This window comes from Ralstonia sp. 25C, assembly GCF_051904805.1.
Classification (GTDB): Bacteria; Pseudomonadota; Gammaproteobacteria; order Burkholderiales; family Burkholderiaceae; genus Ralstonia.
Genome location: NZ_CP196737.1, coordinates 2,440,005 through 2,549,574, shown reverse-complemented (window position 1 = coordinate 2,549,574; position 109,570 = coordinate 2,440,005). Strand labels below are relative to the sequence as shown.

Below are 109,570 nucleotides of genomic sequence, written 5' to 3'. Positions count from 1 at the left end.
GGATTACCGCACGCTGCTGCCCTACATGACCGAAGTGCTGGCCGGCTACCCGGTGCAGTTCGAGATCACCTCCCTGCGCACCGGCACGCCACGCTATCTCAGCGGCCACTACTTCCCCGATTACGACGACCGCGGCACGCTGCGCGGCTACTTCTCGGTGCTGCAAGACCTCACCGCACGCACCAGCGCCGAACTGGCCCTGGCGCGCAGCGAACGTGCGCTCAAGCTGGTGCTCGACAATGCGCCGTTGCTGGTCTCGCATATCAGTCCGGACGGCATCTTCACCTTCTGCAACGCCACCCACGCGCGCTGGCTGCAGCGCACGCCCGACGAAGTGTGCGGCCAGCATGCAACGCAGGTCTTCACCCCCGGCACCTACGCCCAACTGGCGCCGTATCTGGCGCGTGCTGTGCAGGGCGAAACGGTGGAATTTGAAATCAACGCGCCCTGGTACGAAAAGCCGCACATGCACGGCCCCCGGCACCGCACGCGGTATCTGCGCGGTCACCTCGTTCCCGATGCCGCAGAGTCGGATTCCGACGCGGGGCGCTGCGGCGTCTACACCTTCGTGCAAGACGTGACCGAAGCCAAGCGCAGCGAGATGGAACTCTCGCGCATGGCCCGCTTTGATGCGCTGACCGGCCTGCCGAACCGCTACGAGCTCTACGAGCGCCTGCGCGGCGCGCTCGAGCGCCGCCAACGCCAGCCCGCGCCGATGGCGGTGCTGTACCTCGACGTGGATCACTTCAAGCACATCAACGACACCTACGGCCACGCCACCGGCGACTCCGTGCTGGTGGAAGTCGCCCGCCGCCTGCAGCGCGCCGTACGCCGCACCGACACCGTCGCCCGGCTCGCAGGTGACGAATTCGTCATCCTGCTCGACCCGATCGACGCCCCCGATGATGCGCTGCACACCGCACAGAAGGTCGTCAGCGCCATCCGGCCCCCAATGGCGCTGTCTGGCGACGTGGTCTTGCATGTGACGGCCAGCATTGGCGTGGCATGCCCAGGCCCCGAAGTTCATGACGCCGACATCGCATTACGCGAGGCGGATCGCGCACTCTATTGGGCCAAGTCACGCGGCCGCAATACCGCCGCCTGAGCGCGAACCGAGGGCGCTGGCGGCAGTCTATGACTGGGTGCGCGGCTTGTTTTGTTGCGTCGCAAACATCACACTATTGAGGCGAATCCCCTGATTTACGGGAACTATCAACCGGACAAAAATGTCCTATTAGCACTCATCCGGTTGGAGTGCTAAGATGCCTTTCCAAACCTCCACTGGATTTCGACAGGAGTCCTGAGTGAACGCAGTCATCCCCGTGAATACCGTTTCCGCAATCGCCACCCAGCCGTCCGGCAACGCCGGCAATGGATGGGCGCTGGCGTTCCCTGGCAACCTGGGCAACATCGACGCCTATATCCAGAGCGTCAACCGGGTGCCGATGCTGTCGGCCGAGGAAGAGCAACACCTCGCCCGTGACTACCGTAATACCGGCAACATTGATTCGGCCCGCCGCCTGGTGCTTTCGCACCTGCGCCTGGTCGTATCGATCGCCCGCGGCTACCTCGGCTACGGCCTGCCGCATGCTGATCTGATCCAAGAAGGCAACATCGGCCTGATGAAGGCCGTCAAGCGCTTCGACCCGGATCAGGGCGTGCGTCTGGTCTCGTACGCGATGCACTGGATCAAGGCCGAGATGCACGAGTACATCCTGAAGAACTGGCGCATGGTCAAGGTGGCCACCACCAAGGCCCAGCGCAAGCTGTTCTTCAACCTGCGCAGCCACAAGCAAGATGCGCAGGCGACCTTCTCGCCGGACGAGATCAGCGCCGTAGCGGCCGAACTCAACGTCAAGGGCGCAGAAGTGCGCGAGATGGAAACGCGCCTCTCAGGTGGCGACATCGCGCTGGAAGGCCAGATGGATGACGGCGAAGAGTCGTACGCCCCGATCGCCTACCTGGCCGACACGCACAACGAGCCGACCCGCGTGATTGAGTCGCGCAGCCAGGATCGCCTGCAAAGCGAAGGTATCGAAACGGCGCTGGCCAAGCTGGACGACCGCAGCCGCCGTATCATCGAAGCCCGCTGGCTGAACGTGAACGATGACGGATCGGGCGGCGCCACGCTGCACGAACTGGCTGACGAGTTTGGCGTGTCAGCCGAGCGCATCCGCCAGATCGAATCGGCCGCGATGAAGAAGATGAAAGGAGCGCTGCAGGCGTTTGCCTGAGCGGTTTCCCCGCAGTAAAAAAGCCCGCCAAGTTGGCGGGCTTTTTCTTTGGGCGCTGGCGGCAGATCAGTCGATCAGTCGGCCAGCAGCTGCTTGATGTCGTGCGCGATCGGCTCCGGCCCCTGGCCGTGTTTGATGAACAGGCGCAGGTTGCCCTTCGGGTCAAACATGTAGCTGCCCGCGGTGTGATCCATCGTGTAGTTGTCGGGCGAGCTGCCCGGCACCTTGCTATAGAACACCTTGAAGTCGGAGGCGACCTTCTTCAACTCCGCCTCGTTGGCCGGGCGCAGGCCAATGAAGCGCGGGTCGAACGCCGGCACGTATTTGGCCAGCAGGTCTTGCGTATCGCGCTCCGGGTCCACCGTGACGAACAACACCTGCACGCGGTCGGCTTCCTTGCCGAGGGTGTCCATCACGGCGCGCAGTTCGGCCAGCGTGGTCGGGCAGACGTCCGGGCAATGCGTGTAGCCGAAGAACATCACGACAACCTTGCCACGGAAGTCTTCCAGCGTGCGGCGCTTGCCTGTGTGGTCAACAAGCGAGAAATCGGTGCCGAAGCTCTTGGAGCCGGTGATGTCGAGGTTCTTGAACGCGGGCTTGTCGCTGCATGCCGCGAGCGCCAGCACGGTGGCGGCCAGCGCGGCGAACAGCACGGCGCGGAAGTGTCGGAAGGAGAGCATGGTCATCGTGTTGAGAGCAGACCGCTTAGGGTAACGCCAACGGCGCACGCCCCGCACGGCGTTACAGCGCCGCGCCTTGGGTCAGCGACGGGCCGAACTTGAAGTAGTGGTCCACCAGCAGCGCCGCAAACAGAATCGACAGATACACGATCGAGTAGCGGAAAGTCTTCTGCGCCAGCGCGTCGGAGTAGTTGCGATACATGCGCCACGCATAGGCAAGAAAGCCGAAGCCGAGCACCAGCGCCGTCGCCAGATAGATGACGCCGCTCATGCCGTACACGAACGGCAGGATGGTCGCGGCAATCATGATCAGCGTGTACAGCAGGATGTGCAGCAGCGTGTATTTCTCACCGTGCGTGATCGGCAGCATTGGCAGGCCGGACTTGGCGTAATCGGCACGGCGGTACAGCGCGAGCGCCCAGAAGTGCGGCGGCGTCCAGGTGAAGATGATGAGGACCAGGATCCACGCCTCGGCCGGGACGCTGTTGGCGACGGCGGCCCAACCCAGCGCCGGTGGCATCGCGCCCGACAGTCCGCCGATCACGATATTTTGCGGCGTGGCCGGCTTGAGCAGCAGCGTGTAGATGATGGCGTAACCGATGAAGGTGGCGAAGGTCAGCCACATCGTCAGGTCGTTGGCGAACACGTGCAGCGTCCACATGCCGGCGCCGCCCAGCACCAGCGAGAACAGCAGGATCTGGCGCGTGCCCAACTCGCCGCTGGCCGACGGGCGCCAGGCCGTGCGGCGCATCATCGCGTCGATCTTGCGTTCGACAAGGCAGTTGATGGCAAAGGCCGCACCGGCAAACAGCCAGATGCCGACCGCGCCGCCGATCAGCACCGGCCACGGCACCATGCCCGGCGTGGCCAGGAACATGCCGATCACGGCGCAGAACACGGCAAGCTGCGTCACGCGCGGCTTGGTGAGCGCCGCATACTGCGATGCGGTGTGTCGCCAGCCGGGGAGTTGAGTGGAAGTTGTTGGGGTTGCCACGGTATTCATAGAAATCAGTCAGACAGCGGCCACAGCCGCAGAGATCGGCGCACGCGCCTGCGCGAGCCCGATCAGGTAATGCAAACGCACCATCAGCAACAGCAGCACCGCTGCCCCGCCGTTGTGCGCCACGGCGGCCAGCAACGGCCAGCCGAGCACGATATTCGAGAAGCCGGTCGCCAGCTGCACGGCCAGCACAATCAGCAGCGCGGTCGCCACGCGGCCAATGCCGTCAATGCGACGTGCGCGCACGCCCAACCAAGCCAGATAGCTCAGCACGACCACGGCGAACACGCGGTGCGTCCAGTGGATCGCGACCAGCGCGTCATGCGAAATGAAATCGCCACCCGCCGTACGGCCGAGCTCACGCCAGAACGTAAAGCCATGTGCAAAGTCCATCGCCGGGACCCACTGGCCGTTGCAGAGCGGGAAGTCGGTGCAGGCGAGCACGGCGTAGTTGGTGCTGACCCAGCCGCCCAGTGCGATCTGTGCAACCAGTAACACTAGCCCGATCGCGGCCGGCACGCGCAGCGATGCGCCACGACTATCGACAAAGCGCGGCGCATCGTTCTTGCCGCCGAGCCAGATCAATGCCGCCAGCAGCGACATGCCGAGCAGCAAGTGCGTCACCACAATCGATGGCTGCAGCTTGAGCGTGACAGTCCATTTACCGAACGCGCCCTGCACGCACACCAGCGCCAGCACGGCCGTCGCATACCACGGAGATTGCTTGAGTTCACGGCGCTTGACCCACGCCACCACCACCAGCGTGATGATCAGCACGCCCACCGCCATCGCGAAATAGCGGTGCGTCATCTCGATCCACGCCTTCATCCACGTGACGGGGCCGCTGGGCATCGCGGCCTGCGCGGCGTGGATGTCGTCGCTTGCATGGAACGGATTGGACGTGCCGTAGCAGCCGGGCCAGTCCGGGCACCCGAGGCCGGAATCCGTCAGGCGCGTAAAACTGCCGAACATGATGAGATCCAACGTCAGGAACGCCGTGATCCACACCAGCTTGCGGTACTTGTTGCGATCCCCCTTGACCAGCACGTAGCCCAGCGGGATCAGCGCAATGAGGATGCCGATGGAAGCAAGTTGCAGCAGCATGGCTTATCCGATGCGCGAGTACTTCAGCAGTCGCGTCATGTCCCCGCGCACCTTCTTCGGGTCGGGGTCTTTCGGGAACTGCATCATCAGGTTGCCAAGTGGATCCACTAGGAAAAGATGGTCGGCCGGCAGCGTCTTGCCGTCGGCCAGCCAATCCTTCGGCAGTTCCGGTGCGTGCAGGAAGCGCACGGCGGCGTAATCATCGTTATAGGCCTTGATCAAGCGGGAGTCGATCTGGCCGCGGTCGGTGACCAGCCACACGGGGACGATGCGGTCGCGGTCCGGACCCTGACCAATACGCAACTGGCGCATGGTGAAAAGCTTCCGCGCGCAGTTGTCGTCGCAAGCGCTGCCATCCACCGAGACCAGCAGCCACTTGCCCTTGAGACTGGCGAGCGGGACTTCAGCGCCGTGCTCGTCTTGCACCATCAGGCCGGTGGGAATCGGCCGCTGCGGATCGACTAGCGCGCCATACGCTGCCTTGCCACCGGCCGGCGTGAAGACGTAATAGGCAAGGTAGGACGCGATCACCGGAGAGGCGCACACCAGCAGCAGGAACAGCATCATCAAGCGGCCGCGGCGCGTCCGCGCGTCGATGCGCGGGTCTTCAGACACCGCAATCGCGCCAGGCGCGCCGGGTGTGGACTCCTGATTCACCATGTGATCCTTAATGCATGTCGCTGCGGCACTAAGCCGCAACGTGAGTTCGTTTTCAGACGGGCCCCGAGGCAGCCGCCAAGCGACGATAACGTCGCACACTGTAGAAGACCATCAGCGCCAGCACCGCTGCCGCCATCGCAAACCACTGGAATGCGTAACCGTAATTCCGGTCGGCGCCCAAGTCTGCGCGCGGCCAATCGCGCGCCAGGCCGTCTTGCACGTCGGATTCCTGCTCGACCACAAACGGTTGGAGCGGAACGCCGATTTCGTGCGAGAACGCGTCGAGGTCGATATTCTGCCTAAGTCGCTGGCCGACTTCACCTGCGCCGTTCTTCGAGCCCAAGCTGAAGACGCGGCTCGCATGGGGCACGGCCATGCCTTCGACCTGCACAACGCCCGCCGGCGTGGTGTACGGCGCGATGCGTGTGCGGTCCATCGGATCGCGCGGCAGCCAGCCCCGGTTGACCAAAACCGCATGTGGCCCCACCGGTCCACCTGCCCCTTCCAGCACCAATGGGATCAGCACTTCGAAGCCCGGCTGTGAAACGCCATGCGTCACGTGCGGGCGATTCTCGAGCAACACCGTATGCGCCACGTCAAACGTGCCGCGCAACAACACAGGCCGATACAGCACCGCATCGGCCGCCACGGGCTGCGCGGTGATGTGTTGCGCGGGCGCATTCTGCAGCGCTTCAATGCGCGCCTGCCTGTCCATACGCTCCTGCGCGCGCGACAGTTGCCAGCGGCCCAGCGAACACGTCAGCGCAATCAGCGCCACACCCGCCAGCATCGGCACGGGGGCAAACCACTGCCGCATCGGTACACGCACGGTCATTGCACCCATCCACCCAGCAACCCGGTAAGATAATCCTCGACACCCATTTCCAACCCTTCCAACTCCATGCGCATCGTCGTTGCCATTGCGTTTCTGCTGATCCTCGGCAGCCTTGCTTCCGCCTTGTTCTTCCTGATGCGCGACAAGGGCCACAGCAACCGCACCGTCCGCTCGCTGATGTTCCGCGTGGGCTTTTCGATTGCGCTGTTCATCTTCATTCTGGTGGCGAACCGGCTGGGGTGGATTCATAGCACCGGCATCCCCATGGGCCAATAAGCGCCACTAAATGCGCCACGAAAGGCGCCGCTAAAACGAAAACGCCGCAGCGGTGTCCCGTCTGCGGCATTGGTGAATCGCAGGCGACGCGCACGTCGCCCCGCCGAACCCTTTAAAGCCAGTACACCACCACGTACAGGCCCAACCAAACGACGTCCACGAAGTGCCAGTACCACGCGGCGCCTTCAAACGCGAAGTGGTGTTCCGGCGTGAAGTGTCCCTTGATCACGCGGCCCAGCACCACCGACAGCATGATCGCACCCATGGTCACGTGGAAGCCGTGGAAGCCCGTCAGCAGGAAGAACGTCGAACCGTAGATGCCGGACGTCAGCTTCAGGTTCAGTTCGTGATACGCGTGAATGTATTCGAACGCCTGGAAGCCCATGAACGTGAAGCCCAGGATGATCGTCAGCAGCAGGCCCTGGATGACCTGCGCGCGCTTGCCTTCACGCAGCGCATGGTGCGCCCACGTGAGCGTCACACCGGAAGTCAGCAGCAGCGCCGTGTTGATGGTCGGAATCGGCCACGGCCCCATCGTCGTGAACGGCGACACCGTGCCGGCCGGGCCGGCGTTCGGCCACAGCGCGTTGAAGTCGGGCCACAGCAGCTTGTTGTTCAGATCACCCAGCCACGGCATGGCGATGGTGCGGGCATAGAACAGCGCGCCGAAGAACGCCGCGAAGAACATCACTTCCGAGAAGATGAACCAGCTCATCGACCAGCGGAACGAGGCGTCGACACGGTCGCCGTACTTGCCACCCTCGGATTCGGAGATGGCATCAGCGAACCACGCGCGCAACACAAAGAGGAACCACACTAGGCCGACCAGGAACGTCCACGGCGCCCACGGCTGCGCGTTCACCCACGCCGCTGAGCTCAGCAGCACGATCAGCAGACCGATGGAAGCCGAAATCGGATGCCGCGACGGCCCAGGCACGAAGTAGTACGGAGCATTCGCTCGATTCGCACTCATCTGTTTTTCTCCAGCTCTGTTTTTTTTAAGAATCCACTCTGGTGTTGCCCGGCCTATCCCTGCCGACTGCGTAGGCCGTCTCCTCAACCTTCTAACCCACCACTGTGCGCACGATCAGCAATAGCGTGATGACAAACAGCACCGCCGCCAACACGCCCGCGATAATTACGTGCACCGGGTTCAACTGCGCCATGTCCTGATCATGATCACGGCCTTTGCGCACCCCGAAGAACGACCAGAACACAGCCTTCATCGTCTGCGCGAATGATGCGCGTCGCTTGGTCGCTTCCTTCAGGTCGTCCATGTCCTCACGTTCCCTTACGTTCCTTTCGTTGGCATCGTTGGCGTAATGGCCGCCGGTGCGTGGATTTCAAAGAAAGTGTAGGACAAGGTGATCGTCTTCACGTCCTTGGGAAGATCCGGATCAATCACAAACACCACCGGCATCTCACGGGATTCATTGGCCGTCAGCGTCTGCTGCTTGAAACAGAAGCACTCGATCTTCTTGAAGAACTCGGTTGCCTGCTTGGGCGCGTAACTCGGGATGGCCTGCGCCTCCACCGTGCGCCCCTCTTTGTTCACCACCTCGTAGACGATCTGGCTGATCTCACCGGGGTGGACTTCCATGCTGTTCTTGACCGGGCGGAAGCGGAACGGCCCCTGGCTGTTCGAATCGAATTCCACCGTAATCGTGCGCGTCTTGTCGACCTGCGAGTTGCGCAGCGCGCCACCGTCCTCATCGCGCGTGTTCAGCACGTTGATGTTGGTGACTTCGCAGATCTTTTTGTACAGCGGCACCAGCGCGTAGCCAAACCCGAACATCATCACGACCACGACGGCCAGCTTGCCGAGCATGGAGCGGTTCAGCCCGCGTTCGATGATCTTTTCGTTGGGGTTTGGTGCCTGGCTCATATGCAGTCTTGGTTCAGCGGCCACGTGCCGGCTAACCGCCAAACACCACGCGCTTGAAGATCACACCCAGAAAGAAAACCAACGCGATGGTGCCAAGGATGAATGCCAGGCGACGGTTTGCAGCGCGTTGCTCGGGCGTTGGGCTTTTTTCTGGATTCGACATCGTTGTCCGGAAGATGGCGAGGCCGGCACTGACCAGCCTCCCGACACCTGCATTACTTCACGTGCGGCGGTTCTTCAAAGGTGTGGAACGGCGCCGGCGACGGCACGGTCCACTCCAGGCCTTCCGCACCCTCCCACGGCTTATCGGCGGCCTTTTCACCACCGCGGTACGACGGCAGTACCACGAAGAAGAAGAAATACACCTGCATCAGGCCAAAGCCCAGTGCACCGATCGACGCGATCGCATTGAAATCGGCAAACTGCTGCGGGTAGTCCGCATAGCGGCGCGGCATGCCGGCCAGGCCCAGGAAGTGCATCGGGAAGAACGTGAGGTTGAAGGTGATCATCGAACCCCAGAAGTGGATCTTGCCGCGCGTCTCGCTGTACATGTAGCCCGACCACTTCGGGCCCCAGTAGTAGAAGCCCGCGAACAGTGCGAACAGCGAACCGGCCACCAGCACGTAGTGGAAGTGCGCCACCACGTAGTAGGTGTCCTGCAACTGGATGTCGATCGGGGCCACGGCCAGGATCAGCCCCGTGAAGCCACCCACTGTGAACACGAAGATGAAGCCGATCGCAAACAGCATGGGCGTCTCGAACGTCATCGAGCCGCGCCACATCGTGGCCACCCAGTTGAAGATCTTCACGCCGGTCGGCACCGCGATCAGCATCGTCGCGTACATGAAGAACAGCTGGCCGGTGACGGGCATACCGGTCGTGAACATGTGGTGCGCCCACACGATGAACGACAGGATGGCGATCGACGCCGTGGCGTACACCATCGAGCTGTAGCCAAACAGCGGCTTGCGCGCGAAGGCCGGCACGATCTGGCTGACGATACCGAACGCCGGCAAGATCATGATGTACACCTCGGGGTGCCCGAAGAACCAGAAGATGTGCTGGTACATCACCGGGTCACCACCGCCGGCGGCCGAGAAGAAGCTCGTACCGAAATGGCGGTCGGTCAGCACCATGGTGATCGCGCCTGCCAGCACCGGCATCACAGCGATCAGCAGGTACGCGGTAATCAGCCACGTCCAGCAGAACATCGGCATCTTCATCAGCGTCATGCCGGGCGCGCGCATGTTCAGGATGGTCACGATGATGTTGATCGCGCCCATGATCGACGAGGCACCCATGATGTGCACCGCGAAGATCGCCATGTCCATGCCCGGGCCCATCTGCACCGACAGCGGCGCGTAGAGCGTCCAGCCTGCAGCCGTAGCGCCGCCCGGCGCGAAGAACGAACCCACCAGCAGAATGGCAGCCGGCGGCAGCAGCCAGAAGCTGAAGTTGTTCATCCGCGCGAAGGCCATGTCGGAGGCACCGACCTGCAGCGGGATCATCCAGTTCGCGAAGCCCACGAAGGCCGGCATGATCGCGCCGAACACCATGATCAGGCCGTGCAGCGTGGTGAACTGGTTGAAGAGTTCGGGATGGAAGAACTGCAGGCCCGGCTGGAAGAGTTCCAGACGAATCAGCAGTGCCAGCGTGCCGCCCGAGAGCAGCATCATGAACGAGAACAGCAGGTACAGCGTACCAATGTCCTTATGGTTGGTCGCAAACAGCCAACGGCGCCAGCCGTGCGGATGGTCGTGCGCGTGGTCGTCTCCATGACCGTGCGCGTGATCTTGCGGGTGCGTAACAGCGGTGCTCATCAACGAACTCCTTGGTTTTTTTCGTCACGCAGACGATCAATCAGCTAGCGTTGCCAGGGGCTTGCGTGGCGGCAGTCTTGGCGCCACCTTCAGGCATCTTGCCGCCACGCGCGTCCTTCACTTGCGACGGCTGCAGCAGGTCACCGGTATGGTTGCCCCAGTTGTTCCGCTCATACGTGACGACGGCAGCGATTTCCACATCGTTGAGCGCCGAGGCCCAGGGCGGCATTGCAGCCTTGCCGTGCAGCACGATGCCAACGTGGTCGGCCAGCGGGCCGTTGGCGATCTTCGAACCGTCGAGCGCCGGGAACGGACCGCCGCCCTTGCCGTTCGGTTGGTGGCAAACCGCGCAGTTGGCGGCGTAGACCTTCTCGCCGCGCGACTTCAGTTCATCCAGCGTGTAGGTCTTGGTCGGATCATCGGCCTTGGCGGCCATTTCCTTCTTCTTGCCGTCGACCCACTTGGTGTAGTCGTCCTGCGAAACCACGCGCACGACGATCGGCATAAACGCATGTTCCTTACCGCAGAGTTCAGCGCACTGGCCGCGGTACACGCCGACCTTCTCAGCCTTGAACCACGTGTCGCGCACGAAGCCCGGAATCGCATCCTGCTTCACGCCAAACGCGGGGATCATCCACGAGTGGATTACGTCGTTGGCCGTGGTGACGATGCGGACCTTGCGGTTGACCGGCACGACGAGTTCGTTGTCGACCTCGATCAGGTAGGTCTCGCTCTTGGGCGCCTGGTTGTTGATCTGGTCACGCGGGGTGGTGAGCGTGGAGAAGAACGAGATGCCCTCGCCCTCGCCCTTCAGGTAGTCGTAACCCCACTTCCACTGGTAGCCGGTGGCTTTGACGGTGAGGTCGGAATTGGTGGTGTCCTTCATGGCGACCACGGCCTTGGTGGCCGGCAGCGCCATCCCGATCACGATCAGGAACGGCACGATGGTCCAGATGATTTCAACCGTGGTGCTTTCGTGGAACGTCGCCGGCTTGTGGCCGACCGACTTACGGTGCTTGAAAATGGAGTAGAACATCACCCCGAACACACCGATGAAGATCACGATACAGATGACCAGCATCATCCAGTGCAGCCAGTGGATCTCAGCGGCGATCTTGGTGACCGGAGGCGCGAGATTCAGTTGGCGTACTGCGGGGCCGCCCGGCATGTCTTCCACTGCCTGGGCCGTCTGACTGAGGGCGAGGAGAGAACCTGCCGCCAGCAAACCTGCCAATGTCTTATTCAACATTTTCATTTTTGGTTGTCCCACAATTTACAGATTCCACTCTGCCCCGGTGCGAGGCTCACGGAGCCTGGGGTGGCGACCCAAGCTCCAAACACCGGGAAAGCTCATCTGCGAAACGCCGCCGGCCAGCCGGGTCAAGAAATCTGCCCACTCGCACGACACGTCCGCTCGAACACAGCGCGACCTGCTCTCGCTGCGGCCCCTCCAGCGCCACACGCACCCAGCGTGGGTTGAACACGTGGCGTACCTGCCGGCTGGCACAGACCTGCTCAACCACCAGCGCATCCGAGTCCAGCCAGATGTTCTCGTAATCAGCGGCGTGCCGGGCATGGTACAGCAACGCCCACGCCAGGGCCGCGACCTCCAGACCGGAGAACGGCAGCACGAACCACGCCCCCTGCCATGCAAAGAACGAAGCGATCGCGAACGGGAGAATGACAATCGAGAGGGTGAACCAGCCAAGCTGGCGAGGTGAAAGCGAGCAGTTTCGCTTCATCAGCCAGTTCTTCCGCGGCGATTCCGGGATGGTGGAGGCGCCGCACGCTGGCTGGAGCGCAGACTCAACGCATACATTCGCTTGTGTCATGCACTGAACCACTCCTGCCTCGGATGCATACCCGATCGGTTCGCCCGCGACAAAAACGGGATAGGCCTTTGGGGACTGCTGCGACAAACCGGCACAGTATATGGCTGCATTTGACCCCAAACAAGGCAAAGCGCCTTTATGCAAGTCCCGGCTTGACAAGGTTCAGTCAATACCGTTGATGCACCGGAATGGGTCTCAGGCGCGCGGTTTGCGGCCGATCTGGTCCACGGGGATCATGGCTCGCCCTTGCTCGTCGAGCGCCTGTCGCGGGTTGGGCGCGAGCTTCCACGCGTGACCGTAGACGACCTCGAACGTGAGCGGAATCAGGCCGTCGGCATTGCGCTGCGCGTCGAGTGCATCGATCAGGTGCTGGCGCCAGCGCGGCGTGTGCAGGCCGGCGCCAGCCAAGCTGCGGCCTTCGCCGTCGGTCAGGCCGGCCATACCGCCCAGCAAATGCACATCGGCCAGCAGCGCCTGCGGGGTCTCGTAGGTGATGGTGAGCTGCTCCATATCCATCACGGGCGTGGACCAGCGGCTGTGCACCAGCATGTCGCCAATGTCGTGCATGTCGACAAAGCGCAGGGTATGGACGCCCGAGTCGATGCCGGCCAGGGCGCTGCGCAGTTCGCGCAGGGTGTCCGGGCCGAACAGGCTGAACATCAACAGGCCGCCCTCGGTGGTAATGCGATGCCATTCCGGGAAGATGGCGTGCGGAGCGGGGTCCCAATGCAGCGCCAGGTTGGACCACAGCAGGTCAAACGTGCCATTGGCAAACGGCAGCGCGCGGAAATCCGCCTGCGCAAAATCGAAGACGGGGCGTTTCCTGAGCAACCGTCCAAGCCAACCGGCGTCGGTACGCTGCGGGTCGAGTTGCTGCGCCCGCGCCAGCATGGCGGCCGACCAGTCCACGCCGCAGATCTGCGCGTCGGGATACTGCGCGCGCAGCACCGCCAAGCCTTGTCCGAGGCCACACCCGAGGTCCGCCGCGCGCGTGGGCGCCAGCTTGATGTAGGAGAGCCGGTCTTGCATCCGTGCCCCGACTTCGCGCAGCAGAAAATCTGCATCGGCAAAGCGCGCGGCGCGGCGGTCGAAAGCGCGCCGCAAAGCGGCAGGACGGGCAAGGATGGGATCGGACATCAGCAAGACAGGGCTGGAACAGCGGCCAACAAGTATACCGGCCGGCTGTTCAGGGCGTTGTCCGATGGTGTTCAGGCCGGAAATCGGCTTGGATAGCGGCTTTTTCCATGCACCGACCTCTCTTGCGTACGTGGTTCCGCGCCGGCTTGCGGCAACTGTTGCCGTGTGCCTGCGCGATCTGCGGCGCGGTGCAGCGGGATCTGGTGTGCGCCGGCTGCATGGGCGATCTCAGCCCGTTACTGCATCAGCGGCGATGCGTCCAGTGCGCCATCCTGCTGAAGGCGCACCATCGCGCGCGGCATTGCCCCGCTTGCCTGGCCGGGCCGCCCGACTACGACGCCACCGTGGTCATTGCCGACTACGTCTGGCCGCTCGACCACATCGTCACAGGATTGAAGTTTCGGGGCCAATTGCCGCTGGCGGCCTGGTTGGCCGAGCGCTTGGGCGATGCGCTACGCACCGCGCCCAGCGGATTGCCCGACCTGCTGCTGCCCGTGCCGCTTTCCGCCACGCGCCTGCGCTCGCGCGGCTACAACCAGGCCTGGGAGATTGCCCGCCGGTTGGGCAGACAGCTTGGCATTCCCGCGCAAGCCGACGGACTGCGCCGCGTGCGCGACAACCCCGCCCAGGCAACGCTGGACCGCGCCGAACGCCTCGCCAACCTGCATGGCGCCTTTGCGGTGGCGGACGCTCCTAGCATCGCCGGGCGCCACGTCGGTCTCGTTGACGATGTGATGACCACCGGCACCACGCTCGGCGAAGTCGCCACGCAACTCAAGCGCGCGGGCGCGGCGCGCATCACCAACGTGGTCGCCTTGCGCACGCCCTGATCACGTGCTTATGCGACATTCCGCCGCATCACCGATCAACTGCTGTGGCGGGATGACAACCCCGTGCAATGTAGATAAGCTCGCCGCCGACATTCTCTCGCCACCGCCATGTTCAACGTCGTCCTCGTCGAGCCCGAAATCCCGCCCAACACCGGCAATGTGATCCGCCTGTGCGCCAACACGGGCGCGCAATTGCACCTGATCGAACCATTGGGTTTTCCGCTCGAAGACGCCCGCATGCGCCGCGCGGGGCTCGACTATCACGAATACGCGACGATGCGCGTGCATGCGGATTGGGATGCCTTCCTGCGTGATGCGCAGCCCGACCCCACGCGCATGTTCGCGCTCACCACACGCGGCTCCACGCCGTTTGCCAGCATGGCGTTCCAGCCGGGCGACTGGTTTGTGTTTGGTTCGGAAACGCGGGGATTATCGGAAGAACGCCGCGAATGGTTCCCGACCTCGCAGCGGATTCGCCTGCCCATGCGGCCCAACAATCGCAGCCTGAATCTGTCGAACACCGTGGCGGTGGTCGTATTTGAAGCGTGGCGGCAGAACGGGTTCGCGGGCGGCGCCTGAGCGCACCGCCCTCCCCCCATCCCAACCGATTTAGCGTGCGGACTCCGACTTGGCGTCGCGCTGCAACAGGCGCTCCACCGCGCGCGCCGGTGCAAGTCCGTCAAACAGGACTTCGCACACCGTAAAGGTGATGGGCATATCCACGCCCTTGGCGCGTGCCAACGCGGCAACGGCCCGCGCGCAACGCACGCCTTCTGCGACATGGCCAAGGCTATGGAGGATGTCGTCGAGCGTGCGGCCCTGCGCGAGCTGCATGCCCACGGTGCGGTTGCGTGACAGATCGCCGGTGGCGGTCAGCAGCAGATCGCCCATGCCCGTCAGGCCCATGAACGTCTCCGGGCGGCCGCCGAGCGCCAAGCCCAGGCGGGTCATCTCGGCCAGCCCGCGCGTGACCAGCGCAGCGCGGGCGTTCAGGCCAAGACCCAGGCCATCCGCCGCGCCCGTCGCAATGGCCAGCACGTTCTTGACCGCGCCCCCCACTTCCACGCCGACCAGGTCATCGCTGCCATACACGCGCATCGCATGGTGATGAAAGCCCTGCTGCGTGAGCTTGCACAACGCGTCGCTGGTCGATGCAACCGTCATGGCGCACGGCAAACCCTGCGCGACTTCCTTGGCGAAACTGGGGCCGGAGAGCACCCCCACCGCCAGATCCGTGCGGCCCGTCTGTTGAAGCACATCGGCGACGATGGCGTGCGGCAGCGCGCTGGTCTGCGGGTCAAAACCCTTGCACAGCCAGATCACGTTGCGCACAGTGCCGTGCGCTGCAATCACACGGGTCAGGTCCGCCAGCCCCGCAACCGGCGAGGCAATGACGGCCAGTGCATCGTCGCCCGCCGCATGGTCGAGCGCGGCTTGCAAGTCACCGTTGAATTGCAGCGATGGCTGCAAAGCAGTGCCCGGCAGATAGGTGGCATTGATGTGCGTGGCCGCCATCTGCGCAACAAGGCTGGCGTCACGCCCCCACAGCACGACATCGTGCGATTGCGCGGCATGGCTGGCCAGGGCAGTGCCCCAGGCGCCAGCGCCGAGAACGGAAATTCGCATGCGCTTGAGTCTCAATCGGTCAGACAAAAAAAGCCCGCGCGAGCATGTGGCCAGCGCGGGCTTCTGGCGCGGTGCGCCTCGTGTTTAGTGCGTGGCCTTCGAGCCGTCCGGCATCACCAGACCAGCGTTACCACCAGCGGCTTGCGCCTCTTCCATGGCGGCAGCCAGACGCTGCTCGTACAGCGCCTGGAAGTTGATCTCGGCCAGGTGGATCGGTTGGAAGCCAGCGCGGCCGATGGTGTCGGCAATGTTCGAGCGCAGGTACGGGTACACGATCGTCGGGCAGGCGATGCCCAACAGCGGGTCCATCTGCTCGGCCGGCACATTGCGGATATCGAAGATACCGGCTTGCTTGGCTTCCACTAGGAAGGCCACCTTGTCCTTGACCTTGGTCGTGACCGTGCCGATGACGACCACTTCAAACACGCCCTCGGCCAGTTGCGAAGCCGACACGTCCACCTGCACTTCCACCGTCGGTTGTTCTTGCTCGAGGAAGATGTGCGGCGAATTCGGCTGTTCCAGCGACAGGTCCTTCAGGTACACGCGCTGAATGTTGAAGAACGGCTGGCCGTCCTGGCCTGGTTGCTGTTGTTGCTGGTCGCTCATGACTCGCCTTCAGATAGAGATGTGGTCAGTGCGCGGCGGTCTGTCCCGCGCGCAAGACGCGTATGGTACATGACGCAAAGGGCCCAACAATGAGAGCGGGCCCAAAAGTGCAACGCCCGGTCAAAGCCGGGCGTTTTCGTGTGGCGCGCAGGTCGCCAGATCAGGCAGCGAGCAACGGCACGAGACCACCTTCGCGATCCAGTGCAGACAGATCATCAAAGCCGCCGATATGGCGATCGTCGATGTAGATCTGCGGCACGGTGCGGCGGTTCGTGCGCGTCATCATCTCTTCGCGCCTGCCGGGTTCGCGGTCGATCAGGATCTTCTCGATCTGCTCGACACCGCGCTGCTTCAGGAGTCGTTCCGCTGCCACGCAATACGGGCAGACGGTGGTGCTGTACATGACCACGTGCGCCATAACTTCAAACCTCGTTTCTTTATTTGACGACCGGAAGGCCTGCCTGCTGCCAGGCGGCCAATCCGCCCTCGAGCGAATAGACCTCACTGTAACCGGCCTGCTTCAACACTGCTTGCGCCCGCCCGGCGCGCTGGCCGGTCTGGCATACGAGGATGATGGGGGTCTCTTTGTTCTTTGCAAGGCCGGCCGCCTTGCCTTCCAGTTCGCCGAGCGGCGCATGCTTGGCTTGCGGCAGATGGCCGGTCGCGTATTCACCGCTTTCACGCACATCCACCACCACGGCATTGCGACGGTTGATGAGTTGGGTTGCGACGGAGGCACTCACCTTGGCGCCACCCCCGCCGGCAATACGGCGCTGGATGGACGACCAGACCAGCAAACCGCCCGAAACGATGGCGACAGCAAGCAGTGCGAGGTTGTTGTAATCGGCGAAGAACTTCACGGTATCGGTTTCCTGGATGAGTCTGGCGGGCATCATTCGAACGGTTCGGGGGCCCGGCGCCCGCGGCATTATAAAATAGCCGGTTTCAGCGGCCGAACGATGAATGGCCGCGTGCAGGTTTTCTCACTTCTCATCATGGCAGTCATGCACAAGCTCGTCCTCATCCGCCACGGCGAATCGACGTGGAATCTGGAGAACCGCTTCACCGGCTGGGTCGATGTCAACCTGACCGACACCGGCGTCGCCCAGGCCCGCCAAGGCGGCAAACTGCTGCGCGAAGCCGGCTTCACCTTTGATCTGGCCTACACCTCGGTGCTCAAGCGCGCGATCCGCACGCTGTGGCACGTGCAGGACGAAATGGACCTGATGTGGATCCCGACCCGCAACGAATGGCGCCTGAACGAGCGCCACTACGGCGCGCTGTCGGGTCTGAACAAGGCCGAGACCGCCGCACAGTATGGCGACGAGCAAGTCCTGGTCTGGCGCCGCAGCTACGACACGCCGCCGCCTGCCCTCGAACCCGGCGCCGACAACGACGCCTTCGGCAACCCGCGCTACGCCGGCCTCACCCGCGAGCAAGTGCCCCTGACCGAATGCCTGAAGGACACCGTCGCCCGCGTGATGCCGCTGTGGGAAGAGTCGATTGCGCCCGCCATCCAGAGCGGCAAGCGCGTCGTCATCGCCGCGCACGGCAACAGCATCCGCGCCCTGGTGAAGTACCTAGACGGTATCTCCGACGCCGACATCGTCGGTCTGAACATCCCCAATGGCACGCCGCTTGTGTATGAGCTGGACGCCAACCTCAAGCCGATCCGCCACTACTACCTGGGCGACCAGGAAGCGATTGCCGCGTCGCTCGCGGCGGTGGCCAGCCAAGGCAAGTCTAAATAAGGCGTAACAAGACGCGAGGCACCTCAACGCCTTTATACTGTCGAAGCCTGTAACCCGGGATGCGCATTCGCCACCCCGGGCCATGTTTATCTACTGTTCCCACGTCCACGCTCGACACATGCGAACTTCGCTCAAGAACATCAGCTTGATCGCCATCGGCCTCGTCACCGGGGTGCTGGCGACGCTCCAGCTCTCCGCCACCGCGCAAAACGCGACGGTCGGGCCGCTTCCGCTGGAAAAGCTCCGCCTGATGTCTGACATCTTTGGCCAGATCAAGCGCGAATACGTCGAGCCCGTGGATGACGACAAGCTGCTGACCGAAGCCATCAAGGGCATGGTCGCCAGCCTCGACCCGCATTCGGCCTACCTGGACAAGAAGGACTTCCAGGAGCTGCAAGAAGGCACCCAAGGCCGCTTCGCCGGCTTGGGTATCGAGATTTCCCAGGAAGAAGGCCTGGTCAAGGTCATCAACCCGATCGAAGACACCCCAGCGTTCCGCGCCGGTGTGCAACCGGGCGACCTGATTACCCGTATCGACGACAAGCCCGTGCGCGGCATGCCGCTGGAGCAGGCCGTCAAGCGCATGCGCGGCGCGCCGGGCACCAAGGTCACGCTCACCATCTACCGCAAGAAGGAAGAGCGCACCTTCCCGCTGACGATCACCCGCGCTGAGATTCAAGTGCAGTCGGTCAAGGCCAAGATGCTGGACAACGGCATCGCCTGGGTGCGCATCACCAGCTTCCAGGAACGCACCGTGCCGGACCTGGCCAAGAAGCTGAACGATTTGGCTAAGCAGGATGGCCACCTCAAGGGCCTGATCCTGGATCTGCGCAACAACGGCGGTGGCGTGCTGCAAGCTGCTGTGGGCGTGTCGGCTGCGTTCCTGCCGCCAGACGTGACGGTGGTGTCCACCAACGGCCAGGTGCCGGATGCCAAGCGCACGTACAAGACGAGCTTCGCCAACTACCGCTTGAGCAATCTCGATTCCGATCCGCTGGTCGGTCTGGACCCCGAGTTCAAGACGGTGCCGATCATCGTGCTGACCAACGCCTACACGGCTTCCGCCTCGGAAATCGTGGCCGGTGCCCTGCAGGATCACCACCGCGCCAAGACGATGGGCAAGACGACCTTCGGCAAGGGCTCGGTGCAGACGGTGCGTCCACTGTCGAACGACACCGGCATCAAGCTGACGATTGCGTACTACTACACGCCGTCCGGCAAGTCGATCCAGGCTAAGGGCATCCGCCCGGACATCCCGGTTGATCAGAACCCGGATGGCGACCCGGACGACGCGCTGATCACCCGCGAGATCGACACCGAGCGCCACCTGCACAACAAGCAGGAATCGGAAGAAAGCGAGATGACCGAGCGCGAAAAGCGCCGCGTTGAAGAGCTGCGCCGCCTGGAAGAAGAGAACGCCAAGAAGACGCCGGAGCAGCGCGAGAAGGAACGCAACAAGAAGCCGATCGAGTTCGGTTCGGCCGATGACTTCATGCTGCAACAAGCGATTGCCGACCTGAAGGGTCAGCCGGTCAAGCGTTCGAAGTCAGTGCTGGAAACCGCTGCGGCCGCGGTGCCGGACAAGGCGGTGAAGTCGCCGGCAGCCAAGGAGTCGAGCAATCCCGCCAAGCTGCCCAAGGGCAAGGCTGCACCGGCTTCGGAGCCGAAGCCGAACGTTCCGGCCAGCGGCGTGATTCCGGCGCCGGAGCCGAGCGGCGCCCGCTGATACGCATTCCGGCCAAGACTGGCAAACTTACAAGGCCGTGCACTGCACGGCCTTTTTCATTGCACCGCCATGAACGACGAACAACTGCTGCGTTACTCACGCCACATCCTGCTCGACGAGATCGGTATCGAAGGCCAGACGCGCCTGCTTGAAGCCCATGCGCTGGTGATCGGTGCAGGTGGGCTCGGTGCAGCAGCCCTGCCCTACTTGGCGGCTGCGGGCGTAGGCACACTCACCATCGTCGACGACGATACGGTGGACTTGACCAACCTGCAGCGCCAGATCCTCCACACCACCGAATCGGTCGGGCAGCCGAAGGTGGAATCGGCGCGAGCGGCCATCGCGCGGCTGAACCCGGACGTGCGCGTGCATGCTGTGCAGCGCCGACTCGATACCGATGCCATCGGTGCGCTGCTCGATGGCGTCAGCGTCGTCCTTGATTGCTCCGATAACTTCGCCACGCGCCAGGCCGCCAACTTGGCGTGCGTGCGCGCCGGCGTGCCGCTTGTGTCGGGCGCCGCAATCCGCTTCGATGGGCAGATCAGCGTGTTCGACAGCCGTGCCGGCGGCCCCTGCTACGCTTGCCTGTTCCCGCCCGAAGAGCCTGCGCCGGAAGTCGCCTGCGCGACGATGGGCGTGTTCTCGCCGCTGGTCGGCATGGTGGGCACGGTGCAGGCGGCTGAGGCGCTCAAGCTGGTCGCCGGGATTGGCCGTTCGTTGGCGGGGCGTCTGTTGATGCTCGACGGCCTATCGATGGAATGGACGACGATGCGCGTTTCGCGCCAGCCGTCTTGCCCAGTCTGCGGCGGCACTCACTGAGTCGCCCAAGTCCTGGCAACAAAAAAGGAGGCCAAGGCCTCCTTCTTTTTTTCCGACTGCATTGACGAGGCTTACTCGCCCTCCGGCTCCATCTGCGATTGCAGGTAGTTCTGGATGCCAACCTTGTCGATCAGCTCCAACTGCGTTTCCAACCAGTCGATGTGCTCCTCGGTGTCGTCCAGGATGTCGACGAGGATTTCGCGGCTGACGTAGTCCTTGACCGATTCACAGTACGCGATGCCCTCGACCACCGTGCCGTGCGCGGCGCGCTCGAGCTTCAGGTCGCACTCGATGATTTCCTTCGTGTCCTGGCCGATGAAGATTTTGCCGAGGTCCTGCAGGTTGGGCAGACCGTCGAGCATCAGGATGCGCTCGATCAGGCGATCGGCGTGCTTCATCTCGCCGATCGACTCCTTGTATTCGTGGTCCCCAATGCGCTTGAGCCCCCAGTGGCCGTACATGCGCGCGTGGAGGAAGTACTGATTGATGGCCGTCAGCTCGTTCTTGAGCTGCGCGTTCAGATATTGGATGACCTTCTTATCGCCTTTCATGCTTGGGGCTCCAGCAAATTGCAACTGCAGTGATGGACGCACGCATGCGTCCGCTCAAGGAGAGCCCTGAGCCTGACCCAAGAAGCAACACATGCCGCCGAGGCTAAACGCCCGGGCGGCAGATCGCGGCGAAAACAGATCGGGGGAAAAACGGGGAGTCAGGCAGCCAACGCGCTGGCCGGGACGGCTTGGTCGTTGGCGACGGGCTCGTCGCGACGCTCGATTATGGCATGCGTACTTGCGCGGCCCAACACTTGGTCGACGGGGATGCAGCTCACGGCTTCGGCGAGCACCTGCTTGGCGCAGTCCCGGCATTGTCCACAGCACGTCCCCACGCCGAGCGTTTCGGCGAGTTCATCCATCGTCGACACGCCCAGACGGGCGGCGCCATGGATTTCGCGGTCGGTCACTTGGTTGCAGATGCAGACGTACACGGGGGTTCCTCCGCAGCACTCAAAACGCGCTGTGAAACCCAGAATAACAGAGAATAGTAATGAGAACAATTCTTGTTCGACCTCATTTTGCGGACAGGGACATGCGGGTGCACACCAGTCGTCTTTTCACGGAAAGACGTGCAATTTCAATCACTTAGATGGGTATTTTTGCCTGGAAAGGCGACGCGCCGGCGCAACGGCCGGCGCCTAAAAGACGGGCAGATCAGGCGCGAGCCAGCGCGCCGAGGGCATCCTGAATTTCGGTCGGTTCGCAGCTTTGCAGCAGGCGATCGACCTCGCGCATCAAGCGCGGGCGATCCGAGCGCAGGATCTCCTGCTTGACCCGCAGCAGTTGCGACGGATGCATCGAAAACTCGGTCAGCCCCATACCGAGCAGCAGGCGCGTCATGGTGGCATCGCCGGCCATTTCGCCGCACACCGACACCGGCTTGCCAGCCTGGTGCCCCTCGCGAATGGTGCGCGCGATCAACTGCAGCACCGCCGGGTGCAACGGGTCGTACAGATGCGCGACCGCGTTGTCAGCGCGGTCAATGGCCAACGTGTACTGGATCAGGTCGTTGGTGCCGATCGAGAGGAAATCCATCCGGCGCAGGAACACCGGCAGGATGAGCACCGCCGCCGGGATCTCGATCATGGCGCCAACCTTGATGGTCGGGTCATAGGCCACGCCCTCTTCATCGAGCGACGCCTTGGCGCGTTCAAGCAACTCCAGCGTCTGGTCGATCTCGCGGGCATGCGCGAGCATCGGCACGAGAATCTTCACTGGCCCGAACGCAGACGCCCGCAGCAGCGCGCGCAATTGCGTCAGGAACATCGCCGGTTCTGACAACGACCAGCGAATCGCGCGCAGGCCAAGGGCTGGATTCGGCGCCGTCTCGAACACATCGTCGCGGATGTCGAGCGGCTTGTCGGCGCCGATGTCGATCGTGCGGATGGTGACCGGCAGGCCCTTCATCGACTCGATCGCCGTGCGATACGCGAGGAACTGCTCTTCCTCATCCGGCAACGCGCCGCGCCGGCCCATGAACAGGAACTCGGAACGGAACAGGCCCACGCCAACGGCGCCCGCCTTGACGGCCGTGGCCGAGTCTTCCGGCATCTCGATGTTGGCCAGCAGATCGATCTGCGTGCCGTCGAGCGTGACGGTGGGCGTGTGTCGCAGGCGTTCGAGGCGCTTTTTCTGCAGTTCGCTTTCGCTGCGCCGGTGGCGGTATTCCTCGAGGATGGCGGTATTCGGATCAACGATCACGATGCCGTTGTCGCCATCAATGATGACGACGTCATCCTGGCGAATCAGCGTGCTCGCGTTGTGCACGCCCACGGCTGCCGGAATATCCAGACTGCGCGCCACGATGGCGGTATGCGACGTGCGCCCACCCAGATCGGTGACGAAGCCGGCGAAGGTCTGGCCGCGGAACTGCAGCATGTCGGCCGGCGCAATATCGTGTGCCACGACGATCATGCCGGCATCCGGGTCGCAGCCGACGGCTACCGGCGCGGGTGCCAGGGCCGGCGCGCCGGCCAGCACCTTGAGGATCCGTTCGACTACCTGCTCGATATCCGCCTTGCGTTCGCGCAGGTACTCGTCTTCGATTTCGCCAAACTGGCGGATCAATTCTTCAAGCTGCGTGGTGAGCGCCCACTCAGCGTTGTAGCGGCGCGTATGAATCAGCGTCTCGGGCACCTGTGAGAGCAGCGCGTCATCGAGGATCATCGCGTGCACATCGAGGAAGGCGCCCATCTCTTCCGGCGCATCGGCAGGCAGGTCCCCCTTGAGCGCGATCAGCTCCGCGCGCACGGTAGCGCGGGCACTGCGCAGGCGCTCGACTTCCGCATCAAGCTTGTCTTCGTCAACGAGGTAGTGCGACACATCGAGTGCCGCACGCGCCAGCATGTGGGCGCGGCCGATAGCAATGCCGCGCGAAACCGGGATGCCGTGCAGGGTGAAGGGCATAGAAAGCGCTGGCTGAGAACGGCGGTTGGACTGGGCTTATTCGCTGGGCTTACTCACCCTCGCCGAAGCGATCGTTGATGAGCGCGACCAGGCCGTCCATGGCGTCCTGCTCGTCGGGGCCCTCGATCTCCAGCGACACCGTCGTGCCGATACCGGCGGCCAGCATCATCACGCCCATGATGCTCTTGGCATCGACCTGGCGGCCGTTGCGCGACATCTTGATCTGACTGTCGAATTTGCTGGCGAGCTGCGTGAGTTTGGCGGAGGCGCGGGCATGCAGCCCGAGCTTATTGATGATGGTGATATCCCTCTGCAGCATATTTGTCCGGATGGTTGGCAACCTGATTCTGAACGGCTGTCGAGCCGACCTGCAGCACCCCTTGCGAGCCGCCGGCCAGGGCCTTGGCAGCAAGCTGATCCAGCTTTTCGGTGCGATAACAAATCGCGCGTACCAGCATCGGCAGGTTCACGCCGGCCAGCACACGCACGCGGCCCGGGTCGGCCAGGCGCGAAGCGATGTTGGCGGGCGTAGCGCCGAAGATGTCGGTGAGCACCAGCGCGCCGTTGCCCTCGATGAGCTCAGCAAGCTTGGCGCGCGCCTGGGCCAGCACGGCGGCCGGCTCGGCATCGGGCAGGACGTCGATCGCATCCAGCCGTTCAGGCTGGCCGCAATATACGTGTGCAGCGCAATCGCGCAGTGCGCTGGCCAGCGGCGCATGAGCGATGATCAGAATCCCTGCCATGATCGAAAAGCGAATCGGTGTGAATCCGATTGTATCAGGGCCATTTGCCGCAAACGTGCGCCGATGTGGCCGAACTCCCCCGAGCGGAGGACACCCGCTGGGAGGGGCCAGGCCAGGGTTCTAGGCCGGCTTGCGACCTAAAACGCTCGATTTACCGACCGCACGCTCCAGCGCATCAATGAACATCCCTGCGACATTAAAGCCAGTCTGCTGCGTGATTTCCTGGAAGCAGGTCGGGCTGGTGACGTTCACCTCGGTGAGGTAATCACCGATGACGTCCAGGCCGACGAGCAACAGACCGCGCTGCCACAGCACCGGTGCAAGTGCATGTGCAATCACCTGATCACGCTCCGACAGCGGCTGCGCGCGGCCCGTGCCGCCAGCCGCCAGATTTCCGCGCACCTCCCCAGCCATCGGCACGCGCGCCAGGGAATGCGGCACCGGCGAACCGCCGATCAGCAGGATGCGCTTATCGCCCTCGCGGATGGCCGGGATGTACTGCTGGGCCATGATCGTGCGCGCGCCGTTGTCGGTCAGTGTCTCGATCACGGCACCCAGGTTCATGCCGTCCGGGCCGACGCGGAAGATGCCCGTGCCCCCCATGCCGTCCAGCGGCTTGAAGATGACGTCGCCCTGCTCGGCATGAAAATCACGCAGGCGCTTGGCATCGCGCGACACGATCGTCGGCACGGTGAACTCGCGGAACTGGGCGATCGCCAGCTTCTCGGAGTGATCCCGAATCGCCTGGGGCTTGTTGAAGATGCGTGCGCCCTGCCGCTCGGCAATCTCTAGCAGCCACGTGCTGGTGACGTATTCCATGTCGAAGGGCGGATCCTTGCGCATCAGCACGGCGTCAAAGCCGGTGAGCGGCAGCAGGCGGGCGTCGCCGGCGCGGTACCACTCGTGTTCTTCGCCAGTCAGGGCGATGGGCGTGGCAACGGTTTCCACCACGTTGCCCGCCAACGTGAGTTGCGACTGCAGGCACGTGAAGATGGCGTAACCGCGTGCCGCCGCCTCGCGCATCATCGCGAAGGTCGAGTCCTTGTAGATCTTGAACGTCGACAGCGGATCGACGATGAACAGGATGCGCATGGCGGTTCCTTCTACCTTCTGCAGCGGGGTACGGCTGATCAGATCAGCGGGTTCGGGTCGGTCTTCTCGAGCTCAAGCGACGCGGCCAGCAGGGCCAGGCGCGCCACCACGCCGTACATGTAGAAGCGATTCGGCTCGCCGGCGCCCGGCTTGGCGTGGCTGTCCGGCAGCGAGTTCGACGCAAACGGCAGCGGCACGAAATGCATGCCCGGCGCATTCAGATTCTCGTCCACGCCGCGGCCCGTGTGAACCCGGTAAAAACCGCCAACCACGTAGCGGTCGATCATATAGACGACGGGTTCGGCTACGGCCTCGTTAATCTTCTCGAAGGTGTGCACGCCTTCCTGCACGATCACCTCGGAGACCTCCAGGCCTTCCTTCACCACGCTCATCTTGTTGCGCTCTTTCCGGTTGAGGCCCTTGACCTCGGAAGGATCGCGCACGGTCATCACGCCCATGCCATAGGTGCCAGCGTCGGCCTTGACCACCACGTACGGGGTCTCGGTCACGCCGTATTCCTTGTACTTCTTGGCGGTCTTCTTGAGCACCGTTTCGACCGCGTGGGCGAGTTCTTCCTCGCCAGCGCGCTCGTGGAAGTCCAGCCCGCTGCACTTGGTGAAGTACGGGTTGACCATCCACGGGTCAATGTCGATCAGCTTGGCGAACTTCTTGGCCACCTCGTCGTAGGCGGCAAAGTGGTTCGTCTTGCGACGCTGCGACCAGCCCGCGTGCAGCGGCGGCAGCAGGTATTGCTCGTTGATGTTCTCGAGGATGGGCGGCACGCCGGCCGACAAATCGTTGTTCAGCAGGATCGAGCACGGGTCGAAATCTTCCATGCCGAGGCGGCGACCCTTGGTGCCGATGCGCTTGAGCGGCTCGACCACGAGGCGCTGGCCATCGGGCAGGTCAATCGGCGTCGGCTCGGTGATGTCGTCCGACAGCGAACCCAGACGCACATTCAGGCCAGCTTGGCGCATGATCTGCGACAGGCGCGCCACGTTCTGCAAGTAGAACATGTTGCGCGTGTGGCGCTCGGGGATCAGCAGGAGGTTCTTGGCATCCGGGCAGATCTTTTCGATGGCGGCCATGGCGGCCTGCACGGCCAGCGGCAGCATCTCGGGCGCCAGATTGTTGAAGCCGCCGGGGAAGAGGTTCGTGTCGACCGGCGCCAGCTTGAAGCCGGCGTTGCGCAAATCGACGGAACAATAGAACGGCGGCGTATGTTCCTGCCACTCGAGGCGGAACCAGCGTTCGATGGCGGGCGTGGCGTCAAGAATCTTCTGCTCGAGCTCGAGCAGCGGCCCGTTCAGCGCGGTGATCAAGTGCGGAACCATACCCTTCCTATTGATGTTATTTATCGCCTACTCAGATTGTAGAGGAATAGGCAATAGCTTGCAGACAGCGTGCCAACGATGGCGGGCTATCGATATGCGGTCGTTAGACGGTTTCGCAAGGGCGGAAGGGGGAATGCGTGCGGCATTGCACAAAACCACACACAAAAAACGCGGACAAAAAAAAGCGCGGGGCTGCCGCGCTTGGGGAATAGCCTGACAGATACGGGGAGCGTTCTGCAGGTGGAGGAAACCACGTCTGCAATGTAAGCGTCCGCATAACGAGAGGCAATTGAAGGTTTTTTACATCGGACTTAAGGACATCGGGTTGGGGCGAGCCGCAACAAAAAACCCGGCACGCGGCCGGGTCTTTTGCAGAGTGACGCTGACGGTCAGTCTTCGTAAGCAGTTTCGCCGTGGGACGTGATGTCCAGACCTTCGCGTTCCTCTTCTTCCGGCACGCGCAGGCCAACGACCGCATCGACGATCTTGTACGAGATGAACGCCACCACGCCCGACCAGATGATCGTGGTCAGCACGCCCTGGAGCTGGATCCACAGCTGGCCGCCGATCGAGTAGCCATCGGCCACCTTGTTGGCGACATAGTCGTAGATGCCGGTGCCGCCCAGGCTCGGCGAGGCGAACACGCCGGTCAGCAGCGCGCCGAGGATACCGCCCACGCCGTGCACGCCGAACACGTCGAGCGTGTCGTCCATGCCCAGCATGCGCTTGAGGCCATTCACGCCCCACAGGCACAGCAGGCCGGCGAGGATGCCCAGCGCGATCGAACCCATCGGGCCGACGAAACCGGCTGCCGGGGTGATGGCCACCAGGCCAGCCACGGCACCCGATGCTGCACCCAGCATCGACGGCTTGCTCTTGCCGACCCACTCGCCGAAGCTCCACGACAGCACGGCAGCGGCGGTGGCCAGCAGCGTGTTGACGAAGGCCAGTGCGGCGGAGCCGTTGGCTTCCAGGGCCGAACCGGCGTTGAAGCCGAACCAGCCGAACCACAGCAGCGAGGCACCGACCATCGTCAGCGTCAGGCTGTGCGGCTTGAGGGCTTCACGGCCAAAGCCGATGCGCTTGCCGAACAGGAAGGCGCCCACCAGACCAGCAACGGCAGCGTTGATGTGCACCACGGTACCGCCGGCAAAGTCCAGCGCGCCCTTCTGGAACAGCCAACCCGACTTGGACGTCATCACCTCAGCCGCCTTGGCGTCAGTAAAGCCGTCCGGACCCGGCCAGAACCAGACCATGTGGGCGATCGGCAGGTAGCTGAAGGTGAACCACAGCACCACGAACAGCAGCACGGCCGAGAACTTTGCACGCTCGGCGAAGGCGCCGATGATCAGCGCGCAGGTGATCGCGGCAAACGCGCCCTGGAAGGCGAAGTACGCAAACTCCGGCACCACCACGCCCTTGCTGAAGGTGGCGGCCACCGAATCCGGCGTCAGGCCCTTCAGGAATAGGCGATCGAGCCCGCCGAAGAACGCATTGCCCTCGGTGAACGCGAAGCTGTAGCCGTAGATGGCCCACAGGATGATGATGAGCGAGAAGATGCCCGTGCACTGCATCAGCACCGACAGCATGTTCTTCTTGCGCACCAGGCCGCCGTAGAACAGCGCGAGGCCCGGCAGCGTCATCAGAATGACGAAGGCGGTGGAGACCAGCAGCCATGCCGTATCGCCCTTATTGGGGACGGGGGCTGCAGCGGCCGGGGCCGAGGCGGCAGCCGGCGCAGCAGCAGCGGCTGCTGCCGGGGCGGCGGCAGCGTCGGATGCCGGAGCTGCCGCAGCGGGGGCAGCAGCGGGCGCCGAAGCTTCCGCGGCCGGCTTGTCCTGTGCGACGGCGGGTGCCGACATCAAGGCGCCAGTTCCGGCCAGCACCGCAACAACGGCCCCTGCGGTCAGGAATCGTGTGAACCAGGTTTTCATGTTTTGACCTCTTCCTTGGCAGATTGGGGCTTATAGAGCGTCGCCGCCGGTCTCGCCGGTGCGGATGCGGATGACTTGTTCAATGTCGGCCACGAAGATCTTGCCGTCGCCGATCTTGCCGGTACGCGCAGACTTTTCGATGGCTTCGACGGCGCGCTCGAGCACGTCGTCGGGCACGGCCACTTCGATCTTCACTTTAGGCAGGAAGTCGACGATGTACTCGGCGCCGCGATACAGCTCGGTATGACCCTTCTGGCGCCCAAAACCCTTGACTTCCGTAACAGTGATGCCCGACACGCCGACCTCGGACAACGCCTCGCGGACCTCGTCGAGCTTGAACGGTTTGATGACAGCCATGATGAGTTTCATGCTGGATTCCTCCTCGATTGACGGCGCCCGACAATGCAATGGGCGCCGCTTCGCCTCGTTAGCTGGTTAGAAAGTCTTGGTGACCGACAGCAGCGCCGTCGCCTTGCCCATGTAGTTGTTGCGCGTGTTGGTGTAGAAGGCGCGCGAAGCATTGGTGTCGATGTACGCCAGCGATGCCGTCCAGCCGCTGCCGAAGTCCTTCGTCACGCCGACCTTCCAGTCGGCATACGAGGCACGCACGGTCTGGTGCGGCACTTGCTGATAGCCGACGTGCAGGTTCAGCGTCAGGCCCCAGAAGCCGGTGTCGAAGTTGCCCGACAGGTCGAAGTACTGGCTGTGGTGCGAATCGGGCGTGCCGAACAGGTTCGAGAACGCGTGCGAGTACTTGAACGTGACCGGGCCGTAGCCGATCTGGGCGTAGCCCTCGGTGGTGTGCGGGCGCGTGAAGTCGCTTGGGTAGCTGCCCGGGTAGTAGTACTGCAGCACGCCCACGTCGATGGGCACGTCCTTGATGATTTCCGTCTTGTAGCCGCCGTAAAAGTCCATCTCGATCGGCGCGGAGACGTTCGAGTTCGAATCGCTCAGCCAGCTGATCGACGAGTTCCAGTTGCCGACGTAGAAGCCTTCCGGCAACACGCCGCCCGGAATGGCGTAGTCAACGCCGCCCTGGATGGCCGGCTTGTTGTTCGTCTGCATGATGCCGCGATAGCGGTACTGGCTGGCCAGCGTGACGTTGGCGGTGAGCGCAGGCGCCGGAGCCGGCGCAGCGGCCGGTGCATCGGCAGCAGGCGCGGTCTGGGCGACAGCGGATTGACTCACACCGGCAACGGTACCGGTCAACAGCAGCATCGTGGCTGCGTACGCAAACTTCTTCATAACGGCTCCCCCCTTTAGAAGACCTGCAGAACGTGAAAGAAAAGTCGCATCGGTTCTGCAACTGTCATGCCATGTTGCGGCGACAGAATTGGAGGGCTTCCTCGGCTTGGGGGCCACGATTCCGTGGTGGCGCATCACTCCGGAAATTGGGGACGGATCGACTGACACGGCCTTTGCGTCCCGCAATGGGTTGCAACAGGCGGGGCTGCCGATGGTCCAGGCGTGCCGCCCTCGCGCGATAAAAACCATGTGATAGAGTGAATTCAGCACCGTGCCACAGGGTGTAGACAGCCGGTTCGCCGCATCAGGGCTTGATCTGTCCCCGTTTGATTGACGACGGCGATGCCGCATCGCAGCGAGAATTGCCGCATTTTGTGCCGTTGCAAGCGCTCAGCCGGTACCATCCCGCCCTGCGGCACCGAAACCACGCGCCCGGCGTTATGCCGCGCACCATGGCACAGCAGATTTCGCGCACAGACTCGGTGCATGCACCGGCTTGGCGCACCCCGTAAGACCCACGGAGCATTCCCATGAAACCCACCGATCTCTTTTCCGACTTTCAGAACCGCGTGTCCGAAGCGCTGCGCAACTCCCCAGCTGCCGACATCGAAAAGAACGTCCGCGCGATGATGACGCAGGGCTTTTCCAAGCTCGACCTGGTCACGCGTGAGGAATTCGATGTGCAGTCGCAAGTGCTGGCCCGCACGCGCGCACGGCTGGAAGACCTGGAAACGCGCGTGGCCGCGCTGGAAGCCCAACTCAAGTCTGCCGCCCCGGCCGACCAGTAACGGTAACCTTGCCGCCCGGTGTTGCGCCGGGTGCGCATCCGCGCTGCGCTCTGTGCTGGCCGCCGCACCCCTGCTGCGGCGCACAGCGAAAAGATCAATTCGCCGCCTTGTTGCGGTTGGCGAACTGATCTAGAACTCCCTTATAGCCTGTCGACCCTGTTGAACGATAAGGCGCACGCTTGAGGAGAGAGATCATGCAGCATCGCCTCTACTTTCTATTGCCGGACGTAGCCAGCGCCCGGCGCGTGATGAATGACCTGCTGCTGGCGCGCATCACCGAGCGCCACATCCACTTCGTCGCCCGCGAAGGCGCCGACCTTACCGGCCTGCACGAGGCCAACCTGCTGCAAACCTCCGACATCGTCCACGCCACCCAGAACGGGCTGGTGATTGGCGGCGGCGCGGGTGTGCTGGCGGGTGTGGTGGCGGCGCTGTTCCCGATCATTGGCGAAGGACCGCAGTGGGGCATGGTCGGCATCACGACCGTTGTCGGCGCGCTATTTGGCGCGTGGGCCTCGAGCATGATCGGCAGCTCCGTGCCGAACAGCCGTCTCAAACCGTTCAAGCAGGCGGTGGAGGATGGGCAGATCTTGTTGATGGTGGACGTGCCGCGCTCGCGCATGGCTGAAGTGCGTGCGCTGCTGCAGAAGACGCATCCCGAAGGCCGCTTCAGCGGCGAAGATACGGCGATGCCCGCATTCCCCTAATCGATCTGCCGACACCGAAACCGGAGCCGCGCGCTCCGGTTTTTTTTAAGACTCAGACAGCGCGTCAAATTTGAATGCGAGCGGAGTAGGCAGCGCGGCGTGGCTGGCACAGTGGCGGGTTCCTCATCCGTTGCCCACTGACCGGCCATGCTCCCATGCACCGTCCGCCTCCCTGCCCGTCACGTCAATCGGAGGGCGGCGCGATGAGCCTGGCCGTTCTGCGTTCACGGGCGCTGTCGGGCATCGATGCGCCGGCCGTATCGGTGGAGGTGCATCTGGCGAATGGCCTGCCGTCGTTCACCATCGTCGGCCTGCCCGACACGGAGGTGAAGGAAAGCAAGGACCGCGTGCGTGCGGCCATCCAGAACAGCCACTTTGAGTTTCCCGCGCGGCGCATCACCGTCAACCTGGCGCCGGCCGATCTGCCCAAGGAATCGGGCCGTTTCGACTTGCCGATCGCGCTGGGCATTCTTGCTGCCAGCCGGCAGATCCCGCACACGCAACTGGATGCGCACGAGTTTGCGGGCGAACTGTCGCTGTCCGGTGACTTGCGGCCGATTCGCGGCGCGCTGGCGATGGCGTATGCGCTGTCGCGCAACCCGGCGCCTACGGATGGCGAAGCGCCGCTCGCCCGCGCCTTCGTCCTGCCCGCCGAGAATGCGGCTGAAGCCGCGCTGGTCAGCGGCACCAAGGTCCTGCCTGCGCGCACGCTCATCGAGGTGTGCGATCACCTGAGTGCGCCGGACCGCAAACTCTCGCCCGTGCGGCCGGCTCCGGTCGATACCGAGATCCGCTATCCAGACCTGGCCGACGTACGCGGCCAGCCGCAGGCACGGCGCGCGCTGGAGGTGGCGGCCGCCGGCGGCCATTCCATGCTGATGATCGGTCCGCCCGGCACCGGCAAATCGATGCTCGCCCAGCGCTTTCCCGGTCTGCTCCCGGAGATGAGCGACGACGAAGCGCTCTCTGCCGCGGCTGTCATGAGCCTGACCACGCGCGGCTTCGATGCGAAACGCTGGAAGGTGCGGCCGTTCCGCGCGCCGCATCACACCGCCTCTGCGGTGGCGATGGTCGGTGGCGGCAACACGCCGCGGCCGGGTGAGATTTCGCTCGCGCACCAAGGGGTCCTGTTCCTGGATGAGCTCCCCGAGTTCGAACGCCGCGTGCTCGAAGTCCTGCGCGAGCCACTAGAGACCGGCCATATCACCATCTCGCGCGCCGCCCATCAGACGGACTTCCCCGCCAGCTTCCAACTCATCGCGGCAATGAACCCGTGCCCATGCGGCTATCGCGGCCACCCGTTGCGCGCGTGCCGCTGCACGCCGGATCAGGTGGAGCGCTACCAATCGCGCATTTCCGGCCCGCTGCTCGATCGCATCGATGTGCAGATCGAGGTGCCCACGCCATCGCAGGAAGAGTTGCTCGATGGGCCGCCCGGCGAACCGACACTCAACGTGGCCGAGCGCGTATCCGCCGCGCATGCACGGCAACTCGCGCGCCAAGGCAAACGCAACGCGCTGCTGGCCGGCCACGAGATCGACCTGTACTGCGCACGCACCGATGCGGCCGACGGTCTGCTGCGCCATGCGATGACGCGCTTTTCATGGTCTGCCCGTGCCTACGCCCGGGTGCTCAAGCTCGCCCGCACGATCGCAGACCTGGCCGGTGATGCGCAGATCGACGCGGTGCATGTGGGCGAGGCGATTCAGTATCGGCGTGGGGTGAAGGCGGATTGAAAAAGATCATGCTGACACTCTGCGTCTTTGCCATGGCGTCCATGGCTCAGGGCAAAGACCGTTGTACTAAAGGCTCAGAGTTCGAGCCTCCGCTCTGTCCGCTCGACCTACCGAAGATTCAGCAACTATCAATCACGGAGAACGGCGCGACCTCACCCGCAGAACCCGAGAGCACTGCAACGTGTTCGCGCTTCAGGCTGACGGAAGCACAGGTGCGACGCTACTTTCGCCGGGGCGCGAAGCGCAAATCGGTCTGACGTGCACTACACGCTGGACTGGTCGCCGTGCTCAGCCAGCGGAACGCTTGTTTTCCAGAATGGAAAGGCCGCGCACTGGTCAATCACACAATCACGAACTGGCTCTTTGACGATGGATTACGGTCAGGAAATCACGCTGTATTGCCCCACCTGCCACTTCAAGCCGTTCCAGTAACCCTCGATGGGTGAAGCGGCAGGCCTCTCATGCTTGCCGCTTCACAAAGAACAACGCCGCACCGATGCTCATCAGCATGCCGCCGAAGAACCGGCTCTGCCAGCGCAGTGCGCGCGGATTGCGGAACAGGCGTTGTGCGCGCGAGGCGAGCAGCGCGTAACCGTGCATCACGATCAGGTCCACACACACCATCGTCACCGCCAAGACGGCCAACTGCGAAAGCAGCGGCTTGGCCGGATCGATGAATTGCGGCAGCACCGCCACCATGAAGAGGATGCCCTTCGGGTTCGTCAGGTTGGTCAGCAGCCCGACCAGGAAGCGACGGCGCGCCCCGCTGCCCGACACCTTGACCGCCTCACCCTCCGCCGGCTTACTGATCTGAATCGGCGTGCGCCACTGCACGATGCCCAGGTAAATCAGATACAGCGCGCCGACGATCTTGATGGCAGTAAAGGCATGCTCGGACGCAATCAGCAGCGCGCCCAGCCCGGCACCGGCAATGAACAGGACCACCACAATGCCCAGCTCCAGCCCGGCAATCGTGACGGAGGTGCGGCGCACGCCGTGCGTGAGGCCGTGGCTCATGCAGAGGATGGCGCCCGACCCCGGCGAGATGGCGATAACCCAGGCGGCCAGAAAGAAGGCCAGCCAGACTTGCAACGTCATGATGGTGTCTCCGTGGTGAGATGAGTTGAGGCAAAGCGGAAGACGACGATTGTGCACTGGCTGCCGTCAAGGCGCTTGGGCAACCCGTTGAGCGTCGGCCAACCCGCCGAAGTCTGGGCCCGCAACGCTGACATAGACCGGCGCGCTAAGGGACCGGCGTGATGTATCGCGTCGGCAGCCACGGAGTCAACGGCGTCAAAGTTCAGCACCGTGCCTGACAGAATCCTCAACGGCCCGCGGATTCATCATCGCTGGGATATGGGCGACGAGTGCGTCGATGGCAACCCGGGTCTTGCAACGCAAATGGCGCACCTGCGGCCACACTGCATGGATTTCCTGAGAGCAGACACGGTAGCTCTCCAAGACGGGAACCAATTCTCCGCTTTGTACATATCTGGCCAGCAGCCAACTCGGTAGCCAAGCCAGACCGTAGCCGTCGACGGCGGCGGCTGCGATGGCCTGAACGTCATCCATACTGATCTGTGCCCGTATGCCCAGTCGCTGGATTTGGTCGCCGGCAGCCTGCGCACACCACGGCGCGAGGACACCTGTGCGAGACGGTGCTATCCCAGCGTGCCCATCCAGTTCTTCCAGACTGCTTGGTGTGCCGTTTTGCGATAGATAGGCGGGAGACGCGCCGATGCTGACGTGCTGCGTGCTCAAGTATCGGGCCGCCAGCGTGCCGCTGTCGCGCAGCGTACCGATCCGGACGGCAAGGTCAAAGCCTTCTTCGATCAAGTCCACATACCGATCACTGAACGACAGATCCACGTGCAGTTGCGGATAGCGACGCGTCAGTCCAAGCAGGATCGGCGCGACGCATCGATGCCCGAAGGCCTCGGGCACGCTCACCCGCAGTCGGCCACTGGGCTCCACGCGGCCGTTGTCCAGGTCGGCTTCCGCTGCGTCCAATTCCGTCAGCGCGCGCACGCAGCGCTCGTAGTATCCCTGCCCCTCTGCGGTCAGGACCTGCTTGCGTGTGTTGCGCTGGAGTAGTCGGACACCGAGCCGCGCCTCCAAACGGGCAATGGTCTTGCCGACTGCCGAGCGCGTTAGACCAAGCCGCTGCGCAGCGAGCGCAAATCCGCCGGCTTCGACGACCTGCACGAACGTTGCCACCCCATCCAGTTTGTCTTGCATGACCACCTCAATTGGTTCTGCTAGCGACCACTATATGGGAGTTTTTTACGCCAATACGGGAATTTCATTCCTCCTAGACTGTGCTGCGGTGTAGCAGGCCAGACACCGTCCCTAAACCCCGGAGTCAAACAACCATGCAGGTGCATGACATCGAGCAGCCGCCCCGGCCGCAGACAGACCCTCTCTTTGCCGAACGAAACACGGTGGCGCTACTGGCTGTGTGCCTAGCCGCGCTGATGTTCGGATTGGAAATTTCCAGCGTGCCGGTGATCCTGCCCACGTTGGAGGTGGCGCTGCACGGCGATTTCAGCGGCATCCAGTGGATCATGAATGCCTACACCATCGCCTGCACCGCGGTCTTGATGGCCACAGGAACGCTGGCGGACCGCTACGGCCGCAAGCGCGTCTTCCTCTACACAATCGCAACGTTTGGCGTGGCCTCGCTGCTGTGCGGCCTGGCGTGGAATACGCCCGTCCTGATCGCCAGCCGTTTCTTGCAGGGCGCGAGCGGCGGCGCGATGCTCATTTGTCTCGTGGCGATACTCTCGCACCAGTTTCCCGAGGGCGCCGAGCGCGGCAGGGCGTTCGGCATCTGGGGCATCGTCTTCGGTATCGGGCTCGGGTTCGGACCGCTGATCGGGGGCCTGATCGTCGCCATGTCGAGTTGGAAGTGGGTCTTCTGGGTGCATGTCTTCATCGCAGCCTTGACGCTCGGCCTGGCTATCGTGGGTGTGCGCGAATCGCGTGACCCGCATGCAAGGCGCTTGGATTTGGCCGGCATCGCCACCCTCTCCCTTGCGGTGCTCGGCCTGGCTTACTTTGTGACGCAAGGCGCCGACATGGGATTCGGCAGCGCTTCCGCCCTGAGCGTCATCGCTGCGAGTGCCGCCAGCTTCGTGCTGTTCCTCGTCGTGGAAACGCGTGCTGCGCATCCGATGTTCGACTTCTCGGTATTCCGGGTGCGTAATTTCTCGGGGGCGTTGCTGGGCTCGGTGGGCATGAACTTCAGCTTCTGGCCGTTCATCATTTACCTGCCGATTTACTTCCAGAGCGCACTGGGGCAAGGTGCGGCGGCCGCAGGCGTGTCGCTGCTGGCCTATACCTTGCCCACGCTGGTGTTCCCACCCATCGGCGAGCGGCTGGCGCTACGCTACCGGCCCGGCATCGTCATTCCGGCCGGCTTGTTCACCATCGGGCTCGGGTTCTTTTTGATGCTCATCGGCAGCAGCATCGATCCGGCGAGTTGGTTGACCGTACTGCCAGGCTGCCTGCTGGCTGGCGCGGGCTTGGGCATCACCAATACGCCTGTGACCAACAGCACCACGGGCTCGGTATCGCGCGAACGCGCCGGTATGGCGTCCGGCATCGACATGAGTGCCCGCATGATCTCCCTGGCCATCAACATTGCCTTAATGGGATTTCTGCTGGTGCAAGGGGTGTTACACCATCTACAAATCGCGCTGGCCAAATCGGCCGACGAAGCATCCTGGCGCGCGCTGGCCAATCGTATTGCGTCCGGAAATTTGCATGCCGCTAACGCCGATGCGTGGATCCCTGTGTCACCGGAGACGCTGGAGACGATCGGCCGCGCGGCGCTGGTGCATGGCTTCGGCTGGATCATGCTCTATAGCGGCATCGCTGCCTGGGTGCTCGCCGCTGCCAGCTTCCTGATCTTCTCCGGCAGAAAAACGCAGCGATGACCGGCCGCCACGCGGCGTCCCGCCAGGGCCACCGTGGTTGCCAGCGGCGGCACCTTCGGGCTAGCCGCCTCTGACTGCGATGTGCCGGCGGTGCCCGCAATCACTTCTACGGCGCAATGTCAGAGCCCGTGCTCGTCGCTGATATTCCTTAGGCCCTGCCTGGTGGCGTTCACGAACAGCGTCCCCGCTACGCGCTTTCGCCATCGACACAGCCGCCCTCGACCTTGGCCAGCGCATTCAGCAGCCCCGCACGCAACGCCGTCAGCGCCTGGCTCTTTTCTTCCACTTCGGCGAGCTTCGCTGCGAGACACGCCACTTTTTGCGCAACAGGAAACGTCGGACTGTCCCAGACATGGATGACGTCGTTGATTTCCGCGAGCGTGAACCCCAGCGCCTTCGCGTGAACGATCAGCCGAATCCGCTCCAACGAGACCTCGGAATAGCGCTTGTACGTATTGGTCGCGTGCGGCTGCGCTGCCTTGTCGAGCAGCCCCATGCGCTCGTAGTAACGCACGGTATCTCGCGAAACGCCCGCCCGCTTGCTCAGTTCGCCGATGCGCATGCTGCCTCTACCGAATGTTGTGGACCGTCATTAGGGCTTGACCGTGGTCTTTAGTCAACGGTTTACAGTCCGCCCCACTTTCCACTTCATTAGCAGGCCATGAAGCATTCCTTCGATTTTCGCGGAAAAACAGCACTCATCACGGGGGCATCGTCGGGTATCGGGCTGGAGTTCGCCCATGCGCTCGCCAAGCGTGGCGCAAAACTTCTGCTTGTCGCACGCTCGCGCGACAAGCTGCGCGACCTGACCGCCAAATTGCGACACGACTACGCCTGCGACGCAGACTTCCTGACGGTTGACCTGAGCGCACCGGACGCCGTCCCGACGTTGGCAGACCACCTGAAGGCGACCGGCACGGTGGTCGATGTCCTGATCAACAACGCGGGCTTTGCGGCTTATGGGCGCTTCGAAACGATTCCGTGGACGCGCCAACGCGATGAAGTGCTGGTGAACTGCATGGCTGCGGTCGAGCTGACACAGCTTCTGCTGCCGGGAATGCAGGCACGATCCGGTGGCGCCATCATCAATGTCGCGTCAACAGCCGCATTCCAGCCCCTTCCTTATATGGCGATCTACGGCGCAACCAAGGCCTTTCTGCTGTCATTTTCAGAAGCCGTTTGGGCTGAGAACCGGCATCGCGGCATTCGGGTCCTCGCACTGTGTCCCGGCGCAACGCAAACCGGCTTTTTTGATGTCGTTGGCGCCGAGGAAGCGGCGGTCGGCAAACCGATGCCTGTCGCCCGCGTGGTGCAGGACGCGTTGTGGGCGCTCGATCGCAACCGGAGCTATCGGATTGTCGGCACGCAAAATCGGCTGCTTGCCAATTTGCAACGGCTATTGACCCGCGAGATGTCGGCACGCTTGGTGGAGAAAATCCTTCGGCCGAGAAACGCTGGGATGCCGGTTGCAGGAGACGCCAACGCGTAGGGGTGGCCGGCATCAACCAAGGTGGTCGTCGATCAAGGTTGAGCGCCGCGGATCGGCTTCAGTGGATAACTCGCCAGCACCACCGAGGTCGTGACCGATCCGAATCTGGCCAGCGCATCGATTGCCACTTCGAGTTGTGTCATCTCTTCCACCACCATGCGGACGATGAAGCAGTCTTCGCCGGTGATCCGATGCGCCTCGACGATTTCAGGCATCGCCTCGAAGGCACTGAGGCACGCCTTGATCTGAGCATGGGTGGTGCGGATCCGCACGATCGCTGCGATACCGCGCCCCACGAGACTCGGATTGATCCGCGCCCCATAGCCCTCGATGATGCCTTGCTCTTCCAGTCTTTTGATCCGTGCGGCGACCGCTGGTTGTGACAACCCAATCTGCTTTCCCAACTCGGTATTCGTGATGCGCGCATGCGTTTGCAGCACCTCAAGAATGCGCCAGTCGAGTCGGTCCAGCTCGACGCCCTTTTGTTTCATTCGTTGATGCCCCTCAATTCCGTGCATTCGAAGCCGGTCGGCGTTCAATTCAATGGTTCAGCCATTCTGACAGAGCGCCTCGGCCTTTAAGCTGGAGGCTCATTCAAGGAGGTGAAATCCAACATGAGTCAACGCGTTCTGATCGTGCCCGGTTACGGCAATTCAGGGGCAACACACTGGCAAAGCATCTGGGAGGCCGCGAAGCCTGGACACTGGCGCCGCATGAAGATCGAGTACTGGGATCACGTCGTCTGCGATGAATGGGTCGCGGCAATTGATCGCGAAGTGACGGCGCTCGGCCCTGACACGATCATCGTTGCGCACAGTCTTGGGTGCCTCGCGGTTGCGCATTGGGCCACGCGTCGCGCGGTCACCGTTCGCGGGGCGCTCCTCGTCGCCGTTCCGGATCCATCGGCAGCCGCCTTTCCCAGCGCCTTTTGCGTCGGGTTCTCACCCGTGCCTTCAGCAAGATTGCCATTTCGCAGTACCGTGGTTGCCAGCAGCGACGATCCTTACGCGGCGATCAGTTATGCGAAGTCCTGTGCCAATGCTTGGGGCAGCGAATTCCTCGATGTCGGAGCACGCGGACATCTGAATGCCGCGAGCCAACTGGGTGACTGGGCCGAGGGATACCAGCTCCTGCAGCGTTTTGATGCGAGCACACTCGCCTGACAGGCCGCTGTGAATAGGCCCTAGTAGGGGTGGAAACTGGTGAGGAACTGGTCGACCTGCTCTTGCTGGCGCCCATCGCGCGCGGCCTCCCCCGATTCGAGCACGACGGCCTGATAGGCGTGTTTGCCTGTGGCAACGACGCGGGCGGTCAGGCGGCGCGGCGTGGGGTCGTTGCCGCCGGCACCCTGCGCGATCAACTCCACGGCCGGTACCGATCGCGGCGGCTGCGCGGCAGTTTTCACGGCGATGTCCTTGGCGAGCACCTGCCCTTTCAGATTGGCGGACAAGCCCGTACGCAACGCCGCTACGGCTTGCTCGCGCCAGACTGGGTCGTCGGCGGGCAATTCCACCACGCCGATGGCGAACAGCGTGCCGTCGATGCTGGCGGCCTGCATGGTCATTGGCAGGCGCTGCCCGTTGACGGTGATGGGGCGAGCATCGGCGGTGGGCTTGGCGGGGTAGTCCACGGCGTACGCACCTTCGTTGGACTGGACGGTGCGCCAGTCGTACTTGGGCGAACAGGCCATCAACAGCGCACATACCGCCGCGCCCACGCCCCACTGCCAGCCGCCTGCTTTTGCCATGCGTGCCACCTCGTCTCCTGGATTGTTCTGCCGGTTTCGCGCCGCCTATTATCGAGCAGAGCCCCCGCGAGACCGCGAGATCCACAAGGACTGCGCCATGCCGAGCCCGAGCCTCCTCCTGCGTGCCCTGCGCGCCGACATCACCACCTTGGACTGCGATGCCATCGTCAATGCCGCCAACAACTCGCTGCTGGGCGGCGGCGGCGTGGACGGCGCCATCCATCGCGCCGCAGGGCCCGCTCTGCTGGAAGCATGCCGCGCGCTCAACGGCTGCCGCACCGGCGAGGCCAAGCTCACACCGGGCTTTCGATTGCCGGCGCGCTACGTTATCCATACCGTCGGGCCCATCTGGCGCGGGGGCCGACAGGACGAAGCGACCCTCCTGGCCGCCTGCTACCGCAATAGCCTGGAACTTGCCCGGCAGCACGACCTGCGCACCCTCGCCTTTCCGTGCATCAGCACCGGCGTCTACGGTTTTCCGGCGCATCTGGCCACGCCGATCGCGCTGCGCACGGTCCGTGAATACGGCGCGGGCTTTGACGAGATCACCTTCTGCTGCTTTTCCTCCGCCGACCTGACGCTCTACGAAGCCGCGCTCGCCGGCCAAAAGTGATGCATGCATCGCAATAGACAGAATGTCGCAGTCGACCGGCGACCTCGTGCGGGCGGGCCTACAATAGACGTTTATTGACCCCTCCAGACCGCGTTGCCGCCATGGCCTCGACCCTGACCCCTTCCGCTGCCGCCACGCCCGCCCAATCCAGCGGCCGCCGCTGGCTGTTGCCCGTGATCGTGCTGGTGCTGGCCGTGGCAGGCTGGTTCGGCTGGCGCGCGTTCTCGCCATCGCAGCAGGTGCCCGCGGCCACCTTCACGCTGCTCGATGGGCAGAAGCTGTCCACGCAAGACCTGAAGGGCAAGGTCTACCTCGTTAATTTCTGGGCGACGAGTTGCACTACCTGCATCAAGGAAATGCCCAACATGGTCCAGACGTACAACAAGTACAAGGGCGAGGGCCTGGAGTACGTGGCCGTGGCGATGAGCTACGACGCGCCGATGTACGTGATGAACTTCAGCCAGACGCGCCAGTTGCCCTTCAAGGTGGCGATGGACGCCGACGGCTCCGCCGCCAAGGCCTTCGGCGACGTGCAACTCACGCCCACCACCTTCCTGGTCGACCGCGACGGACGCATCCTCAAGCGCTACGTCGGCGAGCCGGAATGGTCGTCGTTCGATGCGCTGCTCAAGCAGACGCTGGGCAAGCAGGCCTGAGCTGCCCGCTCCCACCCACGCGAAACGCCCGGTCGATGCCGGGCGTTTTTGTGTCCGGACGATGCGCGTTCCACACTAGATTCACGCGGGCCTGCTGCAATGGTGGCCCGTCAATCCGTGAACCGATGGAGCACGCGCATGGCCAATACCTACTGCATGTTCAAGGGCAAGCTGAAGTTCGGCGTGCCGTACCTTGAGGGCTACAACGGCAACCCGCATTACGCGATCGTGGCAGAGGCGCCAGATGGCTTGGAGTTCGTGGTGCTGGCCAACGTGAAGTCCGACTCGACGATGCCCGGCGCGGGCGAGGCCGGCTACCACGTGCTGTATCAATGGACGACCGATTTCAACCTCCCGATGACGACGGACCTGGCGGCGCTGGCACCGGGCCTGTATCAGGATGGCTTTCCGCGTCTGGACTATGTGCGCGACGCCGGGCTGGTCGATTTCCCGAACATGCAACCGATCGCGCTTGACACCGAGACCGAGCACAACGACATCAATGCGCTCGTCGACGACATGCTGACGCTGGATCGCTCCGCCGCGCCGATCGACTACGTCTATCACGGCAGCTCCGGCGACGACGACCGCAAAGGCTGGCCGCCGCGCACCGACGTGACCGTCTACGGCTTCGGCTTTTTGTTCGAGCCGCAACAGAACGGCCTGCATGAGACGCACATGAACCAGGGCAACCCGGTCGTGCATGCCCATGGGGTGAAGGACCATTCGCGCGAGAACGGCACGCAGCAGGACGGCGCCGTCATCGTAGAAATCGACGGGAAGTTTCAGGCGCTGTTGATCGCGTTTCAGACGCAGCGGATTCCGACGGATGACCGTGGGTATCCGGTGGCGAACGCACACCCGATCCTGGGTTGAGCATCAACGACAAACGCCCGGTCGATGCCGGGCGTTTTTGTTGGTGAGCCGCGCGCGCTACGTCAGAGGCCGTAGCGCTTGATCTTGTCGTACAGCGTTGCACGGCCGACTTGCAGGATATCCGCCGCCTGGTGCACCGAGCCGCCCGTGCGCGCGAGCGTTTCGGCAATCACCGTGCGCTCGTAGCGTTCGACACGCTCCTTGAGCGGCATGCCGTCTTCGCCTGCGTCCGGCACGACCGGCGTGCGGCCAACGCCCAGTACCAGGCGGTCCGCCGCGTTGCGCAGCTCGCGCACATTGCCGGGCCAGTTCGATTGCATCAGCTCGTGGCGCTGACGCTCGGCCAGCATCGGCAGCGGGCGCTGGTAGCGCACGGCAGCTTCGAGCAGGAAGTGCTCGAACAGCGGGATGATGTCTTCACGGCGCTCGCGCAGCGGCGGCAGGTCGATGGCGACCACGTTCAGGCGGTAGTACAAATCGCGCCGGAAACCGCCCGCGTCGATCAGCGCTTCCATGTCGCCCTTGGCGGCGGCAACGATGCGCACGTCGATGCGTACCGATGCGTTGGAGCCCAGGCGCTCCAGCGCGCCCTCCTGCAGCACGCGCAGCAGCTTCACCTGCAGTGCGATCGGCATGCTCTCGATCTCGTCGAGGAAGAGCGTGCCGCCCGAAGCGTGCTCCAGCTTGCCGATGCGCCGCTTGCCCGCGCCCGTGAAGGCGCCGGCCTCGTGGCCGAACATCTCGCTCTCGAAAATCGCCTCGGGCACCGCGCCGCAATTCAGCGCAATGAATGGCTTGTCATGACGCGGCGACAGCATGTGCAGACTGCGTGCGACCAGCTCCTTGCCCGTGCCGGTCTCGCCGTTGATGAGCACAGGCGCATCGGTGGTCGCCACGTTTTCGATCAACGCACGCACTGCGCCCATCGCCGGAGAACGCCCGATGATGCGTGTGCCTGCAGCCGGCCCGGCCAGCTCGCGGCGCAGCGCGCGGTTTTCCAACTCCAGCGCGCGACGTTCCACGGCGCGGCGTACCGTTTCGGTCAAACGCTCGGCGGGGAACGGCTTTTCGATGAAGTCGAACGCGCCTTCGCGCATCGCCTGCACGGCCATGGTGATGTCGCCGTGGCCGGTCACGAGCACCACGGGAATCCCTGTGCCGAACGACTGGCAATGCGTGAGCACATCCAGGCCGCTCGCGCCCGGCAGCCGCAAGTCGCTCACCACCACGCCAGGGAAGTTAGCGTCGATCTTGCCGACGGCCTCTTCGGCGCTGCCGAACGCCAGCACGTTGAAGCCCGCCAGCTCCAGGCTCTGCGCGGTGGCCTGGCGCACAGGCGGGTCGTCTTCGATAAAGAGAACGGTCAAGCCTTCGGACATGGGTGGTCTACGTAGAAAGGAATCAGATGGATGCCGTGGAGGTGACTTCGGCGCGTACCAGTGTCAGCGTAAATTGCGCCCCGCCGCCCGGCACGTTCGCGGCCGACAGCGCCCCGCCAAAGTCGCGCGCGATGCTGGTGGAGATCGCCAGCCCGAGGCCCAGCCCCTGGCCGATCTCCTTGGTGGTGAAGAACGGCTCGAACAGGTGCGGCATGGCGTCGGGCGGAATGCCGGGGCCGTTGTCGCGCACCGTAATGTTCAACTGGGATGCAGCGCCTTCTGCGGGGCCGATGTCGATGTCGATGCGCCCCTCGCGGGCCGGTTCATTGGCGTTAAGGGCATCGAGCGCATTGCCAACCAGGTTGATCAGTACCTGCTCCAGCTTCAGCTCATCCGCGCGCACGACGGCTTCGGCTTCGGGGATGCGCCAGTGCAACTCGAGTTGCATGTCGCCGAGGCGCGGGCGCAGCAACGCCAGCGTGTGATCCAGCGCCACGCGCACCTGCACGTCGCTGTGCTTGCGACGCGAGCGACCCGCAAACAGCTTGAGCTGCGCGGTGATCTTGCCCATGCGCTCGGTCAGGTCGGCAATGGCTTGCAGGTTGTCGGTGGCGGCGCCGTGCTGGCCGCGCTCCAGCAGGATGCGCGTGTTATCGGAGAACGTGCGCAGCGCAGCCAGCGGCTGGTTCAGCTCGTGCGTGATGCCGGCGGCCATCTGCCCCAGCGCGGCGAGCTTGCTGGCCTGCACGAGTTCGTCCTGCGTGGCGCGCAGTTCGGCTTCAGCGCGCGTGCGATCGACGATCTCATGCTGGAGCTGCTCGTTCGTTGCCATCAGATCGGCCGTGCGGTCTTCAACGCGACGTTCGAGCTGGTCATAGGCGGCTTCGAGCAAGCGTCGGCTGCGCAGCATTTCCATCAAGCGCAGGCGGCGCTGGCGCCAATAGAAGAGCAGCAAGCACGCAAACGCAAAGGCAAACGCGGCCGCCACGGTGGCGCTGCGCGCGGCGCTCATCACCGGGTCCACGGGCGTGAGGTACATCAGCGTCCAATCGGGTTCTACCAGATCGCGCGACACCTGCAGATAGCGGGTGGCATTCGCCCGTTCGCCAATGCGGATGAGTTCGGCGCCCTCCGGCAAGCGCCCCGTCAGGCGCAGAAAGCCCGGTGCCTCGGGCTGCAACGGTAGCGGCTTGATCTCTTTGCGGTAGTACTGGCGCGTTGCTTCGAATTGCGCTTGCAGCTTCGGCGTGAGCGGCTCAACGGTGTGGTACTGCCACGCCGGCACAGACGACAGGAAGATCACGCCATTCTCATCGGCCACCATCACGGGCTCGGAGGCATCGTGACTGGCGCGGCCAAACCATTCGAGGTTCAACTTGACCACCGTCACGCCGATCACGCGGCCGTCCTGGATGACGGGCTGCGAGATGTAATAGCCCGGCTCTTCACGCGTGATGCCGATACCGTAGAAGCGCCCGACATGGCCGGCCGCCGCCTGCTGAAAGTACGGCCGGAACCGATATTCCGCGCCGACAAAGCTATCAGGCTGGTTGTAGTTGGACGCTGCCTGCGCCAAGCCGCTCGGGGCGATCACATAGGTGGCGGTCGCGTGCGCGCGGTCGTTGACCTCACGCAGGTAGCGGTTGGCGCGCTCGACATTGGCGGGCGTCGGATTGGCCAGCAGATCGTGGATAAACGGATGCAGCGCCACCAGCGCCGGCAGGTATTCGTACCGGTCGAGCGTGCTTTTGAGGTTGGCGGCGTAGCGGTCGACCCGGCCGCCGGCGGCCTGCTGCGCTTGCGCGAGGCCGCGGTTCCATGTCACTACGAAGGTGGCGGTGCACACCAGCGTCATCAGCGCCACGAGCCCCGCCGCAACCAGCCACCAGAACCCGCGCCGCGAGCCGGAAGCACTGGTAAAGGAGAAATCGGGATCGGACATCGGCGGGGCTTGGGCGGCGGAGTGTGTCGCCGTCCCTTCCACTGCCGCGTTGGCCGTCGTGCGCGTCACGAGGCGCTCCAAATAAGAAGCGGGGCCGTCTGGAAGGACAGGCCCCGCAATCATACGCTGTCAACCGGTGGCCGCCCGCAGGCGCCTACCCAGTCTTGTCTACGCTCGCCGATCAGGCTGCCGGGGTGGCCGGCACGCCTTCGTCGCTGCGGTTGCCCGACAGCACGCGGGCCAACTTGGCACGATCCAGCTCGCGCTCCCACGCCGAGATCACCACGCAGGCCACACCGTTGCCGGTGATGTTGGTCAGCGCGCGGCACTCGCTCATGAAGCGGTCGATACCGAGGATCAGCACCATGCCCGCCACCGGAATCGTCGGCACCACGGCCAGCGTGGCGGCCAGCGTGATGAAGCCCGCACCGGTGATGCCCGATGCACCCTTCGAGGTCAGCATGGCCACGGCCAGGATGGTCAGTTGCTGCGTCCAGGTCAGTTCAATGTTCAACGCCTGCGAGATGAAGATCACCGCCATCGTCATGTAGATGTTGGTGCCATCCAGGTTGAACGAATAACCGGTCGGGACGACGAGGCCCACCACCGACTTCGAGCAGCCCAGCTTCTCCATCTTTTCCATCAGGTGCGGCAGTGCTGATTCCGACGAGCTCGTGCCCAGCACGATCAGCAGCTCTTCCTTGATGTACGCGACAAAGCGGAAGATGTTGAAGCCGACCAGCCGCGCAATGATGCCCAGCACCACCACGACGAAGATGATGGCGGTCAGATAGAACGTGCCGACCAGCTTGAGCAGCGGCACCAGCGAGATCACGCCGTATTTGCCGATGGTGAACGCCATGGCGCCAAACGCGCCGATCGGGGCCACGCGCGTGATGACATGCACGATGCGGAAGAACACATGCGAGATCTGGTCGATAAAGTCCGTGACCATCTGCGCACGGTCACCCATGGCCGAGAGCGCACCGCCAAACAGCAATGCAATCAGCAGGATCTGCAGGATGTCGCCCTTGGCGAAGGCATCCACCACCGTGCTCGGGATGATGTTCAGCAGGAAGTCGACCGTGCTCGCCGATTGCGCCTTGGCGGCGTACTGCGCCACGGCCTTGGCGTCGATGGTGTGCACATCGACGTTGAAACCCGCACCCGGATTGAAGATATGGCCGGCTGCCAGACCAATCACCAGCGCGAAGGTCGAGACCACCTCAAAGTAGAGCAGCGCCTTGCCGCCCACGCGGCCCACCTTCTTCATGTCGCGCATGCCGGCAATGCCGGACACGACCGTACAGAAGATGATCGGCCCGATCACCATCTTGATCAGTTGAATAAAGCCATCACCCAGCGGCTTCATCTTCACAGCGAGTTCGGGCGAGTAATGGCCCAGCAGAACGCCGATGACGATCGCCGCCAGCACCTGTACGTACAGGATTTTGTAGAACGGTTTTTTCATGTCTTCCTCGAGTGTCACAGACCGGCCGTGCGCTCAACTGCTCGCCCGGTCCGACCCGCCCTGGTGTGGTCTCTCTCCTGCCTCGATACGCCGGCTTATACCGACTCTTCCAGCGTTTCCCGCAGCAGGTCGCCCTTTATTGCAAGGGCTGTGCCAATGTGAAATCTCCGTGTCAGCGCCCCGCCAGCCCTTGTGCCAGCTTGGTGTGACTACGATGGCACTCGCCCCACCCGTCGTCAATCCCGGAATCCGCGCACAAGCACTGTCCGGACATCCGGAAAACGTGTTGCAGCGCAGCAGCGCGCAGCTTGGTCGCGGAGGACGCCTACGGGATGCCTACGTTTGGGGCCGTATAATGCCGGCTCGTTACGCAAATCCACATGTGCGTGCGACGCCAGGAAGCCCTTCACGTCCTGCGCCGCCCGCCGCCCTCGCCCTCCCAGTTTTCTCTCGGTCCGCCCATGAGCAGCCACTACCAGCACCACGTCTTCTTCTGCCTGAACGAACGCGAGGACGGCTCGCGCTGCTGTGCCGACTTTGGCGCCAAGGCCATGCAGGAATACGCCAAGAAGCGCTGCAAGGAACTCGGCATCAACGGCGAAGGCCGCGTGCGCATCAACAAGGCCGGGTGCCTGGACCGCTGCGAACTCGGTCCGGTCATGGTGGTCTACCCCGAGGCCGTCTGGTACACCTTCGTTGACCAGGAAGACATCGACGAAATCATCCAGAGCCATCTGATCGAGGGCAAACCGGTCGAACGGCTGATGGTCGATCGCCCCGCCTGAGCCCGCTTGAGTTTTTCCCGACTCGCTTTTCCATGAACGTGCATACGCAAGAACGCCTGATCGCAGGCCCGGTCGGGCAGATCGATCTGTCCATCGACCAACCGGATGGCGCACCGCGCGGTTTGGCGCTCATCGGCCATCCGCATCCGCTGTTTGGCGGCACCAAGGACAACAAGGTCGCGCAGACCTTGGCACGCACCTTCGTCGGCCTCGGCTACGTGACGGTGCGCCTGAACTTCCGCGGCGTGGGCAAGACCGAGGGCACGCACGACAACGGCATCGGCGAGCAGGACGACATGCTGGCCGTGCTTGACTGGATGCGCACGCAAACCGAATGGTCGTCCGATGTGGCCACACTACCCCTGGCGCTGGGCGGTTTCTCGTTCGGCAGCTTTGTCGTCTCGCAGGTGGCGCGCCGCCTGGCTGAAGCCGGCACACCGGCAGAGCGTCTGGCGCTGGTCGGCACCGCCACTTCGCGCTGGGATGTCGCCCCGGTGCCGGCCGACACCATCATCATCCACGGCGAGCAGGATGACACCGTGCCGCTCATCGACGTGCTCAATTGGGCGCGACCGCAGGAATTGCCGGTGATCGTCATTCCGGGCGCCGATCATTTCTTCCATCGCAAGCTGCATTTGATCCGGCAGCTCGTTACCGGCGCCTGGGCGCCACGGCCGTAACTTTCACCCGTTGATTTCCCGTACGCCGCGCCTCCCCCCGTGCGTGGCGTCATTGAACTCCAAGCAGACCGCAGGACCCGACATGCAGAACCGCTTTGCCCATTTCACGCCTTCCGCCCTCCATTCCGCCGCCGCTGCCGCTGTGGCGGCTGCCGTGCTGGTCACCGCGCTGCCTGCCGCTGCGCAGCCCGTGCCCGCCCCGCAAGTGGCAGCCCGCTCCTGGATGCTGACCGACGTCACCAGCGGCCAGGTGCTCGGCGGCACCAACATGGACGAGCGCATCGAACCCGCCTCGCTCACCAAGCTGATGACGGCCTATCTGGTCTTCGAGGCCGTGCGCGACGGCAAGCTCAAGTACGACCAGATGGTCACGCCCACCGAGACCGTGCGCACCGTCAAGACCGACGAATCGCGCATGTTCCTGCAGCCGGGCAAACCCGCCTCGGTGCGTGAGTTGACGCAGGGTCTAATCATCCAGTCGGGCAACGATGCAGCGCTCGTGCTGGCCGAGGCCGTGGGCGGCACCGAGACCAACTTCGTGATGCTGATGAACCGCGAAGCCGAGCGCCTGGGCATGAAGAACACGCACTTCGCCAATGCTGCCGGCCTGCCCGACCCGAACCACTATTCCACCGCACGTGATCTGTCGATCCTGACGTCTGCGTTGATCAAGAACTTCCCGCAGGACTACAAGTTCTATTCGCAGAAAGAATTCACCTATAACAACATCAAGCAGCCCAACCGCAACCGCCTGCTGTGGCTCGACCCGACCGTGGATGGCGGCAAGACGGGCCACACCAAGTCGGCCGGTTACTGCCTCGTCACGTCGGCCAACCGTCCGCTGCCCGATGTGCCGGGCGCTAGCCGCCGTCTGCTGTCGGTCATCATCGGCACCAAGAGCGACCAGGTCCGCACACAGGAAAGCCTGAAGGTCCTGAACTACGGCTACCAGTTCTTCGACACGGTGCGCCTGTACCAGGCCAATGCAGCGCTGCAGACGCTCGACGTGTACAAGGGCCAGGCCAAGACCGTGAAGCTGGGCGTGGCCGAAGACAAGTGGATCACCGTGCCGAAGGGCGCAGGCGCACGCCTCAAGCCGGTGCTGGAGCACAAGGAACCGCTGCTCGCCCCGATCGCGCAAGGCCAGCAGCTGGGCACGGTCAAGGTGATGGACGGCTCGACCGTGGTGTCGGAATTCCCAGTGGTGGCGCTCGAAGGTGTGCCCGAAGCTGGCTTCGTCGGCCGTACGATCGACGCAGTCAAGCTGTGGTTTAAAAAGAAGTAATCGACCCCATTTACTTCGACATGACTGCCTCTCACACTCCCCCGCCGGGCCACATCCCGCCCGAACAGTCGCTCATCGAATATCCGAGCGATTTCCCCATCAAGGTGATGGGGCCGATGCATGACGACTTTGCCAAGACCATCGTCGAGGTGGTCCGCCAGCACGACCCTGAATTCCACGAGGGACGCCTGGAAAAGCGCCCGTCTTCCAGTGGCAACTATCTGGGCCTGACGGTGATCGTGCGCGCGACCAGCCGCGAGCAACTCGATGCGCTGTACCAAGCGCTGACGAGCCATCCGATGGTCAAGATCGTGCTGTAACGCATCGCGCACGCAACGTAAAACGCCCCGGTACACCCGGGGCGTTTTCTTTGGCGCGCAAAGGCGGCATCAACCCTTGGCGACATGCCCCAGGCAGACCGTGTTGTCGCGCATCAAGCGCTCCAGTTTCAGCTTGAACGCCGCGATCTCCGGCAGCAGCCACGCGCGAAACGCCTGCATCTTGGGCGTCTGCAGCGCGCTGTGAGGGCAGACGAAGTAGTAATTCCACGGGCATGGCGTCGTCGTCTCGAACAGGCGCACCACGCGGCCGGTCATCAGATCGTTGAAGGCCAGGGTCGGGCGGATCAGCGCAATGCCCTGCCCAGCCGCCGCCGCCTGCAACAGCAGCGATGAATCCTGGAACATCAACCCGCCGCGCGGCTCCACAAAGCCCGGGACGCCGGCCGCCTCAAACCACGGCGTCCAGTCCTCGCCCTCGCTGCGCAGGAGGGTCATGGTCGCCATCTCGGCCACCGTGCGCGGCAGGCGCCCTCCGTTGAATGACGGGCTGCAGATCGGGAAGAACACGTCGTCGAGCAGCTTTTCCACATACAGGCCCGGATAGTTGCCCGAGCCCATGCGCAACGCCACGTCCACCTCCTCACGCGCGAAGTCCACCAGCGCGGGGCTGGAGAACAGCTCGACCTCCAGCTCCGGATGCTTTTCGATGAACGTGCCAATGTGCGGCGTCAGCCAGCGCGCAGCAAACGACGGCATCGTGCTGATGGTCAAGCGGTTGTCGCGATTACCGGCGCGCAGTTGATGCGTGGCCTGGGCGATCAGGTCGAGCGCCTCGCGCACCCGTTCGGCATAGGTGCGGCCCGCATGTGTGAGTACGACGCGCTTGCCGCGCCGCTCGAACAGCGGCACGCCCAGCTCCTCTTCCAGCGTGCGCATCTGATGGCTGACGGCGCCGTGCGTGACGAACAACTCCGTCGCGGCGCGCGAAAAACTCTCATAGCGAGCCGCCGCCTCGAAGACTCGCAGCGCGCCAAGTGAAGGCAGGCGCATCGGTTCGCGGATTTCCGTCATCGTTCCCTCCGTGTTTTCGTAGTGCTTTATGTGAGCAGCACTATCAAGAACCTCAATATATATCGTTTGGTACTAGGCAACCAAGCGCCTAGACTTCCTTCAACGGCAAGGCCCTATCCACTGCCGTGAAGGAGCCGATCATGAAAGCTGTACTAACAAAAATTGTATTCACCCTGCAGCCCGGCGAAGTGGTGGCATTGCGCATGCCGGCCAACCAGAATCTGCGCGTCGAAGAAGCCCACGGGCGCGACGTCTGGGTCACCCACGAGAACACAGCCGGCGATGAATGGCTGCACGCCGGCGGCAGTGTTGCCGTGAAGCGCGGCGAAGAAATCGTCGTCTCGGTCGACCCGAAGGCGATCGGCCCCGTCTCGCTGGCCGTGGAAGCCACCGACGGCCACATGCCGCGCAAGCCGTGGCACGTGACGGACGGCTGGCGCCATACGCTGGCGGCACTGGGCTGGAACGAACACGCTGATACACCCGTCGTGGCCGCCTGATTACGCCTCCTTTTGCGGCAACTGCCGTAAAAGCCCGATGCCGGCGCGATGCCTCCCATCGCGCCGGCATCATTTTTTGGTCCGACCCTGCAGGGGAAGCGGGCAAAGGCGCGGCGGCAGGCGACAGTGACGGCCCTGCGCTACACTCGCGGGCATGATTCCGATTGACATCGTCGAACGCGGTTTGCAGGACTACGCCGCCTGCTTCGACGAAATGCAGACCTTTACCGCCCAGCGCGGTCCCGACACCCCCGACACGATCTGGCTGGTCGAACACCCGCCGGTGTTCACGCTCGGTCTGGCTGGCGATCCGGCGCATCTGTTGGCCCCCGGCAACATCCCTTTGGTGAAGGTGGACCGTGGCGGACAGATCACCTACCACGGCCCCGGCCAAGTCGTTGCCTACCTTTTGCTGGATCTGCGCCGCCGCGGGCTGTTCGTGAAAGCGCTGGTCAACGCCATCGAAGCGGCCGTCATCGAGACGCTCGCCACGTATAATGTCGCCTCCGAACGCAAGGCTGGCGCCCCCGGCATCTACCTGTCGAGCGGGCCGCAGAGTGGGCCACATGCGGGCGCCAAGATCGCCGCGCTGGGGCTGAAGATCCGCAACGGCTGCAGCTACCACGGCGTGAGCCTGAACCTGGCGATGGACCTCTCGCCCTTCACGCAGATCAACCCGTGCGGCTACGCCGGCCTGGAGACCGTCGATATGGTGACCGCCGGCGCGCACGATGCGTCTGGGCGCGCGGTCAATGCGTCCGACTGGCAATCCGTTTCCCGCGACCTGGCCAATGCGCTGGTCGCCCAATTGCAGCAACGCGCACAAGCGCAATCTGCCGAAGCCGCTACCGCCTAGCGACCGGCATGCAGTAGACCCAAGCGTGTGTCACAAGCGCACGCGGAGAACACGATGACCGATTCCGCCACCGGCGCCACTGTGACCGCCACCCCGTCGAACGAGCCGTACGACGCCACCCGCAAGCAGAAGTCGCTCGACAAGACCGCGCGTATCCCCATCAAGATCGTGCCAGCCGAGAAGCTCAAGAAGCCGGACTGGATTCGCGTGCGCGCCGCCACCGGCAACTCGCGCTTCTACGAGATCAAGGACATCCTGCGCGCCAACAACCTCGTGACGGTGTGCGAAGAGGCAAGCTGCCCGAACATCGGCGAGTGCTTCGGCAAGGGCACGGCCACGTTCATGATCATGGGTGACAAGTGCACGCGCCGCTGCCCGTTCTGCGACGTCGGCCACGGCCGCCCGGACCCGCTCGACGTGAACGAGCCGGAAAACCTGGCCAAGACCATCGCCGAACTCAAGCTCAACTATGTCGTCATCACCAGCGTCGACCGTGACGACCTGCGTGACGGCGGCGCCCAGCATTACGTCGATTGCATCTCGCGCACGCGCGCGCTGTCGCCGGCCACGCGCATCGAAGTGCTGGTGCCCGACTTCCGTGGCCGCTTGGAAAAGGCGCTGGACATCCTCCAGGAATGCCCGCCGGACGTGATGAATCACAACCTCGAAACCGTGCCGCGCCTGTACAAGCAGGCTCGCCCGGGTGCGGACTACGCGCACTCGCTCAAGCTGCTGAAGGACTTCAAGGCCCGCAACCCGAACGTGCCGACCAAGTCCGGCCTGATGGTCGGCCTGGGCGAGACGGATGAGGAAATCCTCGAAGTCATGCGCGACATGCGCGAGCACGACATCGACATGCTGACCATCGGCCAGTATCTGGCGCCGTCGGGCCACCACCTGCCGGTGCTGCGCTACGTGCACCCGGACACCTTCAAGATGTTCGAAGAGAAGGCCTACGAGATGGGCTTCACGCACGCCGCCGTGGGCGCCATGGTGCGCAGTTCGTACCACGCCGATCAGCAAGCGCACGAAGCGGGCGTGGTCTGATCAAGCGGTAACGCTGCACAAACAAAAAGGGCCTTGGGATTGAACCCAAGGCCCTTTTGCTTTGGTGCGGCCGACTCAGGCGCACAGATCAGGCACGCGAAGCAGCGTCCTTCGGATACGAAGCATCGCCGTTCCACGACAGGTAGCCGTTGGTATCGGCTTGGCGGTCGGCGCCTTGCGTATAGACGTCGTACTTGGCGGCAGCGCCGTCGGTGTACGGATCAGCCTTGGCAATGGCGCCTTCGGTATAGGGATCGAACTTGCCGGCGGCGGCACCTTGGGTGTACGGGTCGAAGCGGTCGCCCTTCCACGACAGGTAGCCGGAGGTATCGGCCTGGCGATCGGCACCTTGCGTATAGACGTCGTACTTGGCGGCAGCGCCTTGGGTGTACGGATCGGACTTGGTCACGGCTTGACCATTGGTGTACGGCTCCTTGGCTTGTGCGGCGGCGGCCGGTTGGGCCGACAGCAGTGCTGCAGAGGCGGACACGGTGGCCACGAGGGCCAGCAGGGTGTTACGGGAGAAGGCGGTAGCGAGACGGGTGTTCATGATGGGCTCCTGATCTGTCTGGATGTTGAGTTGCGCTCAGTTCGTTGCGCTTGAGATCAGAATAGATCGTTGCCCCTGATGGATAAATGTCAGTTCGCCGAAAATACTGTTCTCAAAAAATCAACAATAGATCGCCATGCTCGGTATTGATGTCGTCGTTCTCACGTCACTCGATCACGCCGAGCCTTTCCCACAGCGGGCTGGGTTTCTGCACCATGCAAAAGAAAACCGCGCTCGTCGGCGCGGTTTCGATGGCGGGGGCCGTGAACTCACGGCTGTGCCGGCTGCCCCGGGCGCGGCGCACTGGGCGGCTGCGCCACCGGACGCCCCGCCTGCGTGCTGCGCCACCACCCCATCAGCGTCAGCACCAGCCAGAAGAACTGCGAGAGAAACGACGCCAGGTTGAACGAGCCCGTCAGCGAAATCAGAAGGCAGATAGGGCCGATCAGATTCAGGCGAACGGTAAATGCACCCGTTGGCGATTTGTGCAGAACCTGCACGCCAAAATGCGCGACAACATAGGCGGCGACGCCGACCAGACCGACAACATCGGTAAAACCTAGAGAGGCCATGGCGTGTTCACAGTTGCGCCGGTTGCCCCGGGCGCGGCGCGCTGGCTGGCTCCGCCACCGGACGCCCGGCCTGCTTGTTCCGCCACCAGCCCATCAAGGTCAGCGCCAGCCAGAAGAATTGCGTCAGGAACGACGCAAGGTTGAACGAGCCCATCAAAGAGATCAGGATGCAGGCAGGTCCAAGCAGGTTGAGGCGAACGGCAAACGCGCCGGTCGGTGACTTATGCAGAACCTGTACGCCAAAGTGCGCGGAAACATAAGCGGCGACGCCGACCAGACCGACAACGTCGGTAAAACCCAGGGAAGCCATGGTGTGGTGCTAGAAAGCAGAGGTTGTGGAAAAAGGGTTACAGGTAGAGCGCCGTCGCCCGCCGCTCAGTACGTCGCCGTCAGCTTGAGCGCGACGGTGCGCCGGCCCAGCGTCATGCGATCCGCGCCATTGCGCACCGACGGCAGGTTCGCGTAAGCGGGTGCGTCCGCGCCCGTGAAAGCCGCGGACAGCGTCAAAAACTTGTTGATGGGCCGCGACAGCTCGATGCGGTAGTCGGTAAAACCAAACGCGCTGTGATGCCGCACGTGCTCATGCCCCACATGCAGGCCGAGCGTGAAATCGTTCGGCAGCGGCACGTCCCAGTTGGCTTCGGCGTAGGTCGAGCCACGGCTGCCTTTGTCGATGCCATCGGCCAGCGAGTTGCCATCGAAACCGAAGTAGTTCGACAGCGACGTCCACAGCTTGACCGATACGCCGCGCCAACCGGCGCCGACCATCCATTCGGTGTAGCCGTAGCCGGTGGCCGGGCCGCCAGCGATGGCCTTGTCGTAGCGCGCACCGGGGTACCAGTAGCGGTAGAGCCCGGTGGTCAGTTCGATGTCGTGCGCGGTCTTGGTGGCGTAGCCAAGGTAGGTGTCGATCTCCGCATGGCCGCCAGCGATGACGTGGTCACTCACCTGCGAGCCCCACACGCCGGCATAGAAGCCACTGGGTGCGGTGTAATCGAGGCCCGCTTGCAGCGCGGGCTTCCCCCACGTCTGGCGCAGGCCGCGTGAAACGTACTGCGAGACAACGGAGGCGTGGGCCGACCAGCGCTTCTCGTCGCCGGCCGACGCCTCTTCAGCGAACGCGGGCAATGCAGCAGCAGCGCATGCCACGGCCCCGCCGACTGCCGACACCACCTTGCGCCAGCGCATTACGGAGCCACCAGCTCGTCGGCGACCAGTGCAGCGCTTGCCACCTTCTGCAGTGCCTGCAGCGGCGACTTGCCATGCACGTAGAACGCAGCATCCGAACGCTCGAGCGGGACCACACCGCGAATCCGGTCGGCGATCTTCTCGGCCATCATGATGGTCGGCGCGTTCAGGTTGCCGGTGATGATGCGCGGCATGATCGACGCGTCCACCACGCGCAGGCCTTCCAGCCCGTGCACGCGGCCTTCGTTGTCGACCACGGCCATCGGATCGTCCGCCGAGCCCATCTTGCAGGTGCAGGACGGGTGCAGCGCGGTCTCGGCGTGGCTGCGCACAAAGGCGTCGATCTCGGCATCGGTCTGCACGCTCGGGCCGGGGCTGATCTCGCGGCCGCGATACTGGTCGAACGCACGCTGGGCGATGATGTCGCGCGTGATGCGCACACCGGCGCGGAACTCGCGCCAGTCCACGTCGTGTGCCATGTAGTTGAACAGGATGCGCGGCTTGTCACGCGGGTCGCGCGAAGCGAGCTTCACGTAACCCGTGGACGGCGAACGCATCGACCCGACGTGACACTGGAAGCCGTGCATCTTCACCGGGTTGCTGCCGTCGTAGTTCACGGCCAGCGGCAGGAAGTGGTACTGGATGTTCGGCCACTCGAAGCTGTCGTCGCTGCGGATGAAGCCGCCCGCCTCGAAGTGGTTGCTGGCGCCTGGGCCGGTGCCGTTCATGTACCACTCCAGGCCGACCTTAGGCTTGTTGTACCAGAGCGTGTTTTCGTAGATCGACACCGGACGCAGGCACTCGTACTGGATGTACATCTCCAGGTGGTCCTGCAGGTTCTCACCCACACCCGGCAGATGCGCGACCGAATGGATGCCCATCGCGCGCAGCTCATCTGCATTACCGATGCCCGAACGCTGCAACAGTTGCGGCGAGGCAATGGCGCCACTGGTGACGATCACCTCACGGCGCGCGCGCCAGGTTTCACGGTTGCCGTCCATCAGCGCTTCCACGCCCACGGCACGCTTGCCTTCGAAGATCACGCGATCGGCCAGCACACGCGGCAGCACCGTCAGCGTGGAACGCTTGCGCGCGTTGTCGAGATAGCAGAGCGACGTGCTGGCGCGGCGGCCCTTGGCGTTGACCGTGCGGTCCATCGGGCCCAGGCCTTCCTGGCGATAGCCGTTCAGGTCATCCGTTGCCGGAATGCCGGCCTGCTCGCCGGCCTCGACGAAGGCATGGAATAGCAGGCTGTTGTCGCGCTTGGGTGTGGTGACCTGCAGCGGGCCGGAATCGCCATGCCAATCGTTCGCGCCCTTGTCATACGTTTCCGATTTGCGGAAGTACGGGAGGCAGTCGGCGTACGTCCAATCGGGCAGATTGAAATCGCTGGCCCAGCGCTCGTAGTCCATCGCATTGCCGCGAATGAAACACATGCCGTTGATGAGTGACGAGCCGCCCAGCCCCTTGCCGCGCCCTTGCGACATGCGGCGGTTGTTCATGTGCGGCTCGGGCTCAGTCTCGTAGGCCCAGTTGTACGTCGTGCCCTGCAGCGGATACGCCAGCGCGGCCGGCATCTGCGTGCGGAAGTCCCAGCGGTGGTCGGGGCCGCCCGCTTCGAGCAGCAGCACGGTCACGTCCGGGTCTTCGGTCAGGCGCGCGGCCAGCACGCAGCCAGCCGAGCCCGCGCCCACGATGATGTAGTCGTATTCCTGTACGGTGTTCGTCGTCAAAACGTGCCCTCCCTTTTTACTCAGCGTCCGCGCCGAACCAGCCCATCGGCTGCGGCGCCAGGTTGATGTAGCTGTGCTTGAGTTCGGTGTACTCGTCCAGACCACCGCGGCCGAGCTCGCGGCCGATACCGCTGGCCTTGTAGCCGCCCCACGGCGCTTCCGGGAAGTACGGGTGATAGTCGTTGGCCCACACGGTGCCAAAGCGCAGCGCGCGGGTGACGCGGTTGGCGCGGTCGAGATCGCGCGTCCACACGGCGCCCGCCAGGCCGTACGGCGTGTTGTTGGCGCGGCGCACGGCTTCCTCTTCGGTGGAGAAGCGCTCGATGGTGAGTGCCGGGCCGAAGATCTCTTCGGTGGCGATCTTCATGTCGTCGCGCACGTTGGCCAGCACCGTCGGTTCCAGCCAGAAACCGCGCTCGAATTGCTTGCCTTCGGGCGCCTTGCCGCCACAGCGCAGCACCGCGCCTTCCTGCACGCCGGCCTGGATCATGTTGATGATCTTCTGGCGTTGGAACGCGGATTGCACCGGGCCCATCTGCGTGCCCTCGGCAAAGCCGTTGCCCACGCGGATGCGCTTCACACGTTCGACCAGCGCGTCGACAAAGCGGTCGTGAATACCGTCTTGCAGCATCAGGCGCGAACCGGCCGAGCACACTTGCCCCGCGTGGAAGAACGCCGCGTTGACGGCGTAATCGACAGCGGTGTCGAAGTCCGCGTCGTCGAAGATGATGTTCGGGTTCTTGCCGCCCAGTTCCAGGCCGATTTTCTTGAAGTTGCCGATGGCCGCGTTCATGACGGCCGCGCCGGCAACGGCACCGCCGGTGAACGAGACGAGATCCACGTCCAAGTTGCGCGACAGCTCGGCACCCGCTTCGCCCGCACCGGTAATCAGGTTGAACACACCCGCCGGCACACCCACTTCAATCAGCAGCTCGGTAAAGCGGTGCGTGGTCAGCGGCGTCAGGTTGCTCGGCTTGATGATGATCGTGTTGCCCGCGCCCAGTGCCGGCGCGATCTTCCATGCGGCCTGCAGCAGCGGGTAGTTCCACGGCGTGATCAGGCCACACACGCCCACCGGCTCGCGCAGCGTGCGGCTGATGACGTGCGACGGCGCCTCGTTGACGAGACCCGACTCGGTCGCGACCAGCCCTGCGAAATAGCGGAACGTGGCGGCAATGCCGTCCATGTCCCAACGGCTTTCGATAATGGTCTTGCCGGTGTTCAGCGATTCGAGCGTAGCCAGGTTCTCGGCATCGGCGTCGATGGCGTCGGCAATGCGGTTGAGCAGGCGGGCGCGCTCACGGGTGCCGGTGTTGCGCCACGGGCCTTCGTCAAACGCGCGGCGAGCAGCGGCGATGGCGCGCTGCGCATCGGCCACGGAGGCATCGGCGGCCTGCGTCAGCACGTTTTCGGTGGCGGGATCGACGATGTCGCGGTACACGCCGCCTTCGGGCTGCACCCACTGGCCGTCGATGTACAGATCAAGACGGGGAGCGAGCGTAGTGGAACGGAGATCGGTGGAAAGAGAAGCTTGCGTCATATCCTGGACCGGTTAAGCGGGTTGAAACACCCGGGCTGGCGCACGAAGAAGCCGGCGCCCGAAATACCGACACCGTAGCGTCGCGATCGACGCATTTCGGCACGGCGGCTCAAAAATTCACTGTCAGTGTTTTTATTTACCTTTGGAGAATCATGGACTAGTCTAGGAAGAAATGGTTGCCTACGACCAATCGTTAAGACCTAATTTCCATAAAAATCGATAGATTTCAGCTATTTAGCAGGCGCTATACTGTTGCAAACAACCTTCAGTGAATTCCGATTCATGACCGCCGCCTCACTCCCCGCCGCCGATGGCGCGCTTGACGACGACAGCTTTGCCGGGCGCCTCAAAGGCGTGCTGACGCGCGAGCGCATCCAGCTCAAGCAGGTGGCGGCCGCGCTGGGGGTGTCGCCGTCGGCAGTCCACAAATGGACGCGCGGCGGCGAGATCGAATACGCCAACCTGCTCGCGTTGGCCCGCTTCCTGAACGTGAATTGGCTGTGGCTGCGCTACGGCGACCGCGCCCTGGCTGACCTGGAAGCCAACCTGAACACCGACACCCGCGCCCGCGAAGGCCGCCAGAAACACCTGGCCGCCATCGTGGAAAGCGAGGCGCGCATGACCTTCGCGCAAGAAATTTCCGGCGTGGTCACGTGGGAGTGGAACCTGCTGACCGATGCGGTGGCGTATTCGCCGAATGCCGCGCGCCTGTTTGGCCGGCCGATCCGCACACTGGACGATTTCTGGCAGTGCGTGATTCCGGAAGACGTGCCAGGCGTGGAGGCTGCTGTGGCGCGGAACCTGTCCGAAGGCGGCGTCTACGAACATGAATTTCGCATTGCGCCCGCACCCGGCAAGGTGTGCTGGATCGTCTCGCGCGCGACGCTGGTGCGGGATACGCAGGATCGGCCGGTCAAGATGATCGGCCTGAGCCTGGACATCACCGAGCGCCGCACGGCGGAAGCCGCATTGCGCGATTCCGAGGCGCTGCTGGCCGAGGCCCAGAAAATCGCCCGCCTCGGCGGCTGGATCTGGGAGCCCGGCACCGACGCGTGCCGCTGGACGGACGAGGCCTACCGCCTGTTTGGCTGGACGCCGCCGGGCTCGCCGGTATCCATGGAGCGATACCTAGCAGCCATTGTTCCGGCGGACCGCGCGCGCGTACAGGCGGTGCTGGACGAGGCGGTCGCCAGCCGGCAGCCGTATCGCGTGGAATACACCATCACCCTGCCCGACGGCACCCACCGCCACATCCGCGAGGAAGGCGAAGTACAGGACCCGACGGCCACCACGCCCACCATGGTGGGCGCAGCGCAGGATGTGACGGCCGAAGTGGAGGCCCAGGCGGCCTTCCGCAACAGCGAAGCCAAGCTGCGTAGCCTATTCGAACAGGCGCCGGTCGGTATCGCGCAGGTCAGCCTGGAAGGCCGCTGTCTGCACGCCAACCCGTGGCTATGCAAGCTGCTGGGCCAGTCCGAAGCGGCACTGCAACAGCGCACGCTGCTCGACCTGACACACCGCGATGACCTCGCCCGCCACCTGCGCCAGTACGGCGAACTGCTGGCCGGCACGATGCCGACGTATGCGCTCTCGCTGCAACTGGTACGCGGCGATGGCTGGGCGGTGCCGGTGCGTTTGACCACGTCATTGGCGCGCGATCCGGCCACCGAGGCGCCGTTGCATCTGATCACCATCGTCGACACCGTGCCCGAGGCGGGCGCCTCATAAACACCCCTTCACCTGACGTAACACACGTCAACTCGTAGCAAGCCCGTCAATCGTTGCGAAGTTTTCCGGCACACCCGGAGTACCGGCATAGACTCACCAAAAAGCACCATTAGTTAATTTTTAAACCCGTAGTAATTTTCGCGTCACTTGCCTCGCCCCCGGTTGTATTGGCCGGTGATGCACAGAACAAGGAGACCGGCTTTGGCTTCTTCCTCCGCCGCCCGCGCGGCCTATCACAAGCGAACGCTGCAGTGGGGCTACCGCTGGGCGCTATGGGCCGCCATTCTCTGGGGTGCCTGGTACATCCCGGGCACCGCCGTCTGGCATGAATCTCCGTTCGCCACGCTCGACCTCGCTGACCCGCGCGTCTTCCTGACCTGCGCGGCCGTCATCACGGCGTTCCACTGCTGCATGGTGATGGTGTTCCAGTGGGTGTGGCTCGGCACGCTCGGCAAGCTGGGGGATTACTTCCGCACCCTCTTGCAGTTCCGCAAAATCTCGTCGTGGTACTTCCTGGCGGCCATTGCGGGCGGGCTGATGGCCAACTTCGGCTCGTATCTGGCGATGGGCTATGTGGGCGCGGTATTCGCGGCGGTGGCTGGCCTGATGTACCCGGTGGTGGGCGCCACGGTGGCGCGGTTCTGGTACCGCGAGCGCATCAGCACACGGGCGGCGCTGGGCATCGCCATCATCATCGGCGGGGGCGTAGCGATCTACGCGCCCGCGCTCATCGCCGAAAACCACAGCGGCAGCAACGTGTGGATCGGCTATCTGGGCGGCGCCATGGCGGCCATTGGCTGGGGGCTGGAAGGCGCCATCGGCGCGCGCGCCATGGATGTGAGCGACCCGGACTGCGGCGTCTCCATCCGCTACACGGCCGAGGCCATCTACTGGATCGCTTTCGTGCTGCCGGCCGTCGCGCTGTTCGCACACGTGCCGGTCCCGGTGACGGACATCGTCTCGGGCATCGTGCACAGCAAGGCGCTGCTGTGGCTGGCGGCAGGCGGGCTCACCTTCGCGTTCTGTGCGGTGGCTTGGTACAAGTCGATTCCGCTGATTGGCGTGGGCCGCGGGCAGGCGATGGCCGCGCTCTACGCGATGTTCGCCACCATCTTCACGGCCATCTTCACGCTGCAGTTTCCGCAGTGGTACTTCCTGATCGGGCTGGCGCTGGTGATTCTCGGCAGCTTTGTGATGGTGTCGGAAAGCTCGGAAAACCTCGAAGTCATTCGCGGTACCGCCCCCACCACCCCAGCGGAGACCCACGCATGAAGCTGCATATGAAAGGCTACATCCTGCAACTGCTCGCCAACGGCGAAGCCCTGTGGGACGGCGAGATCGTTCATCGCGCCTGCCAGGAATACGGCAAACCCGAAGACGAATACTGGACCGGCAGCATCCGCGCCATCATGGCCGACCTGTACTCCGGCGGCCTCGTGCAGACGCCCGAAGACGCCTTCGATGAAGCCGCCGACAAGATGCACTTCCGCTACGCCATCACCGACTTCGGCCGCCAACGCATGGCCGACACCGGGCTGATCGACCTCGAACCGAAGGAGACCACGCAATGACGAGCTATTGGGGCTATCCGTACGCCGATGTACTGGCGATCGTGATGATCGTCGGGTTGAGCGCGCTCGCGCTATATCAGGCGCGCACGTATTCGCGGCAACTCTGATTGAATTGCTCTGTCAACTTTTCGGACGTACCAACAACGGGGCTGAGCTCTTCATATCCTTGTTGTCCGATCAACGACACCAGGTGATTTCATAACATGGCAACTTGCGGAAACTTTGCCACGGCGTTCGAAGCCAACATGAACGCTCTGGGCCTACCCGCGCCAATGAGCCTTTTCTCTGCCCAAAACACGGCTGTGTCAACGCTCAGCACAATTCTCGGCGCGATCGAAAAGGTCGGCCCTCGTGCCACCGTGGGTGAGCGATTGGCGCGACTACCGGGCTGGAAGCATTGATGGTTGTCGCCTCACTGGGCGGAGCATTCTATGCAGGTGCCCTTGTGGGAAGCCTGATCGTGTCAGCCGACTCAGCCCTGCTTTGTACCGCTGGCGCTCACAATGCCAACGCTACTGCGCACAGATTTGCTCTGCGTCGCGGGTTGTGAATCCCTCCTGTCGTGGCTGACGTCATGCGGCGACACCCCGAAGTGCTCATGGCCTCCAACCTTCGGGCCAGCTACGGATTTCGAGCACGAGCCCTGTCCCAAGGGAGTATGGCGAGCACAGCATGAACCCGATTAAGGACAAAGCCGCACTGATCGCCAGCGCCCTCGTCGTGGCGGGAATTTCGTGGACATACTTTCATTACGCCGGTGAATGGGGAACACAATGGCTGTTCGTCATTGCATTCTTCATACTACTTATCGACAACCGCCGTCTCCGCAATCAGCTTAAAAAGAACGACGAAAGCGCAGTCCCGACAAGCAAGCGCTCTGAACACTGACGGATTGGACTGAGTATCCCGGTTCGAGCTCATCCAGACGATCAAACCATTTATCCTTGCAAAAAAGGCCGCCCCATTGATACCGAGGCGGCCTTTGTTTCAGATGCAGCGAGCTAACGGGCCGGCGACAACGGCCGCGTGGCTTAGGCGCCGAGCGCCGGATCGGACGCGCTGGCGCGGCCGGTCTCGACGTGGCCTGCCAGGCGGCGTTCGAAGCCAGCGTCCGTGCTTGCCGTGACGGTCAGGTCGTACCACGCGTGCTGTGCGCGCAGGTCCAGGTACACCGAAGCATCGTCACCGCCGCGCACTTCGCGCTGCACGCTCTCGCCGGTATAGGCGCTCTTGATGGTGAACACGGTGGGCGTGCGGCCGTGGTTGATCAGGCGCAGCTGCAGGTTGCCGTTGGCAACGTCGTAGCCTTCTTTTACCTCCAGCGCGCGGCCGTGCGGGCGCAGCAAACCGGAAAGCGACAGCTTGCCGACAAAGCGTCGCAGGAAGCCGTTCGGGCCATGCACAGTGAAGTCGTATGCGCCCCCCACGTTCACGGCCAGCTTGTCCGACAGACGTTTGCCCGCTTCCACCGTGTAGGTGCGCGGTGCATCGGCGCTGCCCGCGGTGTAGACGAGGAAAGCGGCGCCCACATCGCCGGTGTTCACGAACTCAAGCTGAAACTTGCCGGCGGCTTCGTCCTGGCGGCCACGCACGAACAGCTCGTACGGCAGTGCGCGGGCGGGACGCACGCCGCTCTCCTGCTTCGGCACGGCCTGCACCAGCGGCGGCAATGGAACGTAGTCGGCGTGGCGCAGCTTGTCCTTCGGCACGTAGGCGGCGGTGCTCGGCAGCGTGGGCACCACCTCGTTGGGCGTAGCGAAGTTGAACGCGGAGGTCAGATCACCGCACACCGCGCGGCGCCATTTCGAGATGTTCGGCGACTTGACGTGGTGCGTACGCTTAAAGCGCTGCTCGATGAAGCGGATGATCGACGTGTGGTCGAACGTCTCGGAACACACAAAGCCGCCCTTCGACCACGGGGACACCACCAGCATCGGCACGCGCTGGCCGAGGCCGTAGCTGCCTGCGCCGTACTTGGCATTGCCTGGGAAGTATTCGCCCGTGGTGTCGACGGTGGACAAACCATTGCTGCCCGACGATGCGAACGGCGGTACGAGATGGTCAAAGAAGCCGTCGTTCTCATCATAGGTGATGAACACCGCAGTCTTGCTCCACACCTCGGGGTTGGAGGTCAGGATCTGCAGGACCTGGTCGATGTACCACGCGCCGTAGTTGGCGGGCCAGTTCGGGTGCTCGGAGAAGGCTTCCGGTGCCGCAATCCACGACACCTGCGGCAGCGTGCCGTTCTGCACGTCGCGCTTGAGGATGTCGAAGTAGCCGTCGCCGGCCGCCGCGTTGGTGCCGGTGCGGGCCTTGTCGTACAGCGGGCTGCCGGGCTGCGCGTTCTGGTACTGGTGGAAGTACAGCAGCGCGTTGTCGCCGTAGTTGCCAATGTAGGCGTCGCTTGTCCAGCCCCATGAGCCGGCGGCGTTCAGGCCGGTGCCGATGTCCTGGTAGATCTTCCACGAGATGCCGGCGGCTTCGAGCACTTCCGGATACGTCGACCAGCCGTAACCGGCTTCCGCATTGTCGATCACGGGGCCGCCGCCGACGTTGTCGTTGCCGACGTAGCCCGTCCACATGTAATAGCGGTTCGGGTCGGTCGAGGTGGGCGTGGAGCAGTGGTAGGCGTCGCAGATGGTGAAGGCGTCGGCCAGCGCGTAGTGGAACGGGATGTCTTGGCGCGTGAGATACGCCATCGTGGTGGTGCCCTTGTGCGGGACCCAGCCGTCGTAGCGGCCGCCGTTGACGGCGAGGTGCGTGTCGTTCCAGCCGTGCGGCAGGTCTTGCAGGAACTGCAGGCCGAGGTCCGGAGCGCTTGGGCGGAACGGCAGCACCTCGCCCACACCGCCAGCGACCGGCTGATGCCACACGCTCTTGCCCGTGGGCAGCGTGACGGTGCGCGTATCGCCGTACCCGCGCACACCCTTGAGCGTGCCGAAGTAGTGGTCGAACGAGCGGTTCTCCTGCATAAGGATCACGATGTGCTGCACGTCTTCGATGCTGCGGTGCGCGTTGTGGGCGGGGATAGCCAGTGCCTGACGAATGCCTTCGGGCACCGCACCCATGGCCGCAGACGCGGCAGCCAGTTGGGCGGCGGAACGGAGAAAACCACGGCGGCTCTTGGAGGTCATCTTCTCTACCTGTTGAGGGTGTTGGGGGGTGGGGGTCAGGCGCTAAGGTAGAAAGGATTCGTGTCGGTTGCGTGAAGACGGCGCCTGTCAACAGTGGCACGCAACCCCACCCGTTTGATGGAGCACTGTTGCAAATGAGAGCAATTCTCATCTACACTGCAGCGCAACAAATTGCGGATAGCCGCCGGCATGGCGCGCTCCACCGCATCCGCGCCTAGCACGCGCATCGCCCGACAGCCCGTCGAGCGGCCCCTACATCAGATTCCTGTGCCGCAGGAGCGAGCCCCCGCTCGCCTGCCCGTGCTGATCCCCGTAGGAGCCCTCTCATGCAACGTCACGCTGATCCCGTCGCTCATCCGCCCATTGCCGCCGCGCCCGGCAACCCCGTTTTTGAATCGATTCCGGCCCTGCAGAGCGCCGGTGTACGCGCAGCCCATTGGTCTGCCGCGCAACAGCTGGCACGGCGCCGCGTGCTGTCGCGCTTGCTGCAGGCTTTGTTTCGTGAAGCACTGCTCAGCCCCGGCCAGTTGATCCCCGATACCCGCGCCGATGTGACGCTGTTGCCCATCTGGCAGCAGCGCGTGCTGTTGCGCTTTACGGGCCTACGCGCGGGTGCGCTGGGCAGTTGGACGCTGACGGGCGACGTGGCCGTGCTCGCGCACGATCGGCCGCCGGTGTCCATTGATCGGCCGTCCACGCTGCTTCATTGGCTGTCGCCGATGCTGGACACCAGCGACGCGACAGACGTCTCGCGCCTGACCGCCATTGCGCGACTGTCGGCCGAGTTGGACAACAGCCAAGACAACGACACGCTATGCCAGGCCTATCGGCTTGCCTGGGGCGAGCAGCTGGCCGCAGAACATGGCGCCTCGGCGGCGGCGCAAGACGCGCTGGCCTTGCTCACCGACGATGGCACACCACACGCTCTGGCCCGCACCGAGCAATGGGGCACCGGCGGCCACCCCTGGCACCCGGCCTACAAGACGCGGATGGGGCTGTCGCCCGATCAGGTGATTGCGCTGTCGCCGGAGTTCGAGGCGCAGGTGCCCATCGGGCTGGTCGCCGTGGCCGCACATCGTCTGCAGGTGACCACGATGGCGGGTGCGCAACCCTACGCTGCCTGGTTTGCGTCCACCTTCCCCGACGCCATGCGTGCGTTCCGCCACGCCTTGCTGGCACGTCAGCTGGCGCCGGAAGCGTGGTTGCCACTGCCCGTCCACCCGTGGCAGCGCGACACGACGCTCGGCGAGACCTTCGCCGATGAATTGAAGGCAGGCGAACTGATCGTGTTGCCCGAGATCACCATCGCGGCACGGCCGACCATGTCGTTCCGTACCGTGGCGGCGACCAATGCGCCGGGCGGTCCGATGCTGAAGCTGCCCGTGAGCATGCGACTCACCAGCGTGGAGCGCACCGTGTCGCCCAAATCCGCCGTCATGGGCCCGCGCGTGAGCATGCTGCTGGAAAGCATCCTCGCGGCCGATGCGGCGCTGGCATCCGTGTTGTCGATCGTGCCGGAGCGCCACGGCATCCACCTGGCCGGCACGGACGACGATCGCGCGCGCCACCTGTCGATGATCGTGCGCGACAACCCCACCGCTCGCATCCCCGGCAATCAACGGCTGCTGCCCGTGGGGGCGCTGTTCACGCCAGATTTCACCGCCGACATGACACAACCGGCCGCGCCCACGCTGCTCGATACCGTGCTTGCACGCCAAGCCGCCGGCACCCGTGCGGAACGCGCCACGCGTTTCTTCGCGGCTTACCTGGGCGTAGCGATTCCGGCCGTCGTTGGGCTGTATCTGCGCTATGGCATTGCGTTGGAGGCGCACCAGCAGAACACCTTCGTCGTCATCGACGAAGGCGGCATGCCGGTGCGGCTGGTCGTGCGCGACTTTGGCGACGTGAAGATCTCGTTGCCGGCGTTGCAAGCGCAAGGCTTCTCCATCGAACCTTTCCGCGCTGGGCACACCACGTACCCGGACCGCGACGTCCCACGCAAAAAGCTGATCCACGCGTTCCTGCTGTGCCATATCGGTGAGCTGGCGTTGGCGCTGTTCCCGGACCACGGCAGCACAACGGGCCTGCGCCAGTGGCGTGACGCCATGCACGCTGCGTTCGACGCCAGCCGCACCGTCATGGATGCCGACACCTGGGCACATGAGCGTCACGCACTGCTCGAAGCACCGTGGACGTTCAAGACCTTCGTGCGCATGCGCCTGCGCGACCAGTCCGATGACATGCATGCCGCGTTGCCGAATCCATTGGCTGCGGTGGCCACGGCATGAGCTCGGTCGTGCGTGCCGACGCGTGGCGTAGCGCCATTCGGTGGCTGCTCATCATTCAGGCACTGTCGATGGGCGCGATGGAGATGACCGGCCCGTTCTGGCCGCTCTTCCTGCGCGAATTGACGCCGGTGCCGCACGTGCCGTTCGCGTGGGTGGCCAGCGCGGCCTACTTTGCACCGATGGCCGCCACGCTGCTGACGGCCCCCTGGTGGGGACGGCTGGCGGACCGCGTGGGTGCCAAGCCGATGATCCTGCGGGCATTGGTGGCGCTGGCGGCGTCCCAGTTGTGGTCGGTCTATGCGGACTCGGCGGCCAGCGTGCTGCTGGCGCGCACGGTGCAGGGCGGGCTGGCGGGCTTTCTGGCCGCCGCGCAGATCTATGCCATGCGCGTGGCGCCGGCCGACATGCGCCGACGCGTTTTCGCGGATCTACAAACCGTCACCGCGTGCGGCAGCTTCATGGCACCGCCAGTCGGCGCGTGGCTCGTTGCGTGGATGGGTTTTCGGATGGCCAACACGGCGGGTGCCGTCATCATCCTGGCGTGCATTCCGCTGGCGATGCTGTATTTGCCTTCGGTGCCACCCCGCCTGCGCGAAACGTCCCACCCGACGGCGGACACATCCGCCACGCAACACGCGCCGCTGGGCGGGCTCGTCATCGGCCTGCTGCTGGGTACCGTGGCCGTGCAGGCAGCGCGCGTCATGCCGCAGGGTTTTCTCGCGCCGTACATCACCGAAACGCTCCATGGCTCGGTCATGCTGGCGGGCCTCGCCTATAGCGCCACGGCGGCGACGCTGGCGTTGTCGGCGCGTTGGTGGGCGAAACGTTTCGCGGGGTTGCCGGTGCACGCCACGCTCGGCCGTGTGGGCATGCTAACGGCGGTGTGCGGGGTGACCGCGCTGTGGCAAGGCTTGGCGCAGGGCGAGATCGGCTTCATTGCGGCGCGCCTGGCTTGGGGCATCTGCCTGGGTGGTCTGCTACCGGTCATGAACAGCCTGGTCGCTGAGACCAGCCCGCTAGAACGCCAAGGTTTTGCCCTGGGGCTGTGCAGCAGTGCAGCCAAGGGCGGTGCGCTCATTGGACTAGGCGTGGCGGCCGTTTCGACGGGGCTCTTCGGCTGGCGCTCGGGGTTTATCGCCATGGCAGCGATGTACGTTGCAGCCCTGGCCGCCGTGCTGATCGTGCGCCGCGTGGCGTCACCGCGCGGGGCGCCTCCGGTGGTGCAGGCTCAGCGCGCCTGACGCCTGGCGCGCCGTAGTAGATGCGTCTGCTCGGCGCGCCAGACGAGGTAGCCCAGACCCAGGAAGGGCCACAGCCAGCCGATCCACTGCGACAGGCTGTTGAAATGCACGAAGCGCCCCAACCGCCACGCTTGCGCCGACACCCACGAATACGGGCTCGGCGGCAGCACGTTAGAGAGCACGATGAGCGCAATCAGCAGCGTCATCGCCAACCCGCCCCGCAGCCAGCGCGGCAAACGCACCAGCAGCACCAGCGCGAGCGAGCCAACCACCAGCCCAAAGCGCGCGCCGGACGACAGCCAATCCCACGCCCCCGCCAACGGAAACTGCAGCAGCGTCGCACCGGCCTTCAGTAGCAGCGTGCTGGTCAATAGCGCAGCCAGCAGCGGCAGCATGGGCGCCCCACGGCGCATGGTCACCGTGGCCAGCAGCGCCGTGCCGACCCAGCTGCAGGCGGTGATGAGGGCTTCCAGCAATTCCTGCCGCTGCAGCGCCTCGGGGTGCGCTTGCAACTGATCGTGCCAGTCGAACAGATCGGGAAACCAGTTGCGGATCACACTGGTCAGGAACGCATCCGGCGACGGGTCCAGCAGCATGCTGCGCACCACGCCACCCATGCTAAAGAGAAACTCCTGCGGAAACGTCTGCGCAAACGGCCACAGCAGCAGCAACAGAATCGCAAACGTGGCATGCGGCTCAAACCAGTGCTTGCGCACACCCCGCAGTCCACCGCGATCGATCAACCGCCCCGCAAACGGCGCCATGATGATCCCGCCCAGCAGCGCACCGATCGTGTTGGTTGCCAGATCGACGTTGGAGGAAATGCGCGTAGGCAGGTAGGTCTGAATGGCTTCCATGGCGCCAGACAGCAGCAACCCGGCGAGCATCGCCAGCAGCACCGCACGCCAGCCCGTGATACGCGGATGCAACGCCAGCACCGTCAGCATGCCCAGCGGCATATAGCCCCACACGTTGGTCACTAGGTCGAAGCCGGTGTTGTAGCGGGGCAGCGGCGCGGTCAGGAAGGCAAACGGCGACACGCCCGTATCCGTCCACCCGGCAAACGGATAGAGGCTGGCGTAGATGACCAGCAGCACAAACCACCCCAGCCCGACGCGAGCAAGCGGCGAGTGGCGATGCGGGGCAGGTACGGCGGGTTGCGAGTGGAGGTCCGTCACCGGAGGGTGCTGCGAGTCGTCTGGAAGGAGAAACGGACGGGTTCGGAAGAAGCGCGCCCATGATAGCGTCCGATGCCGCACATCACGGTTGGTTCCCCTGTCCGGCGGAGGGCACGAGTCCGCTAGCGTCGGTGCGCGCCGGATTGCGCGGCCGCCCCCAGCGGCAAGCCCGCCACCCAGTCGAGCACCTCGCCGATGGCCTTGTCGGATGCCTGCGTGAGCGCAACCACCCCGCCGGCGGCGTCCGTACTGGGCGCAGGTGCATCGGCCTGCACCACGCGCTGGTCGATCACCCCGCGCGACTGGAAGACCGTCGCACGCAGGCGCACCACACCCCGGCTCGCATCCGGCCGATCGAACACCTGGGAGAAATCGACCAGTTCGACCCGTAGGGACGGCACATCCGGCGCGGCATAGCTGACCACCTGCCCGCGCGCCGCCGCCGCATTGCGCAGGCGTGCATCGAACAGGTTCACGGGCGACTCCACCCAGCGGCTGTTGGCGTACGCATCGGTACGCTGGCTTTGCGCATAGGCCAGGCGGTAGAAGATGGCGTTACCGTCCATCCAGCCCGGGCCGGCCACCTCCGTCACACGCAGGGCAGTGGGCAGACGCGCGCCGCTGCTGGTGGCAGACGCAAGGCCAAAGTCGTAAAGCGCGGTCGGGGCGACTGGCGCGCTGGAACACGCAGCCAGCGCAATAACTGCGGACACCCCGGACAGCGCCAGCGTGTGGCGGAATACAGCAGACAACATCGGCATGGAATCTCCTCAGGGCTGGCGGGCTGCAGGCGCCGTAAAGCCGGTCTCACCAGGGCCCGGCACACCCGGCGCGGGGCCGAACAGCACGCTCTGCGGCCGCGCGTTGAAATCGGCGACCGCGTGGTCAAAGCCGCGCACGGCCTGGCGGGCCTCGCGCGCAAAGCCGTTGAGCTGCGGCAGCGTCTCGTAGGTCAGCACATTGGCGGCGGATTGCATCGATTGCGTTGCGGTCGTCAGATCGGTGCCCGCGCCCGAAAGCGTCGACATCAGCGGCCCCTTCGGGTCGGCCAGCGACTGCGTCAGCTTGCGCGTGGACACCAGCGTCGCGTCGAGGTTGTCGGCAATCTGCGGCAGCTTGCGCAGCGTCGGCTCGGCATGCTGGGCGAGCGCGTTGTAGGTGTCCATCGTCTGCCGGAACGACTGCAGCGAATCGCTGATCTGCTGGCGATGCGCATCGTCAAACATGGTCGACAGCGAGGTCAGCGTCTGATCGAGCTTCGACAGCATCTGATCGCCACGCTTGTCGAGTTCATCCAGGAAACCGGCTTCCATGCGGATGCGCGCAGGGTTCCTGTCGGACGTGGCAAGGCGCGTGGGGTTGGGGGCGCGCCGGCCGCCATCGTTGCCCTGGTCGAAACCGCGATCGTCGAGCTGCACATAGGCCAAGCCCGTCACGCCCTGATACGCCAGCCGGCCGTACGTGGTGGTGGTGATGGGCGCGTCCTTGTCGACCAGCACGCGCACCACGATCTGCCCCGGCACCTTGTCGTCAAAGCGGATGCTGTCGACCTTACCGACATCCAGGCCGCGGTACTTCACGGCGGCCTGCGGGTTCAGCCCGTTGACGGTCGAACGCGTGACCACCTCGTACGGCACGCGCACGGTCTGATCGCGGTTGAACCACATCACCGCCAGCGCCACAAAGATCGCCAGCCCGATCGTGAACAGCCCGGCCAGGAATGCGTGGGCTTTGTTTTCCATCAATCCTCCTGCACTGCAAGCGTGGCGGCCGCCACGACTTCTGTCATCTGCGGGCCCAATGCCATCAGGGCCCGCTGCCCCCGCTCGCCCAGGAAGTATTCCTTGATGAACGGATGGTCGATCTGAATGATCTGCTCGATCGGCGCGGCGGCCAGTACCTTGCGGTCCGCCAGCACAGCGATGCGGTCGGACAGCGCCACCAGCGTGTCCAGATCGTGCGTGACCATCACCACCGTCAAACCCAGCTCCTGGCGCAACTCGCGGATGAGCGCGACGTAGTCGTCGGAAGCGCGCGGATCCAGCCCCGCAGTCGGTTCATCCAGGAACACCAGCTCGGGCTCCAGCGACAACGCCCGCGCCAGCGCCACGCGCTTGATCATGCCGCCCGACAGGTCCGACGGCATCTTGTCGGCGTCGGTCGATTTAAGCCCCACCATCTGCAGCTTGAGCATCGCCACACGCTGGATGAACGCATCGGGCAGCGTGCGCAGCTCGCGCATCGGCAGCGCAACGTTGTCGATCACCGACAACGCCGAGAACAGCGCGCCGTGCTGGAACTGCATGCCCCAGCGGTTGCGCATCGACTGCAAGTCGTTGCCGACTTGGCAGGTCAGCTCTTCGCCAAAGATGTGGATGGTGCCCGAGGTCGGCTTCTCCAGCCCCACCACCTGACGCAGCAGCGTCGTCTTGCCGCTGCCCGAGCCACCGACGATGGAGAGTACCTCGCCGCGAAACACGTCCAGGTTGATGTTGTCGAGCACCGTCACCTTGTCGTAGCGCTTGGTGACGTTGCGCACCTCGATCACGCGCTCGCGGGCTGGCGTAATGATCGGTGCGGCTTGCGCGTGCTCGACGTGCGGATGGCGGGGTCGCGTCATATGCCGATGTCCTTGAAGAGGATCGCAAACACCGCGTCCGCCAGGATGACGATGGTGATCGACACCACCACCGAGGTGGTCGTGCCCTCACCCAGGCTCTGCGTATTGGGTTGAATGCGCAAACCAAAGTGGCACGCCACCAGCGCGATCAGCATGCCGAACACCACGCCCTTGCCGATGCCGAGCCACAGGTTGGCCACCGGCACGGCGTCGGGCAGCGAGGTGATGAAGTACGTCGGGCTGATGTCGAGCTGGAACTTGGCCGCCAGGATGCCGCCGCCCAGCGCGAGCAAGTCTGTCCACGCCACCAGCAGCGGCATGGCAATCGCCAGCGCAATCACCTTGGGCAGGATCAGCCGAAAGCCGTGCGAAATGCCCATGACGCGCATGGCGTCGAGCTCTTCGGTCACCCGCATCACGCCAATCTGCGCGGTGATGGCCGAGCCGGACCGCCCCGCCACCAGGATGGCCGCCAACACCGGCCCCAGCTCACGGATGATGGCCATCCCCAAAATGTTGACGATGAAGATGCTGGCCCCGAACACGCGCAACTGGTTGGCCGACAGGTAGCTCAGCACGATGCCGATCAGAAAGCCCACCAGCGCCGTGATGCCCAGCGCCTTGTAGCCGGTGCTGTAGATGTTGGCGGAAATCTCGCGCCACGGCCCGCGATGCGGCGCGCGCAGGAACCGGCCGAAATCGAACATCAACTGCCCGATCATGGCGATGCCGTTGCGCGCATGGTCGAAGAAATCGAGCATGCCCCCGCCGAGGATCGCCACCGGATTGATGCGCGGCGCCAGGCGCTGCTTCCAGCCACCGGGGTCGAGCTTGGCCACCCGGTCGATCATGCGGCGCTGGTCGGGGCGAGCGTCGAGGTGTTCGGGCCACTTGTTACCCCAGGCGCGCCAGAGCAGTTGCGCGCCAAAGTGGTCGATGCGGCCAACCTCGGTCAGGCACCACGCGTTGGCGTTGTCCAGCCCGGCGCGAATTTGCGCCCGCGCGCCACGCACGCCAGCCCGCTCGGCCAGCGCAAGCGTGGTCCAGTCGCCAGAGAGAAAGGCGACGGAGCGCCCATCGACAAGGCGGACTTCAAGCTGTGGCGTGCGGCAGGTGATCAAACGGGGCTCCGTGGTCGGTGATGCCGGATATCGGTCGAATTGTAGCCAAGCCGCTGCCCGACGCTGTCACACTGTGGGCCTGATGGGTCGCTTGCTGCAACCATCGTGCCTCGGTTTGGAGGCCGCGCTCGTACAATGCGCCCATCTGTTGCGCGAACCCTGATCGCTCGCTTTTATGTCTCTCGCAGAACCCTCCGCCCGCTGGCGCCTGTCGCGCGAACGCATCCAACCCAGCGGCCCCGCCGCCGGCTGGCCGGTTACCGTGGTGGAAGCCACGGGCTCCACCAACGCCGATCTGATGGCCGCCGTGCGCGAAGCCTCCTGGCCCGCCTTGCCCGCCAACGCTGCCGGCCCCGGCCCGGCGCCCTTACTCGCCGCCCGCGTACTCGCCGCGCAACGCCAGACCGCCGGCCGCGGCCGCCAGGGCCGCCCCTGGAGCGGCGACCACGGCCTGACCTTTTCCATCGCCTGCGCCTTTGCCGGTGAACCCGCGCAGCTCGGCGGCCTGAGCCTCGCCGTCGGAGTGGCCGTCGCCGATGCCGTGGCCGCCTACGCCGAAAGCCACGGCGGCAGCGCCCAGGCCCTGTCGCTCAAGTGGCCGAATGACGTGCAGATCGCCGGGCGCAAGCTCGCCGGCATCCTGGTCGAAACCGTGCGTGCAGCTCCCGGACAGACCTGGGCCGTCATCGGCATTGGCCTGAACCTGGAGCGCCCCCGCAGGCTGGAAGACACGCTGGGGCGGGAACTGTCGGGCGTCGAAGAACTGGTGGATACGCCGGAGCCGAACGCGGTGTTCTCGGCGCTGCTGACGTCGCTGGGCGAGCACCTGCAGCGCTTTGGCGAGCACGGTTTGGCGCCGTTCGTCGCGCCGTTTGCCGCACGCGATGCCTTTGCCGGCGAGCGCGTGCGCCTGTGGCAAGACGGCACCGTGGTGCTCGAAGGCGTGGCGCACGGCATCGATGCGCACGGCCGGCTAGCCATTGAATCGGGCGGACGCGTGCAGTGGGTCCACAGCGGCGAGGTGTCGCTGCGCAGCGCAGACGCGGAGCAGCCATGACGCGCCTCAAGGCTCCGGCTGCGCCCGCACGCCCGCTGCTGCTGATCGACGCCGGCAACACGCGCATCAAGTGGGCGTGGATCGCTAGCGGTGTCGATGCGCTGCCGGAAGAACCCGACGCCACGCCCTGGCAACACGCCGGCGCACGCACGCACGATCAACTCGCCGAGCTGGTGGAAGACTGGCGCGACTGCCATGTCGCGGGCGTCGCACCACCCGAGGTGTGGATCAGCGCGGTGGCTGGCCCCGCGCTGCGCGATGCGCTGACCGCGCGCATTGCCCGCGTGTTCGACGGCGCGCGCGTGCGCATCGCCGCATCAGAAGCCGCCACCGCCGGGTTGCGCAATGGCTATCGCGAACCCGGCCAACTGGGCACGGACCGATGGGTCGGCGCGATCGGGGCGCGACATGTGTGGCCCGACACGGCGCTACTGCTCGTCACCGCCGGCACAGCCACCACGCTCGACATCATCACGCCCGATGGCCTGTTTGCCGGCGGCCTGATCCTCCCGGGCATCACGCTGATGATGCGTGCGCTCTCCCGCAACACCGCGCAGTTGCCCGAGGTGGACATCGCCTACCTCAGTACACGCGACATGGTCGCGCCGCCGTGGGCCGACAACACGCAAGACGCCATCGCGCTCGGTTGCATCACCGCGCAGGCGGGCGCCATTGCGCAGACGTGGCAGACGCTGCAGGCGCAATACCCCGGCCCGGCACGCTGCGTGCTGAGCGGCGGCGCACGGACCGCGCTGGCCCCGCATCTGCGCATGCCGTTCCAGATGCACGATAATCTCGTGCTGCTGGGCCTGCAGGTGCTGGCGCGCGCGTGCCGTGAAGATGCCGCGCCGCCGGACTGAGGGCCGTCGCCGTTCCCGTTTTATTGTTGTTGCTGTCGCCGTGTTCCTGCATTCCGAATCACCGTCCGAATCCACGCCTGTTCGCACCATGACGCTTCGCCTCGCCCTGCTGCTCCTGCTGCTCGTCAACGGCGTTCTGCTGGCGGCCAACGTGGGCGTGTTCGGCCCCGATGTGGCCAGCGCCTGGTTTGAAAGCGAGCGCGAACCCGAGCGCATGCGCCGTCAGATTCGCACCGAAGAGATCCGCATTCTGGAGCCTGCGCCGGCCTCGGGAGCCGCCGCGCCCTCGGCTGCACCGGCCTCCACGCCAGCCGCCTCCGCAGCGCAGGCTTCCATCGAGCGCACCGCCCTCTCCACCGCCGACACTGCCGGCACGTGTACCGAGCTCGGCGGGCTGACCGATGCCCAGGCCACGCGCGGCGTCGATCAGCTCAAGCCGCTGGCTGGTGTTGAAGTGGAGCGCATCACGCGCCAGGAAGACAGCCGCTGGTGGGTCCACATGCCCGCCCGCGACACCCGCGAAGACGCCGAGCGCAAGGTCGGCGAGCTCAAGCGCCGTAACGTGGGCGACTCGGCCATCGTGCAGGAAGGGAATGGGTTCGTGGTGTCGCTGGGGTTGTTCCGCGACAAGGAGCGCGCGCAGCAGCGACTCGATGATCTGCGCGCCAAGGATGTGCGCACTGCCGTGCTGACCGAAACCCACCGCAGCGCCGCGCGCACATGGCTGCGCGTGACCGCCAGCGCCGACGCGGCATCCGCTGTCGCAATCCAACTGGCCTCGCTCAAGAAGAGCCTCGGCGCAGACGACTTGCGCGCCTGCACCGCCTCCGTCACGGCATCGCGCTAACCGCGTTCGCCGGCTTGACTGCCTGAATCGCTCAGGAGCTTGCGCGCACGCGCTTGAGCAGCGCCGTCGTCGAGCGATCGTGCTCGAACGGAATCGCCAGCGCCGTACCGCCCCAGCTGCGCACCACGCGCGTTTCCTCCAACGCATCGATGTCGTAATCGCCGCCCTTGACGTAGATGTCGGGGCGCACGCGTTGGATGAGTTCGACCGGCGTGCGCTCGGCAAACAGCACCACCAGGTTCACCGATTCGAGCGCGGCCAGCACGGCCAGGCGATCGTCCTGCGCATTGAGCGGGCGATCGTCGCCCTTGCCCAGCATGCGCACCGAGGCATCGGTGTTCACGCCCACGACCAGCGAGGCACCCAGCGCGCGCGCCTGCGCCAGATACGTGGCATGGCCGCGATGCAGGATGTCGAACACGCCGTTGGTGAAGACCAGCGGACGCGGCAAGGCGCGCACCCTGGCCTCCACATCGGCGGTGTCGCAGATCTTCTGTTCAAAGGCGGGCGCGGGCTGGCGAACGGTCATGGCGAAAGCGAAATTGGAGTGAAAAACAAAACGGCCCATCGAATCGATGGGCCGCTGGCTACCAATGGCAAGAATCAGGCCGCTTGTTCAGCGCCGGCCGAGCCGAGCAGACGTGCGTTGAGTTCCTTGCGGTAGCGGTTCAGGTCTTGCACGGTTTCGAAGGTGCGCTCGAACAGCAGACCCATGTTGTGCAGGATGCGCTCGATGACCTTCTTTTCCCAGCCGGCGTCGAACTTGATCTGCTCGTCCAGCCAGTGCTCGAGCCAGTCCGGGTTCGGCAGGCGGGATTGCACCGTGTCCTGCGGGAACAGCGCCTTGTTCACGTGCAGGTTGGTCGGGTGCAGCGGCTTTTCAGTGCGGCGTGCAGACGCCATCAGCACGCCGATCTTGGCGAATGCGCTGCGGGCGTTGTCGCCAAACTGGCCGAGGTACTTCTTCATGTAGCGCAGGTAGGCGCCGCCGTGGCGGGCTTCGTCCTGCGACAGATGCTTGTAGATCGACTTGATGACCGGCTCGGTGTGCCATTCGGAGGCACGGCGATACCAGTGGTTCAGACGAATCTCGCCGCAGAAGTGCAGCATCAGCGTTTCCAGCGGCGGGGCCGGATCGAACTCGAAGCGCACGTTGTGCAGCTCTTCTTCGGTCGGCACGAGCTCCGGGCGGAAGCGGCGCAGGTATTCCATCAGCACCAGCGAGTGCTTCTGTTCTTCAAAGAACCACACGCTCATGAATGCCGAGAAATCGGAATCGTGGCGGTTGTCGCGCAGGAACATCTCGGTGGCAGGCAGTGCCGACCACTCGGTGATGGCGTTCATCTTGATGGTCTGCGCTTGCGCGTCGCTCAGCAGCGACGCATCGAACGTGTCCCACGGAATATCTTTTTCCATATTCCAGCGGACCGCTTCCAACGACTTGAACAATTCGGGATAGAGCATGGTAAGCCTTTGAATTTGCAGGCGGATTCTAGCAGACATGCTTGACCGGCCTTGGTTTTTCGTGCTTGCCGGAGCAAAGAATGATGTCTGTCCGTTTCCTCGTCACAACAGGCCTGCCGGTGCCACGCGTGCGACGCGGCTTGGGCGACCCCCTTGGTGCGCCGGGCGCTGGCGCGTTGCCTCGCGGTGGTCCGCGATGTGATCGACGGGTGGTCCGTCGTCTTGTGTGGAGCGGCCCCCTCGATGGTCAGCGCGCCCTTCAGTATAGGAAGCGCGGCGCGTACAAGCGGCGTCAGCGTGCCGCGCGCAAAGCACTTCCGGTGCTGCCGCCCCGGGCTCCGCGGCGTTATACCCTAGACTCAAAGGATCGACACACTGCCAGCTTTCGGAGACCTGACATGTTGTTTTCCGCCATCGTCCCTGTGCGCCGCCGGTCCTTGCCGCGGCATACGTCTGGCGTACTGCGTCGGCACCATCTGCTGGTGATCGCCATTGCGATTGCCATCGCCATCATCGCCCTGCTGCTCCCGCGCACCGGTCACGCCGCTGCGCCCGCCGCACAACCGGTACCACCGGCCGCCAGTGGCACGTGCCCGGCCAGCCTGAATTTCCGCGTCAAACGACTGCAGGACGATGCCCCGCAAGACCTTTGCCAGTACGCCGGCCACGTGGTGCTGGTGGTCAACACGGCCAGCTATTGCGGCTACACGTATCAGTACGAGGGCCTGGAAGCGCTCTACGCAAAGTACCGCGACAAGGGGCTGACGGTGCTCGGCTTTCCCTCCAACGATTTCGAGCAGGAGCCCGGCAACAGCAAGCAGATCGCCGCGTTTTGCTACAACACGTATGGAGTGAAATTCCCGATGTTCTCGAAGACGGCGGTGGTCGGCCCGGGCGCCTCGCCGCTGTACGCCTGGCTCGCCGCGCAGACCGGGCAGGCGCCGAAGTGGAATTTCCACAAGTACCTGCTGGATCGCAACGGCCGCGTGGTCGCGGTGTATCCGAGCAAAGTCGAGCCGGGCGATCCGGCCCTTGCCAAACGCATTGATGCGCTGCTGGCCGAGCCGGCGCCGCGCTGAGTCTGCCCCTGATCAGGCCGCGCGCATGGTGTCCGGCACCACCCCGTACAGGAACGCAGCCAGCTCATCGCGACGGGCCTGCACATCGCGCTCGCCCAGATCGATCAGTTCCTGCGTGAACTCGGGCTCGAACAGCAGATAGCTGGCGAATGCGGCGCCGCGGGCCTCGGTGCCGCCCAGCGGTTTGAGCAGCGCGCGCACTGTGCTCGGCAAGCGCTGCACGTGGCGCGAGGCAATCAACTCGATGCGCTCGGACGGCGCTACCACCATCACTTCAATCTTGCGCCAGCCGTCGCGCGCATCGGCAATCTCGGGCGTGCGGGCGACCATCGCGTTGATGTGCTGCAGCCGTTCGATGTCGGTCGACAAGCCATCCAGGAAGATGCTGGCAAGCGCCTGCCCGGCCACCTGCGCCAAGGACGGATAGCCCGACGCCGGCACCGTGTCATACCACCCGGGCTGCGAGCGCGACGCCGCGCCCACCACCAGAATGCGATTCGCGCCCAGATGAATGGCCGGGCTCAGCGGCGACATCTGGCGCATCGTGCCATCGCCAAACCACTCGTCATTGCCCTCAAGCGGCACCGGCTCGGCCGGAAATACGAATGGGATGCTGGAAGACGCCAGCAGGTGCGACACACCAATCTCATCCGCGACGGCAATCCGCTGGGAACGCCGCCAAGGCAGCACCACATGCGGGGATTGGTAGAACGTGACGTGGCGCCCGGTGGTGTAGGACAGCGCCGTAATGGCCAGCGCGCGCAGTGCGCCGGCTTCGAACGCGGCCTGCACCTGGCGACCATCGTGCTGGGCCTCCAGCATCTCGCGCAGCGGGGTGTTGTCGAACAGGGCACGGGGCGTGCGGCCCGTCATCCAACCGAACGCCAGCGCAGTCAGCCAGCGCGCGCCACTGGCGCCCACACGGCCGACATCGGTGCGATAGACGCGGTCTGCATGCAGGCTGGCCCAGAGCTGCGTGAGCGCCTCGGTGGCTTGTGTGAAGTCCTGCGCGCCGCGCGCCAGGCCCAGGCTGTTAATGGCCCCGGCCGACGTGCCGCAGATCACATCGAACGGCGTGCGCGCCACATTGGGCACCGTGTCGCGCGCGAGCCGCGCGATGCCACGCAGCACGCCGACCTGATAGGCGGCGCGTGCGCCACCGCCCATCATCACGAGCGCGGTGCAGTCGGTCGACATCGATCAGGCGGTGTCGTCGTTGGCCGGCTTAGGCGGTGCCGCCTTGGCGGGCGCCTTCTTGGCTGCGGCCTTCTTGGGGGCCGGCTTCGCTGCTTTACCGGCAGGCGCCTTGGCGGCCGGCTTCGGCACCGACTTGGCGGCCGCACGTTTCGGCTTGGCCGGTGCAGTTTTCTCTTCGATCTCCTCCGGCGCGGTATCAAGCCCCTCCGCCCCCGGTGCGCCCATGCCCCCCGAAACGCCACCAAACCCCGGGAAGCCCGGCATCAGGTTCTGCGGCATCGGCATGGCAGCCGCCGCCGAACTGGCGATCTGGTTGAACTGCTGCTGCAACATGTTCCACCACGGCGATGGATCCAACGCTGCCGCAGCGGCACGCGCGGCCGCGGCCTGCGCTTGAGCGGCCTGGGACGCTTCTGCGCGAGCTTCGGCCTCGTCGTCATCGGTATCTTCCGACGCGACTTCTTCCTCATCTTCTGGCGAAGGTTCTTCGGCCTTGGTGGATTGAGCGGTCGATGTGTGCGGCCAGGCCGGCTTGCTGTCGGCGGCTTCGTCGGCGGTCTCGCCCTTGCCGGCAAAGCCATCGAACGCCGACTTCATCGCCTCGGGTGACAGCGCCGAGCCAAACGTCTGCAGCGCCACCAGCGTGGCGCGCTGTACCTCCAGCCCCTGGATGGCGGTGCGTAACAGGCTCGCGTTGAGCTGCAGCCAGCTTTCCACCGCGCGCAGGTCATGGATGCGCTTGTCGAGCTCTTCGAGATCCATCGGCGGCGCGGCAAAACTCGCCATGTTGGGCATGCCGCCGGCCATGCCGGCAAAGCCCCCGCCCCACAGCTTGCGCAGGAACTCGAAGCCGCCTTCAGCGAAATTGGGCATCTGGGTGAACATGGTGTCTCCTGGAAATCGGTCTTGGGTCGATGGCGGTTCAGGTGCCGTCGAAGGTGGGCGGGCGCTTCTGGCGCAAGCTGGCAATGCCCTCGCGCACATCGGGGCCGGCAAACCCCATGAATTCCAGCGCCAAGGAGGTATCAAAACTCGGGCCCGCCAGGCGCAGCCAGTTGTTCAACGCGTACTTCGTCCAGCGGATGGCCGTCTGCGAACCCGCCGCCAAGCGCTCCGCCACCTCGAAAGCGCGATTGACGAGCTCCGATTCCGGCACAGCCAATGACACCAGCCCGATGCGCTCGGCCTCCTCGCCGGTCATGGACTCGCACAGCAGTAGGTAGTACTTGGCCTTGGCCATGCCGCACAGCAGCGGCCAGACGATCGCGGCATGGTCGCCCGCAGCCACGCCCAGGCGCGTGTGTCCATCGACAATGCGTGCGTCCTTCGCGGCGATGGAAATATCGGCCAGCAAACCGGCGACCAGCCCCGCACCCACGGCGGGCCCATGCATGGCGCTGACGATGGGCTTGTCGCAGTTGATGAGGTTGTAGACGAGGTCGCGCGCCTCGTGCCAGACGCGCGTGCGCACGTCAAAGTCTTCGGCCATCTGTTCGACCAGGTGCAGATCGCCGCCGGCCGAGAAGCCCAGACCCTCGCCGCGAATGAGCGCCACGCGCACCGACGGCTCGGCAGACACATCGCGCCAGATCTCGGCCAACTCGCGGTGCAGGCTCGAATCGGCGGTGGACAGCTTGCGATTGGCCGACTGCGCCGCACCCATCACGATTTCGAGGACGGGGCCGTGCTGAACGAGCGTCAGCGCCTGGTAGCGGGCGAAGCGGGGAGCAAGCGAAGTCATGATCGGTCGGAATGTGAATCAAGCATAGCGGATGAGGCTGCGCGTGCAATGCGGCAGACGCGTCGTGATGTCGCCTTCGTGCGGGCGCGCTGGTCCGGGCACTGCATGCGGTTTCCTCCCGTCATTTGGAGAAGAGCCTAGCGGTTTTGCTGCGGTTTGGCGATGCGGGGCAGCCCGGGCATCCTTGCTGGTTCAAGCCGTGCCAGTCTGGTTGGGTACATGGTCACCCAACTGACGCAAGCCTTCGGCATAGGTATCGGCGTCCATTTCCGCCGTCGACTTGGCCAGGTAGTAGGCGAGCCCCAGGCGCGAGGAGGTACCGGTGAAGACTTGGTAGAAGTCGCCCAGATCATGCAGGCGCACAACTTTCCGCCACGGGATCACAGCGGCCTTGCCGGAGGGCCCTCGCACGGACAACGCGGTGGACGATAACGACCACACATGCAGCCCCTCCAACCGCGCCATGCTGCGCCGGACAGAACGCTCGGTGATCGATGCGATGAGGGGCCGGGTCCGCCGCTCGATCTTCGCCGTGAACCATCGGCGCGCACGCAGGACATAAGCGATCCCCGGTTTGTGGAAGCGCCACCAGAGCCCGCCGTAGATCAACGCGGCCAGCACGAAAGGCAGCACCGCTTCGATCGGGCTTTGATGTGAGGTGCCATCCAGCCTGATCAGCCCCACGACCAGCAGCGGAACGATTAGAAAGACAAGCGGCAGCCAGCGCTGCATGACAGACTCCATGCGCGCTTGCATGGCAGCCTGCCTGTCAGCCAGCCGGGCGATGCGTATGGCGGTGATGCGGTCAGCCAACGACTGGCATTGCGCGGCGCTGATACGAAAACGTAGCTCCATGGCCCGTCCTGAGTTGAGGTTCGACGTGATTCTAGAGCCACGCGCCTCGGTTGTATCTTTGTATCTTTTTACGTAACGCGTATCTTGTAGAGCGACATCCGAGACTTCAAATGCCCATCGACGCCCCCCTCCTGCCCGACGAACCGCCTGCGGAAGACGCCCCCGCCGAGCGCACCAGCGCCGGCATCCAATCCGCCGAAATTGCGCTGACCGTGCTCTCGGCGATGGCGCGCACGGGCGGCGCGCACGCCGTCTCCGAATTGGGGCGGCAGCTCGACATGCCACGCGCGAAGGTGCACCGCTACCTCGTCTCGCTGGAACGCATGGGCTTTGTCGAGCAGGACCCGGCCTCGGCGCGCTACCGGCTCGGCACGCAGGCACTGCAGGTCGGGTTGTCCGCGTTGTCGGACGTGGATTTCGTGCGCGAAGGCACCAACATGCTGCCCAAGCTGGCGGAGCGGCTGAACGAGAGCGTGTTCCTGTCGGTGTGGAGCAATCGCGGGCCCGTCATCGTGCGATGGGAAGACGGGGGCCGCCCGGTGGCGGTCAACGTGCGCGTCGGCTCGGTCATGCCGCTGCTGAACTCGGCCACGGGCCATGCGTGTGCGGCCTGGATGCCCGAAATCCAGATCGTGCCGCTGATCGACCGGGAACTGCGCGGCCCCGGTGCCGGCAAAGCCGGCCTCACCGATTGGCTGAACTGCCGAGCGCGCTGGCAGATCGTGCGACACGAGGGCGTGGCGCGCATCACGGGCTCGCTGGTGCACGGGATTGATTCGGTGGCCGTGCCGGTGCTCGATGCACAGGGCAAGCTGGCCGGAGCCATTACGGCGCTGGGGCTATCCCACGCGTTCGACTCCAGCCTGGAGGGGTTGGTCTCGCAGACGCTGCGCGAGGCGGGGCGGTCCCTATCGTTGCGCCTGGGGTATCACGGCCAGGCACTGACCGCCGGTGCGGCGCCGATCAAACGCGGGCGCCGTTCCACGACTGCGCCCGAATCCGCGTAAAGACTGAGCGAAAGACTTACGCCTGCGTGCCCGGCGCGACGACTTCCTGGTCAATCGCCCCGAAGATCGACACGCCATTCGCATCGAACATCTCGATCTTCACCGTGTCGCCATAGCGCATGAATTCGGTGATGGGCGCGCCGGATTCGATGGTCTCCAGCATGCGTTTCTCGGCGATGCAGGCGTACCCCTTGCTGCGGTCCACGTTGGAAATCGTGCCCGAGCCGACGATGCTGCCCGCGCGCACATTGCGCGTCTTGCAGATGTGCGCGATCAACTGGCCGAAGTCGAACACCATGTCGGTGCCGCACTCGGGCTGGCCGACCTTCTTGTTGTTCCAGCGCACCGTCATCGGCAGATGGACCTTGCGTTCGCGCCACGCGTCGCCCAGCTCGTCGGGCGTGACGGCCACGGGCGAAAACGCCGTTGCCGGTTTGCTCTGGAAAAAGCCGAAGCCCTTGGCCAGTTCCGCCGGAATCAGGTTGCGCAGCGACACATCGTTGGCCAGCACGATCAGGCGGATACCTTCGGCTGCGGCGGCGGGCTCGGTGCCCATTGGCACGTCGCCGGTGATGACGGCCACCTCGGCCTCGAAGTCGATGCCGAAGGCCTCGCTGCGGCAGACGATGGGGTCGTGCGCGCCGGCCAGGTCATCGGAGCCGCCCTGGTACATCAGCGGATCGGTCCAGAACTCGGGCGGCATTTCGGCGCCGCGTGCCTTGCGTACCAACTCGACGTGGTTCACGTAGGCGGAACCGTCGGCCCACTGGTACGCGCGCGGCAGCGGTGCCATGCAGTTGGCCGCATCAAAGGCAAACGGATGACGCGCGCGGCCGGCGTTGAGCTGCTCGTACAGCTCCTGCAGTTGCGGCGCGTGGAAAGCCCAATCGTCCAGCGCGCGCTGCAGCGTCCCGGCGATATGCGTGGCGAAGTGGGCGGTCTTCAGGTCGCGCGAGACCACGGCCAGCTGGCCGTCGCGCGAGCCATCCTTGAGGGTGGCGAGTTTCATGGGCGTCGTGTGCGGATTTTGTGCAGGAAAAAGCTGCGCGGATGGTACACCGTGCATCGGCTAAACTGGCCCGAACCCTGTTTCCGCCTATTCCTGCCCCGCCACCATGTCTACGCTGCCCGCTGACACCGATCTCGAGCTGGAGCCCGATGCCGATGCTGATGGCGAACTGGATGCGCCCGCGCGCTCGGGCATCCAGTCCATCGAAGTCGGCTTCCGGCTGCTGGAGGTGCTCACGCACACCAACGGCCCGATGATGCTGCGTGATCTGGCGCGCGCCGCGCCGATGAACCCCGCCAAGGCACACCGCTATCTGGTGAGCTTCGCGCGCCTTGGCCTCGTCACGCAGACGCCAGAAGGCCGTTACGACCTCGGCCCCTTCGCGCTGGAAATGGGCTTGGTGAGCCTGAACCGGCAAGACCCGATGCGCCGCGCACGCCCCGCCGCCGCCGCGCTGCGCGACGAAATCGATCACACCATCGGCCTGGCCGTGTGGGGCAACCAGGGCCCGGCCATCGTCCACTGGGAAGAAGCCAGCCACCCTGTAACCGTCAGCCTGCGCCTGGGCGATGTGATGCCGATGCTGAATTCGGCGACTGGCCGCGTGTTTGGCGCCTATTTGCCGCGCGCCCAGACGCTGTCGTTCATTCAGCGCGAGCTCGACCGGTCTGCCACGCGCGCCGAAGACAATTCCGAACTGCCCAGCACGCTCGAAGCCTATGACGCCATTTGCGCCGACGTGCGTGCCCATGGCGCCTCACGCATCCACGGCGGCGTACTGCCCGGCATCAATGCCATGTCGCTACCGGTATTCGACGCCAACGGCCAGCTATGCCTGGTACTGATCGCCCTGGGCGCGCAAAGCACCTTCGACACCACCTGGAGCGGCCCGCTGGAGCGGCGCTTGCGGCAGGCCGCACAACAGCTTTCCGCCGATCTTGGATACGTTGCACCCAACGCCCCGTAACCCTGCTGATGTGACTACCGGCCGCGGGCGCCGCCTTGGACGCTTTCGCCGCCTGCGCCGCGTCGGGCTGATCGTGCTGGCGGTACTGCTGTTGCACGTCATCGCTGTCGTCTGGATTGCGCGCAACCATCAGGTCATGTGGCCGCCCGAGCCGGAGCAGATCGTTCCGGCGCTGCTGTTGCGCCCCGAGCCCGTACAGCCGCCACCGCCACCCGCCCCAAAAGCGGCGCCCACGCCCAAACCGCGTCCCGCCGCGCCCCGTCCGCAGGCCGCACCGACACCTGCGCCAGCCCCGGTACCGGCGACGCCAGACATCGCCAACATGGATCCGGAGGACTTCAGCAGCGCCGGCGCCCAAGCCTCGGCCAACTCCGGTGTGGTCTCCGAGCCGGGCGCGCAGGGCCCGGGCACCGCCCCATCCGGCGCCACCTTTTCGCTGCCGCCCTCGGCGACGCTGCACTACGCCACCTACGTCAACGGCGTACGCAACGAAGACGGTGTGATCCGCTGGGCCACCGATGGCAGAACTTACACGCTGGCCGTCGAAATTCCGCTGCCGCTGTTCTTCGGCTCGCTCGCGTTCCGTAGCGCGGGCAACGTAGGCCCCTATGGTCTTGCCCCCGCTCGCTACGAAGAAGTGCGCGGGCGCCGACAACCCGACGTCACCACCTTCCACTACGCCGCCGAGGCCACGCCAGCATCCGGCACGCAGAGCGCCCCCACCGTCACTTTCACGCGCACGCCTGCCGTGTTGCCCTTGACCGAGGGCACGCAAGACCGCTTCAGCGTGTTCCTGCAATTGACGGGATTGGCGCGTGGCAAGCCCGAGCGCATCGCGAGCCCGGGGCTCACGCTGGAAATTCCCATCGCCGATACCGACAGCGTGGAAGTCGCCCGCGTGCAGCACATCGGTGAAGAGACCATCGACACCCCGAACGGCACGATTCGTGCGCAGCACTTCATACGACTGCCGCGCCGCGCAGACGACAAGCGGCGCGTGGAGATCTGGCTGTCCGCCGAGCGCGGCTGGCTGCCGGTACGCCTGCGCCAGACCGAGCCCAACGGCATGCAGTTCGACCTGGTCTACCAGTCCCAGGAAGGAGGCTGACCGTGAATCCCAACGCCAACGCACACGCCCAATCGGGCACGGTGCACGCCAACGGCATCGACATCCATTACCGCATCGACGGTGCGGACGGCGCGTGGGTAGTACTTGCCCACGCGCTGGGTGTAGACCATCAACTGTGGGACGGCATCGCCGAGCGCCTTGCCGCCCGCCACCGCGTGCTGCGCTACGACGCGCGCGGCCACGGCAAGACCAGCGCCCCGCATGGGCCATACACGCTGTTCCAGATGGCCGACGACGTGGCCGGCCTGCTGGATGCGCTGTCGATCGAACAGGTGCATTTCGTCGGGCTATCGATGGGTGGCATGGTTGGGCAAATCCTCGGTGTGCGTCACGCGCAGCGGCTGCTCTCGCTCACGCTGTGTGACACCGTCTGCTACACGCCCATGGCAGCGCACGCCATGTGGGATGAACGGATCGGCCAAGTGGAAGCGCATGGCATGAGCGGCATCATCGAACCCACGCTGCAGCGCTGGCTGACCACCGCATTTCGCGAAGCGCACCCCGCAGAGGCCGACCGCATCCGCAACCTGCTGCGCGCCACGCCGCCCCACGGCTACGTTGGCGCGTGCCTCGCCATCAAGGCGCTCGACACGCGCACCGGGCTGACGCGCATCACCTGCCCCACGCTCGTCATAACCGGCGAGGAAGACGTCGGCGCCCCCGTGGAAGTGGCGCGCGAGATCGCCTCGCGCATTCCCAACGCGCGCTTGAAAGTGATGCCGCGCGCAGCCCATCTCGCCCCTATCGAACAGGACGACGCCTTCCTCCGCGATCTGGATGAATTTCTCGGGCACGCGGGATGCGGGAGTCAATGCGACACGCCTTGAAGCGTCGCTGCCTCGCCGATAGTTGCAGGCGCCACGCACACGGCCCGTCGTCTACCCATCGAATGGGGGACAGCCGCTTGCACCTTTTGATGCAGACACGGAAAGGTCTTGTTACGCGACCACAACGCCCGTCACACATTTGGCCTCGCATTTGAGAACTTTGTGGTCAATGATTAAGCCCAAGGAACAGATGGGGCAGAGCGGTCATGCAGCGGGAATTGATCGGCCCTTGAAGTCATGACCGCGCGCCCCATCTACCCGGTGCAGCAGTAGAGCAGTCCCCACAACAGCAAGACGATTGACGCCTCGGAGGTGCACCATGCAAATGATCTACAACAGCGACAACTACTGCGTTGTCGAGTTCGGTGTCGACGGCCAGCACGCGATGCTTGCCGCGGGCGGCTACGAGATCGTCGATAAAAACCTCAAGCGCGAGATCTTCCTCGGCGGCGAGCTGGCCGAGCACTTCCGCGAGGACGTCAAAAAGCTGATCGCCAGTGAACCCACGGTCGAAGAAGTCGACGACTTCCTCGGCAAATTCGACACGGTGATGACGCAGCCCGTCACGATGCACTGAAGTGGCGCGGGCCAACTGCCCGCCGGACCGATCAACAAAAACGCCCGGAGCTTGGCGCTTCCGGGCGTTTTTTCATGCGCGCTTTGACTATCGCGTCGATAGTTGCTCCCTAGCACTGCTCCCAGGGCAGGCCGGCGTGGCGCCAGCCGTTGAGCGTGTTGCGGTGGCGCGTGCCATCCAGGTCGCCCTCAAAGCCGTGGCGGACGACGTAAACGTCGCGGAAACCGGCTTCTTCCAAGGCATGGGCCGCTGCGGCAGAGCGGTTGCCGCTGCGGCAGATCAGCACGACCGGCCGCTCGAAGCCATGGCCCGTCAGCTTGTGCACGGTGGGCACAAACTCCGGGTTCACCTCCCAGTGCGGGCCGTCGTTCCACGAGACGTGGTGCGCGCCAGCCGGATGGCCAACAAACAGGTGTTCCATTTCACTGCGGCAATCGATGAACAGCGCAGCAGGCGTGCGTTGCAGGAAAGCATGGGCGTCGGTCGGGTCGAGCAGTTGCATGGCGGCGGTCAAGGCGAGACAAATGGCGTGATATGGATTATAGGAGCGTGATTGCCCGCAGCAGCGGCAAGTCCTTGATGCGACTGGTAAAATTGCGCTTTGGCCGCCCCTGCCGCAATTTTGACGATCTGACCGGCCGACGCACCTCGGAGTCCTTCATGACCGCGCCCCTGCCCTACACCCGTGCCGCCAACCTGCCCGCGCTGCTGCGCGAGCGCATCCTGATCCTGGATGGCGCGATGGGCACCATGATCCAGCGCTACAAGCTGAACGAGGCGCAATACCGCGGCGAGCGGTTCGCCGATCACCCGATCGACGTGAAGGGCAACAACGAGTTGCTGCTGCTGACGCGGCCGGAAGTCATCCGCGAGATCCACGAGCAGTACCTGGCAGCCGGTGCGGACCTGATCGAAACCAACACCTTCGGCGCGACGACCATCGCGCAGGAAGACTACAAGATGGCGGACCTGGCCTACGAGATGAACGTCGTGGCCGCCCGCCTGGCGCGCGAGGCCTGCGACAAGTACAGCACGCTGGAGCGCCCACGCTTCGTGGCCGGCGCCTTTGGCCCGACGCCCAAGACCGCCAGCATCTCGCCCGACGTGAACGACCCGGGCGCACGCAACGTCAGCTTTGACCAGTTGCGCGACGCGTACTACGAACAGGGCAAGGCGCTGCTCGAAGGCAGCGCGGACGTGTTCCTCGTCGAGACCATCTTCGACACGCTCAACGCCAAGGCGGCGCTGTTCGCCATCGACCAGCTCTTTGAAGACACCGGCGAGCGCGTGCCCGTGATGATCTCCGGCACTGTGACCGACGCGTCTGGCCGCATCCTTTCCGGCCAGACGGTGGAAGCGTTCTGGAACAGCCTGCGCCACGCCAAGCCGATCACCTTCGGCCTGAACTGCGCGCTGGGTGCCGCGTTGATGCGCCCGTACATTGCCGAGCTGGCGAAGATCTGCGACACCGCCGTCTCGTGCTACCCGAACGCCGGCCTGCCCAACCCGATGAGCGACACCGGCTTCGATGAAACGCCCGACGTCACCTCCAGCCTGGTCGACGAATTTGCTGCGGCCGGCTTGGTGAACTTGGTAGGCGGCTGCTGCGGCACCACGCCCGAACACATCAAGGCGATTGCCGACCGCGTCGCGCAACGCAAGCCGCGCGGCTGGCCAAGCCAGTACCTCGCCGCTGCCTGAGGTTCAAGATGACCGCGCGCATCGACAGCACCATCCCCGTGCTGGCCTCGCTGAATCTGCACGAGTCGGCCCGCTTCTACACGGAGCGGCTTGGCTTTACGCAGGCGCTGCTGGTCGAGGACTACCTGATCGTGCAGCGCGATGGCGCCGAAATCCATTTCTGGCCGTGCGACGACCGCCGCATTGCCGAGAACACCTCGTGCTACCTGCGTGTGCCGAGCACGCAGGCGCTGTTTGAAGAATTCACCGCGCGCGGGCTGGAGCTCGCGCCGCCGGCGGTACGACCGTGGGGCATGAAAGAGCTCTACGTGATCGACCCACACGGCAACCTGTTGAAGCTTGGCGAATACGCCCCCGCCTGACCGAACCCCGCACCATCATGACCGACCACCCCATGCGCCTCTCCGGCCTCGAACCGTTCAACATCGGCGAGAGCACGCTGTTCGTCAACGTCGGCGAGCGCACCAACGTTACCGGGTCCAAGGCGTTCGCGCGCATGATCCTGAACAGCCAGTTTGACGAGGCGCTGGCCGTGGCGCGCCAGCAGGTCGAAAACGGCGCGCAGGTCATCGACATCAACATGGACGAGGCGATGCTCGATTCGAAGGCGGCGATGGTGCGCTTCCTGAATCTGATCGCCTCGGAACCGGACATCGCGCGCGTGCCGATCATGATCGACTCGTCCAAGTGGGACGTGATCGAGGCGGGTCTGAAATGCGTGCAGGGCAAGGCGATCGTGAATTCGATCTCGCTCAAGGAAGGCGAAGAGCAGTTCGCGCACCACGCCAAGCTGATCAAGCGCTACGGCGCAGCTGCGGTGGTGATGGCGTTTGACGAACAAGGCCAGGCTGACACGTTCCAGCGCAAGACCGAGATCTGCAAACGCAGCTATGACTTCCTGGTCGACAAAGTCGGCTTTGCGCCGGAAGACATCATCTTCGACCCGAACATCTTTGCGGTCGCCACCGGCATCGAGGAGCACAACAACTACGCGGTCGACTTCATCGAAGCGACGCGCTGGATCAAGCAGAACCTGCCGTACGCGAAGGTGAGCGGCGGCGTGTCGAACGTGTCGTTCTCGTTCCGCGGCAACGACGTGGTACGCGAGGCGATCCACACCGTGTTCCTGTACTACGCGATTCAAGCGGGCATGGACATGGGCATCGTCAACGCCGGTCAGCTCGGCGTGTACGAGAACCTCGACCCCGAACTGCGCGACCGCGTGGAAGACGTGGTGCTCAACCGCCGCCCCGATGCGACGGACCGCCTGCTGGAAATTGCCGACCGCTACAAGGGCGGCGGCACCAAGCGTGAAGAAAACCTCGCCTGGCGTCAGGAGCCGGTGGAAAAGCGCCTGGCCCACGCGCTCGTGCACGGCATCACCGACTTCGTGGTGGAAGACACGGAAGAGGTCCGCCAGAAGATCTTCGCCGCCGGCGGCCGCCCGATCCAGGTAATCGAAGGCCCGCTGATGGACGGCATGAACATCGTTGGCGACCTGTTCGGCGCTGGGAAGATGTTCCTGCCGCAGGTGGTGAAATCCGCCCGCGTGATGAAGCAAGCCGTGGCGCACCTGATTCCGTTCATCGAAGAAGAGAAGCGCCAGATTGCCGCGGCCGGCGGCGACGTGCGCTCGCGCGGCAAGATCGTCATCGCCACGGTCAAGGGCGATGTGCACGACATCGGCAAGAACATCGTCACCGTCGTGCTCCAGTGCAACAACTTTGAAGTCGTGAACATGGGCGTGATGGTCCCGTGCAACGACATCCTGGCGAAGGCCAAGGTGGAAGGCGCGGACATCATCGGCCTGTCGGGCCTGATCACGCCGTCGCTCGAAGAGATGGCCTACGTGGCCTCGGAAATGCAGCGCGATGACTACTTCCGCGTGAAGAAGATTCCGCTGCTGATTGGCGGTGCAACCACCAGCCGCGTGCACACCGCCGTGAAGATCGCCCCGAATTACGAAGGCCCGGTGGTCTACGTGCCGGACGCCTCGCGCTCAGTGAGCGTGGCGTCGAGCCTGCTGTCGGACGAAGGCGCCGCGCGCTACGTCGAAGAACTGCACGCCGACTACGACCGCATCCGCACCCAGCACGCCAACAAGAAGGCCACGCCGATGGTTTCGCTGGCCGCCGCGCGCGCCAACAAGACGAAGATCGATTGGTCCAACTACACGCCGCCGAAGCCCAAGTTCATCGGCCGCCGCGTGTTCCGCAACTACGACTTGAACGAGCTCGCGCAGTACATCGACTGGGGCCCGTTCTTCCAGACGTGGGACCTGGCCGGCAAATTCCCCGACATCCTCAACGACGAGATCGTCGGCGAATCGGCCCGCAAGGTGTTCTCGGACGGCAAGAGCATGCTCGCGCGCCTGATCGCGGGGCGCTGGCTCACGGCCAACGGCGTGATCGCACTGCTGCCCGCCAACACCGTCAACGACGACGACATCGAGATCTACACCGACGAATCGCGCTCCGAAGTCGCGCTCACCTGGCGCAACATCCGCCAGCAGAGCGAGCGCCCGATCATCGACGGCGTGATGCGCCCGAACCGCTGTCTGGCCGATTTCATCGCGCCCAAGAGCACCGGCATTGCCGATTACATCGGCCTGTTTGCCGTCACCGGTGGCATCGGGGTCCAAAAGCGTGAAGCCGCTTTTGAAGCCGACAACGACGACTACAGCGCGATCATGCTCAAGGCCCTGGCTGACCGCTTCGCCGAAGCCTTTGCCGAATGCCTGCACGCCCGCGTGCGCCGCGACCTGTGGGGCTACGCACCGGACGAAACGCTCGACAACGACGCGCTCATCCGCGAGGAATACAAGGGCATCCGCCCCGCGCCCGGCTACCCGGCCTGCCCGGAGCACACCGTCAAGCGCGACATGTTCCGCGTGCTCGACGCCAAGGAGATCGGCATGGACCTGACCGAAGCGCTGGCCATGACGCCGGCCGCCTCCGTGTCGGGCTTCTATCTGTCGCACCCGGACAGCACGTACTTCACGCTGGGCAAGATCGGCCAGGATCAGGTGGACGATATGGTCGCCCGCAGCGGAGAAGACCGCGCGTTTGTGGAGCGCGCCCTCGCCCCGAATCTCTGAATCTGTGACAAGACGTTTAAGACATAGTGTGTGCCACATTGTGTCTTACGCCCGCAAACCCTTGTCAGGACTGCCCTGGACGGCATTTCAAGAGGGGTGATGCTTTCATTACAAAGCCTTACACCCCCTAACAGTCGTAACCGGAAGGGCTCCATACACTGAACTCATTCGCTCAACACACAGAGCGATGCCGCGACGAATCCCTCGCGTGGCCGTTCAGAACGAAAGGAGTCTCTTCCATGAACAAGCTGCTGATCTCCCTGTCCGCCATCGCCATCGCTGCTGCTTCGGCTTACGCCAACGCGCAAACCCCGTCGGCCAACGCCGGCGTGCAAGCCAACGGCACGGCAGCTGTCGCACCGGCACCGGCCACTACGGCCAACGCCGGCACCGGCCTGAAGGCCGACGTGAAGTCGGACGCCGGCGCCAAGCTGGACACCGAGTCCGCCAAGAGCCAACTGAACACCAAGGCCGAGCACGGCGCCAAGGCAGCTCACGAGCACAAGGCCAAGACTGAAGCCGGTGTGGATAAGACGGCCGATAAGGTCGGCAAATCGGTCAGCAAGACCGAGAAGTCGGCAGGCAAGACCACCAAGGCTGCCAAGGCAGATGTCGCCAGCGCGGCTGGTACCACCACCGGCGCCACCGGTGCGGACGCCAGCGTGAACGCCGGCGCCACGACCCAGAAGTAAGCCAGCCTGACCGGGCACTGCCCGGCACCTGTGGCCATGACGGGGCGGATACCCACCGCCCCGTCTTCTTTTTTTTGGCGCGCAGGCACACGGATTGCTCCATCTACACGCGCAGGCATGTTGCGATGCAAGCACTTCCGAGGGCGCACATGGAAACCCACCCCACCACCACTCCGGAGCCGGCCGTTTCAAGCGGTGCCGGTTTCACGCTACAGTCCGATACAATTGCTGTCGTATCGAACCAACAAGCGCAGCGCGCAGGTGGAGTCAACCCGCCCGGCGCGCCCATAAGGAGCAGCATGATTCGCGTCCTGATTGCGGACGACCACGAGATCGTCCGCGCCGGCCTTCGGCAGTTTCTGTCCGAAGAGCGGGACATCGAAGTCGCGGGGGAAGCGGCAAGCGGGGAAGAGGTGATGGAGCAACTGCGCACCAACGCCTTCGATGTGGTCGTGCTCGACATCTCGATGCCCGACCGCAACGGCATCGATACGCTCAAGCTCGCCCGCCAGCGCCACCCGGATCTGCCGGTGCTGATCCTATCCACCTTTCCGGAAGACCAGTACGCGATCAACCTGATCCGCGCCGGGGCGTCGGGCTACCTCACCAAGGAAAGTGCGCCGGACGAACTGGTGAAGGCCATCCGTACCGTGTCGCAAGGCCGGCGCTATGTCAGCCCGACGGTGGCCGAACTGCTGATCGGCGGCCTGGAAAAGCCGACCGACCAGCCGCTGCACCAGACTCTGTCCAAACGCGAATTCCAGATCTTCTGCAAGCTCGCACGCGGGCAGTCGGTGTCGATCATCGCCGAAGAGCTGTTCCTGAGCGTCAAAACGGTCAGCACCTACCGCACCCGGATTCTGGAAAAGATGGGCATGAAATCCAATGCCGATCTGACGTACTACGCCATCAAAAACGGCTTGGTGGAGTGACGCCACCCCTGGCGCAAACCCCACCGCAATACGCCTAGCCGCCCCCACCCCTGTTGGCATGTAGGACAACGCCTGATACCACCTAGGCAACCCGGTGGCTACCATCAACGCATGCTGGATCAAGCCGTCACCCTCTCCACCCGTGGCCTGCGCGTCCTCCTGATCGAGGACTCCCCGGTGCTTCGCGGCATGGTGTTGGAATACCTCAAGGCCTCCGCCTTCGTGGCGACGGTCGAGTGGGCCGACACCGAAGACTTGGCCCTGAGCCAGTTAGCGCAGGGCCACTACGATGTGGTCATCGTGGATTTGCAATTGCGCCAGGGAAACGGCTTCAAGGTGCTGCAAACTTTGCGCGATCAAGCCTCGCCCAGCGTGCGCATCGTCTATACCAATCACGCCCAGGTGCCGACCTATCGGCAGCGCTGCTTTGAGGCTGGCGCCAACTACTTCTTCGACAAATCGCTTGAGCTCGACAAGGTATTCGAGGTGATCGAAGAACGCGCCGGTATGTCGCGCCCGCGCCCGCAGACCGCCCACCATCCGCACGCTTGAAGCGTCTGCGCGTCTGCTGCGCCATGACCCGATATGCGGTAGCCCCATCCGGTTTCTGACCCAAGGAGCATTCGATGAAAACCCTGTGTGCCGCCCTCGCGTTGATGTGTGTTTTCCTGGCTGGCTGCAACACCATGGCCGGTGCCGGCAAGGACATCCAGACCGGAGGCCAGAAGCTCGAAAACGCTGCCGACAACACCAAGCAGAAAATGTAAGCCGGCAAGCGCGCAACGAAAAAAAAGCCCCGACATGGGGCTTTTTGCTTTTGGTGTGTGGCGCGCGCAATCGCTCCGGCGCTCAGACCGCTGCACCGCCCGGCAACGCCGTCTGCGGAGCAGCAACGTGCTCCGCGTGGTCTGCCCGCTCGAACACCGCATCCGTCGGCGGCAGCTCGACGATGATGGTCACGCCGCCACCCGGCATCGAATCAATAGTGAGCGTGCCGCCCAGCGCAATGGCGCGCTGTTCCATCCCCAGCAGCCCGTGATGACCGACCATGCGGCGGCGCTCAATATCGGCGGGAAAGCCTCGGCCGTTGTCACGCACGCGCAGGCGCACGCCCTCGTCTTCGTTCACATCCAGCGCCACCGAGACCGACGTTGCGTGCGCGTACTTCGATGCGTTCGTTAGCGATTCCTGCACGATGCGGTACAGCGCGATGGCCGCATCATCGGTCAGCTTGGGCATGTCGTCGGGCAGGCTGACCTCGGTGTGCCAGCCGTTACGCACGCCCACGTCTTCGGTCAGTTGCGAGAGTGCCTCGACCAAGCCCAGGTTGAGCAGGATGGTCGGGCGCAGGTCTTCGATCAGACGGCGTTTGATCTGGATGCCCTGATCGACGTGGGCCATCACGCGGGTAATCTTTTCGCTCACGGCCGGCTCGTTGGCCTGCATGCGCGAGCGCAGCCAGTGCAGATCCATCTTGGTGGCCGTGAGGATGGCACCCAGCTCGTCGTGCAGTTCGCGCGCGAGGCGGGTCTTCTCGTCTTCGGTCACGCGCTGCAAGTGAGCCGCCAGATCGGAGAGCTGCCGCGTGCGTTCGCGCACCATGCGGTCGAGCTTCAGGCTTTCTTCTTCCGCCTTGTCGCGCGCCTGCTCCGTCACCGCCAGGCGCTTGGCGTGCTGCATGCCCAGCACCACCAGCAAGATGATGTTGACCGCGGTAATGAGCGCAATGCCATAACGCGAGAGCGCCAGATCGCGCTCGGCGTGTTCGAGGCTGCGCGCCACGGTGGCGATCTCCCGCTGGCGCAGACGGTCCAGCCCCTGCCGCACCGCCTCCATCGAGGCCTTGCCGAAATCGGTACGCACGAGGTCGAGCGCCACCTCCAGATCGCGCTTGCCGTAGATCAGCGTGAGCTCCATTTCGGTGAGCTTGCGACTGACCTGCAGCGCGGTCTCCGAAAACAGTTTGAGCGCATCCGGATCGTTGGCGTAGTGGTCGCGGATCTCCGCCATCAGCGCGTGAATATGCGGGATGGCCTTGTTGTACGGGTCGAGGTATTCGTCCTTGCCGGTGAGCAGGAAGCCGCGCTGACCAGCCTCGGCGTTGACCAGTTCTGCGAGCAGTTCGTTGATGGCGGTTTCGGCCTGCTGCGACTGAATCACCTGCCGATAACCCTGACTCAGGCGAACGTTGCCCGTCTCCGACGCAATCAGCACCCCGAGCGTCAGCAAAATGCCGACGGCAAGCAGCAAGGTGGAGCGCAAGGATGACCGCATGGCATGCAGACCCATGTGAAACGCGTCAAACCGCCCGACGCGGCACGCGTTGCGTGTGTGTTTTTAGTAGGGGGCATGATACTCCGTGGCCGCCCCAGACGACACTTCGGGCGCACCCGGAGCGGGCACGCTACGTGCGTCACAGTACGCCGGCAGGGCAGCGGGGGCGACACCGCGGCGACAGCGGCGCCACCATGCAGCGCAACCGCCCTGCCTCCCAACCATCCCGATCCGGAGGCAACAACATGCTGAAATGGGCACTGATCTTCGCCATCATTTCCGTGGTGGCGGGCGTGCTGGGCTTTACCGGCATTGCCACAGGCGCGGCGAGCATCGCCAAGATCCTGTTCTTCATCTTTGTGGTGCTGTTCGTGCTGTTTCTCATCCTGGGGGTCACCGTCTTCAAGGCTTAGCGCCGCCCCTGAACCCGTCGGGTCCGTGTCTTGCTAAATCACTTGGGCAGACGGCTCACTGGTTTGTGTGGGCCGGCCCCGTAACCGACCACCCGCGCTGCCGGTGCGTGCTTCCCGCAGCGCCACGATGAGGAACCCCGCCATGTCTCTCTTTGCCAGCCAACGCGTGCGCAGCCGCGTCGATGACATCAACGACCGCGCACATCGCGCCATGAACAGCGCCAGCGATGCCGTGGACCACGCACGCTACGCCGCACGTCCCGCCGTGGAAGACATCCAGAGCTTGCTGCATTCGCTCGAGAACGCCATCCATACCCTGACCGACGAGGGCAGCGCCGAAGCCAGTCGCACTCGCCGCGCGCTGCGTGCCCGCGCAGACCAACTACGCCGCGCCGCCAACGACCGCGCCCATCAAGCGAAAGAACGCATGGACTGGGCGCTCGACCGCACGGAAGAAACCATTACGGGCGCGCCGTTCAAATCGGTGGGTGTGGCGGTGGCGATCGGGGCGGCCATCGGCCTGGCGGTCGCCCTTGCAGGTAGCGGCCGGCGCAGCGAGCGCGAGTAGCCCGCAACCCCGCCAATCTCACCTTGAAGGAGCCCTGCATGACCCAGACCAACGCGGCCCCGGAAAGCCGCTTCCTCACCGACATCAAGACGCTGCGTGAGCGCGCGCGCAAGCATATCGAGGAAGGCGCGGTGACCGACGACTACCAGGCCGATCGCGATACCGTGCTGCGCCTGCTAAACGAGGCCCTGGCGACGGAGTTGATCTGCGTGCTGCGCTATCGGCGACACCACTTCATGGCCAAGGGCATCAACGCGGACCCGATTGCCGAAGAATTCTTGGTGCACGCCACCGAAGAGCAACAGCACGCCGACAAGATCGCCGCGCGCATCGTGCAACTGGGCGGCGCGCCCAACTTCAGCCCGGAAGGCCTATCGACGCGCAGTCATTCGGAATATGTGGAAGCCGACGGCCTGGTCGACATGATCAAGGAGAACCTGGTGGCCGAGCGCATCGCCATCGACAGCTATCTGGAGATGATCCGCTATATCGGGGATCGAGACCCCACCACGCGGCGCGTGCTGGAAGAGATTCTGGCCGTGGAAGAAGAACACGCGGACGAATTGTCCGACATGCTGCACGACCAATAACGCCAACGCGGCAAGACGAGATACCGGCACGACGAACCCACGTCAGCGCCCACCCCCTCCCCCGCTCCCGGCCCTAGTGGCCGGATGCCCGGACCACCGTTGCGGTGGCCGGGCATTTTTTTGAACCGACTCTTTTACGCTCAAACGCCCCACATCACAGTGGCGTTCTTCGGCAGCGATTCCTCCAGCATGTGCAGCAGTGGGTACGCGCGCTGACCGAGGTGCGGCGGTTCTTCCTCGCCTTCATCGTCATCCCGGGCCGTCAGTTCAGCGACCTTGATGTGGGCCTGATGGGTATCGTCCTTGATGGCCCGCTTGAGCCGGTCGATGGCGTGCGGCATCTCTTCGGGGGTGATGACGCCGCGCTCGCCCAGCGTTTTGCCGATCACGCCCAGCAACACCATGGCGAGATCCTTCTGCATGGAGAAACTTTGCGACTCGTGCGAAGTAAAGGTAATCATGATTCTTGGTTCCCTTGGTTGGGTGGGGGCCGCAGATTGCCACGGCGGGGGGGCTTTAACCGTCCGGACCGTGGCTCACCTGATAAAATTTCGTACTTTTCCCCGAACAACGCAACTGGCCGCGCCGGAACTCGGTTTCAACCGGTTTCAGCACTGCCGGCGTCATGGTTTCTTATGCTGCCCTCCCACAAACAGACGATCGCCCAATTGTTGTCCGACGCCGTCGGCACCCTGCTGCCTGAAGGGCAAAACCGACCGGAGATCGTCCTGGAGCGCCCCAAGCAAGCCGCGCACGGCGACATCGCCTGTAACGTGGCGCTGCAACTGGCCAAGCCGCTGGGCAAGAACCCGCGCGAACTCGCCGGCAGCATTGCCGACGCCATCCGCGCCGATGCCCGCGGCCAGCGCCTGGTCTCCGCCGTGGAAATCGCCGGCCCGGGCTTCATCAACCTGCGCCTCTCGCCGGCTGCCCGTGCCGACGTGATTGCCGCCGTGTTTGCCGAGGGCGACCGCTTTGGCGCCGCCAACACCCATGACGGCACCCCGGTGCTGGTGGAATTCGTCTCCGCCAACCCGACCGGCCCGCTGCACGTCGGCCACGGCCGCCAGGCCGCGCTGGGCGATGCGCTGGCGAGCCTGCTCGACTGGCAGGGCCACACCGTCCACCGCGAGTTCTACTACAACGACGCCGGCGTCCAGATCCACAACCTGGCGGTCTCCGTCCAGGCCCGCGCGCGCGGCTTCAAGCCCGGCGACGCCAACTGGCCCGAAGCCGCCTACAACGGCGACTACATTGCCGACATCGCCGCCGATTACCTGGCCGGCAAGACCGTCCGCGCCTCCGATGGCGAACCCGTGACGGGTGCCGGCGACGTGGAAGACCTCGAAGCCATCCGCCGCTTTGCCGTCACGTATTTGCGCAACGAGCAGGACATCGACCTGCAAGCCTTTGGCGTGAAATTCGACCGCTACTACCTGGAATCGTCCCTCTACACCGAGGGCAAGGTGCAGCAGACGGTCGACGCGCTGGTGGCCGCCGGCAAGACGTACGAGCAGGAAGGCGCGCTGTGGCTGCGCACGACGGACGACGGCGACGACAAGGACCGCGTCATGCGCAAGTCCGACGGCGCCTACACGTATTTCGTGCCCGACGTGGCGTACCACACCACCAAGTGGGGCCGCGGTTTCACGCAGGTCATCAACGTGCAGGGCAGCGACCACCACGGCACCATCGCCCGCGTGCGCGCCGGCCTGCAGGGCCTGAACATCGGCATCCCCAAGGGCTACCCCGACTACGTCCTGCACAAGATGGTCACGGTGATGAAGGACGGCGCCGAGGTGAAGATTTCCAAGCGCGCGGGCTCCTACGTGACGGTGCGCGACCTGATCGAATGGTCCAACGGCGACGCGGAAGCCGAATCCGGCGTCGACACCATCCGCGCCTGCGTGGAAGCCGGTGAGCCGAACTGGCCCGCTCGCTTCACGCGCGGCCGCGATGCCGTGCGCTTCTTCCTGCTGTCGCGCAAGGCGGATACGGAGTTCGTCTTCGACGTGGACCTCGCCCTCAAGCAGAGCGACGAGAACCCGGTGTACTACGTGCAGTACGCCCACGCGCGCATCTGCTCGGTGTTCGAGCGTGCCGGCGTCGATCTGGCCTCGGTTGCCTCGCTCACCAGCGCCGACCTGGCCGCGGTGACGGGCCCGGACGTCAGCCCCCAGGCAACCGCCCTGGTGCAGCGTCTGGCAGCCTTCCCCGACATGCTGGCCGACGCCGCGCGCGAACTAGCGCCGCACGCCGTGGCCTTCTACCTCCGCGACCTGGCGGGTGACTTCCACGCGTTCTACAACGCCGATCGCGTGCTGGTCGACGACGAAGCCGTCAAGCGCGCCCGACTGGCACTGCTGGCCGCCACGCGCCAAGTGCTGCGTAACGGCCTGGCGGTGATCGGCGTATCAGCGCCGCAAAAGATGTAAATGCGCACGATTGGGCATCACACGGCGCTCTTATAATCGGGCGCTTCTAGAAGGATCGACATGGCACGCAATACGCAATCTTCCCGTGTCCGCTCACAATGGGGCGGCACGTTTCTGGGTCTGGTGCTCGGGCTGATCGTCGGCTTGGCGATCGCCGTGGTGGTGGCGGTGTACATCACCAAGGCGCCGGTGCCGTTCGTGGCGCGCGGCGGTGCCCAGCCCAAGCCGACCGAAGCCGGCAACGTGGTCAACACGCTGCCGACGCCGGCGCAAACCGCGCCGCAAGCCAGCGCCCCGCAGGCAACGGACCCGAACGCGCCGCTGTGGAGCCGCGTACCGCCCAAGCCAGTCGATCAGCCGGATGCCAACAACCCGCCGCCGGGCATCACCATCCACCCGGCCCAGCCGAGCTCGACACCGCAGGTTGCCAGCGCACCGGCCGCCAAGCCGCCGAAGCCGCCGGTGACCGCCGCCAACGAGAAGCCAGTCACCGACCCGATCGCCGAGATCGCCCGCCAGGATGCCGCCAAGACGGGCTATTTCCTGCAAGTCGGCGCTTACAAATCGGCCGAAGATGCCGAGCGCCAGAAGGGCAACCTGGCCATGCAGGGCTTTGAAGCCAAGGTGACGCAGCGTGAAGTGAACGGCGCCACCATGTACCGCGTGCGCCTGGGGCCGTACAACTCGCTTGACGACATGACCGCCGCACGCAGCCGCCTGCAGTCTTCAGGCGTGGAATCGTCGGTCATCCGCTTTGCCCGCCAGTGACGTGAAAAACCGTCGGCGCCAGAACCCGCAGGGCTGGCGCCGGTCAGAAGCCTGAAGATCGGGTTGCCGATCGTCCTTCGCTCCACTTCCAACTCACCATGAAAAAACTCGCTGCCCTCCTGATTGCTCTCGCCACCGGCGCTGGCCTGCTGATGACTGCGCCGGCCCAGGCCCAGACCGCCCCCGTGGCTGGCCGGGACTACCAAGTGCTGCAACCTGCACAGCCCGTGCCGGCCGGCAAGATCGAGGTGACGGAGTTCTTCGGCTACTGGTGCCCGCACTGCAACCACTTCGAGAGCACCTGGGAAACCTGGGGCGCCAAGCAAGGCAAGGACGTGACCATCAAGCATGTGCCCGTCGCCTTCAACAACGACCCCCGCCTGGTGCCGTATTCGCGCATCTACTACACGCTCGAAGCCCTGGGCAAACTCAACGCCAAGAGCAGCAAGGGCATCTCGATGCACGCCCGCATCTTCGACGCCATCCACGGCGCAGACCGCCTGAACGTCGGCCGTGACAAGGCCCAGCAGGAACAGATCATTGGCGACTTTGTGGCCAAGGAAGGCCTCGACCGCAAGGCGTTCATGGACACCTACAACTCGTTCACTGTGAACTCCAACGTGACGCGCGCCAACCAACTGACCGAGCAGTACCGCATTAACGGCGTGCCCACCGTGGTGGTGCAGGGCAAATACGTGATCTCGCCCGACGAAGCCGGCGGTTACGTCAAGACGACGCAGACGCTCGACTACCTGGTCCAGCAAGTCCGGGCCGGCAAGATGTAAGGAAGGTCGGCCGCGCGACGGCACTGCCCCGCGCTACCGCCTTGCCAACGCCCGCCATCGTGCGGGCGTTTTTGTATGCGGCATGTGTTGCTCCTGTCTCCATGCCAAACAACACCCGACATCCCTATGAGCCAAATCGTTTTCATCACCGGCGCCTCCAGCGGCATTGGCCAGGCACTGGCGCGGCAGTATGCGGCGCAGGGCGCGACGCTCGGGCTGGTCGCGCGGCGTGTGGAGGTGCTGCACGATTTCGTACAGACGCTGCCGCCCGGCATCCAGGGCCGCTGCCATTGCTACGCCGCCAACGTGTGCACCGCGGAGTCGATGCGCGAGGCGGCCAACGCCTTTATCGCCACAGCGGGCGTGCCCGACGTGGTGATCGCCAATGCCGGCATCTCGGAGGGCACCGACCTGCGCGAGCCGGGGGATCTGGCGGCCTTTGCCCGCGTCATGGACACCAACTGGATGGGCACGCTCAACACCTTCCAGCCCTTCGTCACGCCCATGCTGGCACGCGCCAAACCGGGGCAACCTGGCGGCACGCTGGTTGGCATTGCCAGCGTGGCAGGTGTGCGCGGGCTGCCGGGCGCGGCGGCGTATAGCGCGTCCAAATCGGCGGTGATCAAGCTGATGGAGAGCCTGCGGGTGGAATTTGGCCCCCGTGGGTTGCGCATCGTTACCATCGCGCCGGGCTACATCCGCACGCCCATGACGGACCACAACCCCTATCCGATGCCCTTCCTGATGCCGGTGGACGTGTTCGCGCAGAAGGCGGTGCATGCCATCCATCGCGGTGTGCGCTTTACCGTGCTGCCGTGGCAGATGGGCATCGTCGCCAAGCTGCTGCACGTGCTGCCGCGCTGGCTGTATGACTTTGCCTTTGCGCGCGCACCGCGCAAACCCCGTAAGCCTGAGAATTCGCAATGATCTTGACCGACGCGCTCGGCAACGCGCACACCCCCGTCGACACCACCCCGCGCATCGCCAGCCTGGTGCCGTCCATTACCGACCTGCTGTTCTCGCTCGACCTGGGCGAGCAGCTTGTCGCCCGCACCGGCTTCTGCATCCACCCGCGCGAGGCCGTGCGCAACGTACCCAAGGTGGGCGGCACCAAGACCGTCAAGCTGGACAAGCTGCGCGAGCTGGCGCCCACGCACGTGATCGTCAACATTGACGAGAACACGCGCCCGACCGTCGACAAGCTGCGCGAGTTCATCCCCCACATCATCGTCACGCACCCGTGCGCGCCGGAAGACAACCTCGCGCTGTATCAATTGCTGGGCGGCATCTTTCGCCGCGAGGCGCAGGCGCAAACGCTGGCCGACGCGCTCACGCAAGAGCTCGACGCCCTGCGCGGCCGCCACTTCTTGCCGCGCCGCGTGCTGTACGCCATCTGGCAAGACCCGTGGATGACGGTGTCGCGCGACACGTATATCTCGCGCATGCTCAAGCTCGTCAATTTCCACACGTGGCCGGAAGACCCATCGCCCGTGCAATGCGGCACGGACAAGAGCGGTGATTGCGCCCGCCCAAATCGCCCGGACACGCGCTACCCCACCTTCCGCTGGAGCAGTGACGTGGTGCGCAGCATCGACTGCGTGCTGCTCTCCACCGAGCCCTACAGCTTTACCGAAGAGCACGTCGATGCGCTGGAGAAGCAGATCGGCAAGCCGGTCTACCTGGTGGATGGCGAGATGGTGTCGTGGTACGGCAGCAAGGCCATCGAAGGCGCGCGCTACCTGGGGGAGTTTGCGAGGACGCTGCGCTAGGCACGATCGCACGCATCATGGGCATCCCCGGCCCGTCTCCGAGGACACGTCTTGCTGTTTTGGTTACCGGCTTTCGCCAGCCCGCTCTAGGGCGGTGAGCACTTCCCACGTTTCAGGGTTGACCTGACACCCTTCCAGCACCATCGACACGAACGCGCCGATGGCATCCAGAAACCCCGCCCGATACTCCGGCGCATGCGTACTGGTGTGCGCCAACGCCCAGCGCAGCGTGTCGGGCTGGAATTGGCGGTGCATGCGCAGGTCTGCCTGCGTGCGGCTGAGGTAGTCTCGCGCAGCCAGTGCGCCGGTCAGGTAGAGGCGGCGTTTGGCTGGGGTCATTGGTCGCCTCCTGATCCGGTGGGATCGGGGCGATGCGGGGGTGGGGAGGGATAGGACGCGATTCTCCGCGCCATCTGCTCAATTGACATAAGGACCTCTCGGAGATTGATGAAAGGCCCGTCTTTCGTCGCTAAACGAGGGAGGCGGGCCCGACGATGGGGTTAGCGATCCGGCTCTCCGAGAAAACCGGTAGACCCGAAGGTCTCCCCACCCGGCCCGCCATAAAAAGCGCGCGAGTGTGCCGAGGCCTGCTGCTTGTAACGGCGGCCTCTTCGGAGAGTTACGGATCGCTAAACCCGTGCTGTCGTTGTTTCGGCAGCGCGTGAATTATAGCGATGGGGCCGAGCTACCAGTCTGATTCTTCGGTGTTCCCCACCGGCCGCTACGAAATGCCCAGGCTACCGAGAAAACAATGCTCCGCCCACCGAGCTCAGGACTCGGGCCGCCGAGAAAAATGCCCCGAGCGTCGAGTTCTGAACTCGGGACACCGAGGCATTCCAGCGGCGTATACGAAAAAAGGCCACCTCGTTTTGAGGCGGCCTTTTTTTTGGGGGGGAGTCAGGCGCAACTGTCTGTCGACGGGCCTCCGACTGCGATTGATCGTGCGATGCCTTACAAGCCAAAGGCGTAGTTCAGCGTGAGTGAGCCATCAAGATCAGCCTTGTCGGTAATGGCGCCATTCATGGTGCTCGTGCCGCCAAGGTAAGCCGTAACTGTGATGGTCAAGCCGAATTTTTTGCCGGCCGCCTGCGCGGTGCCCACAGACCAACCGTGCTTGTAGCCGACTCTCGTGGTCAGAGCGCCCGTTGGCCAACCGTAGCCCGCGGTGGCACCGTCGAATCCGAAGATGGTGGTCGCTACACCGTCGACAGTCGGGTTCGAGATGATTGCGTGGTAATAGCCAATGTTGCCGGTGCCGTTGACCTTACCCAGGCCGAAGTTGTTGACACCCGCTGTACTGAGCGAGGACGCTCGGTTATCTATGGCGGCGTGGGTCAGGTAGGTGTCGGCATCGCACGTGACCGTCCAGACCTTGCTAATCGAAGTCAATGTGGTGTGTGCGGTGCCGGGCTGGATACGCGTGGGCGAGATGGAGCCGTAATCGTAGACACTGCCATCGGTGGCCGCCACCGTGCAAGCCGGCGCCTTGAGGGTACCTCTCACTTTCAGTTCAGCCGAGGGTGCGGCGGCGTGTGCGGTGGCCGCTGCCAGGCACAGCGCGGCCAGTGCGGCGAGGTTGAGCGAGCGAGCTTGCATATCGAGACCCTGATGTTCTTCTGAAACGCGATGGAGGGCCCCCGCCCCTCCCGCCCGATTGCTCGGGCAGGTCGCATTGTCTTATAGACCAAAGGCGTAGGTCAGCGTGACCGAGCCATCGAGATCGATCTTGTCGGTGATCGCGCCGTTCATGGTGGTCGTGCCACCAAGATAGGGCGCGACTGCAAGGGTCAAGCCGAACACCTTGCCGGATTTTTGCGCGGTGCCGACTGACCAACCTTGCTTATAGCCGGCGGTCGTGTTGAGAGCACCCGTTGACGCAGAGATCACGGAGGTGCCGGTGGTGCCGAAGATGGTGGTCACTGCACTGTCAACGGTTGGGTTCGAGAGGTTGACCTGGTAGTACCCAATGTTGCCGGTACCGTTGACCTTACCCATGCCAAAGTTGTTGGCGCCCACTGTACTGAGCGAGGTCGATCGGTTATCGGTGACGGTATAGGTCAGGTAGGTCTCAGCATCACAGGTGACCGTCCAGACCTTGCTGATCGGGGTCAATGCGGTGTGCGCGGTGCCGGGCTGGATGCGCGTGGGCGAGATGGAACCGAAATCGTAGACACCGCTATCTGCCGCGGCCACGGTGCAGTTGGGCACGTCGATGGTGCCTTTCACTTTCAGTTCTGCCGTGGGTGCGGCGGCGTGTGCGGTGGCAGCCGCCAGGGTCAGCGCGGCCAGTGCGACGAGGTTGAGCGAGCGAGCTTGCATGTCGAGACTCTTAAATTTGTGGGATGCGGTGGAAAGCTGGTGACCCCCGCCCGATCGCTCGGGCGGGTTGCGCGTCTTACAGGCCGAAGGCGTAGTTCAGCGTGAGAGAGCCGTCTAAATCCACCTTGTCGGTAATCGCGCCGTTCATCGTGGTCGTGCCACCCAAATACGGAGCAACAGACAGGGTTGAGCCAAACACCTTGCCCACCTTCTGCGTACCGCCAGACGACCAGCCTTGCAAATAGGTGCCTTTGGAGAGGACGACCGAGGTACGGTCGCTGAACCCCGCGCTGCTGGTCGTGTTCACCCAGAACGAGCTGCTGGGAACGCTGTCGACGGTCGTGTTGGCGAAGGTCACGGTGTAGTAGCCGATGTTGCCAGTGCCATTGACCTTGCCCATGCCGAAGTTATTGACGCCGGCGGTACTAACAGAGGCATCGCGGTTGTCGAGCACGCCGAAGGTCAGGTAGGTATTGGCATCGCAGGTGACCGTCCAGTTTTTGCTGATCGGAGTCAGTGCGGTGTGCGTGGTGCCGGACTTGATGAGCGTGGGGTCAATGCTATTGAAATCGTAGACACCGTCATCGGCGGCCACCACCGTGCAAGTGGGTGCCTTGAGGGTGCCTTTCACTTTCAGTTCTGCCGTGGGTGCGGCGGCGTGTGCGGTGGCAGCCGCCAGGGTCAGCGCGGCCAGTGCGGCGAGTTTGAGTGAGCGAGCTTGCATGTCGAGACTCTTGATATTTTTCTGAAATGCGATGGAGGGCCCGCGCCCCCCGCCCGATCACTCGGGCAGGTCGCGCTGTCTTACAGGCTGAACTACAGGCCGAAGGTGTAGGTCAGCGTGAGCGAACCGTCGAGGTCCACCTTGTCAGTAATTGCACCGTTCATGGTGGTCGTGCCGCCAAGGTAGGGCACAACTTCTATGGTCAAGCCGAACGCTTTGCCGGCTTTTTGCGCGGCGCCAACAGACCATCCATGCTTGTAGCCGACCGCGTTGGAGATAAGACCCGATGACCCACCGGTGGCGGGCACGGGGCCGCCGGCCGCTGCATAGAAGATGGTGGTCGTTACACCATCGACCGTCGGGTTCGAGATGAGTGCTTGGTAGTAGCCAAGGTTGCCGGTGCCGTTGACCTTACCCAGGCCGAAGTTGTTCACTCCCACGGTACTGACAGAGGTCACTCGGTTATCAGTGGCGGAGTGGGCCAGGTAAGTGTCGGCATCACAGGTGACCGTCCAGACCTTCTTGAGCGAATCCAACTTGGTGTGCGTGGTGCCGGGCTGGATGCGCGTGGGCGAAATGGAACCGAAATCGTAGACACCACCATCGGCGACGGCCACGGTGCACGTGGGCGCCTTGAGGGTGCCGGCAACTTTCAGTTCTGCCGTGGGTGCGGCGGCGTGTGCGGTGGCAGCAGCCAGGGTCAGCGCGGCCAGTGCGACGAGGTTGAGCGAGCGAGCTTGCATGTCGAGACTCTTGGATTCTTTGTGAGAGGCGATGGAGCGGCGATGACGCCTGCCCGATCCCCCGGGCAGGTCGCGCCGCCTTACAGGCCGAAGGCGTAGTTCAGCGTAGCCGAGCCGTCTAGCACCACCTCGTCCTTGATGGCGCCGTTCATGGTGCTCGTACCACCAAGGTAGGGCTGAACCTCGAAGTCGGCGGCAAACACCTTGCCCGACTTCAGAGTGGCAGCGTAGGCCGATCCCGTAGCCCAACCCATCTGGTGGGTCGCATACAACTCGGTGGCTGGGTTGCCCCAGGGCGCTCCACCTCCGCCCGCGGGATGGGCGCGGAAGGCGTTGGTGCTCATACCATTGACCGTCGCGTTGCTCATCGTCACGATGTAGTAGCCGATCTTGCCGGTGGCGTTGACGTTGCCAAGGCCGAGGTTGTACGCGTAGGTGGTGTCGCTGGCTGAACTGGCACGGTTGTCCACGACCCTGAACGTGAGAAACGTTTCGGCATCGCAGGTGACTACCCAGTTCTTCTTGAGAGGGGTCAGTGCGGTATGCGTCGTGCCCGGCTTGATCAGCGTGGGTGAGATGGAACCGAAATCGTAGACACCGCCATCGGCGGCGGCCACGGTGCAAGTGGGCGCCTTGAGGGTGCCTTTCACTTTCAGTTCTGCCGTGGGCGCGGCGGCGTGTGCGGTGGTGGCAGCAGCCAGGGT

Annotated in this window: 118 protein-coding genes (2 of these 118 only partly in view); 54 read left to right on the top strand and 64 right to left on the bottom strand. The window is 64.3% G+C overall.

Features of this window, described 5'->3' with window-relative positions:
* Positions 1-1,105, top strand: the 3' end of a protein-coding gene (locus ACS7SF_RS11970) for a diguanylate cyclase domain-containing protein (RefSeq protein ID WP_439889989.1). Its footprint begins 1,820 nt before the window's first position; the window shows 1,105 of its 2,925 coding nt (coding positions 1,821-2,925); the start codon falls outside the window, past its left edge; the stop codon is at positions 1,103-1,105.
* Positions 1,106-1,304: 199 nt separating this feature from the next.
* Complete coding sequence (rpoH, locus tag ACS7SF_RS11965) at positions 1,305-2,234, top strand: RNA polymerase sigma factor RpoH (protein WP_439889988.1); 930 nt, start codon at positions 1,305-1,307, stop codon at positions 2,232-2,234.
* Positions 2,235-2,308: 74 nt separating this feature from the next.
* Here the strand turns inward: rpoH and ACS7SF_RS11960 are convergent, their stop codons facing one another.
* From ACS7SF_RS11960 to ACS7SF_RS11940, 5 genes are all read right to left on the bottom strand, one after another.
* Positions 2,309-2,914 (bottom strand): SCO family protein, encoded by a 606-nt coding sequence (locus ACS7SF_RS11960; protein WP_439889987.1) that lies wholly within the window; start codon positions 2,912-2,914, stop codon positions 2,309-2,311.
* 61 nt (positions 2,915-2,975) lie between these two features.
* Complete coding sequence (gene cyoE, locus ACS7SF_RS11955) at positions 2,976-3,917, bottom strand: heme o synthase (protein WP_439889986.1); 942 nt, start codon at positions 3,915-3,917, stop codon at positions 2,976-2,978.
* A 9-nt stretch (positions 3,918-3,926) separates the two neighbouring features.
* Positions 3,927-5,018, bottom strand: coding sequence for a COX15/CtaA family protein (locus ACS7SF_RS11950; protein WP_439889985.1), 1,092 nt, complete (start codon positions 5,016-5,018; stop codon positions 3,927-3,929).
* A gap of 3 nt (positions 5,019-5,021) precedes the next feature.
* Positions 5,022-5,678 (bottom strand): SCO family protein, encoded by a 657-nt coding sequence (locus tag ACS7SF_RS11945; protein WP_439889984.1) that lies wholly within the window; start codon positions 5,676-5,678, stop codon positions 5,022-5,024.
* 52 nt (positions 5,679-5,730) lie between these two features.
* Entirely contained in the window at positions 5,731-6,513 is a 783-nt protein-coding gene (locus ACS7SF_RS11940) for an SURF1 family protein (RefSeq protein ID WP_439889983.1), read from the bottom strand.
* 66 nt (positions 6,514-6,579) lie between these two features.
* Between ACS7SF_RS11940 and ACS7SF_RS11935 the strand changes: the two genes are divergently transcribed.
* Complete coding sequence (locus ACS7SF_RS11935; protein ID WP_063392667.1) at positions 6,580-6,789, top strand: twin transmembrane helix small protein; 210 nt, start codon at positions 6,580-6,582, stop codon at positions 6,787-6,789.
* A gap of 112 nt (positions 6,790-6,901) precedes the next feature.
* Here ACS7SF_RS11935 and ACS7SF_RS11930 read toward each other — a convergent pair whose 3' ends face one another.
* The 8 genes from ACS7SF_RS11930 to ACS7SF_RS11895 all read right to left on the bottom strand — a co-directional run bounded on the left by ACS7SF_RS11930 (position 6,902) and on the right by ACS7SF_RS11895 (position 13,463).
* Positions 6,902-7,762, bottom strand: coding sequence for a cytochrome c oxidase subunit 3 (locus ACS7SF_RS11930; protein WP_439889982.1), 861 nt, complete (start codon positions 7,760-7,762; stop codon positions 6,902-6,904).
* Between the two features lie 91 nt (positions 7,763-7,853).
* Positions 7,854-8,066, bottom strand: a complete 213-nt coding sequence (locus ACS7SF_RS11925) for a DUF2970 domain-containing protein (protein WP_439889981.1) — start codon at positions 8,064-8,066, stop codon at positions 7,854-7,856.
* A gap of 14 nt (positions 8,067-8,080) precedes the next feature.
* Positions 8,081-8,674: a cytochrome c oxidase assembly protein gene (locus ACS7SF_RS11920; protein ID WP_439889980.1), complete on the bottom strand. Its 594-nt coding sequence runs from the start codon at positions 8,672-8,674 to the stop codon at positions 8,081-8,083.
* Positions 8,675-8,705: 31 nt separating this feature from the next.
* Complete coding sequence (locus tag ACS7SF_RS11915) at positions 8,706-8,837, bottom strand: cytochrome oxidase small assembly protein (RefSeq protein ID WP_426396752.1); 132 nt, start codon at positions 8,835-8,837, stop codon at positions 8,706-8,708.
* Positions 8,838-8,889: 52 nt separating this feature from the next.
* Positions 8,890-10,494: a cytochrome c oxidase subunit I gene (gene ctaD / locus ACS7SF_RS11910; RefSeq protein ID WP_439889979.1), complete on the bottom strand. Its 1,605-nt coding sequence runs from the start codon at positions 10,492-10,494 to the stop codon at positions 8,890-8,892.
* Between the two features lie 40 nt (positions 10,495-10,534).
* Positions 10,535-11,749: a cytochrome c oxidase subunit II gene (coxB, locus tag ACS7SF_RS11905; protein WP_439889978.1), complete on the bottom strand. Its 1,215-nt coding sequence runs from the start codon at positions 11,747-11,749 to the stop codon at positions 10,535-10,537.
* A gap of 49 nt (positions 11,750-11,798) precedes the next feature.
* Positions 11,799-12,326, bottom strand: coding sequence for a DUF2244 domain-containing protein (locus ACS7SF_RS11900; RefSeq protein ID WP_439889977.1), 528 nt, complete (start codon positions 12,324-12,326; stop codon positions 11,799-11,801).
* A 195-nt stretch (positions 12,327-12,521) separates the two neighbouring features.
* Positions 12,522-13,463: a methyltransferase domain-containing protein gene (locus ACS7SF_RS11895; protein WP_439889976.1), complete on the bottom strand. Its 942-nt coding sequence runs from the start codon at positions 13,461-13,463 to the stop codon at positions 12,522-12,524.
* A gap of 107 nt (positions 13,464-13,570) precedes the next feature.
* Here ACS7SF_RS11895 and ACS7SF_RS11890 point away from each other — a divergent pair, with 107 nt between their 5' ends.
* Together ACS7SF_RS11890 and trmL are read left to right on the top strand one after the other, a co-directional pair.
* The gene (locus tag ACS7SF_RS11890; RefSeq protein ID WP_439889975.1) at positions 13,571-14,293 is read left to right on the top strand and encodes a phosphoribosyltransferase family protein; all 723 of its coding nucleotides are present in this window, start codon (positions 13,571-13,573) and stop codon (positions 14,291-14,293) included.
* Between the two features lie 108 nt (positions 14,294-14,401).
* Positions 14,402-14,872: a tRNA (uridine(34)/cytosine(34)/5-carboxymethylaminomethyluridine(34)-2'-O)-methyltransferase TrmL gene (trmL, locus tag ACS7SF_RS11885; protein ID WP_439889974.1), complete on the top strand. Its 471-nt coding sequence runs from the start codon at positions 14,402-14,404 to the stop codon at positions 14,870-14,872.
* A 30-nt stretch (positions 14,873-14,902) separates the two neighbouring features.
* Here the strand turns inward: trmL and ACS7SF_RS11880 are convergent, their stop codons facing one another.
* The 4 genes from ACS7SF_RS11880 to ACS7SF_RS11865 form a co-directional block, all read right to left on the bottom strand.
* The gene (locus tag ACS7SF_RS11880; protein WP_439889973.1) at positions 14,903-15,919 is read right to left on the bottom strand and encodes an NAD(P)H-dependent glycerol-3-phosphate dehydrogenase; all 1,017 of its coding nucleotides are present in this window, start codon (positions 15,917-15,919) and stop codon (positions 14,903-14,905) included.
* A gap of 84 nt (positions 15,920-16,003) precedes the next feature.
* Positions 16,004-16,525, bottom strand: coding sequence for a protein-export chaperone SecB (gene secB, locus ACS7SF_RS11875; RefSeq protein ID WP_439889972.1), 522 nt, complete (start codon positions 16,523-16,525; stop codon positions 16,004-16,006).
* Between the two features lie 160 nt (positions 16,526-16,685).
* Complete coding sequence (gene grxC / locus ACS7SF_RS11870; RefSeq protein ID WP_252676434.1) at positions 16,686-16,943, bottom strand: glutaredoxin 3; 258 nt, start codon at positions 16,941-16,943, stop codon at positions 16,686-16,688.
* A gap of 19 nt (positions 16,944-16,962) precedes the next feature.
* Positions 16,963-17,385: a rhodanese-like domain-containing protein gene (locus tag ACS7SF_RS11865; protein ID WP_426398907.1), complete on the bottom strand. Its 423-nt coding sequence runs from the start codon at positions 17,383-17,385 to the stop codon at positions 16,963-16,965.
* A 144-nt stretch (positions 17,386-17,529) separates the two neighbouring features.
* Here ACS7SF_RS11865 and gpmA point away from each other — a divergent pair, with 144 nt between their 5' ends.
* The 3 genes from gpmA (at position 17,530) to ACS7SF_RS11850 (ending at position 20,821) form a co-directional block, all read left to right on the top strand.
* Entirely contained in the window at positions 17,530-18,276 is a 747-nt protein-coding gene (gene gpmA, locus ACS7SF_RS11860) for a 2,3-diphosphoglycerate-dependent phosphoglycerate mutase (protein ID WP_439889971.1), read from the top strand.
* A gap of 118 nt (positions 18,277-18,394) precedes the next feature.
* Positions 18,395-20,002 (top strand): S41 family peptidase, encoded by a 1,608-nt coding sequence (locus ACS7SF_RS11855; protein WP_439889970.1) that lies wholly within the window; start codon positions 18,395-18,397, stop codon positions 20,000-20,002.
* Between the two features lie 69 nt (positions 20,003-20,071).
* Entirely contained in the window at positions 20,072-20,821 is a 750-nt protein-coding gene (locus ACS7SF_RS11850; RefSeq protein WP_439889969.1) for a HesA/MoeB/ThiF family protein, read from the top strand.
* Positions 20,822-20,892: 71 nt separating this feature from the next.
* Here ACS7SF_RS11850 and bfr read toward each other — a convergent pair whose 3' ends face one another.
* From bfr to ACS7SF_RS11800, 10 genes are all read right to left on the bottom strand, one after another.
* Positions 20,893-21,372, bottom strand: a complete 480-nt coding sequence (bfr, locus tag ACS7SF_RS11845; protein ID WP_004637092.1) for a bacterioferritin — start codon at positions 21,370-21,372, stop codon at positions 20,893-20,895.
* 158 nt (positions 21,373-21,530) lie between these two features.
* Positions 21,531-21,806 (bottom strand): (2Fe-2S)-binding protein, encoded by a 276-nt coding sequence (locus tag ACS7SF_RS11840; protein WP_439889968.1) that lies wholly within the window; start codon positions 21,804-21,806, stop codon positions 21,531-21,533.
* Between the two features lie 223 nt (positions 21,807-22,029).
* Positions 22,030-23,781: a phosphoenolpyruvate--protein phosphotransferase gene (ptsP, locus tag ACS7SF_RS11835; RefSeq protein ID WP_439889967.1), complete on the bottom strand. Its 1,752-nt coding sequence runs from the start codon at positions 23,779-23,781 to the stop codon at positions 22,030-22,032.
* 49 nt (positions 23,782-23,830) lie between these two features.
* Positions 23,831-24,100: an HPr family phosphocarrier protein gene (locus tag ACS7SF_RS11830; RefSeq protein WP_426396726.1), complete on the bottom strand. Its 270-nt coding sequence runs from the start codon at positions 24,098-24,100 to the stop codon at positions 23,831-23,833.
* On the bottom strand, positions 24,069-24,524 hold the full coding sequence (locus ACS7SF_RS11825) for a PTS sugar transporter subunit IIA (protein ID WP_426396724.1): 456 nt from the start codon (positions 24,522-24,524) through the stop codon (positions 24,069-24,071). Before ACS7SF_RS11825 ends, ACS7SF_RS11830 begins: the two co-directional genes overlap by 32 nt.
* A gap of 120 nt (positions 24,525-24,644) precedes the next feature.
* The gene (gene gshB / locus ACS7SF_RS11820) at positions 24,645-25,616 is read right to left on the bottom strand and encodes a glutathione synthase (RefSeq protein ID WP_426396723.1); all 972 of its coding nucleotides are present in this window, start codon (positions 25,614-25,616) and stop codon (positions 24,645-24,647) included.
* A gap of 38 nt (positions 25,617-25,654) precedes the next feature.
* Positions 25,655-26,950, bottom strand: coding sequence for a glutamate--cysteine ligase (gshA, locus tag ACS7SF_RS11815; protein WP_426396721.1), 1,296 nt, complete (start codon positions 26,948-26,950; stop codon positions 25,655-25,657).
* 389 nt (positions 26,951-27,339) lie between these two features.
* Entirely contained in the window at positions 27,340-28,884 is a 1,545-nt protein-coding gene (locus tag ACS7SF_RS11810) for an ammonium transporter (protein ID WP_439889966.1), read from the bottom strand.
* A gap of 30 nt (positions 28,885-28,914) precedes the next feature.
* On the bottom strand, positions 28,915-29,253 hold the full coding sequence (locus tag ACS7SF_RS11805) for a P-II family nitrogen regulator (RefSeq protein WP_426396718.1): 339 nt from the start codon (positions 29,251-29,253) through the stop codon (positions 28,915-28,917).
* A 66-nt stretch (positions 29,254-29,319) separates the two neighbouring features.
* Complete coding sequence (locus ACS7SF_RS11800) at positions 29,320-30,129, bottom strand: TorF family putative porin (protein ID WP_439889965.1); 810 nt, start codon at positions 30,127-30,129, stop codon at positions 29,320-29,322.
* A 530-nt stretch (positions 30,130-30,659) separates the two neighbouring features.
* Between ACS7SF_RS11800 and ACS7SF_RS11795 the strand changes: the two genes are divergently transcribed.
* The 3 genes from ACS7SF_RS11795 (at position 30,660) to ACS7SF_RS11785 (ending at position 33,360) form a co-directional block, all read left to right on the top strand.
* Complete coding sequence (locus ACS7SF_RS11795) at positions 30,660-30,917, top strand: accessory factor UbiK family protein (RefSeq protein WP_439889964.1); 258 nt, start codon at positions 30,660-30,662, stop codon at positions 30,915-30,917.
* A gap of 194 nt (positions 30,918-31,111) precedes the next feature.
* Positions 31,112-31,624: a DUF1269 domain-containing protein gene (locus ACS7SF_RS11790; RefSeq protein ID WP_426396712.1), complete on the top strand. Its 513-nt coding sequence runs from the start codon at positions 31,112-31,114 to the stop codon at positions 31,622-31,624.
* A 203-nt stretch (positions 31,625-31,827) separates the two neighbouring features.
* A complete protein-coding gene (locus ACS7SF_RS11785; protein WP_439889963.1) occupies positions 31,828-33,360 on the top strand; it encodes a YifB family Mg chelatase-like AAA ATPase in 1,533 nt (510 codons plus the stop codon).
* Positions 33,361-33,819: 459 nt separating this feature from the next.
* Here ACS7SF_RS11785 and ACS7SF_RS11780 read toward each other — a convergent pair whose 3' ends face one another.
* Positions 33,820-34,458: a LysE family transporter gene (locus ACS7SF_RS11780; RefSeq protein WP_439889962.1), complete on the bottom strand. Its 639-nt coding sequence runs from the start codon at positions 34,456-34,458 to the stop codon at positions 33,820-33,822.
* A 195-nt stretch (positions 34,459-34,653) separates the two neighbouring features.
* Positions 34,654-35,598: a LysR family transcriptional regulator gene (locus tag ACS7SF_RS11775; RefSeq protein WP_439889961.1), complete on the bottom strand. Its 945-nt coding sequence runs from the start codon at positions 35,596-35,598 to the stop codon at positions 34,654-34,656.
* Positions 35,599-35,732: 134 nt separating this feature from the next.
* On the opposite strand from ACS7SF_RS11775, the gene ACS7SF_RS11770 reads away from it, so the two are divergent.
* Positions 35,733-37,298 (top strand): MFS transporter, encoded by a 1,566-nt coding sequence (locus ACS7SF_RS11770; protein ID WP_439889960.1) that lies wholly within the window; start codon positions 35,733-35,735, stop codon positions 37,296-37,298.
* A gap of 187 nt (positions 37,299-37,485) precedes the next feature.
* On the opposite strand, the gene ACS7SF_RS11765 is transcribed toward ACS7SF_RS11770, so the two are convergent.
* Positions 37,486-37,860: a heavy metal-responsive transcriptional regulator gene (locus tag ACS7SF_RS11765; RefSeq protein ID WP_439889959.1), complete on the bottom strand. Its 375-nt coding sequence runs from the start codon at positions 37,858-37,860 to the stop codon at positions 37,486-37,488.
* A gap of 99 nt (positions 37,861-37,959) precedes the next feature.
* On the opposite strand from ACS7SF_RS11765, the gene ACS7SF_RS11760 reads away from it, so the two are divergent.
* Complete coding sequence (locus tag ACS7SF_RS11760) at positions 37,960-38,787, top strand: SDR family NAD(P)-dependent oxidoreductase (protein ID WP_439889958.1); 828 nt, start codon at positions 37,960-37,962, stop codon at positions 38,785-38,787.
* 32 nt (positions 38,788-38,819) lie between these two features.
* Here ACS7SF_RS11760 and ACS7SF_RS11755 read toward each other — a convergent pair whose 3' ends face one another.
* A complete protein-coding gene (locus ACS7SF_RS11755; protein ID WP_439889957.1) occupies positions 38,820-39,278 on the bottom strand; it encodes an Lrp/AsnC family transcriptional regulator in 459 nt (152 codons plus the stop codon).
* Between the two features lie 123 nt (positions 39,279-39,401).
* Here ACS7SF_RS11755 and ACS7SF_RS11750 point away from each other — a divergent pair, with 123 nt between their 5' ends.
* Positions 39,402-39,950, top strand: coding sequence for an RBBP9/YdeN family alpha/beta hydrolase (locus ACS7SF_RS11750; RefSeq protein ID WP_439889956.1), 549 nt, complete (start codon positions 39,402-39,404; stop codon positions 39,948-39,950).
* Between the two features lie 20 nt (positions 39,951-39,970).
* Here ACS7SF_RS11750 and ACS7SF_RS11745 read toward each other — a convergent pair whose 3' ends face one another.
* Positions 39,971-40,534: a hypothetical protein gene (locus ACS7SF_RS11745; RefSeq protein WP_439889955.1), complete on the bottom strand. Its 564-nt coding sequence runs from the start codon at positions 40,532-40,534 to the stop codon at positions 39,971-39,973.
* A gap of 97 nt (positions 40,535-40,631) precedes the next feature.
* Here ACS7SF_RS11745 and ACS7SF_RS11740 point away from each other — a divergent pair, with 97 nt between their 5' ends.
* The 3 genes from ACS7SF_RS11740 (at position 40,632) to ACS7SF_RS11730 (ending at position 42,679) form a co-directional block, all read left to right on the top strand.
* Positions 40,632-41,147 (top strand): O-acetyl-ADP-ribose deacetylase, encoded by a 516-nt coding sequence (locus tag ACS7SF_RS11740; RefSeq protein ID WP_439889954.1) that lies wholly within the window; start codon positions 40,632-40,634, stop codon positions 41,145-41,147.
* Between the two features lie 101 nt (positions 41,148-41,248).
* Positions 41,249-41,803 (top strand): TlpA disulfide reductase family protein, encoded by a 555-nt coding sequence (locus ACS7SF_RS11735; protein ID WP_439889953.1) that lies wholly within the window; start codon positions 41,249-41,251, stop codon positions 41,801-41,803.
* Between the two features lie 138 nt (positions 41,804-41,941).
* Positions 41,942-42,679 (top strand): DUF2278 family protein, encoded by a 738-nt coding sequence (locus tag ACS7SF_RS11730; RefSeq protein ID WP_439889952.1) that lies wholly within the window; start codon positions 41,942-41,944, stop codon positions 42,677-42,679.
* A 62-nt stretch (positions 42,680-42,741) separates the two neighbouring features.
* Here ACS7SF_RS11730 and ACS7SF_RS11725 read toward each other — a convergent pair whose 3' ends face one another.
* From ACS7SF_RS11725 to ACS7SF_RS11715, 3 genes are read right to left on the bottom strand one after another with little or no spacing between them, the layout of a single operon-like run.
* A complete protein-coding gene (locus ACS7SF_RS11725; protein ID WP_439889951.1) occupies positions 42,742-44,058 on the bottom strand; it encodes a sigma-54-dependent transcriptional regulator in 1,317 nt (438 codons plus the stop codon).
* Between the two features lie 22 nt (positions 44,059-44,080).
* Complete coding sequence (locus tag ACS7SF_RS11720; protein WP_439889950.1) at positions 44,081-46,123, bottom strand: sensor histidine kinase; 2,043 nt, start codon at positions 46,121-46,123, stop codon at positions 44,081-44,083.
* Positions 46,124-46,181: 58 nt separating this feature from the next.
* Positions 46,182-47,471 carry a dicarboxylate/amino acid:cation symporter gene (locus ACS7SF_RS11715; protein WP_048933323.1) on the bottom strand — a complete coding sequence of 430 codons (1,290 nt, stop codon included), beginning with the start codon at positions 47,469-47,471 and terminating at the stop codon, positions 46,182-46,184.
* Positions 47,472-47,932: 461 nt separating this feature from the next.
* On the opposite strand from ACS7SF_RS11715, the gene ACS7SF_RS11710 reads away from it, so the two are divergent.
* From ACS7SF_RS11710 to ACS7SF_RS11695, 4 genes are all read left to right on the top strand, one after another.
* Entirely contained in the window at positions 47,933-48,256 is a 324-nt protein-coding gene (locus ACS7SF_RS11710) for a (2Fe-2S) ferredoxin domain-containing protein (RefSeq protein ID WP_439889949.1), read from the top strand.
* A gap of 32 nt (positions 48,257-48,288) precedes the next feature.
* Positions 48,289-48,936 (top strand): alpha/beta hydrolase, encoded by a 648-nt coding sequence (locus tag ACS7SF_RS11705; protein ID WP_439889948.1) that lies wholly within the window; start codon positions 48,289-48,291, stop codon positions 48,934-48,936.
* Between the two features lie 82 nt (positions 48,937-49,018).
* Positions 49,019-50,221, top strand: a complete 1,203-nt coding sequence (locus ACS7SF_RS11700; RefSeq protein ID WP_439889947.1) for a D-alanyl-D-alanine carboxypeptidase family protein — start codon at positions 49,019-49,021, stop codon at positions 50,219-50,221.
* A gap of 20 nt (positions 50,222-50,241) precedes the next feature.
* Positions 50,242-50,541 carry an HP0495 family protein gene (locus tag ACS7SF_RS11695; RefSeq protein WP_366172160.1) on the top strand — a complete coding sequence of 100 codons (300 nt, stop codon included), beginning with the start codon at positions 50,242-50,244 and terminating at the stop codon, positions 50,539-50,541.
* 69 nt (positions 50,542-50,610) lie between these two features.
* Here the strand turns inward: ACS7SF_RS11695 and ACS7SF_RS11690 are convergent, their stop codons facing one another.
* Complete coding sequence (locus ACS7SF_RS11690; protein ID WP_439889946.1) at positions 50,611-51,573, bottom strand: transcriptional regulator GcvA; 963 nt, start codon at positions 51,571-51,573, stop codon at positions 50,611-50,613.
* Between the two features lie 140 nt (positions 51,574-51,713).
* Between ACS7SF_RS11690 and ACS7SF_RS11685 the strand changes: the two genes are divergently transcribed.
* From ACS7SF_RS11685 to lipA, 3 genes are all read left to right on the top strand, one after another.
* Positions 51,714-52,073, top strand: coding sequence for a DUF2917 domain-containing protein (locus ACS7SF_RS11685; protein ID WP_426396683.1), 360 nt, complete (start codon positions 51,714-51,716; stop codon positions 52,071-52,073).
* Positions 52,074-52,227: 154 nt separating this feature from the next.
* The gene (gene lipB / locus ACS7SF_RS11680) at positions 52,228-52,929 is read left to right on the top strand and encodes a lipoyl(octanoyl) transferase LipB (protein ID WP_439889945.1); all 702 of its coding nucleotides are present in this window, start codon (positions 52,228-52,230) and stop codon (positions 52,927-52,929) included.
* A gap of 54 nt (positions 52,930-52,983) precedes the next feature.
* Complete coding sequence (gene lipA, locus ACS7SF_RS11675) at positions 52,984-53,976, top strand: lipoyl synthase (RefSeq protein ID WP_439889944.1); 993 nt, start codon at positions 52,984-52,986, stop codon at positions 53,974-53,976.
* Positions 53,977-54,064: 88 nt separating this feature from the next.
* Here the strand turns inward: lipA and ACS7SF_RS11670 are convergent, their stop codons facing one another.
* The 6 genes from ACS7SF_RS11670 to ACS7SF_RS11645 all read right to left on the bottom strand — a co-directional run bounded on the left by ACS7SF_RS11670 (position 54,065) and on the right by ACS7SF_RS11645 (position 59,559).
* Entirely contained in the window at positions 54,065-54,385 is a 321-nt protein-coding gene (locus tag ACS7SF_RS11670) for a hypothetical protein (RefSeq protein WP_439892747.1), read from the bottom strand.
* Between the two features lie 410 nt (positions 54,386-54,795).
* A complete protein-coding gene (locus ACS7SF_RS11665) occupies positions 54,796-55,098 on the bottom strand; it encodes a CBU_0592 family membrane protein (RefSeq protein WP_439889943.1) in 303 nt (100 codons plus the stop codon).
* Positions 55,099-55,105: 7 nt separating this feature from the next.
* Positions 55,106-55,408, bottom strand: a complete 303-nt coding sequence (locus tag ACS7SF_RS11660; protein ID WP_439889942.1) for a CBU_0592 family membrane protein — start codon at positions 55,406-55,408, stop codon at positions 55,106-55,108.
* A 65-nt stretch (positions 55,409-55,473) separates the two neighbouring features.
* Positions 55,474-56,286, bottom strand: coding sequence for a TorF family putative porin (locus ACS7SF_RS11655; RefSeq protein WP_439889941.1), 813 nt, complete (start codon positions 56,284-56,286; stop codon positions 55,474-55,476).
* Positions 56,286-58,019: a choline dehydrogenase gene (gene betA, locus ACS7SF_RS11650; RefSeq protein WP_439889940.1), complete on the bottom strand. Its 1,734-nt coding sequence runs from the start codon at positions 58,017-58,019 to the stop codon at positions 56,286-56,288. The genes ACS7SF_RS11655 and betA overlap by 1 nt, the downstream gene beginning before the upstream one ends.
* 16 nt (positions 58,020-58,035) lie before the next feature.
* Positions 58,036-59,559 carry an aldehyde dehydrogenase family protein gene (locus ACS7SF_RS11645; protein WP_439889939.1) on the bottom strand — a complete coding sequence of 508 codons (1,524 nt, stop codon included), beginning with the start codon at positions 59,557-59,559 and terminating at the stop codon, positions 58,036-58,038.
* Between the two features lie 282 nt (positions 59,560-59,841).
* On the opposite strand from ACS7SF_RS11645, the gene ACS7SF_RS11640 reads away from it, so the two are divergent.
* From ACS7SF_RS11640 to ACS7SF_RS11625, 4 genes are all read left to right on the top strand, one after another.
* Positions 59,842-61,287, top strand: coding sequence for a PAS domain-containing protein (locus ACS7SF_RS11640; protein WP_439889938.1), 1,446 nt, complete (start codon positions 59,842-59,844; stop codon positions 61,285-61,287).
* A 201-nt stretch (positions 61,288-61,488) separates the two neighbouring features.
* Positions 61,489-62,559: a hypothetical protein gene (locus ACS7SF_RS11635; protein ID WP_439889937.1), complete on the top strand. Its 1,071-nt coding sequence runs from the start codon at positions 61,489-61,491 to the stop codon at positions 62,557-62,559.
* Positions 62,556-62,858 (top strand): hypothetical protein, encoded by a 303-nt coding sequence (locus tag ACS7SF_RS11630; protein ID WP_439889936.1) that lies wholly within the window; start codon positions 62,556-62,558, stop codon positions 62,856-62,858. Before ACS7SF_RS11635 ends, ACS7SF_RS11630 begins: the two co-directional genes overlap by 4 nt.
* A 672-nt stretch (positions 62,859-63,530) precedes the next feature.
* Positions 63,531-63,746 carry a hypothetical protein gene (locus tag ACS7SF_RS11625; RefSeq protein WP_439889935.1) on the top strand — a complete coding sequence of 72 codons (216 nt, stop codon included), beginning with the start codon at positions 63,531-63,533 and terminating at the stop codon, positions 63,744-63,746.
* Positions 63,747-63,889: 143 nt separating this feature from the next.
* Here the strand turns inward: ACS7SF_RS11625 and ACS7SF_RS11620 are convergent, their stop codons facing one another.
* Positions 63,890-65,992: a phosphocholine-specific phospholipase C gene (locus ACS7SF_RS11620; RefSeq protein ID WP_439889934.1), complete on the bottom strand. Its 2,103-nt coding sequence runs from the start codon at positions 65,990-65,992 to the stop codon at positions 63,890-63,892.
* A gap of 326 nt (positions 65,993-66,318) precedes the next feature.
* On the opposite strand from ACS7SF_RS11620, the gene ACS7SF_RS11615 reads away from it, so the two are divergent.
* Positions 66,319-68,280: an NRPS-independent rhizoferrin synthetase gene (locus tag ACS7SF_RS11615; RefSeq protein ID WP_439889933.1), complete on the top strand. Its 1,962-nt coding sequence runs from the start codon at positions 66,319-66,321 to the stop codon at positions 68,278-68,280.
* A complete protein-coding gene (locus tag ACS7SF_RS11610; RefSeq protein ID WP_439889932.1) occupies positions 68,277-69,521 on the top strand; it encodes a rhizoferrin export MFS transporter in 1,245 nt (414 codons plus the stop codon). The genes ACS7SF_RS11615 and ACS7SF_RS11610 overlap by 4 nt, the downstream gene beginning before the upstream one ends.
* On the opposite strand, the gene ACS7SF_RS11605 is transcribed toward ACS7SF_RS11610, so the two are convergent.
* From ACS7SF_RS11605 to ACS7SF_RS11585, 5 genes are all read right to left on the bottom strand, one after another.
* Positions 69,509-70,699 (bottom strand): VanZ family protein, encoded by a 1,191-nt coding sequence (locus tag ACS7SF_RS11605; protein ID WP_439889931.1) that lies wholly within the window; start codon positions 70,697-70,699, stop codon positions 69,509-69,511. The genes ACS7SF_RS11610 and ACS7SF_RS11605 overlap by 13 nt on opposite strands.
* Positions 70,700-70,821: 122 nt before the next feature.
* Positions 70,822-71,460 carry an ABC-type transport auxiliary lipoprotein family protein gene (locus ACS7SF_RS11600; protein ID WP_439889930.1) on the bottom strand — a complete coding sequence of 213 codons (639 nt, stop codon included), beginning with the start codon at positions 71,458-71,460 and terminating at the stop codon, positions 70,822-70,824.
* 9 nt (positions 71,461-71,469) lie between these two features.
* Positions 71,470-72,441, bottom strand: a complete 972-nt coding sequence (locus ACS7SF_RS11595) for an MlaD family protein (protein ID WP_439889929.1) — start codon at positions 72,439-72,441, stop codon at positions 71,470-71,472.
* Positions 72,441-73,319 (bottom strand): ABC transporter ATP-binding protein, encoded by an 879-nt coding sequence (locus ACS7SF_RS11590; RefSeq protein WP_439889928.1) that lies wholly within the window; start codon positions 73,317-73,319, stop codon positions 72,441-72,443. The genes ACS7SF_RS11595 and ACS7SF_RS11590 overlap by 1 nt, the downstream gene beginning before the upstream one ends.
* Positions 73,316-74,440, bottom strand: a complete 1,125-nt coding sequence (locus tag ACS7SF_RS11585) for an MlaE family ABC transporter permease (protein ID WP_439889927.1) — start codon at positions 74,438-74,440, stop codon at positions 73,316-73,318. Before ACS7SF_RS11585 ends, ACS7SF_RS11590 begins: the two co-directional genes overlap by 4 nt.
* A gap of 175 nt (positions 74,441-74,615) precedes the next feature.
* On the opposite strand from ACS7SF_RS11585, the gene ACS7SF_RS11580 reads away from it, so the two are divergent.
* The 3 genes from ACS7SF_RS11580 to ACS7SF_RS11570 all read left to right on the top strand — a co-directional run bounded on the left by ACS7SF_RS11580 (position 74,616) and on the right by ACS7SF_RS11570 (position 77,204).
* Positions 74,616-75,497, top strand: coding sequence for a biotin--[acetyl-CoA-carboxylase] ligase (locus ACS7SF_RS11580; RefSeq protein ID WP_439889926.1), 882 nt, complete (start codon positions 74,616-74,618; stop codon positions 75,495-75,497).
* Positions 75,494-76,357 carry a type III pantothenate kinase gene (locus ACS7SF_RS11575; protein WP_439889925.1) on the top strand — a complete coding sequence of 288 codons (864 nt, stop codon included), beginning with the start codon at positions 75,494-75,496 and terminating at the stop codon, positions 76,355-76,357. The genes ACS7SF_RS11580 and ACS7SF_RS11575 overlap by 4 nt, the downstream gene beginning before the upstream one ends.
* 88 nt (positions 76,358-76,445) lie before the next feature.
* On the top strand, positions 76,446-77,204 hold the full coding sequence (locus ACS7SF_RS11570; RefSeq protein WP_439889924.1) for an SPOR domain-containing protein: 759 nt from the start codon (positions 76,446-76,448) through the stop codon (positions 77,202-77,204).
* Positions 77,205-77,235: 31 nt separating this feature from the next.
* Here ACS7SF_RS11570 and rfaE2 read toward each other — a convergent pair whose 3' ends face one another.
* Both rfaE2 and ACS7SF_RS11560 read right to left on the bottom strand, forming a co-directional pair.
* Positions 77,236-77,733, bottom strand: a complete 498-nt coding sequence (gene rfaE2, locus ACS7SF_RS11565; protein ID WP_439889923.1) for a D-glycero-beta-D-manno-heptose 1-phosphate adenylyltransferase — start codon at positions 77,731-77,733, stop codon at positions 77,236-77,238.
* 74 nt (positions 77,734-77,807) lie between these two features.
* Entirely contained in the window at positions 77,808-78,668 is an 861-nt protein-coding gene (locus ACS7SF_RS11560) for a ferritin-like domain-containing protein (protein WP_439889922.1), read from the bottom strand.
* A gap of 398 nt (positions 78,669-79,066) precedes the next feature.
* Here ACS7SF_RS11560 and ACS7SF_RS11555 point away from each other — a divergent pair, with 398 nt between their 5' ends.
* Complete coding sequence (locus ACS7SF_RS11555) at positions 79,067-79,747, top strand: glutathione peroxidase (RefSeq protein ID WP_439889921.1); 681 nt, start codon at positions 79,067-79,069, stop codon at positions 79,745-79,747.
* A gap of 12 nt (positions 79,748-79,759) precedes the next feature.
* Here the strand turns inward: ACS7SF_RS11555 and ACS7SF_RS11550 are convergent, their stop codons facing one another.
* From ACS7SF_RS11550 to ACS7SF_RS11535, 4 genes are all read right to left on the bottom strand, one after another.
* On the bottom strand, positions 79,760-80,944 hold the full coding sequence (locus ACS7SF_RS11550) for a patatin-like phospholipase family protein (protein ID WP_439889920.1): 1,185 nt from the start codon (positions 80,942-80,944) through the stop codon (positions 79,760-79,762).
* A 3-nt stretch (positions 80,945-80,947) separates the two neighbouring features.
* Positions 80,948-81,829 (bottom strand): PhaM family polyhydroxyalkanoate granule multifunctional regulatory protein, encoded by an 882-nt coding sequence (locus tag ACS7SF_RS11545; RefSeq protein ID WP_439889919.1) that lies wholly within the window; start codon positions 81,827-81,829, stop codon positions 80,948-80,950.
* Between the two features lie 37 nt (positions 81,830-81,866).
* Positions 81,867-82,685 carry an enoyl-CoA hydratase/isomerase family protein gene (locus tag ACS7SF_RS11540; RefSeq protein WP_439889918.1) on the bottom strand — a complete coding sequence of 273 codons (819 nt, stop codon included), beginning with the start codon at positions 82,683-82,685 and terminating at the stop codon, positions 81,867-81,869.
* A gap of 192 nt (positions 82,686-82,877) precedes the next feature.
* Positions 82,878-83,540 (bottom strand): hypothetical protein, encoded by a 663-nt coding sequence (locus tag ACS7SF_RS11535; protein WP_439889917.1) that lies wholly within the window; start codon positions 83,538-83,540, stop codon positions 82,878-82,880.
* 110 nt (positions 83,541-83,650) lie between these two features.
* On the opposite strand from ACS7SF_RS11535, the gene ACS7SF_RS11530 reads away from it, so the two are divergent.
* Complete coding sequence (locus tag ACS7SF_RS11530) at positions 83,651-84,547, top strand: IclR family transcriptional regulator (protein WP_439889916.1); 897 nt, start codon at positions 83,651-83,653, stop codon at positions 84,545-84,547.
* A gap of 16 nt (positions 84,548-84,563) precedes the next feature.
* Here ACS7SF_RS11530 and ACS7SF_RS11525 read toward each other — a convergent pair whose 3' ends face one another.
* On the bottom strand, positions 84,564-85,556 hold the full coding sequence (locus tag ACS7SF_RS11525) for a fumarylacetoacetate hydrolase family protein (RefSeq protein ID WP_439889915.1): 993 nt from the start codon (positions 85,554-85,556) through the stop codon (positions 84,564-84,566).
* 106 nt (positions 85,557-85,662) lie between these two features.
* Here ACS7SF_RS11525 and ACS7SF_RS11520 point away from each other — a divergent pair, with 106 nt between their 5' ends.
* From ACS7SF_RS11520 to ACS7SF_RS11505, 4 genes are all read left to right on the top strand, one after another.
* Positions 85,663-86,523 (top strand): IclR family transcriptional regulator, encoded by an 861-nt coding sequence (locus ACS7SF_RS11520; protein WP_439889914.1) that lies wholly within the window; start codon positions 85,663-85,665, stop codon positions 86,521-86,523.
* A complete protein-coding gene (locus tag ACS7SF_RS11515) occupies positions 86,495-87,631 on the top strand; it encodes a DUF3108 domain-containing protein (protein WP_439889913.1) in 1,137 nt (378 codons plus the stop codon). Before ACS7SF_RS11520 ends, ACS7SF_RS11515 begins: the two co-directional genes overlap by 29 nt.
* A 2-nt stretch (positions 87,632-87,633) precedes the next feature.
* Complete coding sequence (pcaD, locus tag ACS7SF_RS11510; RefSeq protein ID WP_439889912.1) at positions 87,634-88,479, top strand: 3-oxoadipate enol-lactonase; 846 nt, start codon at positions 87,634-87,636, stop codon at positions 88,477-88,479.
* A 319-nt stretch (positions 88,480-88,798) separates the two neighbouring features.
* Positions 88,799-89,056 (top strand): BTH_I0359 family protein, encoded by a 258-nt coding sequence (locus tag ACS7SF_RS11505; protein WP_012760982.1) that lies wholly within the window; start codon positions 88,799-88,801, stop codon positions 89,054-89,056.
* Positions 89,057-89,165: 109 nt separating this feature from the next.
* On the opposite strand, the gene ACS7SF_RS11500 is transcribed toward ACS7SF_RS11505, so the two are convergent.
* Complete coding sequence (locus ACS7SF_RS11500; RefSeq protein ID WP_439889911.1) at positions 89,166-89,558, bottom strand: rhodanese-like domain-containing protein; 393 nt, start codon at positions 89,556-89,558, stop codon at positions 89,166-89,168.
* A gap of 158 nt (positions 89,559-89,716) precedes the next feature.
* Between ACS7SF_RS11500 and ACS7SF_RS11495 the strand changes: the two genes are divergently transcribed.
* From ACS7SF_RS11495 to ACS7SF_RS11465, 7 genes are all read left to right on the top strand, one after another.
* Positions 89,717-90,757, top strand: coding sequence for a homocysteine S-methyltransferase family protein (locus ACS7SF_RS11495; protein WP_439889910.1), 1,041 nt, complete (start codon positions 89,717-89,719; stop codon positions 90,755-90,757).
* An 8-nt stretch (positions 90,758-90,765) separates the two neighbouring features.
* A complete protein-coding gene (locus ACS7SF_RS11490; protein WP_439889909.1) occupies positions 90,766-91,119 on the top strand; it encodes a bleomycin resistance protein in 354 nt (117 codons plus the stop codon).
* 17 nt (positions 91,120-91,136) lie between these two features.
* A complete protein-coding gene (gene metH, locus ACS7SF_RS11485) occupies positions 91,137-93,854 on the top strand; it encodes a methionine synthase (protein ID WP_439889908.1) in 2,718 nt (905 codons plus the stop codon).
* Between the two features lie 239 nt (positions 93,855-94,093).
* Entirely contained in the window at positions 94,094-94,546 is a 453-nt protein-coding gene (locus ACS7SF_RS11480) for a hypothetical protein (protein WP_439889907.1), read from the top strand.
* A 299-nt stretch (positions 94,547-94,845) separates the two neighbouring features.
* Complete coding sequence (locus ACS7SF_RS11475; RefSeq protein WP_039599179.1) at positions 94,846-95,478, top strand: response regulator; 633 nt, start codon at positions 94,846-94,848, stop codon at positions 95,476-95,478.
* Positions 95,479-95,589: 111 nt separating this feature from the next.
* The gene (locus ACS7SF_RS11470) at positions 95,590-96,030 is read left to right on the top strand and encodes a response regulator (protein WP_439889906.1); all 441 of its coding nucleotides are present in this window, start codon (positions 95,590-95,592) and stop codon (positions 96,028-96,030) included.
* A gap of 74 nt (positions 96,031-96,104) precedes the next feature.
* Entirely contained in the window at positions 96,105-96,245 is a 141-nt protein-coding gene (locus ACS7SF_RS11465; RefSeq protein WP_366172077.1) for an entericidin A/B family lipoprotein, read from the top strand.
* A gap of 82 nt (positions 96,246-96,327) precedes the next feature.
* Here ACS7SF_RS11465 and ACS7SF_RS11460 read toward each other — a convergent pair whose 3' ends face one another.
* Positions 96,328-97,752 carry a CHASE3 domain-containing protein gene (locus ACS7SF_RS11460; protein ID WP_439889905.1) on the bottom strand — a complete coding sequence of 475 codons (1,425 nt, stop codon included), beginning with the start codon at positions 97,750-97,752 and terminating at the stop codon, positions 96,328-96,330.
* A gap of 245 nt (positions 97,753-97,997) precedes the next feature.
* Here ACS7SF_RS11460 and ACS7SF_RS11455 point away from each other — a divergent pair, with 245 nt between their 5' ends.
* From ACS7SF_RS11455 to ACS7SF_RS11445, 3 genes are all read left to right on the top strand, one after another.
* On the top strand, positions 97,998-98,165 hold the full coding sequence (locus tag ACS7SF_RS11455) for a DUF1328 domain-containing protein (RefSeq protein WP_426396612.1): 168 nt from the start codon (positions 97,998-98,000) through the stop codon (positions 98,163-98,165).
* Between the two features lie 142 nt (positions 98,166-98,307).
* Complete coding sequence (locus ACS7SF_RS11450; protein WP_426396610.1) at positions 98,308-98,733, top strand: DUF883 family protein; 426 nt, start codon at positions 98,308-98,310, stop codon at positions 98,731-98,733.
* Between the two features lie 38 nt (positions 98,734-98,771).
* On the top strand, positions 98,772-99,323 hold the full coding sequence (locus ACS7SF_RS11445) for a ferritin-like domain-containing protein (RefSeq protein WP_439889904.1): 552 nt from the start codon (positions 98,772-98,774) through the stop codon (positions 99,321-99,323).
* A gap of 140 nt (positions 99,324-99,463) precedes the next feature.
* On the opposite strand, the gene ACS7SF_RS11440 is transcribed toward ACS7SF_RS11445, so the two are convergent.
* Positions 99,464-99,784, bottom strand: coding sequence for a DUF1840 domain-containing protein (locus ACS7SF_RS11440; protein ID WP_439889903.1), 321 nt, complete (start codon positions 99,782-99,784; stop codon positions 99,464-99,466).
* 174 nt (positions 99,785-99,958) lie between these two features.
* Between ACS7SF_RS11440 and argS the strand changes: the two genes are divergently transcribed.
* From argS to ACS7SF_RS11415, 5 genes are all read left to right on the top strand, one after another.
* Positions 99,959-101,758 (top strand): arginine--tRNA ligase, encoded by a 1,800-nt coding sequence (gene argS / locus ACS7SF_RS11435; protein WP_439889902.1) that lies wholly within the window; start codon positions 99,959-99,961, stop codon positions 101,756-101,758.
* 60 nt (positions 101,759-101,818) lie between these two features.
* The gene (locus ACS7SF_RS11430; protein WP_439889901.1) at positions 101,819-102,526 is read left to right on the top strand and encodes an SPOR domain-containing protein; all 708 of its coding nucleotides are present in this window, start codon (positions 101,819-101,821) and stop codon (positions 102,524-102,526) included.
* A 98-nt stretch (positions 102,527-102,624) separates the two neighbouring features.
* Positions 102,625-103,311: a thiol:disulfide interchange protein DsbA/DsbL gene (locus ACS7SF_RS11425; RefSeq protein WP_439889900.1), complete on the top strand. Its 687-nt coding sequence runs from the start codon at positions 102,625-102,627 to the stop codon at positions 103,309-103,311.
* 126 nt (positions 103,312-103,437) lie between these two features.
* Positions 103,438-104,238 carry an SDR family oxidoreductase gene (locus ACS7SF_RS11420; RefSeq protein ID WP_439889899.1) on the top strand — a complete coding sequence of 267 codons (801 nt, stop codon included), beginning with the start codon at positions 103,438-103,440 and terminating at the stop codon, positions 104,236-104,238.
* A complete protein-coding gene (locus tag ACS7SF_RS11415; RefSeq protein ID WP_439889898.1) occupies positions 104,235-105,080 on the top strand; it encodes a helical backbone metal receptor in 846 nt (281 codons plus the stop codon). Before ACS7SF_RS11420 ends, ACS7SF_RS11415 begins: the two co-directional genes overlap by 4 nt.
* A gap of 63 nt (positions 105,081-105,143) precedes the next feature.
* Here ACS7SF_RS11415 and ACS7SF_RS11410 read toward each other — a convergent pair whose 3' ends face one another.
* From ACS7SF_RS11410 to ACS7SF_RS11385, 6 genes are all read right to left on the bottom strand, one after another.
* Entirely contained in the window at positions 105,144-105,419 is a 276-nt protein-coding gene (locus tag ACS7SF_RS11410; protein ID WP_439889897.1) for a hypothetical protein, read from the bottom strand.
* A 612-nt stretch (positions 105,420-106,031) separates the two neighbouring features.
* Positions 106,032-106,676 (bottom strand): DUF1120 domain-containing protein, encoded by a 645-nt coding sequence (locus ACS7SF_RS11405; RefSeq protein ID WP_439889896.1) that lies wholly within the window; start codon positions 106,674-106,676, stop codon positions 106,032-106,034.
* A gap of 81 nt (positions 106,677-106,757) precedes the next feature.
* A complete protein-coding gene (locus ACS7SF_RS11400) occupies positions 106,758-107,399 on the bottom strand; it encodes a DUF1120 domain-containing protein (protein WP_439889895.1) in 642 nt (213 codons plus the stop codon).
* 76 nt (positions 107,400-107,475) lie between these two features.
* Positions 107,476-108,123, bottom strand: coding sequence for a DUF1120 domain-containing protein (locus tag ACS7SF_RS11395; protein ID WP_439889894.1), 648 nt, complete (start codon positions 108,121-108,123; stop codon positions 107,476-107,478).
* Positions 108,124-108,215: 92 nt separating this feature from the next.
* Positions 108,216-108,866 carry a DUF1120 domain-containing protein gene (locus tag ACS7SF_RS11390; protein WP_439889893.1) on the bottom strand — a complete coding sequence of 217 codons (651 nt, stop codon included), beginning with the start codon at positions 108,864-108,866 and terminating at the stop codon, positions 108,216-108,218.
* A gap of 80 nt (positions 108,867-108,946) precedes the next feature.
* On the bottom strand, positions 108,947-109,570 hold the 3' portion of the coding sequence (locus ACS7SF_RS11385; protein ID WP_439889892.1) for a DUF1120 domain-containing protein. The gene runs 42 nt beyond the window's last position; only the last 624 of its 666 coding nucleotides appear in the window; its start codon lies off the right edge, out of view; the stop codon is at positions 108,947-108,949.

Coding starts and splice junctions, on each gene's coding strand:
- grxC (WP_252676434.1), bottom strand. CDS start 16,943: ATGGCGCACGTGGTCATGTACAGCACCACCGTCTGCCCGTATTGCGTG.
- ACS7SF_RS11780 (WP_439889962.1), bottom strand. CDS start 34,458: ATGACGTTGCAAGTCTGGCTGGCCTTCTTTCTGGCCGCCTGGGTTATC.
- ACS7SF_RS11785 (WP_439889963.1), top strand. CDS start 31,828: ATGAGCCTGGCCGTTCTGCGTTCACGGGCGCTGTCGGGCATCGATGCG.
- ACS7SF_RS11475 (WP_039599179.1), top strand. CDS start 94,846: ATGATTCGCGTCCTGATTGCGGACGACCACGAGATCGTCCGCGCCGGC.
- ACS7SF_RS11740 (WP_439889954.1), top strand. CDS start 40,632: ATGCCGAGCCCGAGCCTCCTCCTGCGTGCCCTGCGCGCCGACATCACC.
- ACS7SF_RS11685 (WP_426396683.1), top strand. CDS start 51,714: ATGAAAGCTGTACTAACAAAAATTGTATTCACCCTGCAGCCCGGCGAA.
- secB (WP_439889972.1), bottom strand. CDS start 16,525: ATGAGCGACCAGCAACAACAGCAACCAGGCCAGGACGGCCAGCCGTTC.
- ACS7SF_RS11415 (WP_439889898.1), top strand. CDS start 104,235: ATGATCTTGACCGACGCGCTCGGCAACGCGCACACCCCCGTCGACACC.
- ACS7SF_RS11610 (WP_439889932.1), top strand. CDS start 68,277: ATGAGCTCGGTCGTGCGTGCCGACGCGTGGCGTAGCGCCATTCGGTGG.
- gshA (WP_426396721.1), bottom strand. CDS start 26,950: ATGGTTCCGCACTTGATCACCGCGCTGAACGGGCCGCTGCTCGAGCTC.
- ACS7SF_RS11400 (WP_439889895.1), bottom strand. CDS start 107,399: ATGCAAGCTCGCTCGCTCAACCTCGTCGCACTGGCCGCGCTGACCCTG.
- ACS7SF_RS11560 (WP_439889922.1), bottom strand. CDS start 78,668: ATGCTCTATCCCGAATTGTTCAAGTCGTTGGAAGCGGTCCGCTGGAAT.
- ACS7SF_RS11555 (WP_439889921.1), top strand. CDS start 79,067: ATGTTGTTTTCCGCCATCGTCCCTGTGCGCCGCCGGTCCTTGCCGCGG.
- ACS7SF_RS11425 (WP_439889900.1), top strand. CDS start 102,625: ATGAAAAAACTCGCTGCCCTCCTGATTGCTCTCGCCACCGGCGCTGGC.
- ACS7SF_RS11765 (WP_439889959.1), bottom strand. CDS start 37,860: ATGCGCATCGGCGAACTGAGCAAGCGGGCGGGCGTTTCGCGAGATACC.
- ACS7SF_RS11500 (WP_439889911.1), bottom strand. CDS start 89,558: ATGCAACTGCTCGACCCGACCGACGCCCATGCTTTCCTGCAACGCACG.
- ACS7SF_RS11855 (WP_439889970.1), top strand. CDS start 18,395: ATGCGAACTTCGCTCAAGAACATCAGCTTGATCGCCATCGGCCTCGTC.
- ACS7SF_RS11935 (WP_063392667.1), top strand. CDS start 6,580: ATGCGCATCGTCGTTGCCATTGCGTTTCTGCTGATCCTCGGCAGCCTT.
- ACS7SF_RS11535 (WP_439889917.1), bottom strand. CDS start 83,540: ATGGAGCTACGTTTTCGTATCAGCGCCGCGCAATGCCAGTCGTTGGCT.
- ACS7SF_RS11735 (WP_439889953.1), top strand. CDS start 41,249: ATGGCCTCGACCCTGACCCCTTCCGCTGCCGCCACGCCCGCCCAATCC.
- ACS7SF_RS11430 (WP_439889901.1), top strand. CDS start 101,819: ATGGCACGCAATACGCAATCTTCCCGTGTCCGCTCACAATGGGGCGGC.
- ACS7SF_RS11505 (WP_012760982.1), top strand. CDS start 88,799: ATGCAAATGATCTACAACAGCGACAACTACTGCGTTGTCGAGTTCGGT.
- ACS7SF_RS11775 (WP_439889961.1), bottom strand. CDS start 35,598: ATGCAAGACAAACTGGATGGGGTGGCAACGTTCGTGCAGGTCGTCGAA.
- gpmA (WP_439889971.1), top strand. CDS start 17,530: ATGCACAAGCTCGTCCTCATCCGCCACGGCGAATCGACGTGGAATCTG.
- lipA (WP_439889944.1), top strand. CDS start 52,984: ATGACCGATTCCGCCACCGGCGCCACTGTGACCGCCACCCCGTCGAAC.
- ACS7SF_RS11770 (WP_439889960.1), top strand. CDS start 35,733: ATGCAGGTGCATGACATCGAGCAGCCGCCCCGGCCGCAGACAGACCCT.
- ACS7SF_RS11880 (WP_439889973.1), bottom strand. CDS start 15,919: ATGCGAATTTCCGTTCTCGGCGCTGGCGCCTGGGGCACTGCCCTGGCC.
- ACS7SF_RS11530 (WP_439889916.1), top strand. CDS start 83,651: ATGCCCATCGACGCCCCCCTCCTGCCCGACGAACCGCCTGCGGAAGAC.
- ACS7SF_RS11470 (WP_439889906.1), top strand. CDS start 95,590: ATGCTGGATCAAGCCGTCACCCTCTCCACCCGTGGCCTGCGCGTCCTC.
- ACS7SF_RS11960 (WP_439889987.1), bottom strand. CDS start 2,914: ATGCTCTCCTTCCGACACTTCCGCGCCGTGCTGTTCGCCGCGCTGGCC.
- ACS7SF_RS11790 (WP_426396712.1), top strand. CDS start 31,112: ATGCAGCATCGCCTCTACTTTCTATTGCCGGACGTAGCCAGCGCCCGG.
- ACS7SF_RS11915 (WP_426396752.1), bottom strand. CDS start 8,837: ATGTCGAATCCAGAAAAAAGCCCAACGCCCGAGCAACGCGCTGCAAAC.
- ACS7SF_RS11570 (WP_439889924.1), top strand. CDS start 76,446: ATGACGCTTCGCCTCGCCCTGCTGCTCCTGCTGCTCGTCAACGGCGTT.
- ACS7SF_RS11525 (WP_439889915.1), bottom strand. CDS start 85,556: ATGAAACTCGCCACCCTCAAGGATGGCTCGCGCGACGGCCAGCTGGCC.
- ctaD (WP_439889979.1), bottom strand. CDS start 10,494: ATGAGCACCGCTGTTACGCACCCGCAAGATCACGCGCACGGTCATGGA.
- cyoE (WP_439889986.1), bottom strand. CDS start 3,917: ATGAATACCGTGGCAACCCCAACAACTTCCACTCAACTCCCCGGCTGG.
- rfaE2 (WP_439889923.1), bottom strand. CDS start 77,733: ATGACCGTTCGCCAGCCCGCGCCCGCCTTTGAACAGAAGATCTGCGAC.
- ACS7SF_RS11395 (WP_439889894.1), bottom strand. CDS start 108,123: ATGCAAGCTCGCTCACTCAAACTCGCCGCACTGGCCGCGCTGACCCTG.
- ACS7SF_RS11925 (WP_439889981.1), bottom strand. CDS start 8,066: ATGGACGACCTGAAGGAAGCGACCAAGCGACGCGCATCATTCGCGCAG.
- ACS7SF_RS11460 (WP_439889905.1), bottom strand. CDS start 97,752: ATGCGGTCATCCTTGCGCTCCACCTTGCTGCTTGCCGTCGGCATTTTG.
- ACS7SF_RS11720 (WP_439889950.1), bottom strand. CDS start 46,123: ATGATTGCGGGGCCTGTCCTTCCAGACGGCCCCGCTTCTTATTTGGAG.
- ACS7SF_RS11900 (WP_439889977.1), bottom strand. CDS start 12,326: ATGACACAAGCGAATGTATGCGTTGAGTCTGCGCTCCAGCCAGCGTGC.
- ACS7SF_RS11715 (WP_048933323.1), bottom strand. CDS start 47,471: ATGAAAAAACCGTTCTACAAAATCCTGTACGTACAGGTGCTGGCGGCG.
- ACS7SF_RS11600 (WP_439889930.1), bottom strand. CDS start 71,460: ATGCCGATGTTGTCTGCTGTATTCCGCCACACGCTGGCGCTGTCCGGG.
- ACS7SF_RS11490 (WP_439889909.1), top strand. CDS start 90,766: ATGACCGCGCGCATCGACAGCACCATCCCCGTGCTGGCCTCGCTGAAT.
- ACS7SF_RS11795 (WP_439889964.1), top strand. CDS start 30,660: ATGAAACCCACCGATCTCTTTTCCGACTTTCAGAACCGCGTGTCCGAA.
- ACS7SF_RS11700 (WP_439889947.1), top strand. CDS start 49,019: ATGCAGAACCGCTTTGCCCATTTCACGCCTTCCGCCCTCCATTCCGCC.
- ACS7SF_RS11890 (WP_439889975.1), top strand. CDS start 13,571: ATGCACCGACCTCTCTTGCGTACGTGGTTCCGCGCCGGCTTGCGGCAA.
- ACS7SF_RS11950 (WP_439889985.1), bottom strand. CDS start 5,018: ATGCTGCTGCAACTTGCTTCCATCGGCATCCTCATTGCGCTGATCCCG.
- metH (WP_439889908.1), top strand. CDS start 91,137: ATGACCGACCACCCCATGCGCCTCTCCGGCCTCGAACCGTTCAACATC.
- ACS7SF_RS11895 (WP_439889976.1), bottom strand. CDS start 13,463: ATGTCCGATCCCATCCTTGCCCGTCCTGCCGCTTTGCGGCGCGCTTTC.
- coxB (WP_439889978.1), bottom strand. CDS start 11,749: ATGAAAATGTTGAATAAGACATTGGCAGGTTTGCTGGCGGCAGGTTCT.
- bfr (WP_004637092.1), bottom strand. CDS start 21,372: ATGAAAGGCGATAAGAAGGTCATCCAATATCTGAACGCGCAGCTCAAG.
- ACS7SF_RS11930 (WP_439889982.1), bottom strand. CDS start 7,762: ATGAGTGCGAATCGAGCGAATGCTCCGTACTACTTCGTGCCTGGGCCG.
- ACS7SF_RS11665 (WP_439889943.1), bottom strand. CDS start 55,098: ATGGCCTCTCTAGGTTTTACCGATGTTGTCGGTCTGGTCGGCGTCGCC.
- ACS7SF_RS11830 (WP_426396726.1), bottom strand. CDS start 24,100: ATGCTGCAGAGGGATATCACCATCATCAATAAGCTCGGGCTGCATGCC.
- ACS7SF_RS11800 (WP_439889965.1), bottom strand. CDS start 30,129: ATGAAGAAGTTTGCGTACGCAGCCACGATGCTGCTGTTGACCGGTACC.
- ACS7SF_RS11420 (WP_439889899.1), top strand. CDS start 103,438: ATGAGCCAAATCGTTTTCATCACCGGCGCCTCCAGCGGCATTGGCCAG.
- ACS7SF_RS11480 (WP_439889907.1), top strand. CDS start 94,094: ATGAACAAGCTGCTGATCTCCCTGTCCGCCATCGCCATCGCTGCTGCT.
- lipB (WP_439889945.1), top strand. CDS start 52,228: ATGATTCCGATTGACATCGTCGAACGCGGTTTGCAGGACTACGCCGCC.
- ACS7SF_RS11540 (WP_439889918.1), bottom strand. CDS start 82,685: ATGACTTCGCTTGCTCCCCGCTTCGCCCGCTACCAGGCGCTGACGCTC.
- ACS7SF_RS11920 (WP_439889980.1), bottom strand. CDS start 8,674: ATGAGCCAGGCACCAAACCCCAACGAAAAGATCATCGAACGCGGGCTG.
- ACS7SF_RS11660 (WP_439889942.1), bottom strand. CDS start 55,408: ATGGCTTCCCTGGGTTTTACCGACGTTGTCGGTCTGGTCGGCGTCGCC.
- ACS7SF_RS11825 (WP_426396724.1), bottom strand. CDS start 24,524: ATGGCAGGGATTCTGATCATCGCTCATGCGCCGCTGGCCAGCGCACTG.
- ACS7SF_RS11590 (WP_439889928.1), bottom strand. CDS start 73,319: ATGACGCGACCCCGCCATCCGCACGTCGAGCACGCGCAAGCCGCACCG.
- ACS7SF_RS11695 (WP_366172160.1), top strand. CDS start 50,242: ATGACTGCCTCTCACACTCCCCCGCCGGGCCACATCCCGCCCGAACAG.
- ACS7SF_RS11805 (WP_426396718.1), bottom strand. CDS start 29,253: ATGAAACTCATCATGGCTGTCATCAAACCGTTCAAGCTCGACGAGGTC.
- ptsP (WP_439889967.1), bottom strand. CDS start 23,781: ATGCCCTTCACCCTGCACGGCATCCCGGTTTCGCGCGGCATTGCTATC.
- ACS7SF_RS11750 (WP_439889956.1), top strand. CDS start 39,402: ATGAGTCAACGCGTTCTGATCGTGCCCGGTTACGGCAATTCAGGGGCA.
- ACS7SF_RS11705 (WP_439889948.1), top strand. CDS start 48,289: ATGAACGTGCATACGCAAGAACGCCTGATCGCAGGCCCGGTCGGGCAG.
- ACS7SF_RS11465 (WP_366172077.1), top strand. CDS start 96,105: ATGAAAACCCTGTGTGCCGCCCTCGCGTTGATGTGTGTTTTCCTGGCT.
- ACS7SF_RS11615 (WP_439889933.1), top strand. CDS start 66,319: ATGCAACGTCACGCTGATCCCGTCGCTCATCCGCCCATTGCCGCCGCG.
- ACS7SF_RS11390 (WP_439889893.1), bottom strand. CDS start 108,866: ATGCAAGCTCGCTCGCTCAACCTCGTCGCACTGGCCGCGCTGACCCTG.
- ACS7SF_RS11755 (WP_439889957.1), bottom strand. CDS start 39,278: ATGAAACAAAAGGGCGTCGAGCTGGACCGACTCGACTGGCGCATTCTT.
- ACS7SF_RS11440 (WP_439889903.1), bottom strand. CDS start 99,784: ATGATTACCTTTACTTCGCACGAGTCGCAAAGTTTCTCCATGCAGAAG.
- ACS7SF_RS11580 (WP_439889926.1), top strand. CDS start 74,616: ATGTCTCTCGCAGAACCCTCCGCCCGCTGGCGCCTGTCGCGCGAACGC.
- argS (WP_439889902.1), top strand. CDS start 99,959: ATGCTGCCCTCCCACAAACAGACGATCGCCCAATTGTTGTCCGACGCC.
- ACS7SF_RS11725 (WP_439889951.1), bottom strand. CDS start 44,058: ATGTCCGAAGGCTTGACCGTTCTCTTTATCGAAGACGACCCGCCTGTG.
- trmL (WP_439889974.1), top strand. CDS start 14,402: ATGTTCAACGTCGTCCTCGTCGAGCCCGAAATCCCGCCCAACACCGGC.
- ACS7SF_RS11620 (WP_439889934.1), bottom strand. CDS start 65,992: ATGACCTCCAAGAGCCGCCGTGGTTTTCTCCGTTCCGCCGCCCAACTG.
- ACS7SF_RS11450 (WP_426396610.1), top strand. CDS start 98,308: ATGTCTCTCTTTGCCAGCCAACGCGTGCGCAGCCGCGTCGATGACATC.
- ACS7SF_RS11730 (WP_439889952.1), top strand. CDS start 41,942: ATGGCCAATACCTACTGCATGTTCAAGGGCAAGCTGAAGTTCGGCGTG.
- ACS7SF_RS11710 (WP_439889949.1), top strand. CDS start 47,933: ATGAGCAGCCACTACCAGCACCACGTCTTCTTCTGCCTGAACGAACGC.
- ACS7SF_RS11575 (WP_439889925.1), top strand. CDS start 75,494: ATGACGCGCCTCAAGGCTCCGGCTGCGCCCGCACGCCCGCTGCTGCTG.
- ACS7SF_RS11630 (WP_439889936.1), top strand. CDS start 62,556: ATGAAGCTGCATATGAAAGGCTACATCCTGCAACTGCTCGCCAACGGC.
- ACS7SF_RS11760 (WP_439889958.1), top strand. CDS start 37,960: ATGAAGCATTCCTTCGATTTTCGCGGAAAAACAGCACTCATCACGGGG.
- ACS7SF_RS11625 (WP_439889935.1), top strand. CDS start 63,531: ATGAACCCGATTAAGGACAAAGCCGCACTGATCGCCAGCGCCCTCGTC.
- ACS7SF_RS11495 (WP_439889910.1), top strand. CDS start 89,717: ATGACCGCGCCCCTGCCCTACACCCGTGCCGCCAACCTGCCCGCGCTG.
- ACS7SF_RS11940 (WP_439889983.1), bottom strand. CDS start 6,513: ATGACCGTGCGTGTACCGATGCGGCAGTGGTTTGCCCCCGTGCCGATG.
- ACS7SF_RS11810 (WP_439889966.1), bottom strand. CDS start 28,884: ATGAAAACCTGGTTCACACGATTCCTGACCGCAGGGGCCGTTGTTGCG.
- ACS7SF_RS11455 (WP_426396612.1), top strand. CDS start 97,998: ATGCTGAAATGGGCACTGATCTTCGCCATCATTTCCGTGGTGGCGGGC.
- ACS7SF_RS11655 (WP_439889941.1), bottom strand. CDS start 56,286: ATGCGCTGGCGCAAGGTGGTGTCGGCAGTCGGCGGGGCCGTGGCATGC.
- ACS7SF_RS11520 (WP_439889914.1), top strand. CDS start 85,663: ATGTCTACGCTGCCCGCTGACACCGATCTCGAGCTGGAGCCCGATGCC.
- ACS7SF_RS11645 (WP_439889939.1), bottom strand. CDS start 59,559: ATGACGCAAGCTTCTCTTTCCACCGATCTCCGTTCCACTACGCTCGCT.
- ACS7SF_RS11410 (WP_439889897.1), bottom strand. CDS start 105,419: ATGACCCCAGCCAAACGCCGCCTCTACCTGACCGGCGCACTGGCTGCG.
- ACS7SF_RS11445 (WP_439889904.1), top strand. CDS start 98,772: ATGACCCAGACCAACGCGGCCCCGGAAAGCCGCTTCCTCACCGACATC.
- ACS7SF_RS11405 (WP_439889896.1), bottom strand. CDS start 106,676: ATGCAAGCTCGCTCGCTCAACCTCGCCGCACTGGCCGCGCTGTGCCTG.
- ACS7SF_RS11550 (WP_439889920.1), bottom strand. CDS start 80,944: ATGTCGACCGACTGCACCGCGCTCGTGATGATGGGCGGTGGCGCACGC.
- ACS7SF_RS11945 (WP_439889984.1), bottom strand. CDS start 5,678: ATGGTGAATCAGGAGTCCACACCCGGCGCGCCTGGCGCGATTGCGGTG.
- ACS7SF_RS11595 (WP_439889929.1), bottom strand. CDS start 72,441: ATGGAAAACAAAGCCCACGCATTCCTGGCCGGGCTGTTCACGATCGGG.
- ACS7SF_RS11545 (WP_439889919.1), bottom strand. CDS start 81,829: ATGTTCACCCAGATGCCCAATTTCGCTGAAGGCGGCTTCGAGTTCCTG.
- ACS7SF_RS11690 (WP_439889946.1), bottom strand. CDS start 51,573: ATGACGGAAATCCGCGAACCGATGCGCCTGCCTTCACTTGGCGCGCTG.
- gshB (WP_426396723.1), bottom strand. CDS start 25,616: ATGCGCATCCTGTTCATCGTCGATCCGCTGTCGACGTTCAAGATCTAC.
- ACS7SF_RS11850 (WP_439889969.1), top strand. CDS start 20,072: ATGAACGACGAACAACTGCTGCGTTACTCACGCCACATCCTGCTCGAC.
- ACS7SF_RS11745 (WP_439889955.1), bottom strand. CDS start 40,534: ATGGCAAAAGCAGGCGGCTGGCAGTGGGGCGTGGGCGCGGCGGTATGT.
- ACS7SF_RS11640 (WP_439889938.1), top strand. CDS start 59,842: ATGACCGCCGCCTCACTCCCCGCCGCCGATGGCGCGCTTGACGACGAC.